Origin of the sequence: Escherichia sp. E2661, from assembly GCF_004745185.1 — a bacterium.
GTDB lineage: Bacteria > Pseudomonadota > Gammaproteobacteria > Enterobacterales > Enterobacteriaceae > Escherichia.
In genome coordinates this window covers 57,672-140,947 of record NZ_PDIG01000031.1, presented here as the reverse complement: position 1 = coordinate 140,947, position 83,276 = coordinate 57,672, and the positions used below count along the sequence as shown (strand labels likewise).

Here is an 83,276-nt window from a genome sequence, read left to right as displayed (position 1 = left end):
TCACCAGATTTGCGGTAGCCTTTTATCCAGTTTTTAACCATGTTGTGGCTGGGAATGTTAAACCGGGCAGCCACCCGGGGTAGAGACTCAGAATGCCCGAGAGCATAAAGAACTACGCGAAGTTTATCTTCAGGAGAATAGCTACGCTTGTGCCTGCAATCCAGTGCCAGAGGACCGTGAAGAAGAAAAAGATTAATCCAGTGTGAGAGGCTGGTGTGAGAAAGCTGAAATAGCTTTGCCGTAGAAATGATGCCTGCATGACCAGCCAGGTAATGATTTACAGCGGCAAGTTTTACTTCAAATGAATGTTTCATAAACTGCACCTTCAGATGTCAGATTGTGTCCAACATTTGGGGTGCAGTTCAGACGCGTCTTATCCGGCCTACATGTCCCCGCCATTTTGTTTAACGGGTGATCCACAACGTGGGCCAGGCGTCTGGCCCATGCCAGTTATCGCAGGTCGGTTCTGCGGCGTAGCGCACCAGTCGAAAACGCTGGCCGTCAAAACGCCAGCGCGCCTGAATGCCACAATCGCTTAATCCGCGACCTTTCGCTAAGGTCACCAGTTCACGCGTTTTTTCATCAAATGTCGCGTTCATCAACTCCAGTTCATTCGTCTCCTGACCGTTGTTGAACGGCAAACGTAACCGTACCGGGCGCGAGGCCAGTGGCTTTTTACGCGATACAATCCATGCCAAATCAATGGTGTTATAAGCACCTGCCTCACAGCTAATCATCATCAGCGCTTTATCATCGGTCAGTGCTGTAACGCTCACCTCACGCCGCAATGGATCAAGCGAGCAGCGCAGACCATTCATCCGCCAGTTACCGTAATCCAGCAAATCGTTACGTTCTTCGAGTGAGAGTGGCGTCGGCGTTGGGTTAACCACCGCGACCTCTTTCAACGCAGGCGCGGGCGGTACGCTGAGCGGCGGCTCGTCCCCTTTCTTTATCCACGCGGTTTCACTGCCAACGCGCTTTTGCTGGGCATCAATAAACAACAACGCCGCTTTTAAGCCATTCAAAGAAATGGTCTGATCGCCATCGCGTAAGGTGATTGCCTTCCCTTCCTGAATCATCTGCAAAAACGCGGTGATGGTTGCCGTATCATCGGTTACTAATAACCATGGTGAAATCCGCCATTTGTCACCACTTAACGCCAACGGCTCACCATCTAACAGCAGCCGTGGCGCTATTTCCCCTTCCGACACATCCGGTGATTTCAACCCGCCGCGCTCAATACGTAAAACGGCGTCGGTATGCGCCCCGGCGCTGCGGCTCAGGGTCATCACAAGTCCATTATGATCGCCAGTATTGCGCGCCACGCAGAAGTTTTGGTTATTACAGGTGACCTGCCAGTCGGAAAACGCCCGTTGCGCTGGTGCCGCCCACGCCAAAGACGTCGGCAACAAAGCGAAAAAAAAGAGAAGGAAAATGCGATAGCGCATGGACGGTACGACCCCAGAAGTTCAAACAAACAGCACAAGTCGTATCTTCGTTGCGCAGGTAGCACGGCTCAATCGGATTTATCGGATTGAGCCAATAATAAACTACGAAATATTATTGTTATTTTTCAGTCCATTAAATGTGACGTTTGCAAATAGTTAAGCAATAACACCGTCTTACCGTCTCGTATCTCACCGGTTTTGATCATCTCCAGCGCCTGGCTGAACGGCAGCTCGAGCACTTCAATATCTTCATCTTCGACACCGCCACCGGCGTTAGCGCGCTGATTGTCACTGTATTCGGCGATAAAAAAAGTGGATTAGCTCAGTCACACCGCCTGGCGACATATACAGTTCAAATAATTTGCGCACTTCGCCCACTTCATAACCCGTCTCTTCAATCGCCTCTTTGCGAATGCACACTTCCGGTTCGTCGTTATCCAGCAGCCCGGCGCAGGTTTCAATCAGCTGCCCGCTTTCATTGCCATTAACCCAGGTAGCGACACGGAACTGACGAATCAGAACCACGGTCTTTTTCTTTCGCGTTGTACAGGAGGATCGTCGCACCATTACCGCGATCGTACACTTCACGTTTATGGCGGATAACTTCGCCATCTTTGCGGGTAAGATCGTAGGTAATGTTGTGCAGGGTGAAATAGTTATCGGAGAGAATTTTGTCTTTAACGAGGGTGATTTGTTGCGTCATACCGACTCCACAGCGCGAAATGAACAATTATCTTACGCTGTGAAGTCGGGTTTGTCTGCGCAGGCTATCAGTGAGATTTGACTGATTTTACGCCTAGCCAGTCAATGATCCCCTGTGCCGCATGACGTCCTTCTGCCATTGCGGTAACCACCAGATCCGCACCACGCACGGCGTCGCCACCGGCGAAGATTTTCGGATTGGTGGTCTGGTAACGGTACTGGCTTTCAACGTCCGCCACGATGCGGCCCCATTTATCCACCGTTACACCGTGCGACTCCAGCCACGGCATCACGTGCGGGTTGAAGCCAAACGCCATAATCACCGCGTCGGCTGGCATCACAAATTCACTGCCCTCAATCGGTACAGGTCGCCGACGCCCTTGTGCATCCGCTTCGCCAAGACGCGTGCGCAGGAAACGAATCCCGCAGACGTGACCTTGTTCATTCAGCTCAATCGCCACTGGCTGAACATTAAACTCGAAGTTCGCCCCCTCTTCGCGGGCGTTCTTCACCTCTTTTTTCGAACCTGGCATGTTGGCTTCATCACGACGGTAGGCACAGGTGACGTTGCTCGCGCCGTGGCGCAGCGCAGTACGCACACAATCCATCGCGGTATCCCCACCGCCCAGTACTACCACATTCATCCCGGCGGTATTAATAAATGGCTCTTCCGGTAGCTCTTCAAGTCCCATCACCTGTTTAGTGTTGGCGATGAGGAACGGCAGCGCATCATAAACGCCCGGCGCATCTTCATTGGGTAAACCCGCTTTCATGGAACGGTAAGTGCCTACGCCAACGAAGACTGCATCGTATTGTTCCAAAAGCGAATCCAAAGAGACATCTTTACCCACTTCACAATTGAGTTCGAAGTGAATCCCCATCGCGCTGAAGATTTCCCGACGGCGTGCCAGCAGGGATTTATCCAGTTTGAAAGAAGGAATGCCGAAAGTGAGCAAGCCACCGATTTCGGGATGGCGATCGTACACCGTCACCGCCACGCCATTGCGGGTCAGAACATCCGCACAGGCCAGTCCTGCCGGACCCGCACCGATAATCGCCACCCGCTTGTCCACTTTGGTGACATGACTTAAGTCAGGACGCCAGCCTTTCGCCAGCGCCTGATCCGAAATGTAGCGTTCAATATTGCCGATAGTCACCGCACCGTGCTCATCGCGAATAGTACAGGCACCTTCGCACAAGCGGTCTTGCGGGCAAACACGCCCGGTAATTTCCGGCAGGGTGTTGGTCTGGTGAGAAAGCTCGACGGCAGCATCGATGTTTCCGGCTTTCACCAGTTCAATCCACTGCGGAATATGGTTATGCAGCGGGCAGGTCCATTCACAAACGCTGTGCTCGCCGCACTTAAGGCAGCGCGAGGCTTCCCGTTGTGCCTGGTCGGCACGAAACGGCAGATAAATTTCATCAAAACCAGTTTTGCGCGCTTCAATCGCCAGTTTATCCGGCTCACCACGCGCGGGCGTTGCCTGCATTTGCTCGACTTTACTCATTACCGGCATTTCTTGTGCCGCGGTACTGGCATGCCACGGTTGATGTTCCTGCCGCGCGGTGCGCAGGCGGCGGGATTTCGCCATGCCGGAGAGTGCAGCGTCAGTGACCAGTTGCAGCGCGTCCGCCGGGCAATTCTCTACACAGGCAGGACCGTTTTCGCGCCCTGAACACAGGTCGCATTTATGCGCGGTGGCTTTAACTTTGCCCGCCGCGACGGGCGTCAGGACGATTTGCATCGTACCAAATGGACAGGCCACCACGCAGGATTTACAGCCAATACATTTTTGCTGATTGACCTGAATGCTGTCATCAACGTGGCTGATCGCGCCATTAGGGCAGCTACGGGCACAGGGCGCATCTTCACAATGGTGACAGGTCACTGCGCTACGTTGCTGCTGATGTTTAATAACCGTAATTCGGGGGTGAAAATGGTGCTGACTCAACACGTGTTGCTCATCATTGTGAGCCATCACACAGGCCACTTCACAAGCATGGCACCCCAGGCATTGCTGACTGTTGGCCATAATAAAACGATTCATAACGACCTTCTTTTTTGGTTGTAAAAACCTTATTCTTTATATGAGTGTTGTTATTACCCGACTTACAGGGGAATCGGCAATGTTCATGTGCCCAGAAAAAGTAACTATTTCGCTATAAACTGTGGCAGATCAAATAATCCCATTGCTTACCAAATTGAGTTTCAGCGAGCTGTAACATTCATTATTTTATGTGGAGAAGACGCGTGTGATTGTTAAACGACCCGTCTCGGCCAGTCTGGCCCGGGCCTTTTTTTTTTTTTTACATTGTGCTGCTGTCGATTCTTTCCACGGGTATCGCTCTGCTAACTCTGGCGAGCAGTTTGCGCGACGCTGAGGCTATCAATATTGCCGGATCGCTGCGTATGCAGAGTTATCGTCTGGGTTACGATCTGCAAAGCGGAAGTCCACAGCTTAACGCACACCGCCAACTGTTCCAGCAGGCACTGCATTCACCGGTATTAACCAATCTCAACGTCTGGTATGTGCCAGAGGCAGTAAAAGCCCGCTATGCGCATCTGAATGCCAACTGGCTGGAGATGAATAATCGGCTCATCAAGGGTGATTTGCCGTGGTATCAGGCCAATATTAATAATTATGTCAATCAGATAGACCTGTTCGTGCTGGCTTTGCAACACTACGCTGAACGCAAAATGCTGCTGGTAGTGGCGATTTCACTGGCTGGCGGCATCGGTATTTTCACGCTGGTCTTTTTTACTTTGCGCCGCATACGCCATCAGGTGGTAGCCCCGCTGAATCAACTGGTTACCGCCAGTCAGCGTATTGAACACGGGCAGTTCGACTCGCCGCCGCTGGATACCAGTCTACCCAATGAACTGGGCCTGCTTGCAAAAACCTTTAACCAGATGTCGAGCGAGCTGCATAAGTTGTACCGCTCGCTGGAAGCGTCAGTAGAAGAAAAAAACTCGCGATCTCCACGAGGCCAAGCGTCGCCTGGAGGTGTTGTATCAGTGTTCGCAGGCACTGAACACCAGCCAGATTGATGTGCATTGTTTCCGCCATATTTTGCAGATTGTTCGCGACAATGAAGCGGCTGAATATCTGGAGCTGAACGTTGGGGATAACTGGCGGATTAGCGAAGGGAAGCCAAACCCTGAGCTGCCAATGCAGATTTTACCGGTCACCATGCAAGAGACGGTTTACGGCGAGCTGCACTGGCAAAATAGCCACGTGTCATCATCAGAACCACTACTTAACAGCGTTTCATCGATGCTGGGACGCGGTTTGTACTTTAATCAGGCGCAGAAGCATTTTCAGCAGTTACTGTTGATGGAAGAACGTGCGACCATCGCCCGCGAACTGCACGACTCGCTGGCCCAAGTGCTTTCTTATTTACGTATCCAGTTGACGTTACTGAAGCGTTCGATACCCGAAGATAACGCCACTGCACAAAGTATCATGGCCGATTTCTCCCAGGCGCTGAATGATGCTTATCGGCAGTTACGCGAGCTGTTAACCACTTTCCGACTGACGCTACAGCAGGCGGATCTCCCCTCTGCACTGCGTGAAATGCTGGATACATTACAAAACCAAACCAGCGCCAAACTGACCCTCGACTGCCGTCTGCCAACCCTGGCGCTGGATGCGCAGATGCAGGTGCATTTGTTGCAAATTATTCGCGAAGCGGTGCTGAACGCCATGAAGCACGCCAACGCCAGCGAAATTGCCGTTAGCTGCGTCACCGCGCCGGATGGCAATCACACAGTTTATATTCGCGACAACGGTATTGGCATCGGTGAACCAGAGGAACCCGAAGGCCATTATGGTCTGAATATCATGCGCGAGCGCGCGGAAAGATTGGGGGGGACGCTGACTTTTTCGCAACCTTCCGGCGGCGGCACGTTAGTGAGTATTAGCTTTCGCTCTGCGGAAGGTGAGGAAAGCCAGCAGATATGATGCTGCCTACTATTCATTAAATACTGGCATTTTAGGTTCAGTATAAAAGGGCATGATAATTTACATTATCTCCTTTTTTTCTCCACGATTGGCTCGTACCTTGCCGCTACAGTGAAGCAAGGCATGCCCATAACGATACGCAGAACTACGAGGTCCTCTTTTAATGGCGAATTTCTTTATTGATCGCCCCATTTTTGCCTGGGTGCTGGCAATTCTGTTGTGTCTGACAGGAACCCTGGCCATTTTCTCATTGCCCGTTGAACAGTACCCGGATCTCGCGCCCCCCAACGTGCGAGTGACCGCTAACTATCCTGGCGCATCGGCCCAGACGCTGGAAAACACCGTGACCCAGGTTATCGAGCAGAATATGACAGGCCTCGATAACCTGATGTATATGTCATCACAAAGCAGCGGTACTGGACAGGCGTCAGTAACGCTCAGTTTTAAAGCTGGTACAGATCCGGACGAAGCAGTGCAACAGGTGCAGAACCAGTTGCAGTCGGCCATGCGTAAACTACCGCAGGCGGTGCAAAATCAGGGCGTGACGGTGCGTAAAACCGGCGATACCAACATTCTGACTATTGCCTTCGTCTCAACCGATGGTTCGATGGATAAACAGGATATTGCCGATTACGTTGCCAGTAATATTCAGGACCCGTTAAGCCGCGTGAACGGCGTTGGTGATATCGACGCTTACGGTTCGCAATATTCGATGCGTATCTGGCTGGATCCGGCAAAACTGAACAGTTTCCAGATGACCGCCAAAGATGTCACTGACGCCATTGAGTCGCAGAACGCACAGATTGCGGTTGGACAGCTTGGCGGTACGCCGTCGGTCGATAACCAGGCACTCAACGCCACCATTAACGCCCAATCACTGTTGCAAACGCCAGAACAGTTCCGTGATATCACTCTGCGAGTGAATCAGGACGGTTCGGAAGTGAAACTGGGTGATGTCGCCACTGTCGAAATGGGAGCGGAGAAATACGATTATCTTAGCCGTTTCAACGGTAAACCAGCCTCGGGGCTGGGGGTAAAACTGGCCTCCGGTGCAAACGAAATGGCAACGGCAGAACTGGTAATCAACCGTCTGGATGAACTGGCGCAGTATTTCCCGCCCGGACTGGAGTACAAGGTGGCGTATGAAACCACCTCGTTTGTTAAGGCCTCCATTGAAGACGTAGTGAAAACTCTGTTAGAAGCTATCGCGCTGGTTTTCCTCGTCATGTATCTGTTCCTGCAAAACTTCCGCGCTACACTGATTCCAACTATCGCTGTGCCGGTAGTGTTGATGGGAACCTTCTCGGTGCTTTATGCCTTCGGCTATAGCGTCAACACCTTAACCATGTTCGCGATGGTGCTGGCTATAGGCCTGTTGGTGGATGACGCCATCGTGGTGGTGGAAAACGTCGAACGTATTATGAGTGAGGAAGGACTCACTCCTCGCGAAGCCACACGTAAATCGATGGGGCAAATCCAGGGCGCACTGGTCGGGATTGCAATGGTGCTTTCTGCCGTATTTGTGCCAATGGCCTTCTTTGGCGGCACCACCGGGGCTATCTATCGCCAGTTCTCTATAACCATTGTTGCGGCAATGGTGCTGTCGGTTCTGGTGGCGATGATCCTGACTCCAGCATTGTGCGCCACGCTACTTAAGCCACTGAAAAAAGGTGAGCATCACGGGCAGAAAGGCTTTTTTGCCTGGTTTAACCAGATGTTCAACCGCAACGCCGAACGCTACGAAAAAGGGGTAGCGAAAATTCTCCACCGCAGCCTGCGCTGGATTTTGATTTACGTCCTGCTGTTAGGCGGTATGGTGTTCCTGTTTCTGCGTCTGCCGACGTCGTTTCTGCCTCTGGAAGACCGTGGCATGTTTACCACCTCGGTACAGTTACCCAGCGGTTCGACTCAGCAACAGACCCTGAAAGTGGTGGAACAGATCGAGAAGTATTACTTCACCCATGAGAAAGACAACATCATGTCGGTGTTTGCCACTGTCGGTTCTGGCCCAGGAGGGAACGGGCAAAACGTGGCACGAATGTTTGTCCGCCTGAAAGACTGGAGCGAACGCGACAGTAAAACAGGCACCTCGTTTGCCATTATCGAACGTGCAACAAAAGAATTTAATAAAATCAAAGAAGCTCGCGTTATCGCCAGTAGCCCGCCTGCTATCAGCGGTCTTGGCAGTTCCGCTGGATTTGATATGGAGTTGCAAGACCACGCCGGGGCTGGTCACGATGCGCTGATGGCCGCGCGTAATCAACTGCTGGCGCTCGCGGCGGAAAACCCAGAACTTACCCGTGTGCGCCATAACGGTCTGGACGACAGCCCGCAATTGCAGATTGATATCGACCAGCGCAAAGCGCAGGCGCTGGGCGTTGCCATTGACGATATTAACGACACGCTGCAAACCGCGTGGGGCTCGAGCTATGTGAATGACTTTATGGATCGCGGTCGCGTGAAGAAAGTCTATGTGCAGGCTGCCGCGCCGTATCGCATGCTGCCAGATGACATTAACCTGTGGTATGTGCGTAACAAAGACGGCGGCATGGTGCCTTTCTCCGCCTTCGCGACCTCTCGCTGGGAAACAGGCTCGCCGCGTCTGGAACGCTATAACGGCTATTCTGCGGTAGAGATTGTCGGGGAAGCCGCCCCGGGCGTCAGTACGGGTACCGCGATGGATATTATGGAATCGTTGGTGAAGCAGTTGCCGAACGGCTTTGGACTGGAGTGGACAGCGATGTCGTACCAGGAACGACTTTCCGGTGCGCAAGCTCCGGCGCTGTATGCCATTTCATTGCTGGTGGTATTCCTGTGTCTGGCTGCACTTTATGAAAGTTGGTCAGTACCGTTCTCGGTAATGCTGGTTGTACCGCTGGGGGTTATCGGCGCACTGCTGGCAACCTGGATGCGTGGGCTGGAAAACGATGTGTACTTTCAGGTTGGCCTGCTAACAGTCATTGGTTTGTCGGCGAAAAATGCCATCCTGATTGTTGAGTTTGCCAACGAAATGAATCAAAAAGGCCACGACCTGTTTGAAGCTACGCTCTACGCCTGCCGTCAGCGTTTACGTCCGATTCTGATGACATCGCTGGCGTTTATCTTCGGCGTATTGCCGATGGCGATCAGCAGTGGTGCCGGTTCCGGTGGTCAACACGCAGTCGGTACTGGCGTAATGGGCGGGATGATTTCTGCCACCATTCTGGCGATTTACTTCGTGCCGCTATTCTTTGTGCTGGTGCGTCGTCGCTTCCCACTGAAGCCTCGACCAGAATAAGCAATAAAAAAGGCGACATACGTATGTGTCGCCTTTTTTCAACTCTCTGATAAAGAACCTGACGTCAGGTTCTTTCATTTCCTGTTCTGGAAATTACTTACGAAGCATAACTTCGATAAAGTCTTTCCAGTTCCCCAGTTCACGTTCAATCATAACAACCTCTCTTATAATTATGGGTATTCTACGGAAACAATATACCGTGGTGAAGCTAATTTATTCGATTGCTGTGATTACTACCTCCGGGGCAAAGCCTACGTTAATACTATGGCCCTGTGACAGGGATTTTTATGTGATGAACAGCAACATTTCGACATATTCATACGGATTCTAATACTGAATTAATTCTGTTTAAAATACAAAAATATACCAAGAGGAACATTCTTAATAATGGCATTAAAATTGTTCACAACCATTTAATAATTGTTAAGTTAAATACCTTAATAATGTTATATTGCCTGATAATCATTTACGGGAAATATGTATCAACCGCCAAATGATTAGTTATTCTTAATAATCGCAAAAGGATTCATTATGGTTACCCTTTACGGTATCAAAAATTGTGACACCATTAAAAAAGCACGCCGTTGGCTGGAAACCAATAACATCGACTTTCGCTTTCACGATTACCGTGTTGATGGCCTGAACAGTGAATTGTTGAACTCTTTTATCAATGAATTAGGCTGGCAAGCGTTACTTAACACCCGTGGCACCACCTGGCGCAAGCTGGACGAAGCCACCCGCAACAATATCACCGATGCGGCCTCCGCTATGGCATTAATGACTGAAATGCCTGCAATCATCAAACGCCCATTGCTCTGTGCGCCAGGGAAGCCTATGCTGCTGGGTTTCAGTGAATCCAGTTATCAGCAATTTTTCCATGAGGTGTAGTCTATGTCGTGTCCGGTTATTGAGCTGTCACAGCAGCTTATTCGCCGCCCATCCTTAAGTCCTGATGATGCAGGATGTCAGGCAATCATGATCGACCGTCTGCAGGCAATCGGTTTTACCATTGAACGCATGGATTTTGCGGATACGCAGAATTTTTGGGCGTGGCGTGGGCAAGGAGAAACCCTGGCCTTTGCCGGACATACTGACGTAGTCCCCCCTGGAGATGCCGACCGTTGGATCAACCCACCATTTGAGCCAACCATTCGCGATGGCATGTTGTTCGGGCGCGGCGCGGCTGATATGAAAGGCTCGCTGGCGGCAATGGTAGTGGCAGCAGAACGTTTTGTCGCGCAACATCCCAACCATAAAGGCCGACTGGCGTTTCTGATCACCTCAGACGAAGAAGCCAGCGCCCACAATGGCACGGTCAAAGTAGTCGAAGCTTTAATGGCGCGTAATGAACGGCTGGATTACTGCCTGGTCGGTGAGCCGTCGAGTATCGAAGTGGTTGGCGATGTAGTGAAAAATGGCCGTCGTGGATCGTTAACCTGCAACCTTACCATTCATGGCGTGCAAGGGCATGTGGCCTACCCGCATCTGGCTGATAATCCAGTACATCGCGCAGCACCTTTCCTTAATGAATTAGTGGCTATTGAGTGGGATCAGGGCAATGAATTCTTCCCGGCGACCAGTATGCAGATTGCCAATATTCAGGCGGGAACCGGCAGTAACAATGTTATTCCGGGTGAACTGTTTGTGCAGTTTAACTTCCGCTTCAGCACCGAACTGACTGATGAGATGATCAAAGCACAGGTGCTTGCCTTGCTGGAGAAATATCAACTGCGTTATACGGTGGATTGGTGGCTTTCCGGGCAGCCATTTTTGACCGCGCGCGGTAAACTGGTGGATGCAGTCGTTAACGCGGTTGAGCACTATAATGAAATTAAACCGCAGCTACTGACCACAGGCGGAACGTCCGACGGGCGCTTTATTGCTCGCATGGGGGCGCAGGTGGTGGAACTCGGGCCGGTCAATGCTACCATTCATAAAATTAATGAATGTGTGAATGCTGCCGACCTGCAGCTACTTGCCCGTATGTATCAACGTATCATGGAACAGCTCGTCGCCTGATGAGTCGTTCTGTAAGAGGAAATAAGCATGGACTGGCTGGCTAAATATTGGTGGATTCTGGTGATTGTCTTTTTGGTGGGCGTCCTGCTGAACGTGATTAAAGATCTCAAGCGCGTCGACCATAAGAAATTTCTCGCCAACAAGCCGGAGCTTCCCCCGCATCGTGATTTCAACGATAAGTGGGACGATGACGACGACTGGCCGAAAAAGGATCAACCGAAGAAGTAAGCTGAGGGGCCGGATAAGGCGTTAACGCCGCATCCGGCAACGGTGAACAATGCCTGATGCGACGCTCACGCGTCTTATCAGGCCTACGCAGCTGTTATTACATCATTTCAATTACATCATCATCGCCCGGCTTACCGCCGCTTAGCGCTTCGTCGAAATAATGTTTTGGAATGGTATAACGCAAGTGATCCAGGGCAAATTGCATACTGCGATTGTCGATCGCATGCCCCAAATCTTCCACGATATCCAGCGTCACATCACCACCGGCACTGATTAACGCTTCCTGCGCCGCAACCGCATGCGCCAAATCGATAACCGGATCTTCACCACCATGAATCAAGTGAATTGTCGTGGCTGTAGACGCGGTTTCCGGCAGACTGGCATAGCGTCCGTTAAAAGCAATGACGCGTGAGGCAAGGCCAGGCTCGGCTTTAATACTCTCCAGCGCCATAATCGCGCCTTGTGAGAAACCGATTAGCGCCGTGGCGTTAGCCCCTACTCCGCTCTGTTTCTGCCAGTAGCGCACCGTCTCAATAAACGTCGGCATGATGGCATCCACACGCGCCTGGCGATTATCTTCCGTAATCCCCTGCACCGAAAACCACTGGCGCCCCGCCGGATTACCGCTCGGCTCCGCGCCACCGACACTCACCACCAGCGCATCCGGGAACAGCGGTGCAAACCAACTGCCGATCTCCCCCATCGCTACCGGGTTATCGCCGACACCGTGAAAAAGCAGCAACAACTGTTGCGCAGGTTTATCCGGGCTTTGAACAACAAAATGGTCATGTTTCATGTCGAACTCCTTAACTAATGTCATTAATTTTACGCCGCTGACTCACAATGACCACGGGAGAAAATTGAAGGAGTCAGTGAAAAAATTGCCATTGCGTTATGCGATCGCGCAGGCGTTCAGTGAGGGCAACATCAAGTGCGAATAGCGCCAGTGCCGCCTCTTCACGCTGACGAGCCAACAACGCCTTACGCCCCGAAAGTTTAAGTGTGGTACATAACTGCGCGTCGCTAACGTTTTTCTCCAGGCGCCCACGCAGCGCTGGTAATGTCAGTTCGCTGATTTGCAGCAGACGCATTAAACAGCCTAATGACGTTAAAAGCGGACGATGAGCGAAAGCAAAACCAGCCAGTTCCAGCCAGTCGCCGTCAGTAACCACGATATCGTTAAGCGGATCGACTGGAATAGTTTCGCCATTCCACTGCGCGATAATTTGCGCATCGCGGCGTAAACGAAAATGCTCACGTTCTGCCAGTTGTTTACCCGCTTCGCTAATCGGTAACAACGCCATCGCCGTATAGCAACCGCTGCTGGCTTCGCGATGATTACCCATTCGCACCAGCACAAAACCGCAGCGTTGCCAGAAACGCCATAATTCCTCGGTGTAGCCAAAGCTTACCGAAAGGTAGTCGAGGCCAGGCGTATATTGCAAAGCGCTGGCAATGAGCTGTTGCCCAACGCCTTCGCGCTGACGCGCCGGATGGACTGCAATCCGGCTGACCCGCCGTCCGCGCAATGTCGCCGCCTGTGGATTGCTGCCGTGCGCCGCCAGCGACTGGGCCACCAGATTACCCCGCGGGCGACGAAAACCCGCCCATACCGCCTGACTGAGTTCTTGAGATAATCCGCCCTCATCCACCAGCCACAGCGCCCCGGCAATCTCGTTGTCGCCAGCCGCCTGTAAAAAATGTTGCCCTGGTGCATCCATCATCCGGCGTAAATCCAGCGGCGAGGTCCGGTAGTGCGCACCAGACAATAGCTGATATACCTTTAACGGCGTTTCTGGTTCGCTTCGCCATAACGTCTGTTCAAAAGCAGAAATGACAATGTCACCTTGTGGTTCGTGAGTGAAGTTTTCGTCGTCAAAAACCAGTGCCTCACTGACTATTTTTTCCAGCGGGCATCCCTGCGCCCAGCGGATCGGCTGTTGCAGTTCAAAACGGTGTAAATGCGGAAAGCGAGCGCAAAATTTCAGCAAAAAACCACGCCCGGTGCCTTCATAGCCCTGTACCGTTGTAGTTAACAAAGTGCGTGAGAAACGCGATACCAGCTGATGCAACAGTGGCGCAGGAATGGCTGCAGCTTCGTCAACCACCAGCCAGTCGGCTTTTTCATCACTGGCTAATAAGGCATCTGGCGCCACAAAGCGATACTTCTCGCCCGCAAACCGCGCCAGCACATCCGTTGCAGCCTTCGCAGGTGCTGTAACAATCGCTCTGCCAGAGATACGGGAAATGAGTTGCCCCGCCAGCGCCGACTTACCGCGCCCGCGCGCAGCAGTTATCGCAGCCACGCCCGGTGGCATGGTCAGCAGTTGCTGTAATATGTGCTGTTGTTCTGGTTGCGGCTCGCCTGTAGCAGGACGCCAGTCTGAATAAGGAGCAAAATGCGCCAACTTGAACGGCTGATTTTGTCGCCAGAGGATAGCGTTGTTATCCGCCGCAAGTACGCGTTTGAGATGTTGGACAAAATGCGGAGTCGCAATAGGACCAGGGCAATCACTCCAGCGCAGCGAATCGACATCAGGATGGTTTTCCCATTCTTCCCACGCGGGGAGCAACAACACCAGCCAGCTTCCGGCTTTCAACGTTCCGCTAAGTGCCGCAAAGGCAGCGGCATCAAAGCCCTGGCGGGCGTCGAATACCGCATGCTGAAACTCGCGCCCAAGTAAAGTTTGTAGCGCTGATGGCGTACAGTGGTTTTCAGAAGCTGGCTGCGGCGAAACCCACAGCCAGTCGCCCGATAATGCGTCACGCAACTTAAGCGCATACTCACCGCACCAGCTTTCTTCGCCGCTCAACACTAACAAGCGGCGAATCCCTTCACGTTTCATTTGCGCTGTTAATGTGTGAAGCGCAGTCAGTTCAGCCATCCCTGCCCCGGAAGTTAAATGCTTTTACCAAAAGTATTGCATTGTGCCGGATCACCGCTGTCGAAACCACGTTTAAACCAGCTGTAGCGTTGCTGAGAAGTGCCATGAGTGAAACTGTCTGGCACCACCTGTCCCTGACTTTGCTGTTGTAAACGGTCATCGCCGATGGCCTGCGCCGCGTTCAGCGCCTCTTCCAGATCGCCGGTTTCCAGAACGCCTTGCTGCTGCATGCTATGCCCCCAGACACCGGCAAAGCAGTCGGCCTGGAGTTCCATACGCACAGATAAGCGGTTGGCTTCCGCTTGCGTCGCGTTTTGTTGCAGTTGACGGACTTTCGGCTCGATACCTAACAGTTTCTGCACGTGATGACCGACTTCATGGGCGATAACGTACCCTTGAGCAAAATCACCATCCGCGCCCAGTTTGTCTTTCATGTCATCATAGAAGGAGAGATCGATATAGACTGTGCCATCCGCCGGGCAATAAAACGGTCCCATAATGGACTGCCCCGCCCCGCAACCGGTGCGAGTCATTCCACGGTACATGACCAGCTTCGGTTGCTGGTAGGTCTTACCCATCTTCTCGAATTGCTGTCCCCAGGTGTCTTCCGTGGTTGCCAGAATCACCGAAGTGAATTTTGCCGCTTCGTCTTCATTTGGGCTAATTGAACGCGTTGATTGCTGTTGGGAAACGGGCTGCCCGGTCATCAATCCAGTTAAATCAACACCATAGTAGCCAGCGACCAACACAACCACCAGTAAAATTAACCCACCTTTACCGGTTGGTAGGCGAAAACCGGGACCGCCCATTGACGGACCACCGGAACTGTTTCGCCTGTCTTCAACATTGTCACTTTCACGACGCCCTTGCCAGCGCATAGATACCTCAACAATATATTCATTATAGGAATGATCGTAGGTGGTTCAGGGGAAGATTACCACAGGAAAACGGGAGGAAATGATGGAGGAATGAGCGTTCAATGCACATCTTACGAGAGCGGTTGTCTTGCCGTGCCAGCAGCACGGCAAGACGATGAACAGAAAAATCAGTCCAGCTGTACACCCAGGCGGCGGGCGACGGCTTCATAGGCTTCGATCAGGCCACCGAGGCTCTGGCGGAAACGGTCTTTGTCCATTTTCTCCAGCGTTTCTTTGTCCCACAGGCGGCTACCGTCCGGGGAGAACTCATCACCCAGTACCACTTCGCCTTTGTACAGACCAAACTCCAGCTTGAAATCGACCAGAATCAGACCGGCATCGTCGAACAGTTTTTTCAGCACGTCGTTCGCTTTGTAGGTCAGCTCTTTCATGCGCGCCAGGTTCTCTTTGCTTACCCAGCCAAAGGTTTCGCAGTAAGATTCGTTGACCATCGGATCGTGCATGGCGTCGTTTTTCAGGAACAAATCGAACAGCGGCGGGTTCAGCTCAATACCTTCTTCGATTCCAAGACGTTTCACCAGAGAGCCAGCAGCACGGTTACGTACGACACACTCAACCGGCACCATATCCAGTTTTTTCACCAGACATTCGGTATCAGAGAGCAGACGCTCCATTTGAGTCGGGATACCCGCTTCAGCCAGTTTGCTCATAATGAAGTAGTTGAACTTGTTGTTCACCATACCTTTGCGATCAAACTGCTCAATGCGCGCGCCATCCCCTGCTGACGTATCATTGCGGAATTCGAGCACCAACAGGTCCGGGTTTTCCGTGCTGTATACGGTTTTCGCTTTACCACGATACAACTCAGCTTGCTTTTGCATCTTTATCACTCCTGGGTGTGAATTAACGTTTTATAATCTTTTGCTGTCTGGTGTGCCTGTCGTTTTGTCGGCTGTACCGTGAATACCTTAACCGACCTACGCCGACAAACAAATTTCGTGCGAATTAACGCTAAAATCGCGTTTTTCTGCTGACGCACACGTTTGCGTATCATATCAGAAAAAAGGGCCGGATGACTCCAGCCCTGTATTTTTACTTGCTAAACGCAGCCTGGAAGACTGATACCAGTGCGTCGTTTTGGCTTTGGGTCAGCGTATGACCTTTTGGATCAATAAACTGTAAGCTGCTGCGGTTATCTAAATCACCGACCTGCAGTTTGTAGTCGCCGGATGCCAGTTGAGGATCACGGGCGCCCAGTTCCTGCCAGTCGCTGTCAGACAGTGGCTTGTAAGTTACGGCCATGCTGCCCTGTGAACGAGTGCTGTCGGTCACTTTCATGCCCACTTTTTCCAGCGCAGCAGGCAGACGTTGCCATACTACGTTGAACGGACCACGCACGACCAGCATCGGTAAACCAGTGTCGTCAGCGCCGCTTTGTACATCCATTGTTGTGGAAGCACGGTTTTGCGCCGCATTAGCCGCGTCAGTGACGGATTTATCCAGACCAGCGGAAATGACGTTCATCATCTCAGCGCTGTAACGCTGCATAGACGCCGCATCTGCAACCGGTTTGCCAGCCTGCTCCAGGTTCAGCAATTTCACCGTTACCGCCTGCTGATAACCCTGCGGTTTAACAGAGATTTGATAACGACCACGATACTGCTCGTCTTCGTCCAGACGGTTCCATTGTACCCAATCGGTGGTCAGCGTCTGACCGGCATCATCGCGTTGGGTAATGGTATAGTTTTTCGCCTGCAGCACGCTAACGACCTGCGGCCACAGAGTATTGCCACGACCATTTTCCACCAGCAACGAAGCGGTATCGCCCGTGAACTGGGTACGCGCGCCTGAAACCAGCGCCAGCGGCTGGGCTGGTGGACGAATATCTAACGCTTTGCCAACTGCGCCACTACCGTTAGTTACCGGAATCGCATAGTCGCCGGAGGTCACCGGCAAAATCATTCCTGCCGGGGCGTGAAGTTCTGCAAGCGGTGCCGCTTCCAGGTAGGCTTCATCGCCGCTCACCTGACGCTTATAACGTGAGTCCGAACTACAGGCTGCGAGTAAAAGAACAAGCGAAACACCCGCAACCTTCGCCAGGCGCGACTTTTGTACAGAGTAAGCCATCAAATCTCCCTAAACTTTACAGCAAACCGGCATGCTTAAGCGCCGCTCTGACCGTCTCACGACCACTGTCGGTGATTGGCGTCATTGGCAGGCGCAGCGTATCGGTCGCCACAAGACCCAGTTCCTTACATGCCCATTTCACAGGGATTGGATTGGGTTCGACAAATAGTTTGTTGTGTAATGGCATCAGACGCTGATTAATAACGCGTGCCTCGGCAAAATGCCCTTCTGCCGCCAGTTTGCACATCTGGGCCATATCTCGCGCTGCGACGTTAGCCGTAACGGAAATTACGCCATGACCGCCTAACTGCATGAAGTCCAGCGCGCTCGCATCATCGCCGCTCAGCAGAACAAAATCGTCTGAAACCAGCTCTTTGATCTGGTTTACCCGCGTTAAGTTCCCTGTTGCTTCTTTGATTCCGACAATATTTTTTACTTTCGCCAGACGGCCCACCGTTTCTGGTAGCAGATCGCAACCAGTACGGGACGGCACATTATACAGAATTTGCGGCAGGTCAGTATGCTCAGCGATGGCTTTGAAATGCTGATACAGACCTTCTTGCGATGGGCGGTTGTAATAAGGGGTTACCGTCAGGCAGCCAACAATACCGCTGTCGTTGAAGCGCTGCGTCAGGTTAATGGCTTCTGTGGTGGCGTTAGCACCGGTCCCGGCAATCACCGGAATGCGCCCATCAGCCAGCTCCAGCGTCATCATCACGACATCGACATGCTCGTCATGGTTCAGAGTGGCGGACTCACCAGTAGTACCAACAGAAACGATCGCCGAAGTACCGCTGGCGACATGATAATCAATCAGTTTTTTTAAGCTAGCCCGACAGACATTACCTTTTTCATCCATCGGAGTAACAATCGCGACAATACTTCCCGTGAACATGGGCCATCCTCTGTGCAAACAAGTGTCTCAATGGTACGTTTGGTATGGCATTAAAAGCAAGCAAACAGAACCGTTCTGATTGTTGTATGCATGTTTTTTTATGCTTTCCTTAGGAACATCTCACCCCCTTAAAGGAATAACCAGTTTGACACTGTCATCGCAACATTATCTGGTGATCACTGCGCTGGGTGCCGATCGCCCAGGAATTGTGAATACCATCACCCGTCATGTCAGTAGTTGCGGCTGTAATATCGAAGACAGTCGCCTGGCGATGTTGGGAGAAGAGTTCACGTTTATCATGCTGCTTTCCGGTTCATGGAACGCCATCACCTTGATTGAATCAACGTTACCGTTGAAAGGCGCCGAGCTGGATCTTTTAATCGTGATGAAACGAACGACCGCTCGCCCACGTCCACCGATGCCCGCATCTGTCTGGGTTCAGGTCGATGTGGCGGACTCCCCGCATTTAATTGAGCGCTTCACAGCACTTTTCGACGCGCACCATATGAACATTGCAGAACTGGTCTCACGCACGCAACCTGCTGAAAATGAAAGGGCTGCGCAGCTACATATTCAGATCACCGCCCACAGCCCGGCGTCTGCAGACTCAGCAAATATTGAGCAAGCGTTCAAAGCACTATGTACAGAACTCAATGCGCAAGGCAGTATTAACGTCGTCAACTATTCCCAACATGATGAACAGGATGGAGTTAATTAATGAATCCACTGAAAGCCGGTGACATCGCACCGAAATTTAGCTTGCCGGACCAAGACGGAGAACAAGTTAATTTGACCGACTTCCAGGGACAGCGTGTTCTGGTTTATTTCTACCCGAAAGCCATGACCCCCGGCTGTACCGTACAGGCCTGCGGCTTACGCGATAACATGGAAGAGTTAAAAAAAGCGGGCGTTGATGTGCTCGGTATCAGCACCGATAAACCTGAAAAACTCTCCCGTTTCGCAGATAAAGAACTGCTTAACTTTACGCTTCTGTCCGATGAAGACCACGAGGTATGCGAACAGTTCGGCGTCTGGGGCGAGAAGTCTTTCATGGGCAAAACCTACGATGGTATTCACCGTATCAGCTTCCTGATCGATGCCAACGGCAAAATCGAACACGTATTTGACGATTTCAAAACCAGCAATCACCACGACGTAGTGCTTAACTGGCTAAAAGAACACGCCTGATTACTTTGCTCCATTCCGTGCTGGCTGCGCTTGCGGCCAGCACATTTCACATCCGGTGAAGTAAATCACGCCCTGCGACACTCGTTTCAAAGCCCTTTTCGCTGAAGATTACTCTTGCGGGATTTGACCATCCGGCCAGGCATGGATTACTGCTTTGATTAGCGTTGCCAGTGGGATAGCGAAGAATACGCCCCAGAATCCCCACAGCCCGCCGAAAATCACCACCGATAAAATAATCACCAACGGATGCAGGTTCACGGCTTCAGAGAACAACACCGGTACGAGTAAGTTACCGTCCAGCGCCTGGATAATCAGATACACCGCGAAGCAGCTCCAGAACTCGGTGCCAGCGCCAAACTGGAATAGCGCCACGCCGACCACCGGAATGGTCACCACGAATGCGCCAATGTACGGAATAAGCACCGAGAAACCGACCAGCACCGCCAGCAGCAGCGAATAGTTCAGCCCGAAGAGTAAGAATCCCAGCCATGTGGCGATCCCCACCACGATCATCTCCAGTACCTTGCCACGGATGTAGTTGGTGATTTGCTGGTTCATCTCCTTCCACACCTGCCCTGCCAGTCCACGGTTGCGCGGCAGCACCCGGCGAACGGCGTTCAGCATCTGCTCTTTGTCTTTCAGCAGGAAGAAGACCATCAATGGCACCAGCACCAGATAGACGGCAATGGTCAGCAAACCGACCAACGAGGCGAGGGAGATTTTCACCACTGAATCGCCCATGGTAAGCATCCGGCTACGCATATTGTCAGCCATCGCATCAATAATGCCCGCGTCCATCAACGCCGGATAGCGGCGCGGCAACGTGGCGGCAAAATCAGAAAGCTTATTGAGCATACCCGGCATATCGCGGATTAAATAAATGCCCTGTTGCCAGGCGATAGGCATGACCACAAATGCCATCAGTAGCAGGATGCCAACAAACAGGACCAACACAATCGACGTCGCCCAACGGCGGGAACAGCCAATAGATTGCAGGCGCACAGTGGGCCATTCCAGCAAATAGGCCAGCACAATAGCCACCAGCAACGGCGCGAGTAATCCACTAAAGAAAAAGATAATGCCAAAACCGGCAACTAAAATAACCAGCAAGGCAATCGCTTCCGGGTCGCTAAAACGGCGGCGATACCATTGCATCAACATTTCGAGCATAAAGACCTTCCCTGAACCTCAAGAGGGGGATTGCGATCCGCAATTGTATCGAAATGTCACAAAAAAGACTTCGCTTTTTATGACGGATTAAGGAAACTGAAAAGCCATTTGAGTGAGCTAATCTTCGTCGTTACACTCAAAGGCGGCGCGGTGGGAACGATATTTCACAGTATCGGTCAAATGACTATCTCCAGAAATACAGGACAGAGGTTATGTTCAGGCAGTTGAAAAAAAACCTGGTTGCTACCCTCATTGCTGCTGTGACCCTCGGTCAGGTAGCCCCGGCGTTTGCCGATAGCGCAGACACCTTGCCGGATATGGGAACCTCCGCAGGAAGCACACTTTCCATTGGTCAGGAAATGCAGATGGGCGACTATTATGTTCGCCAGTTACGCGGCAGCGCGCCGTTAATTAATGATCCGCTATTAACGCAATACATTAACTCGCTGGGGATGCGTCTGGTTTCGCATGCCAATTCAGTTAAGACGCCATTCCATTTCTTTCTGATCAATAACGACGAAATTAACGCCTTTGCTTTCTTTGGCGGCAACGTAGTGCTGCATTCTGCCCTGTTCCGTTATTCCGATAACGAAAGCCAACTGGCTTCGGTTATGGCGCATGAAATCTCCCACGTCACCCAGCGCCACCTGGCGCGAGCGATGGAAGATCAGCAACGTAGCGCACCACTCACCTGGGTCGGGGCGTTAGGTTCTATTTTACTGGCGATGGCCAGCCCGCAGGCGGGAATGGCAGCGCTGACCGGTACGCTGGCGGGAACACGCCAGGGGATGATCAGCTTCACCCAGCAAAACGAACAGGAAGCAGACCGCATTGGGATTCAGGTGCTGCAACGCTCGGGGTTCGATCCGCAGGCGATGCCGACCTTCCTCGAAAAATTGCTCGATCAGGCGCGTTACTCTTCGCGTCCGCCGGAAATTTTGCTGACTCACCCGTTGCCGGAAAGCCGTCTGGCTGATGCTCGTAACCGTGCTAATCAGATGCGCCCGATGGTGGTGCAATCGTCAGAAGATTTCTATATGGCGAAAGCGCGTACTCTAGGGATGTACAATTCCGGACGTAATCAGCTCACCAGCGACTTACTGGATGAATGGGCGAAAGGCAATGTTCGTCAGCAACGGGCGGCACAGTATGGCCGTGCTTTACAGGCGATGGAAGCCAATAAATACGATGAAGCACGGAAAACGCTTCAGCCATTATTGGCGGCAGAACCTGGCAACGCATGGTATCTCGATCTGGCTACCGATATCGATCTTGGGCAACACAAAGCCAATGACGCGATCAATAGGCTGAAAAATGCCCGCGATTTACGCACCAGTCCGGTGTTGCAGCTCAACCTGGCAAACGCGTATCTGCAAGGCGGTCAACCGCAGGAAGCGGCCAATATTCTGAATCGCTATACTTTTAATAATAAAGATGACAGCAATGGCTGGGATTTGCTGGCACAGGCGGAGGCCGCGCTTAATAACCGCGATCAGGAACTGGCTGCGCGAGCAGAAGGTTATGCGCTGGCCGGGCGACTCGATCAGGCCATTTCTCTGTTAAGTAGCGCAAGTTCGCAGGTGAAATTAGGCAGCCTACAACAAGCGCGTTACGATGCGCGCATCGACCAGTTGCGCCAGTTGCAGGAACGCTTTAAGCCTTATACCAAGATGTAATTCGCATTAAAGGAAGAACAATGACCAAACAGGTAAAAATCTACCACAACCCACGCTGCTCAAAGAGCCGTGAAACGCTGAACCTGCTGAAAGAAAACGGCGTGGAGCCAGAAGTGGTGCTCTATCTTGAGACACCCGCCGATGCGGCAATGCTGCGCGATTTGCTGAAAATGCTGGGGATGAATAGCGCCCGTGAATTGATGCGCCAGAAAGAGGATCTTTATAAGGAGCTGAATCTTGCAGACAGTTCGCTTAGCGAAGAAGTGCTGATTCAGGCGATGGTGGATAATCCGAAGCTGATGGAACGCCCGATTGTGGTCGTGAATGGCAAAGCGCGTATTGGTCGCCCACCGGAGCAAGTGCTGGAAATCGTTGGTTAAGATGTACCCTTTCGGTAGCTAAGGTACATTGCCGGATGCGACGCTTGCCGCGTCTTATCCGGCCTACAAATACTACGACGCATCCGACAATAAACGTCCTGTCTACAGCTTCAGGATCTCTTTCACAAACGGAATGGTCAATTTACGTTGTGCCGTAATCGATGCGCGATCCAGCTGATCCAGCGTCATAAACAACGTGCGCATTTCTCTGTCGAGCCGCTTCAGCAAGAAACGCCCCACATCTTCCGGCAGTTCAAAACCACGCAAACGGGCGCGTAACTGTAATGCCTGCAATTTGTCTTCATCAGAAAGTGGCTGCAACTTATAGATCTGCCCCCAGTCGAGACGTGACGCAAGATCCGGTAACCCCAGATTCAACTGACGAGGTGGACGATCACCAGTGATCAGCAACCGTGTTTTACCTGACTCCAGAATCCGATTGTAGAGATCAAAAATCGCCATCTCCCACAACTCATCGCCAGCAATACACTCAATATTGTCGATGCAAACCAGCGACAGTTGTTCCATACCATCGAGCACTTCCGGAACAAACCAGGTGCGTTTATCCAGCGGGACATAACCTACCGCATCGCCACGCTGCGACAATTCCGCGCAAGCCGCGTGCAGCAGATGGCTGCGCCCCGCGCCTTCGCGTGCCCAGAGATAGATGTAACCGCTATGTTCCTGACGCAGCACGTTTTTCATCGCGGCCAGTAAAGAGGAGTTATCCCCCGGCCAGAAACTTGCAAAGGTTTCGTCGTCAGGAAGATAAAGTGGCAAAGAGAGCTGTGCCGGTGTGTTCAGAGATACCTCAACCAGGGATTTCACAAAATCACGAGAAGTTTACCACAGAATTCCATCATGTTTGAACCGGGCAGCATTACTGCCCGGTCGCTACATTATTTTTCTGTTATATCGGCGTCTTCTGCATCCAACACCACTTCTTCCGGACGGAGCACGCTAATCAATTTAAAGATCAGGCTTAAGCCAATGCCGACGATGGTCGCCAACGCCATACCTTTCAGCTCTGCGGCACCGATGTTTACCTTCGCGCCGCTGACGCCGATGATCAGGATCACGGAAGTCAGGATCAAGTTCTGTGCTTTGTTGTAGTCCACTTTCGATTCAATAAGTACGCGAATACCAGAAGCGCCGATGACACCGTAAAGCAGCAGCGAAACGCCGCCCATCACCGGCAGTGGGATCATCTGGATAGCAGCAGCCAGTTTACCAACACAGGAGAGCAGAATGGCGAAGATCGCCGCACCACCGATTACCCAGGTACTGTAGACGCGGGTGATCGCCATAACGCCGATGTTTTCCCCGTAGGTAGTGTTTGGCGTGGAACCAAAGAACCCGGAGATAACGGTCGACAGGCCGTTAGCGAACATGGAACGGTGCAGGCCAGGATCGCGCAGCAGATCTTTTTTCACGATGTTAGCCGTTACCACCAGATGCCCCACGTGTTCGGCAATAACCACCAGCGCCGCAGGCAGAATGGTCAAAATGGCAAACCACTCAAAGCGCGGCGTGTACAAGGTCGGCAGAGCAAACCAGTGAGCATTAATAATCGGCGTGGTATCGACAATACCCATTGCGAAGGAGAGCGCGTACCCCACCAACACGCCAATCAAAATCGGGATAATCGCCAGGAAACCGCGGAACAGAACGGAACCTAAAACCGTAACCGCAAGGGTAGTAATGGAGATAATGATGGTTTTGGAATCAGGCGTTTGCCCTTCAGCCGGGAGTAAGCCAGCCATGCCAGCAGCCACGCCCGCCAGCTCCAGACCGATGACAGCAACGATTGCCCCCATTGCCGCTGGAGGAAACAGCACATCCAGCCAGCCAGTCCCTGCTTTCTTCACAATAAAAGAAACCAGACAGAACAGCACGCCGCACATAATAAAGCCGCCCAGCGCGACTTCATAACCCAACGGCAACAGCAATAACACCGGAGAAATAAAGGCAAAGCTCGAACCAAGATAAGCCGGAATTTTCCCTTTACAGATGAAGAGATACAGCAGCGTTCCGATACCGTTAAATAACAGTACGGTCGCCGGGTTGATATGAAATAAGACGGGCACCAGGACGGTTGCACCAAACATGGCGAACAAATGTTGTAAACTAAGCGGGATTGTCTGTAAAAGTGGCGGTCTTTCACTCACCCCGATAGCACGGCGCGTCATAGTATTATCCTCTGTATATTATGTGTTATAGGCGCTTTACTCAAAAAAAAGCCGACTCTTAAAGTCGGCTTTAATTATTTTTTATTCGTTATTTCGTACCAAAGATTTTATCACCAGCATCGCCGAGGCCCGGGATAATGTATCCGTGCTCATTCAGCCCCTGGTCAATCGATGCGGTATACAGCTCGACGTCCGGATGCGCTTTTTCCAGCGCAGCGATACCTTCTGGCGCAGCCACCAGCACCAGCACTTTAATGCTGCTGCAGCCCGCTTTTTTCAGCAGGTCGATGGTCGCGATAACGGAACCACCGGTTGCCAGCATTGGGTCAACGATCAGCGCCATACGCTCATCGATGTTAGAAACCAGTTTCTGAAAGTACGGTACCGGCTCCAGTGTTTCTTCATCACGGTACATACCGACTACGCTGATGCGCGCGCTCGGAACGTTTTCCAGAACACCGTCCATCATCCCCAGACCCGCACGCAGAATTGGCACCACGGTAATTTTCTTACCTTTGATCTGGTCAATTTCTACCGGGCCGTTCCAACCTTCGATAGTGACTTTTTCCGTTTCGAGGTCGGCGGTCGCTTCGTAAGTCAGCAGGCTACCCACTTCGGAAGCGAGTTCGCGAAAGCGCTTGGTGCTGATATCTTGCTCACGCATCAGTCCCAGCTTGTGTTTGACGAGTGGGTGTTTGACTTCCACGATCTTCATACTCTTTCTCCTTTGAGGGCAGCCACAAAAAAAATCGACGGATTATACCGCCTTTTTTTAGGGCGGCAATATTATTTTCGTTGACTTTAGACAAACCAACAACGATTAGATAATAAATTATTTTATATTCAAATGGTTAATAATTACAAATATCGCTCAGAACAATCATTCATTGTCTTTGTTTATGCATCACTTCACTACAATGTAGGCTGAAAAAGGTTATGTAAAGCAGTCTCGCAAACGTTTGCTTTCCCTGTTAGAATTGCGCCGAATTTTATTTTTCTACCGCAAGTAACGCGTGGGGACCCAAGCAGTGACCGATAAAACCTCTCTTAGCTACAAAGATGCCGGTGTTGATATTGACGCGGGTAATGCTCTGGTTGGAAGAATCAAAGGCGTAGTGAAGAAAACGCGTCGTCCGGAAGTCATGGGCGGTCTGGGCGGCTTCGGTGCGCTGTGTGCATTGCCGCAAAAATATCGTGAACCCGTACTGGTTTCCGGCACTGACGGTGTAGGCACCAAGCTGCGTCTGGCGATGGACTTAAAACGTCACGACACCATTGGTATTGATCTGGTCGCCATGTGCGTTAATGACCTGGTGGTGCAAGGCGCGGAACCGCTGTTTTTCCTCGACTATTACGCAACCGGAAAACTGGATGTTGATACCGCTTCAGCGGTGATTAGCGGCATCGCGGAAGGTTGTCTGCAATCGGGCTGTTCACTGGTGGGTGGCGAAACGGCAGAAATGCCGGGGATGTATCACGGCGAAGATTACGATGTCGCTGGCTTCTGCGTTGGCGTGGTAGAAAAATCAGAAATCATCGACGGTTCTAAAGTTAGCGACGGCGATGTGCTCATTGCGCTCGGCTCCAGCGGCCCGCACTCGAACGGTTACTCGCTGGTACGCAAAATTCTCGAAGTCAGCGGTTGCGACCCGCAAACTACAGAGCTGGACGGAAAACCTTTAGCCGATCATCTGCTGGCGCCAACCCGTATTTATGTGAAGTCAGTGCTGGAATTGATTGAAAAGGTTGATGTTCACGCCATTGCGCACCTGACCGGCGGCGGTTTCTGGGAAAACATTCCTCGCGTATTACCTGAAAACACTCAGGCAGTGATTGATGAATCCTCCTGGCAGTGGCCGGAAGTGTTCAACTGGTTGCAAACAGCAGGTAACGTCAGCCGCCATGAAATGTATCGTACCTTCAACTGCGGCGTCGGGATGGTTATCGCCCTGCCTGCTCCGGAAGTGGACAAAGCTCTCGCCCTGCTCAATGCCAACGGTGAAAACGCGTGGAAAATCGGTATCATCAAAGCTTCTGATTCCGAACAACGCGTGGTTATCGAATAATGAATATTGTGGTGCTTATTTCCGGCAACGGAAGTAATTTGCAGGCAATTATTGATGCCTGTAAAACCAACAAAATTAAAGGCACCCTACGGGCAGTTTTCAGCAATAAGGCCGACGCGTTCGGCCTTGAGCGCGCCCGCAAAGCAGGTATCGCAACGCATACGCTTATTGCCAGCCAATTTGACAGTCGGGAAGACTATGATCGGGAGTTGATGCACGAAATCGACGTGTACGCACCCGATGTAGTCGTTCTGGCCGGTTTTATGCGCATTCTCAGCCCAGCGTTTGTTTCCCACTACGCCGGGCGTTTGCTGAACATTCACCCTTCCCTGCTACCAAAATATCCCGGTTTGCATACCCATCGTCAGGCGCTGGAAAATGGCGATGAAGAACACGGTACATCAGTGCATTTCGTCACCGATGAACTGGACGGCGGCCCGGTGATTTTGCAGGCTAAAGTTCCGGTTTTTGCCGGTGATATGGAAGATGAAATCACCGCTCGCGTGCAAACTCAGGAACATGCTATTTACCCGTTGGTCATTAGCTGGTTTGTTGATGGTCGTCTGAAGATGCATGAAAACGCCGCGTGGCTGGATGATCAGCGTCTTCCACCGCAGGGCTACGCCGCCGACGAGTAATCTTCCGCATATTTTAAGCGCCAGCGCTACTGCTGGCGCTTCTCATTTATCCTGTAAATCGCAGGCTTCAGCAGTTTTTTTCCCCCTTTTCTGGCATAGTTGGACATCTGCCAACATTGCTCGCCATAATATCCAGGCAGTGTCCCGTGAATAAAACGGAGTAAAAGTGGTAATGGGTCAGGAAAAGCTATACATCGAGAAAGAGCTCAGTTGGTTATCGTTCAATGAACGCGTGCTTCAGGAAGCGGCGGACAAATCTAACCCGCTGATTGAAAGGATGCGTTTTCTTGGGATCTATTCCAATAACCTTGATGAGTTCTATAAAGTTCGCTTCGCTGAACTGAAGCGACGTATCATTATTAGCGAAGAACAAGGTTCTAACTCTCATTCCCGCCATTTGCTGGGCAAAATTCAATCCCGCGTGCTGAAAGCCGATCAGGAATTTGACGGCCTTTACAATGAACTGCTACTGGAGATGGCGCGTAACCAGATTTTCCTGATTAATGAACGCCAGCTCTCCGTTAATCAACAAAACTGGCTGCGTCATTATTTTAAGCAGTATCTGCGCCAGCACATTACGCCGATTTTAATCAATCCTGACACTGACTTAGTACAGTTTCTGAAAGATGATTATACCTATCTGGCGGTGGAGATTATTCGTGGCGATACCATCCGTTACGCGCTGCTGGAGATCCCATCGGATAAAGTTCCGCGCTTTGTGAATTTGCCGCCGGAAGCACCGCGTCGACGCAAACCAATGATTTTATTGGATAACATTCTGCGTTACTGCCTTGATGATATCTTCAAAGGCTTCTTTGATTATGACGCGCTGAATGCTTATTCGATGAAGATGACCCGCGACGCCGAATACGATTTAGTACACGAGATGGAAGCCAGCCTGATGGAGCTGATGTCTTCCAGTCTGAAACAGCGTTTAACCGCAGAGCCGGTACGTTTTGTTTATCAGCGTGATATGCCTAACGCGCTGGTTGAAGTGTTGCGTGAGAAACTGACTATTTCTCGTTACGACTCTATCGTCCCTGGCGGCCGTTACCACAATTTCAAAGACTTTATTAATTTCCCTAATGTCGGCAAAGCGAATCTGGTTAACAAACCACTGCCGCGTTTACGCCATATCTGGTTTGATAAAGCCCAGTTCCGCAACGGTTTTGATGCCATTCGCGAACGCGATGTTCTGCTCTATTACCCTTATCACACCTTTGAGCACGTACTGGAACTGTTGCGTCAGGCCTCGTTCGATCCGAGCGTGCTGGCGATTAAAATCAACATTTACCGTGTGGCAAAAGATTCACGCATCATCGACTCGATGATCCACGCAGCGCACAACGGCAAGAAAGTGACCGTGGTGGTTGAGCTACAGGCACGTTTTGACGAAGAAGCTAACATTCACTGGGCGAAGCGCCTGACCGAAGCAGGCGTGCACGTTATCTTCTCTGCGCCGGGGCTGAAAATTCACGCCAAACTGTTCCTGATTTCACGTAAAGAAAACGGTGAAGTGGTGCGTTACGCACACATCGGGACCGGGAACTTTAACGAAAAAACCGCGCGTCTTTATACTGACTATTCGTTGCTGACCGCCGATGCGCGTATCACCAACGAAGTACGGCGGGTATTTAACTTTATTGAAAACCCATACCGCCCGGTGACATTTGATTATTTAATGGTGTCACCGCAAAACTCTCGCCGTCTGTTATATGAAATGGTAGACCGCGAAATCGCCAACGCGCAGCAAGGGCTGCCCAGCGGTATCACCCTGAAGCTAAATAACCTTGTCGATAAAGGACTGGTCGATCGTCTGTATGCGGCATCCAGTTCCGGCGTGCCGGTAAATCTGCTGGTACGCGGGATGTGTTCGCTGATCCCCAATCTGGAAGGCATTAGCGACAATATTCGTGCTATCAGCATTGTTGACCGTTACCTTGAACATGATCGGGTATATATTTTTGAAAATGGTGGGGATAAAAAGGTTTACCTTTCTTCCGCCGACTGGATGACGCGCAACATTGATTATCGTATTGAAGTGGCTACGCCGCTGCTCGACCCGCGCCTGAAGCAGCGGGTACTGGATATCGTAGATATTCTGTTCAGCGATACGGTGAAAGCACGTTATATCGATAAAGAACTCAGTAATCGCTACGTTCCCCGCGGTAATCGCCGGAAAGTTCGGGCGCAGTTGGCGATCTACGACTACATAAAATCACTCGAACAACCAGAATAACCTATGCCAATACACGACAAATCCCCTCGCCCGCAGGAGTTTGCTGCGGTCGATCTTGGTTCAAACAGTTTCCACATGGTTATTGCCCGTGTGGTGGATGGCGCCATGCAGATTATTGGCCGCCTGAAACAACGGGTACACCTGGCAGATGGTCTGGGGCCAGATAATATGTTGAGTGAGGAGGCGATGACGCGCGGTTTAAGCTGTCTGTCGCTGTTTGCCGAACGCTTGCAAGGTTTCTCTCCTTCTAGTGTCTGCATTGTCGGGACACATACACTGCGCCAGGCGCTGAACGCTACTGATTTTCTGAAACGCGCCGAAAAGGTTATCCCCTATCCGATTGAAATTATTTCCGGCAACGAAGAAGCTCGTCTGATTTTTATGGGTGTGGAACATACCCAGCCGGAAAAAGGTCGCAAACTGGTTATTGATATTGGCGGCGGCTCAACGGAGCTGGTAATTGGAGAAAATTTCGAACCGATTCTCGTCGAAAGCCGCCGGATGGGTTGCGTTAGCTTTGCCCAGCTTTATTTTCCGGGCGGGGTCATCAATAAAGAGAATTTTCAGCGCGCACGCATGGCGGCTGCACAAAAACTGGAAACATTAACCTGGCAATTCCGTATTCAGGGTTGGAACGTTGCAATGGGGGCTTCCGGCACCATTAAAGCCGCCCATGAAGTGTTGCTGGAAATGGGCGAGAAAGACGGCATCATTACACCAGAGCGCCTCGATAAACTGGTGAAAGAAGTATTGCGTCATCGTAATTTCTCGGCGTTAAGTTTGCCGGGTCTGTCGGAAGAACGGAAAACGGTTTTTGTTCCTGGTCTGGCTATTTTGTGCGGTGTATTTGATGCATTAGCCATTCGTGAACTGCGGCTTTCTGACGGGGCGCTGCGTGAAGGCGTTTTGTATGAAATGGAAGGACGTTTCCGCCATCAGGATGTGCGTAGCCGCACCGCCAGCAGTCTGGCCAACCAGTATCACATTGACAGTGAACAGGCCCGACGGGTGCTCGACACAACTATGCAAATGTACGAACAATGGCGGGATCAGCAACCGAAGATGGCGCATCCACAACTGGAAGCATTACTACGCTGGGCCGCCATGCTGCATGAAGTCGGATTAAGCATTAATCATAGTGGCCTTCATCGCCATTCGGCGTATATCCTGCAAAACAGCGACTTGCCAGGATTCAATCAGGAACAACAACTGATGATGGCGACACTGGTGCGTTATCATCGTAAAGCGATTAAGCTCGACGATCTGCCGCGCTTTACGCTGTTTAAGAAAAAACAGTTCCTGCCGTTAATTCAGCTGTTGCGCCTTGGCGTATTACTTAATAATCAACGTCAGGCAACCACGACACCGCCGACATTAACTCTGATTACTGATGACAGCCACTGGACGCTACGTTTTCCACATGACTGGTTTAGCCAGAACGCGCTGGTACTGCTTGATCTGGAAAAGGAGCAAGAATACTGGGAAGGCGTGAGTGGCTGGCGGTTAAAAATTGAAGAAGAAAGCACGCCGGAAATCGCGGCTTAATATGAAATGAAAACGGGCCAATCTGTTGCGTTGGCCCAAATGAATTACGCGCTTTCTCGAACAGGTTCTCCTTCAGCCGTAATCGCAATTAACGGCTGCGGTTCACCAATCAAAGAGCCTTGCAGGTAATCAATACCCAAAGAGTGTACGGCTTTGCGAATCTCTTCATTTTCAACATACTCCGCAACCACTTGCATTTTCTTCATTCGTGCCAGATGACAAATCGATGCCACTATCTGGTAATCCAGGCTATTCGAGGCAATATTACGGATGAAGCTGCCATCAATTTTTAATAAATTGGCATTCACATTTTTTAGCCGTGCATAGCTTGCGTATCCGGTACCGAAATCATCAATAGCAATCTGGCATCCTAACTCCTGCAGATGTTGTAACGTGTTCTGTGCCTGCTTAACATTGGTAAGGGCATTACTTTCGGTGACTTCAAAGATAAGCTGCCACGCCTCTATTTGGTATTTCGCCAATAACTTACTCATTTTAACAGGAAAGCGAGCCTGACAAACTGAAGTTGGCGACAAATTAATCGCAAATCGTTGGGCGGGCATTTTCTCTTTATTTTCCCCCATAAACTGCAATGTATGTTCGATGACCCACATGTCGATACTGGACGATAAGCCAAATTCATGCGCAACCGGCAAGAAATTATCAGGATTGATGAGTTCATCATTCTCCCCTCTCATACGCAGCAAAATTTCATGATAGACATCGCCGCGCACTCCAATAATTGGCTGGGCCATAAGGCAAAAATCGTCGTGCTCAAGCGCCTGCTGTAGCCGATTCATCATTGCCACTTTGTCTTTTAATTCTCGTTGCAGATACATTGCTCCGCGACGCTGCATATTTTCCGGGGCATTAGTCACTATAGAGAGTTCAGCAACCGTACTTAGCTCACCTAACAGCAAATAAATATGATTCACTGGCGAACGGACATAGCAATAGCTGACACCAATCTGTGGTTGCAATGGCATATCATCCCAAAAGAAACGAAACTGCTTAAGATGGTTATCCAATGCGATAATGCGCTCCTGGTGAGACTCTGTATTCAGTCGCAGCGCGAGATCATTGCCAGAAAGCTGATAAACGTCTTCTCCGGGTTCCAGTAAAGGTGCCAGCCAATGTGAAAGCTTTTGTTTGTATTGGATACGCAGCATGATGCCATAGTTCTTTACCAGCATTTCCATACCGGGAATGCGTAAAAAACATAGCGCGGACCAGGGCGCATCACGCAGCGCGCGATTCAAAGCGCGAACATTCGGCAGATGAACAACCGGGTCCACATAAGCCAGCCGCTGAATGCGTCTGGTCACCGCTCGTTGACGCGTTGCCAGAACAGCCATGTAATTGACGATAAAAGAAAATACCAGATAGCTGGAGGAGGTTATGGTTAGTTGAGTGGTATACCCATGATAAAGGGGAATATAATTCTGGTAGCTATGGATACTGATCATCAGCACTATTGCCCAGAGCAACGAGATCAGCTTGTAGCCATAACGCATCGCTCCCCACATCATCAGCGGCAGCAATAACGACAAGGTATAGTTGGTGCTGAAAATTGTGCTTTTTTCATTTAAAGGCATACATAGCAGAAATAACAATGCGCCCAGAGCAAGCAACCACAGCGCGAACTCTTTTTTTGTAACTTTACTGTCAATCTGTTGTTTTAATTGAGAATAATAACTTCGCAAATAAAATGGATTTCGTGCAGAACGAATGATGAAGTAGCAAAGCGGAACGCCTATCAGATTACCCACCAGCAAGGCCTGGTAATTGATTAAGGTTCCCAGATTAAAGGGCATGACGCCAACCAGATTTGTTCTGCTCGCCAGTAAACCTACAAACGCAGCAAACTGGAAGAGCACCAGAAACAACGTTGCAGGGAAAACAATCTGCCAAAAAATGCGCTGGGAAATTAAGCGGGTATCACCATGTGAAACGTTGTTACGCCGGGGCGTAAACACCTTATAGCCCCCCCAACAAAGAATAATAATGATAATGAAATTAACCGTTAACGAGATCGTTTCATAAAAACCAAGCTCGGCATACTTACGAACAAAAATCCCTAAAGCAATACCCGGTAATGCTGCCCAGCTAAAAAACATCATCATGCTGATCATCAGCGCAAGCGGCAGATAAAAGAGAAAAACTTCACCAGAAGAAATATGTGCGAAAGTATTTATATGGGCGAAAACAGGCAAGATTATAGACGGCAGGATCAGCGGAAGCCCCCACCATTTATCACGTATATTTATATAAGTTGCATTCAATTTCATAGATGCTCAGCAGAACCCCCTACATCCTGAAAGGGTGTATTCAGACAGGCATCCCACCTGACTTCGATGGATGATTATTCATCGCTATTAAGGAGCATTGATTTTAAGTGTCATATGAAAGTTCCAATTGATATATATCAAACAAAATTACCCTAATTAATGAATTATTACGTTTATAATGTTAGCTCGTCATTATTACATCATTGTTGTAAATAATTAAATTAACTCCCATAACATTAAAACATGTATCAGCTAACGCTTTTTTACATAATGAACAATTGACCATTGCGTCTGGGTATGCCTTAATGTAAGTACCGTCCGTGGTATGGACATACCTTGAGGAACCCTTTGTGAGTCAGCCAACCAGTATGCGAAAACGACACCGATTTAACAGTCGCATGACTCGTATCGTATTGCTTATCAGCTTTCTCTTCTTCTTTGGCCGCTTTATCTACTCGTCCGTTGGCGCCTGGCAGCATCATCAGAGCAAAAAAGAAGCTCAGCAATCCACACTCTCTATCGAATCCCCGGTACAACGTTAGCGATTACCTTCGTCACCTTTACTGAACAAGACGGCTCAATGCTGTCAGACACGGTTGCTCTTTGTTGTTATCAAAGCGGCAGGCATTTATTTATCTAAATTTTACCTCTTTGTCCTGATTTCGAATCATTCTGCAATAAGATGCAATGTATATTAGACATAATATATATGTTTTTATTATGCGTTAACGCATATTTATTTACTCGATGAATTTAAATAAATTTAATCTATTCCTCCATAGTCTATACATTTACTTTCCTCTTTCGATGATCTTAAATGTCTTGTTTTTCGTAAAGTCTATAACAAGGAATAGTGATGAAATTTAAAAAATGTCTTCTGCCTGTGGCAATTTTAGCGTCATCCATGTTGGCAGGATGCCAATCAAATGCTGACGATCATGCCGCCGATGTTTATCAAACTGATCAACTGAATACCAAACAAGAAACCAAAACCGTTAATATCATTTCCATTCTACCTGCGAAAGTAGCGGTAGATAATTCAGAAAATAAAAGAGCAGCACAGACGTTTGGCGCACTGATTGGGGCTGTCGCTGGCGGTGTGATTGGACATAACGTAGGGTCTGGCAGCAATTCAGGTACTACTGCGGGTGCAGTTGGCGGCGGTGCCGTAGGTGCGGCTGCAGGTTCTATGGTGAATGATAAGACGTTAGTGGAAGGGGTTTCGTTAACCTATAAAGAAGGGACCAAGGTGTATACCTCTACTCAAGTGGGTAAAGAGTGCCAGTTCACAACGGGTTTAGCCGTTGTCATTACCACTACGTATAACGAAACACGCATTCAGCCAAACACAAAATGTCCTGAAAAAAGATAGCAATCAGGAGGACTCATGAAGAAAGTTTTTCTTTGCGCCATTTTAGCCGCTGTTAGTAGCTCGGCTTTCGCCTCTTCATTACAGGATCAACTTTCAGCTGTCGCTGAAGCTGAACAGCAAGGTAAAAATGAAGAGCAAAGACAGCATGACGAATGGGTAGCAGAGCGCAACAGGGAAATTCAGCAAGAGAAACAACGGCGCGCAAACGCTCAGGCCGCCGCCAATAAAAGAGCGGCGGCAGCAGCAGCGGATAAGAAAGCTCGCCAGGATAAACTCGACGCCGAAGTCACTGCGGATAAAAAACGCGATCAAAGTTATGAAGATGAGCTGCGCAGCTTAGAGATTCAGAAACAAAAACTGGCGCTGGCGAAAGAAGAAGCCCGCGTTAAGCGCGAGAACGAATTTATCGATCAGGAGCTGAAGCACAAAGCCGCGCAAACTGATGTCGTGCAATCTGAAGCTGACGCTAACAGGAATGTGACAGAAGGTGGTCGCGATTTGATGAAAAGCGTGGGTAAAGCAGAAGAGAATAAATCGGACAGTTGGTTTAACTAATCGATGTCAGTCACTTCAAGCCTATGATTCGTGAGGATTATAGGCTTTTTTATATTGCTGACTTTAGTCATCAATATAAAAAACCCTCTGTAGCAACAGAGGGTTTTGTTCATTCATAGTGCAGGAATTAAATCATTCCCACTCAATAGTCGCTGGCGGCTTGCCGCTGATGTCATACACCACGCGGGAAATACCGTTCACTTCATTGATAATGCGGTTGGAAACACGCCCCAGGAAGTCGTACGGCAGGTGCGCCCAGTGTGCGGTCATAAAGTCGATGGTTTCAACAGCACGCAGAGAAACAACCCAGTCATACTTACGACCATCGCCCATTACGCCAACGGAACGTACTGGCAAGAAGACGGTGAACGCCTGGCTGACTTTGTCGTACAGGTCCGCTTTACGCAATTCTTCGATGAAGATGGCATCAGCACGGCGCAGCAGGTCACAGTACTCTTTCTTCACTTCGCCCAGCACACGAACGCCGAGGCCCGGCCCCGGGAACGGGTGACGGTAGAGCATGTCGTACGGCAGGCCCAGCTCCAGACCAATCTTACGCACTTCGTCTTTGAACAGCTCTTTCAGCGGTTCAACCAAGCCCATCTTCATCTCTTTCGGCAGGCCACCAACGTTGTGGTGAGATTTGATGACGTGTGCTTTACCGGTTGCAGACGCGGCAGATTCGATAACGTCAGGGTAGATGGTGCCCTGCGCCAGCCACTTCACGTCTTCCAGTTTCAGCGCTTCCTCATCGAATACTTCAACGAAAACGCGACCGATGATTTTACGTTTTGCTTCTGGATCGTTTTCGCCAGCCAGCGCTGACAGGAAGCGATCTTCTGCCGGAACGTGAACAATGTTCAGACCAAAGTGATCGCCAAACATATCCAGAACCTGCTCTGCTTCGTTGAGACGCAGCAGGCCGTTGTCGACGAATACGCAAGTCAGGTTTTTACCGATAGCGCGGTGCAGCAGCATTGCGGTTACGGAGGAATCCACGCCACCAGAAAGGCCGAGGATGACTTTATCGTCGCCCACCTGCTCGCGGATGCGGGCTACGGCGTCGTCGATAATTTTTGCTGGCGTCCACAGGGCTTCACACTGACAGATATCCAGTACAAAACGCTCCAGCATACGCATGCCCTGACGGGTGTGAGTCACTTCCGGATGGAACTGCACGCCGTAGAAGCGTTTTTCTTCGTTGGCCATAATGGCAAACGGGCAGTTTTCGGTGCTGGCAACGGTGACGAAGTCGGACGGGATAGCGGTAACTTTATCGCCGTGGCTCATCCAGACGTCCAACAGCGGTTTACCGTCTGCGGTCAGAGCATCTTCGATACCGCGAACCAGTGCGCTGTCGTTTACGACTTCAACCTGCGCGTAGCCAAATTCACGTTCGTTAGAGGCCTCAACGTGACCGCCCAACTGCATTGCCATGGTCTGCATGCCATAGCAAACGCCGAATACCGGTACGCCTGCTTCAAAGACATACTGCGGCGCACGCGGGCTGTTTTCTTCGGTGGTACTTTCCGGGCCGCCGGAAAGAATAATGCCGCTTGGATTGAAGTCACGAATTTGTGCTTCTGTCACATCCCACGCCCACAGTTCGCAGTAAACGCCCAGCTCACGCACGCGGCGCGCAACCAGTTGAGTATACTGGGAACCGAAGTCCAGAATGAGGATGCGATGCTTATGAATGTTTTCCGTCATTGACGCTTATTCCGAGGCAAGTGAAACAGATAATATAAATCGCCCGACATGAAGTCGGGCGAAGAGAATCAGGAGCCCAGACGGTAGTTCGGGGACTCTTTGGTGATGGTCACGTCGTGAACGTGGCTTTCCTGAATACCCGCACCGCTGATACGTACAAACTCCGCTTTAGTACGCAGTTCGTCGATAGTACCACAGCCAGTCAGGCCCATACAGGAGCGCAGGCCGCCCATCTGCTGGTGAATGATCTCTTTCAGACGACCTTTGTAGGCTACGCGACCTTCGATACCTTCCGGCACCAGTTTGTCGGCAGCGTTATCGCTCTGGAAATAACGGTCAGAGGAACCTTTGGACATCGCGCCCAGGGAACCCATACCACGGTAAGATTTGTAAGAACGGCCCTGGTAGAGTTCGATTTCACCCGGAGATTCTTCAGTACCTGCCAGCATGGAGCCGACCATCACCGCGCTTGCGCCAGCAGCGATAGCTTTAGCGATATCGCCGGAGAAGCGAATACCACCGTCAGCAATAACCGGAATACCGGTGCCTTCCAGCGCTTCAACTGCGTCAGCAACAGCAGTGATCTGCGGAACACCGACACCAGTAACAATACGGGTAGTACAAATTGAACCTGGGCCGATACCGACTTTAACCGCGCTGCAACCGGCTTCTGCCAGAGCGCGAGCGCCCGCAGCTGTTGCCACGTTGCCGCCAATGATTTGCAGATCAGGATATTTAGCACGGGTTTCACGGATACGTTGCAGTACACCTTCTGAGTGACCGTGAGAGGAGTCGATCAGCAGAACGTCAACGCCTGCGGCAACCAGCGCGTCAACACGCTCTTCGTTACCCGCACCCGCGCCAACCGCAGCACCAACACGCAGACGACCTTGTTCATCTTTACAGGCGTTCGGTTTACGTTCTGCTTTCTGGAAATCTTTCACGGTGATCATGCCGATCAGGTGGAATTCATCATCAACCACCAGCGCCTTTTCAACGCGTTTTTCGTGCATTTTTGCCAGCACAACTTCACGGGCTTCGCCTTCACGCACAGTTACCAGACGCTCTTTCGGCGTCATGTAAACGCTAACCGGCTGGCTCAGGTCGGTCACAAAACGCACGTCACGACCAGTGATGATACCGACCAGTTCGTTTTCTTCGGTAACAACCGGGTAGCCCGCAAAACCGTTACGTTCAGTCAGTTCTTTCACTTCGCGCAGCGTCGTGGTTGGCAGAACAGTCTGCGGGTCAGTCACCACACCAGATTCGTGTTTTTTCACACGGCGAACTTCTTCAGCCTGGCGTTCAATGGACATGTTTTTGTGGATAAAGCCGATACCACCTTCCTGAGCCAGAGCAATAGCCAGGCGCGCTTCCGTTACGGTATCCATTGCTGCGGAAAGCATAGGGATATTCAGACGAATGGTTTTCGTCAGCTGGGTGCTGAGGTCAGCAGTATTCGGCAGAACGGTAGAATGAGCAGGAACGAGGAGAACGTCGTCAAACGTCAGAGCTTCTTTAGCGATACGTAGCATGGGCAATATCTCGACCAGAGTGGTTAATAAATATTGCCGCGGCATTATACAGAGCGTAACCGATTGCATCTACCCCTTTTTGCAAATAATGCTTGCGCTCCCCGGTCAGCACGTTACTATCGATTGAATAACCTGCTGATTTAGAATTTGATCTCGCTCACATGTTACCATCTCAATCCCCCGCAATTTTTACGGTTAGTCGCCTGAATCAGACCGTCCGTTTGCTGCTTGAGCAGGAGATGGGGCAAGTGTGGATCAGCGGCGAAATTTCTAATTTCACGCAACCGGCTTCCGGTCATTGGTACTTTACGCTTAAAGACGATACCGCCCAGGTACGCTGCGCGATGTTCCGCAACAGCAACCGCCGGGTCACCTTTCGCCCGCAGCACGGGCAACAGGTTTTAGTTCGCGCCAACATTACGCTCTATGAGCCGCGCGGCGACTACCAGATTATCGTAGAAAGTATGCAGCCGGCCGGTGAAGGGTTGCTGCAACAGAATTACGAACAGCTCAAAGCGAAATTGCAGGCTGAAGGTTTGTTCGATCAGCAATACAAAAAATCACTTCCCTCCCCTGCGCATTGCGTTGGTGTGATCACCTCAAAAACCGGTGCTGCGCTACATGATATTTTGCATGTGTTAAAACGTCGCGATCCGTCTCTGCCGGTGATCATCTACCCCACTGCCGTTCAGGGCGATGATGCGCCGGGGCAAATTGTTCGCGCCATTGAACTAGCGAATAAGCGCAACGAGTGCGATGTGTTGATCGTCGGGCGCGGCGGCGGTTCGCTGGAAGATTTATGGAGCTTTAACGACGAACGCGTGGCGCGGGCGATTTTTGCCAGCCGCATTCCGGTCGTCAGCGCCGTCGGGCATGAAACCGATGTGACCATTGCCGACTTTGTTGCTGATCTACGTGCGCCAACGCCGTCGGCTGCCGCCGAAGTGGTGAGCCGTAATCAGCGAGAGTTACTGCGCCAGGTGCAATCGGCCCGTCAACGGCTGGAGATGGCGATGGATTATTATCTCTCCAACCGTACGCGTCGCTTTACGCAGATTCATCACCGATTACAGCAACAGCATCCGCAGCTCCGGCTGGCACGCCAGCAAACCATGCTTGAGCGCCTGCAAAAACGGATGAGCTTTGCGCTGGAAAATCAGCTTAAGCGTGCCGGGCAGCAACAGGTGCGATTAACACAGCGGCTGAATCAGCAAAATCCACAGCCGAAGATTCATCGCGTGCAAACACGCATTCAACAACTGGAACATCGTTTAGCAGAAACCCTGCGCGCACAGCTTAGCGCCACGCGTGAACGTTTCGGTAACGCGGTAACTCATCTGGAAGCCGTCAGCCCACTGTCAACGCTGGCACGTGGTTATAGCGTCACCAGCACCGCCGATGGCTCGGTGCTGAAGCAGGTTAAGCAGGTGAAAGCGGGCGATACGATGACCACGCGTTTAAATGATGGCATTGTGGTAAGCGTAGTGAGCGACGTGACGAAAACCCGCAAGCCACGCAAAAAAAGGCTAATCCGTAAGACCTCGTAGGCCGGATAAGATGCGTAAGCATCGCATCCGGCGCTGGCTCCCGGCACATACCTGATGCGGCGTAAACACCTTATCCGGCCGACTCACTAACGCCATACCCGCATGATCGTCACTGGAAACAGGTAGCAAACCCCGGTGTTTTACTCGCCTCAATACCGCAATCCTGGGTACCATTTTGTTCAAACATGCCACAATACAACACCCCGGCTCGATCGGTTGAAAAATATGGGAAGTCTTTAGGAGATGAGGGCCACCCTAACGAATTAAAACTGTCAGATAACGCGCTTAGCTCGTTATATGTCGGCGCACTGTTCATACTACCGCACTGTTTCTGAATATCCCATTTTACTGAATCCACAACATGAGCCAGCCCCCACGTTTCGTTATTGATATTAGGTGTTCCAGCGGCCTGTGCACCTGTAGGTAACTCAGTCAACAGCAATGGTCGATGTAATGTTTTACCTTTCACCACTACCGTGTCTGCCATGTGTCCCCAGAAGTGCGCAGAAGAAACATTGGGACTGGTTAATACGGTGAAAATAGTGTCCATCGTTGCTGTCAATGTTGGGTACTCATCCAGTGTTACCGTTAGTGGTGTTTTATAACCTGGCGTATTATCCTGGCGAACCGTAAAGCTTGCCGTGCCGTCTGCCCCCGTCACGCCACTGATCTTGTCCCCACTGGCAGCTAACAGGGTAGCCGCTCCTGATGATGACTGAATGGTAATATCATCCATTGCTGCCACATTACCATACAACGTCGCCCCCGTATTACGCGGCGAAGCATCGCCGCGTTTCAGGGTAAAGGCCACGTTCGGCACCGGTTTCCCGGCGCCGTCTTTGACCGTCACGGTCAACGGCATCGCCTCGCCTTTTTTTCACGACCGCCGCCTGATAACCGGCATCAAACGCCGTCGATGTGAGCGTCACGTTCGATACGGAAACGTGCGGATGCACCAGGCACGCCTGGAAGGCGCGAGATTTATTCGTAGGCAATTGCTCCGTATACAGATCAATTGACTCGCAAGCATTCGTACCGGGCTTCGGAGGACAGGTGGCGTTGGTCCACCACGCATAGCCACCCTGTTTCACCGGCCAGCCAATCGCGTCCACGATGCTGCCATTCGGATAGCGATCGTATAACGATTCAAGTTCATCCAGCGACGGATGGCGCGCATCTTCACACGGGTCAACATCGGGGTTACTTCTTTGTCCTATCGAATAGAGCGCAGGCCAGTCTTCATTATTATATTTCACCGCACTGACATTCATACCTCCGCCAGTGGTTGCGCCTAATTCAGCCAACAGTTTTGGCCGCTCAAACTCTGTACCGTCTGCGCCGCTCACCGTTTCCGGCATATGGCCCCACATGTTTGCCTTCGGAGTATCCGGGCTGGTGACGACGCTGAAAATCACGTCAACCGAGGCGGTTGGCCTCGCACTGCTACCCATTGCCGTGGCGCTTATCGGCGTTTTCAACCCGTTCGAGTTGTCCTGGTGGAGATTCAGCGTTGCCTGCCCCTGTGCATCAGTCTGAATAAACAAATAACTCTCATTGCTCTGCCCGTTCATGGTGGCATTCTGCATAGACTGCGCCGGGGCGAAGGTATCAAATACTAAATCATCGGTGTTAGCGCTACTGGTGGCATCCGCCCCCTGGCGGTTTTTACTGACGCCGCGCATAATGCCCACCGACTCATATGGCGCAGGCGATCCATCGGCGAGCGTAACCTTGATTGTCAGAGAAATCGGCATCCCCTTATGCGCCTTTCCGGCAGACTGCGCGCTGTCCCAATTTTCCGGGGCGACGGACAGGGTAATATTACCCACCGATTCAGCTTCGTTCAGACAGGTCTGAGAATACGTCTCAGAAGAGGTGTAACTTATCAGCCCAACGAGCCCTGCCCTGAGATCGATAAAGTTATAGGAAGGACTGGTCGAGCTTGCACTCGAAGAGACCGTACGCGACCAGAAAAACGGTTTCGAAGGCGCGGATTTATCCAGCGGCCAGCCCTGTTCTGACTCTATCGCTCCTGAGGGATATGCTTCATATAATGATTGCAAATCGTTGATAGTAGGAAGCTTATCTTTACATCCGCCCTGTGCGCCACTCAGCGCATTGTTAATAGTGAGCCGCTGCCAGTTCTCGTTATTGATGGTTGCTGAAGCCGAAGATCCGGCTTCCACTTTTAACAACGGACGGTGAAAGACCTTGCCGTTTTGCGCGGTTAAGGTTTCCGGCATATTCCCCCAGAAGTTCGCATCTGGCGTATCCGGGCTGGTCACGGTGGTGAAAATCGCACTCAGGGTGTTCGACGTTATTCCTCGGCCGTCATCGATTTCTGCTGTTAGTGGGATACGCGTCCCCTGGCCTTGATACTGCTGCCAGAAAGTCAGAGTGAGCGTACCCTCGCCGTCGGTCATGCTGTAGTACTTCTCACCGTTGTCGAGATAGATACTGGGATTATTGTAGCTATCGTGTATATAAATCAGTGATCCCTGATTGGTGATTTTGCTTTTATTAGTCGAATTAGAAATACGAGGTTCCGTGATAGCATGATTCAGGGTAATCGGCACATCACCTTTAGGATTCCCCTGGGCATCGCGCGTTGTCACCGTCATGGTGATCAGATCGCCAGTCTTTGTGTAGTTGGTTCTGACTTTTACTGCTTCAAAACCATCATATTTCGCCGTCTGGGCTGAACTCAATTCGATGGCGCTCGCCACTGAATTGGCCGTCGTCTGACAGGTCAGATACCCCATATCGGCTGACGCCAGGCTACTACTGGTGCCGTCATTCAGTTTCACGCTTTTATATTTACGATCGCTGTTGCTCTTCTCATCCGGTGTGCTGGAATCATAATTTTTCAGCACTGGCCAGCCATCAACTTCATGTCCATGCCAACTGCCGGAGAGCGCAACCAGTGCGGAATGAGAAGGAATATAGTCAACGCCGCAGCCATTATTTTTGGTATTTCCTGCCTGAGCTTCGGTAAACATGGCCCAGAATTCATTATCTTCTTCAGGCGATTTGCGTTTTGCCGCAGGGCTACCAGTTAACTCAGCGAACAACAGTGGGCGTTTAAAGGTTAACCCTCCAGCCTCCAGCGTTTCTGGCATATGCCCCCACATTTTGGCTTTTGCGCTATCCGGGCTGGTGACCACGGTGAAGATGGTATCTAGCGTCGCTTTTTTGGTCGGTTCGGAGTAGAGCGCGGCGGTGAGCGTCGTTTTGGTACCGTGAGTATCCGGGCGAGTAATATTGAGAATTTTGCTGCCGTCGCTGCCAGTCATACCGGTATAAACGGTAGTGGTATCGTTTAGCGTCACTTCATCAGGCTGACCGCCATCGACAACCACGGAAGAAACGATGCCATCGCCACTGCCTGCCGTATGGCGCTCGCCGGAACGGGTATAGCCATCGCCGCGCCCGAGGGTAAACGGCATATCCGGCATCGGGTTGCCTGCCGAATCTTTTATCGTCACCCTCACCTGTAGCGTTTCGCCTTTTTTCAGTTTCGCGGCACTCAGAGCGCTGGTCCATTGCGCCTGATCTACTGCCTCCAGAGTAATACTGCTGGCTGAAGGGTTCGCCGTGGTCAGGCAGCTCAGATAAATGGGCAACTCGTTGTTATTCACCACCCTGCCGTCATTCAACCAGTTGGCGTAGAGATGCGGCACTTTATCAGCGGGCGTGCTGCTCCAGTACTCTTCGTCCTGAGTTGGCCATCCGTGAACGGTCTGAATCGCGTTGTTGCTGTTGGCTGCATACAGCGCAGCCAGTTGCGTCCTACGCGGAACTTTATTTATTTCACAGCCTCCGGCAGCGGTGTTTTCGATATCCGTCTGCGCCACGCGCACCCACTCTTCGTTATTTTCAGCCTGCGATCTCTGCCCGCCGCTCACTTCAGAGATTAATTTCGGGCGAGTAAAGGTCATAGAGTCAACTTTTATCGTGTCATCCATATGTCCCCACATTTTCGCCCCCGTTACATCGGGGCTGGTAGGTACAGTAAAAATCACATAGTAGTTTACCGTGTTTGGCAGTGCGGAATTGGTGGGGGTAACGATGAGTTTGGTTTTTAAGCCTACCCCCTGTGGCTGCTCAATAACGACCGTCGCCACGCCCCGTGCGTCTGTAATACCGGAGTAAATCATTGAAGACTGCGCAGTGCCATATTGCATACCGTTCAGCGTAATTGCCCCAGAGGTAGGATCGGTATAGCCGGTTGATAGCTCTTCACGGTTCAGACTAATATCTTTGGTAATCGTAAAAGCGGCATAAGGAACAGGGGCATTATTATTAACCCCATTGACGGTATGTACCGTCATGGTGATTTTCTCCCCCACTTTCGCTTTAGCAAGCTGCGAATCCGGCGAAATATCTCTGTCAGTATTCACTACCACGTGTGCCACCAGTTCGTTCGCCGAACAGGTAAGATAATTTGGTTTAAAACCCGAATAGGTGTCGACGTTCCCCGTCGCCAGATCAACAGATGTGTGTGTATCAGGCAACTGTGCCGCAGAGAGATAATCGTAGTTTACCGTTGGCCATCCGAACTCCGTGCCGATAGTGTTACCCTGGTGGCCTGCATATAAACTCTCCAGCGAGATTTGCGACGGAATATGTCCCACGCCACATTCCGCTTGCATGCTGGTTTTCTGGTCAAATAGCGCCCAGTCTTCGTTATTTTCACGCACCGAACCGATTTCATGGGTCGTTTCATCCGCTAACCGCGGACGTTTGTAGAGATTACCAGCTTCGATAATACCTTTACTCATATGTCCCCACATGCGGGCATACTCACTGTCCGGGCTGGTGACAACAGTGAAGATGACATCTTTGGCATCCGTTGCGCTGTAATTACTGCGCATAGCCGCCGTAAGATGCGTTTTTACGCCAACACCATCGGGCTGGCTTAGCGTCAGTGTGGCCTGGCCATTGGCATCTGTAATGCCTTCATAATTATGCGCATCGACCTGTCGCAAATTTGCACCACCAGCTATTTGTACCGGATGCGCTTCCCAGGCAGGATCAGATTGATTCTTACGGTTAATACCATCATCCAGATGCAGGGAAAAATAGTAATAGGCTAACGGCTGATCGTTATTTTTACTGTCAGTGATGGTCAGACGCATGACTGCGTTCTCGCCAACATGTGCTTTCATCGCCTGCGCCGTATCGTCAAAATTTGCAGGCGTCAGGACAATTTTCGGCTCCACATCAGGCGCTTCTTTATCGACACAACTGACCAGAAACCGGGCACTGTCTGACATTTGCGACTCGCTGCGATTGGAGACATCTGCCGCATGGTGCTGCCCGGTTGTCCCCGCCAGCGACGACCAGTAATAATCCCCCTGCATTGGCCAGCCGGCAACCTCCTGGATTGAAGTCGGAACCACCGTTGCCATCGCGCCAAACTGGCGCATTCCCGGCAGAATCTCGCAATGGTTATCGGCCCCACTCCAGCTGAAGGTTGACCAGGTTTCGTTATGGTCACCAACTGTGCCATCCTCATTACTCACTTCCGCTGCCAGTTTCGGGCGACTGAAGGTGTATTGCTGGGCTTTCAGCGTATCCGCCATATGCCCCCACATATTGGCCTGCGGTACGTCAGGGCTGGTGAATACGGTAAAAATAACTGCCGTTTCGCTGGTTTGAGTAATTCCCGGCAGGCTGACCACCAGCGGCGTTTTCACCCCCGGCCCCGCAGGCTGAGTTACGGTGATGGTCGCAGTACCGTTGACATCCGTCGTACCGCGATACTCCGTCGACGTAGTGGTAAGTTCCGTGCTGTCCAGGATGACCGGATCGTTATTATTTGTCGCCCCCTGTCGGTTTAAGGCGTCTTTCCGTTTAATAACAAAGGGAATCTTTCCTGCCAGGTTACCCTCACAGTTTTTAGTGGTGACTGTTAAGGTTATTGAACTGCCGACGGTGGTTTTTGCTGCCTTTAGCGAATCATCAAAACCGCTGGCGTTCACCGTCACTAAATCGCCCTGGGCTGGGGCAATATTGAGCGTAACCTGCTTTTCATTGAGCAATACCGCGCCCTGATTCGGCACGCCGGTAAAGGTAAAGAGATTCAGCGTCGGGAGCGTTTCTTTAGGGTCAAACTGCGGGATCGCCACCAGCTTATGTCCCGCAAGGTTTTGTGCGCAGAAGGAGCGATCGGGGCGAGGTTGTGGATTAAGTGGCACATCAGGTGTGGCAGCCTCTGCCCAGACCAGCGAGACGGCAGGCAACGTCTGGTTTTGCCAGCGCAGCAATGGCGGGTTATTGAACATGTCGCCTTCGGTGTCGCTCGGGTTAATTAACATCATACTGGTCGCGCTGGCGTCAACGCTGAAGCTACTCGGGGTCGCAGCACTGGCGACATCATGCTCTTTGGCGGGATCAAGCTGGACGCTGCCCTGATAAACGGGCACGCTGGCGCTGTCTGCTATGGGAGGAGTACCGTTAATAGCATCGGTTGAAGCATCTGATTGCTGCCACTGCCCGCCTTTTAAGGCCGCCGCTGCAGGCGCAATCAGAGATAGCATTAAAACCGCCGTTATCGCTTTTATCAGTTTCAAAGTCCCACCCATGATTGAAACCTGCCCGTTTAAAGTTTCGTTTTCACCTCAACCCACTTTGCTTAACGCTGGCTAAGCAAAGTGCGCGGAAAAGCACCATTCCCTTACGGGAATGGTGCTGGTAACGATTATTTTCTCTGGTAGTCGATAGATAAGCCGTAGCCCTGGACACCATCGTTGCCGAGGACAACGCCACTTCCGGCAAAATCGAACGCGGTTTTCGCTTCGGCATTGGTAACAGGGATAACCAGGTCGCTGTTGTTATAAGTCGGATTAACAAGACCACCGGCTGTGCCCAACTGGAGGCTGGTTCCGGTAAAGCGCCAGCGATAGTTGTACTGGCTGGTAACCTCTTCGCCTGCATCATAAGTACTGTTGTTGTTTTTATCTTTCCACAACATGACTTGATAGGTGGTATTCGTTTTGAGTTTCGTCGCTTTACCCAATAGATTCGTATTGATGTCTTTTTCGTGAATTACGACATGAACTGCATCATCGAACACCGGACCTTCAGGAATATCATCGCTGTCAGAACCACCGCCTGCATTGGTGGAGAGGTCAAGCATCACAACCTGGTCCGCAACGTTCGGATCACCGGTTGTCGTGGTTGGCGTGATCTTCAAGCCTATGTATCGATCAGCATCCGTAGCCGCGATGGTATATGTATCGCTCCCTACGGTACCAATCTCTTTAGGATCCGCGCCTGACTGGTCGCTATAACTCATCCACTGGAGGGTTGCTTTAGTCGCTGTGTTATTGTCATCAAGGTCCCCCTGGGTATCACCAATCGCCCAGCTGGCTGTCAGTGTGTCACCCACATGAAACTGCTTATCACCGTCCGTTGTGACCGTGCGGCTGCCACGGTCAATAGCAATAACGACATGTGATTTATCAGCGTCGCTCGTTTCTGATGCGCTACGAGTGATCCACGGCACGGTCCCCTGAATGGTGCCGGTACTTTGTGATTCTGACTGCCACTGACCCGCCCTGAGATTACCCTGCCCTTCAGCCATCGCGGCAGGCACTGCACAGTATCCCGCTAAAGCCAGCGCCAGCGCGACTTTCGTCATCGGCCGCGTTAAATGATTGTTCATTCAATTATCTCCTTGATTAATATCCAGCACGCCGATCTAATGCTTGCTGTAAACCACACGTAATCCATACCCCTGCACGCCATCTTCTTTTTGGGCGCCAAATTTCTGTACGGCCTCTTCGTTAGTAGCAGGGATGACAATATCTTCATTACTGGTATTCGATTGCGCTCCGGTGTAGCCATTGACGCTGTGCCCGGTAAACTCCCACTGGTAGTCGTATTGCGCCATTTCCTCTTCCGTCAGTTTTTCCGACTGCTGGAAAACGCCATCGTTGTTGACATCGCGCCACAAGACAAAGCGATAGGCATTATCAACAGGCAAATGCTCTTTCTCATTGCCGATAAGATTGACAGGGTTAGTTGCAGATACACGGTAGATAAAGGCATTAACATCATTGCCCCCCCGCGCCGAGGAAAGTCACATCAACATAGTTACTGTCGTCATACGGCGTGGCTCTCGCTTTCCAGCGGTAAGTACCGGGTAACGTACTGGAGAGCGTAACGGTGCCTTTTTCTTTATCCTGCTTAGCGATAAAGACGCAGGGATTCTCGGTTGAACAGGGTTTATTGGTGAGCGTAACTTTTTTATCCTGCGCATCGTAAAGCTGCGGCGAAAGGTTATCTTCTGGCAGTGCATTGCCGTTACGGTCAGTGTCATCACCAAAGCTGTCAGTGACGTCGAGATCCATCACCACACCATCGACGCCGTCTGCCTGGGCGCTGGCTTCGTGGCTGTGATTGTTCTCATCCGGCACATCTGCGATGTTGTTGACGATCAGCTCAATTTTACGATCCTGCTGCACGGTGATTTCCACCACACCGGAGTTTTGCCGGTTGCCCTTTTCATCTTCCAGCGCCAGACGCACGCGCCAGGTATTGAGTTTTTCCTGTTCGGCGGGATCTGAGCTGTACTGCCAGGCTGGCAGCACCAGATCCCAGTGGTTGTTGTTACCTTCAGTGATGGTATTCGCTTTAACAACAGGCATGACCAGCGTGCGGGAAGCGTTATTTTTCGCCTGCCACGAGGCGGCGACAATTTTGTAATGGTGGTTGATCAGCGCGTTGATGGTCCATTTACATTTTTCCAGGCCAACCGCTTCCTCTGGCGTGTCTTTAATCACGCATTCCGGGTGCTCATTGGTGGCGTCTGCTTTAAGCCACAAGGTGACATCAAGTGGGTCTTTTTCTTTGTATTCCAGCACGATAAAGTTATTACGTTCGACAAAGTCATGGCGACTGCCCATCAGCGAGTGAGCGACTTTGACATTATCGCTATTCAGTTGATCTTTTAGCGGAACACCGAACTGATAGTTAATCGTGGCGTTAACACTAAAATCACTGTTATCTCCGGTACCTGCTTTATAGTCCGTCCCGACCGTCAGTAACGGAACGGGTTGATAGTTCACGCCGAGCGTCACTGCATAGGGATCTTTTTCTAAATTATCGGTGCCGAAGAGCGCCACTTCATCACCATAATATTGCTCGAAAACAATTTTGCCCCCCAGCTGCGGATAAGAAGGTAACCAGGCTTCCGCCCGGATATCCCAGCCACGTGCGGGTCGTTCTAAATAGAAATCAAAATCTTTTGAATCTTTCCAGTCTGAAAGCGGATGATAATAGTTACCAGAAAATTTTAAATAATCCGTCCAGGCTTCTGTTCCTAAGCCTAAACGGCGATGTCCGCGGGTGAAATCATAATCATAAAATATATTCCCCCCCAGAAGCCATTTATCAAAATTATGTCTTACGCCTAAACCTATATTACCTATCGTGCGCTCTTCTTTTCGTTGCGCAGAAAACTGACTGAAATAGACCGTGCTCTGATTATCATACCAGGGGACAAAATAGTCGATTGAACTGCCGTCCAGATCGCCATCCTGACCGATGGAAAGGTTAGAACGAACTTTACCATAAGGAGAAAGCGCACCTTCGATATAAGACTGTGCGGATGATGTGATTTGCCCTTGCAGATAGCTTCTTGCCTGGGATTCAAGCGCTTCAGGAGTCAGGTTCTCGAAGCCCTGCTGGGCGGACTCGGTAACGTAATTGGCACCACGTTCCTTGACGGATTTGCCTTTGTTACTTTGTTCTTCTTGTTGAACAGCTTCGCTTGCCAGATCAGGTAATGAAGATTCGCTTTGATTAATATTTATCTCCGGTGCTGCATAAGCAGCACCGGAGATAAATATTAGTGTTATATAGCGGATCCATTGCAACATGTTTTTCCCTGTGGGAATTTAATTCTAAAATAATGTCTAATATTGTATTCCAGATAACGCAGCAACTGCACACCAGAAGTGCTAAACATAGTCTTAAAGTTATAACAATGAGACTTTGCTCATTTTTAATTAGTCGTTAATCTAATAGAGAGGATATTATAATATTTATATTAGGAATATATGATGCGAAACCATATATTCCAGTGATATTAAGAAATGACAAATTCAATGCGGGTTTTAGAAATTAAACCGTGACCATGCTGGCAGAAATAATCCACCGCACCACACGCTTTTAACACCTGTAACGGTTGGTGGCAGTCAGGGCAAAGTGCCTGGACGGTGAAATCTTTGTCGCAAGTTACGCAGTGAGCCGTCTCGCCTTGACGTTCGAGAGGGTTTTGGCAGACTGGGCAGCTGAGTTCCATAAATGATCCTCATATTTTCATGGGTTTCCCTTTCCATATGGAAAGGGAAACCAGATAAGTAATTACTTACTTTTCTTGATATGCTTCATCAGGCGCTTACGCTTGCGCATCTGGGTCGGCGTCAGGGTGTTACGCTTGTTCGCATATGGGTTTTCCCCTTCTTTGAACTGAATACGAATCGGCGTCCCCATCACATCCAGAGACTTGCGGAAATAGTTCATCAGATAACGCTTGTAGGAATCCGGCAGGTCTTTCACCTGGTTACCGTGAATCACCACAATCGGCGGGTTATAACCACCAGCGTGGGCATATTTCAGCTTCACGCGACGCCCGCGAACCAGCGGCGGCTGGTGATCTTCAACAGCCATGGTCATGATTCGTGTCAGCATAGACGTACCCACGCGACGGGTAGAGCTGTCATACGCTTCACGCACTGATTCAAAGAGGTTACCAACACCACTGCCGTGCAATGCAGAAATAAAGTGCACGCGAGCAAAATCGATAAAGCCCAGACGGAAGTCCAGCGTCTCTTTCACCTGCTCTTTCACTTCCTGGCTCAGGCCATCCCACTTGTTCACCACAATCACAAGTGAGCGCCCACTATTGAGAATAAAGCCCAGCAGGGAGAGATCCTGATCGGAAATACCTTCGCGTGCATCAATGACCAGCATCACCACGTTGGCGTCTTCAATGGCCTGCAACGTTTTGATTACTGAGAACTTCTCTACAGCATCGGTGATTTTGCCGCGTTTACGTACGCCTGCGGTGTCAATGAGTACATACTCACGTCCGTCACGTTCCATTGGAATGTAGATACTGTCACGCGTTGTGCCTGGCATGTCGTAAACCACAACGCGTTCTTCACCGAGAATACGGTTAGTGAGCGTAGACTTACCGACGTTCGGACGACCCACAATCGCCAGTTTGATCGGCAGACTTTGCGGGTCGAAGTCGTCTTCCTCTTCTTCTTCGCCGTTCTCTTGCGCTTCAAATTGCGCCCAGTATTCTGCGTCTTCGTCCACTTCTTCTTGCGGGGCGAGATCTTCCATCCACGGCAGAAGGACGTGCTCCAGCAGGCTTAATACGCCACGACCATGAGACGCGGCAATTGGGTAGATTTCGCCTAAACCGAGCGAATAGAAATCAACAACTGCCTGGTCTGGATCTAAACCATCAGTTTTGTTTGCCACCAGGAAGGTAGGTTTTTCTCGGGAGCGCAGGTGCTTGGCAATAGCTTCATCTGCCGGCATCAGGCCAGCACGCGCATCAACCATAAACAGTACAACGTCTGCTTCTTCAATCGCCAGCAGCGACTGTTCCGCCATGCGGGTTTCAACACCGTCTTCCGTACCGTCAATACCGCCGGTATCAATACAGATAAACTCGCGGCCTTCAATTTCTGCACGACCGTACTTACGGTCACGAGTCAGACCCGGGAAATCCGCAACCAGCGCATCTCGGGTGCGAGTTAGACGGTTAAATAACGTGGATTTTCCTACGTTAGGGCGCCCGACAAGCGCGACCACAGGTACCATGTTTAAAGCCTCATTTTTATAAATCATCAGACAACGATCGCTTTTTTTGCGTCGTTGTTAAAAACAGGAAAACGGCCCCTGTCCAGGAGCCGTTTTCAAAGTGAACGACAGAGACGATTAACGTGTAATGGAGTACACAGTCCCGTCTTTTGCCTGGATCAGCAGTTTGCCATCAGCGGCAACCGGTTCGGTCTGGAAACCGGAGCTATCAACTTTTTGCTGGGCAACGAAACGACCATCTTCGACATTAATCCAGTGCAGATAGCCTTCACTGTCACCCACCACCAGGTTGCCATTATACAGCACCGGAGAAGTCAGCAGGCGATGCAACAGATCGCTTTGCGTCCACAGCGTAACGCCGCCATCAATGGTCAATGCCATCACCCGGTCATTTTGATCGACCAGATAGATACGGTTACCGTCGACGATGAAATCATTCACCGAACCCAATTCGCGTTTCCACATAATCTGACCGCTGCGCAGATCAAGCGCCGTCAGGTTACCATTATAGGCCAGTGCAAAAACAACGCCGTTAATGATTACTGGAGTTGTGTCAACATCGCTCAGACGGTCGATTTCAGTAGAGCCGGTCGCCTGGGAGATGCGCTGTTGCCAAATCATCTGGCCCTGTTGCATCAGTACTGCACTGACGCGGCCATTATCACCACCAACGACTGCTGCGCCAAACGCTGTGGCTGGCGCAGATTCGCCACGCAAAGAGAGCGAAGGCATATCAAGGTTAACTGTCCATTTAACAGCACCGTCTGCTTCGTTCAGCGCTTGCAACTGACCATTACTGGTGTGGATAAGTACCAGACCATCGCTAACCACCGGGCGAGAAAGTGCTTCACCCGCGACTTTAGTTTGCCATGCTACAGTACCATCACTGGTATTCAGCGCGTAAACCTGCGCCTTTTCGCTGCCAATGTAAACATGACCACCTGCTACGGTCACGCCGCCAGAAAGCAATGCCGGCTCTTTAGACAACCAGCCATCTTTCTCGGCCAGACTGACAGACCAGATTTCTTTGCCGTCATCCGCATTCATCGCTTTTACTAAACCAGCGCGGTCTGCTGCATAGACAACGTTGTCCGCCAGTGCCGGATGAAGATTAGAATAGAAGTTGCCAATGCCGCTACCAACAGAGGTGCTCCACGCCGTGGTCGGCGTAAACTGGTTTTCAACGGTCGGCAATGGGGACATCTTTACCACATCTTCTTCGCTGTTAAACAGCGAACAGCCGCTTAAAAGAGTAACGGAAAGCAGTCCTGGCAGCAGTAATTTACGCAATTGCATCGGGTCCCTCTCAGATGGACAAATTATTAATTTTCATCTGCATCATTTCGCTCAGTGCCGGGGTAGCATCGCTTTTCACGCCTGCTTCCCATGCACTACGCGCACCTTGCTTATCACCTTTGCTCAGCAATGCTTCACCACGCAGGTCGGCAACAATGGCAGCCCACCCTTCACCTTTAATGGTTTCAAGGGTTTTCAGCGCGGCATCAGCCTGCTTGAGCTGCACCTGAACTCGGGCAAGACGCAGATTTATCACGGCTTTGAGATTTTCATCGCTCGTGTCCGCCAACCCCTGTTGCAATTGGGCGGCAGCTTTCTCTAGTTCATTTTTGTCAACAAATTGCTGCGCAAGTTCCAAAGAAGCCAGCGCGCCATAAGTATTTTTATTTTCAGCAGCGAATTTTTCCGCCGCCGGAATGCTGTCTGGTTTGCCTTCGCTAACTGCGGTAACCGCATTGTGATAGGCAAGGGAAGTGGAGCGTGCGGAATCAACCTGATGGCTGTTCCAGTAGCGCCAGCCAATCAGTGCGCCAACGCCCAAAATCACCCCAACAGCCAGTGCTTTGCCATTTTCAGCAAAAAAGCGTTTAACCGCTTCAACCTGGTCGTTTTCGTTCTCGTAAATTTCCACGCTGTCCTTCTCCTTCCTTAACCCAGTAACGTGCGCAAATGCGCGGCTACGCTATCCTGCGCAACTGCCGTTTGCTCACCAGAGCGCAAATCCTTCACTACTGCCGTGCCGTTGGCCACTTCGGACTCACCCAGCACCACAGCAACGCGTGCGCCCCATTTATCAGCACGGGCAAACTGTTTCTTAAAATTGCCGCCGCCGTGGTTGGTCATCAATTTCACACCCGGTAATTCATCACGCAGACGCTCAGCTAATGCCAGCGCCGCAGATTGTGTATCGGTGCCTGAAGCCACCAGGTATATATCGACAACGGGATCGGCTTTAAATTCCGGATTAACTGCCTGAACTAACAACACAAGACGTTCGAGGCCCATCGCAAAACCTACTGCCGGTGTTGCACGGCCACCCAGCTGTTCCACCAGACCGTCATAACGACCGCCTGCGCACACGGTTCCCTGGGAACCGAGGCTGTTAGTCACCCATTCGAAAACGGTACGATTGTAGTAATCCAGACCACGCACCAAACGCTGGTTGACGGTGTAGGCAATACCTGCGCTCTCAAGCAGTTTGCACAGACCAGCAAAATGCTCGCGAGACTCCTCGTCAAGATAATCGCCTAATTCCGGAGCGTCATTGAGTAACGCCTGCACTTCCGGATTTTTGGAATCCAGCACGCGCAGCGGGTTGGTGTACATGCGGCGTTTGCAGTCTTCGTCCAGCTTTTCTTTATGCTGTTCGAGGAATGCCACTAAAGCGTCGCGGTAGTTCGCTCGCGCTTCCAGTGAACCGATTGAGTTCAGTTCGAGGGTAACGTGTTCAGAGATACCCAGCGCACGCCACCAGCGAGCAGTAAGCATGATCAGTTCGGCGTCAATATCCGGACCTTGCAGACCGAAGACTTCACAACCTAGCTGATGGAATTGACGATAACGGCCTTTTTGCGGACGCTCATGGCGGAACATCGGCCCGATATACCACAGACGCTGTTCCTGATTGTACAGAAGACCATGCTCGATGCCGGCGCGTACACAGCCCGCCGTCCCTTCAGGGCGCAAAGTCAGGCTGTCGCCATTGCGATCCTCAAAGGTATACATCTCTTTTTCAACCACGTCGGTGACTTCACCAATCGCACGTTTGAATAGCGGGGTCTGCTCTACAATCGGCAAGCGGATTTCACTGTAACCGTAGCTGCCGAGCACGTTTTTCAGTGTGCCTTCAATGCGCTGCCAAATGGCCGTTTCGCCAGGCAGGTAATCGTTCATGCCGCGAATGGCTTGAATGTTTTTTGCCACGTTTATTCTCTTTCTGAATATAAAAATGAACCCTCAACGCTTCCGTCAATGTTTCGGGAGCTATGCGGGTTCAATCATACACGGGAAGCGAGGCGCTTCCCATCACGTTATTATTTTTCAACCTGCTGAACGTCAATTCGACGCGCTTCGTCCAGCTGACTGGCTTTTGCACGAATGCGCGCCTCCAGCTGATCGATCATGTCATTGTTGTCCAGACGGTCTTTGCGCACGCCATCTTCATAAAGGCCGCTTTTCTTGTTGCCGCCCGTGACGCCGAGTGTAGAAACCAGTGCCTCGCCAGGGCCATTCACCACGCAACCAATGATCGAAACGTCCATCGGGGTAATGATATCTTCCAGACGCTGCTCAAGTGCGTTAACCGTACCAATGACGTCAAACTCCTGACGAGAACAGGTCGGGCAGGCGATGAAGTTGATCCCGCGCGAACGGATTCGCAGCGATTTAAGGATATCGAAACCGACTTTGATCTCTTCAACCGGATCGGCAGCCAGCGAAACGCGCAGCGTGTCACCGATGCCTTCAGACAGCAGCAGACCTAAACCGATGGCAGATTTCACTGCCCCGCTGCGCGCGCCACCCGCTTCGGTGATCCCAAGATGCAGCGGCTGATCGATCTGTTTTGCCAGCAGACGATACGATTCTACTGCCAGGAAAACGTCTGACGCTTTAACACTGACTTTAAACTGATCAAAGTTCAGACGATCGAGATGATCAACATGGCGCATGGCGGACTCAAGCAACGCCTGCGGCGTCGGTTCGCCATACTTTTCTTGCAGATCTTTTTCCAGCGATCCCGCGTTAACGCCAATACGGATCGGAATGTTTTTATCGCGCGCACAGTCAACCACCATGCGAATACGCTCTTCATTACCGATATTGCCTGGGTTAATGCGCAGGCAATCGACACCGTATTCCGCCACTTTCAGCGCAATGCGATAGTCAAAGTGGATGTCGGCCACCAGCGGTACGTTAACCTGCTGTTTGATGAGTTTGAACGCTTCTGCCGCGTCCATCGTCGGTACTGAAACACGGACGATATCGGCACCAACACGTTCCAGTGCCTTGATTTGATTGACCGTCGCTTCGACGTCTGTCGTGCGCGTATTAGTCATGGACTGTACGGCGATGGGAGCTCCATCGCCAATCGGCACATTCCCAACGTAAATACGTGTTGATTTTCTACGTTGAATTGGAGCCTGGTTATGCATGCAAAATCTCCCGCGTTACCCGTCTGTTACTGCGCCGGTGATTGTTCGGCATTTAGGGTCAGACGCGCAACCTGGTTAGTTCTGATAAAACGACTCAGATCGACAGGTTTCCCTTGATACTGGATCTGTACTGCGGCTGGCGCACCAATTTTCAGTTTGTACGGCGCCTGACCGGCTAAATTCAAGTTACCGCCTTTACGCTGCATCCCGCTGAACAGTTTTTTGCCGGTAGAATCGGTGACTTCCAGCCAGCAATCGGCAGTAAAGTTCATGACCAGCGCATTCGGGTCAGCCGCTGGTGTTGTTACACCAGCCTGATCGGTTGGCAATGGTGCAGCAGCATCTGGCGTCGTTGCCGTTGGCGCGGTCGTAGCCGCGGTATCCACATTCGCCTGCGAAGGCGGAACAACTGCGTTCTGCTGTGGTTCAACGGCAGGGGCTGGGGTGGTCACGTCTGACGTTTGCGTGTTTGCAGCGGTAGTATCCGCAGGTGCTGACGTCGTGGTGGAGTCACTCTGACTAGCATTTGAGGAGGTATCTAACGGCACGCTCTGCGCCTGGTCGCTATTACCGTTCAGTTCCGCTGTGGTCTGATCGGCCATAGTCGTGATCTCTTCCTGCTGGGCTTTGTGATCTTGCCACCACCAGGCACCGCTCAGTCCAATCACCACGAATAACACCAGCCAGGTGAAGGTCATCAGCCAGCCATCGCGTTTTTTACGTCGCTTGCCGAGAGAGAAACTCTGCATGGGCGCAACTTTTGCGGCCCGTAACGGAGCCTGTTTTTCCAGCCCCGGCAGCAGTTCTTCTTCCGGAATATGCACCAGTCGTGCATAAGACCGGATATACCCGCGCAGGAATGTTGATGCAAGGTCGGCTGGCGCCTTATCCTCTTCAATATCGCGTACCGTGGAAACCTTCAGACAAAGTCGTTCGGCAACGGCTTGCTGGCTAAGTCCAAGTTGTTCGCGGGCATTACGCAAGCGAGCGCCGGTAGTAAGTGCTTCATTTTGGTCGTGCGTGGCTTCAGTATTCATTCGCTGCAGGTACGTTTAAATGAGAATTGAGATGCCGGTGAGTCATCATACTCACCCACACCGCGAGACATCCATTAAGTTAACCTTTATCATACAGTATAAGACTGTCTGTGTGCTCATGACAAAGCCCACATGAATCAAAGCTAACTCACTGTTGCATCGTTACATACTGCCTTAAAGTCAGCAAAAACGCACCGTTAATATTGATCAGACAATTGCAACTTAATGCTATATTCATAAAAGATTACGCCACGGTACAAAAAGTAACCGTGGCGCAAGAGACATCAAACCGTTTTCACGTCGATGGCTTCTCCCTGCATCCGTTTGCGCAGGGTACGTTTAGTACGGTCGATAACCTCGCCCGCTAATTGCCCGCAGGCTGCGTCGATATCATCCCCACGCGTTTTACGCACGATGGTTGTGAACCCATAGCTCATCAACACTTTTGAGAAGCGATCGATACGACTGTTCGAACTGCGGCCATACGGCGCGCCCGGGAACGGGTTCCACGGAATCAGGTTGATCTTACACGGCGTATCTTTCAGCAGCTCCGCCAGTTGATGCGCGTGCTCAGTACCGTCGTTAACATGGTCAAGCATCACGTATTCAATAGTGACTCGGCCTTGATTGGCGTTGGATTTCTCCAGATAACGGCGCACCGCAGCAAGGAACGTTTCGATATTGTACTTTTTGTTGATCGGTACAATTTCGTCACGAATTTCGTCGTTCGGCGCATGCAGAGAGATTGCCAGCGCAACGTCAATCATATCGCCCAGTTTATCCAGTGCCGGAACAACACCCGATGTAGAGAGCGTCACGCGACGTTTAGACAAGCCAAAGCCAAAATCGTCGAGCATGATTTCCATCGCCGGAACGACATTGTTCAGGTTGAGCAGCGGTTCGCCCATGCCCATCATCACTACGTTAGTGATCGGGCGCTGACCGGTGACTTTTGCTGCGCCGACGATTTTCGCCGCACGCCACACCTGGCCAATAATTTCCGACACCCGCAGGTTACGGTTGAAACCTTGCTGGGCAGTGGAACAGAATTTACACTCCAGCGCACAGCCAACCTGCGAGGAGACGCAAAGTGTGGCGCGGTCGTCTTCCGGAATGTACACCGTTTCAACGCGCTGATCGCCCACGGCAATTGCCCATTTAATGGTGCCGTCAGATGAACGCTGTTCTTCAACCACTTCCGGTGCGCGGATCTCCGCCACCTCTTTCAGTTTGCCGCGCAACACTTTGTTGATGTCGGTCATCTCATCAAAGTTGTCGCAGCAATAGTGATACATCCACTTCATCACCTGATCGGCGCGGAAGGGTTTTTCACCTAAATCTTTAAAAAACTCCCGCATCTGCTGACGGTTGAGATCCAGCAGGTTGATTTTTCCATCTTTCGTGGTGACGTTTTCAGGTGTGACTAATTGTTCAGACATATGCTATTCCGGCCTCGTTATTACACGTTATGGCCCCTGGAGGGTTGAAAAAAGAAACGCCCCGGTGAGCTACTGCTCGTCCGGGGGCGCTGCATTGTACAAATTCTGGCGCATGGATGCCACGTTTGCACGCGGCATTTACGAAAATATTAACGTGTGCGCGGACACACTTCGCCTTCACCGAAGAAGAAGGCGATTTCGCGAGCGGCAGATTCGACGGAATCAGAACCGTGGGTACCGTTTTCGGTCAGGCTGTCAGCGTAATCAGCGCGCAGAGTACCGGCCAGTGCGTTTGCCGGATTGGTCGCGCCCAGCAGATCGCGGTGACGCTGAACGGCGTTTTCACCTTCCAGCACGGAAACCACGATCGGGCCAGAGGTCATGAACTCAACCAGACCATCAAAGAACGGTTTTCCATCGTGTTCAGCATAAAAGCCACGAGCCTGTTCAACGGTCAGGTGCAGCATTTTGGTACCGACAATTTTGAATCCAGCAGCTTCAAAGCGCGCAAAGATATTACCAATAACGTTTTTTTGCTACCGCATTTGGTTTGATGATGGAAAAAGTACGTTCAATAGCCATTTTTACCTCTGTAAATTATTCTGTTGTTGTCTGTACCAGCGTACGAGATGGCGCGGATTATAATGAGCTACAGGGCCGTTGACTATTGATGAAGGTAACATTTTTTTAAAATAAACCGAGTTTAAGCAACAAAATCTGACAAAACAGACTACTGCATGGCAAATCTCACCGTCGCGACCTGTCCCATTTCATCCATCACCAGTAACTGATAATCACCTTTTTCACTCAAACGCAACGTAATGTTACGCCCACGTTCAGTTAACGGCGCACCATTAAGAAACCACCATCGTCCACCTGCGCCACCCGTGGTTTGCACAGGCAAAGAAGCATCAGCAGTGCCAGGTAAACGTTTAATAATCGCGCCATCGCGAACGCCTGTCAGCTGCAGCGGGAGCTGGGCATCGTGACCGTACGGCGGGCAACTTGTTGATGCCGATGGCAGGCGTGCGGCGCGGCGCTCCGATGCGGGCAGCCAGGGTTCCAGCGGTAGCGGCCAGACATTTATCATTTCTTGTCGCGCCTGAGGGCAATCAGCGGCAACACGTTTGCCGTTTTCATCCAGCCAGATGGGGAAACGAATGCCGTTAATGCCTTCCTGCTCCGGCAGTAATAGCGTTGGCGGCTGGCTCCCGTCCAGCAGCCAGGTTGCCAGGCGGCGGCGACAGTTACCGTCACCTTCCGGCAAAGACTGTCCGCCAGGCCAGCAGATAACGCCACGGCTTACGGAGTCAGGACGCGGGTCTTCCGGCAGATTCGCACTGCGCGACAGTAAGATATTATTGACCTGATTCAACAGCGGTACGGCACTGGCAAAGCCAAACTGGCCGACTACCGGCGTGCCGTCCGGCCTGCCGGTCCAGATACCGATCACATAGCGAGCGTTTATCCCTATTGCCCATGCATCGCGATAGCCATAACTGGTTCCTGTTTTCCACGCCAGTGGTACGACGCGTGGCAAGGCACCATCCGGAAGCGGCTGCGCTTCATCTGCCATAATACGGCGGATAATCCACGCGGCCCCCGGCGACATTAACGGTCGCTCAAGTAATGGGTCGCCCGGCTGTAAGCGCAACTTACCTGCCTTACCGTGGCGAGCAAACGCGGTATACGTTGCGGCCATATCTTCCAGTTTTGCACCAGCGCCGCCGAGAATGAGCGAAAGATTGGGCGCAGCACCGTTGGGCAAATACAACGGCAATCCAACATTGCGTAATTTTGCCGCAAACCGTTTCGGGCCATAGGCTTCCAGCACCTGCACAGCAGGTAAGTTCAGCGAGCGCACCAGCGCCTCGCTCATGCTGATCGGGCCATGAAAACCGCTGTCAAAGTTACCGGGTCGATAATCACCGGTGCGTCGGGGGACGTCTTGCAACAGCGATGCCGGGTGGATCAAACCTTCATCCAGCGCCAGACCATAAACAAATGGTTTGAGCACCGATCCTGGCGATCGGATCGCATTAACCATATCAACATGACCAAAGCGTGAATCATCGTTGAGATCGACCGATCCTACCCAGCCGCGAACACGCATATCGGTATGATCAACCACGATCATTGCCAGTGAGCTGCGCGCCGGCAATCGTCCTTTCCAGTTTTGCGCCAGTTCTTCCAGACGTCGTTGAAGACCTGCATCCAGCGTAGTAACGATTTTGTCGCTTTTACTTTTACCGAGCATCATGCGCGAAAACAACGGTGCCAGTTGCGGCATTTGTCGGGGGGCCAGCCAGATGGGCTCTTCACTAGATTCTTTTACCTGCTCACGGGACCACACACCTTGCGCAGCCATCCGTTTGAGCACTTTATTACGTGCGGCCTCGGCACGTTCCGGCCAGCGATCCGGGCGCAGTCGGCTAGGCGCTTGCGGTAACACCGCCAACATTGCTGCCTCGGAATAGCTCAAATTTGCAGGCGATTTCCCGAGATAAGCCCAGCTTGCCGCACCGATCCCCTGTAAAGTACCGCCAAACGGGGCGCGGTTAAGATACAAGGTCAGAATTTCACGTTTAGACAGGTGCCATTCCAGTTGAAATGCGCGCCAGAGTTGGCGAATTTTACCGCCAAAGGTTTTCGAATGTGGATCAAGCAGGCGAGCTACCTGCATAGTGAGCGTACTGCCGCCGGAGATAACCCGACCAGAAGTAAGATCCTGCCAGGCAGCACGAGCCACCGAGAATGGGTTCACGCCTGGATGCTTCCAGAACCAGCGATCTTCGTAATTGATCAGTGCTTCGAGATAACGCGGAGAAACATCTTCGATGGTTACCGGATAACGCCAGATGCCATCAGCATCGGCAAAGCGCCAGAGCGGCGTCCCATCCTGCGCCACGACGACGCGTGCGGGGTTAACTTCATGTAGCGGCAGAGGCCAGAGTTTATCTGCCCCCCACGCCGCCAGAATGATAATAAAGGGCGTGACTGCCAGCGTTATCCAGCAGCCACGTTTGGTTAACAGACGAGCCATTTACGGTCTGATAATCAGCAAATCTTCAGTAGCGCCAGTCGCCCGCCATTGGGGAACATACATTGATTCCACCATCGGTTGCGGAACCTGATACGTTCCCGGCGTTACCGCCCGTGCCAGATACACCAGCGTTACCGGCTGATATTCATCAACAACAACCGCCGCCACAAAGCGATCGTCCCGAAACTCAATATGCTTAATGTTCGCTTGTTGCATTTGATTGAGTAGGTTTTGCACTTCGCTGCCACTTTGCTCCAGGCTGGCGCTGCCGTTAGCCAGGTTCTGGTTTTCCAGTTCCAGGCCCGCTGGCAGTAAATCAACGACCAAAGCATCCGGCACGCTGTCACTGGCTTTTACCTGCAACCAGACCAGCACCAGATCGCCGCTACGCAACGAGTCCAGAGACTTACTCTTACCGTCAGTACCAAGAATATGACGCTCAATTTGCAGCACATTGCTCGCTGGTTGTGGTGCGGATTGCGGATAACCGCTGGCATCCACACGCAGCCATAACGGCTGGTCACCACGGTTGGTCACCTGCAAGGTGGCAAGTTGATCGCTATTCAGATTGCTGTTTTGCGCTTTCTCGCCTGTCAGCGGCTCAGTTGAGAAAGAGGTTTGCGCCTGCCATTTACCCGGTAAATCCTGAATCGTACGGGCAGCCAGGAACAACGCGTTACTTTCCTGCGTCGAGAGCCAGCGTTCACCGAACGCCTGCTGAGAAAGCGTGTTCAGCAAAGTGTTCTGCTCATCGGGTAGCAGTTTATTTTCTTCAAGTAAGGAGAGCATTAACGCGTTGTCGCGCAGTGGGCTACCGTAATCACCCAGCCATTTCCGTTCATCGTTACGCGGCGTTTTCAGCGCCAGCGCAATCGCTTCTTCACCACGCGTCGCATCACCCATGGTTTTCAGCGCAACGCCAAGTTGCAGCAGCGGTAAACCAGAAGCCGCATCTGCACGACGCTCCCAGATTTCGCGTAGTGCACCCAGCGGTGCTTTTTGCTGCCGTGCCAGCACCAGTGCAGCGTAAGACTGAACGGCAAACTTACTGGCTTTAAGATTATCAGCGTACGGAATCGACATCATGCCCGGATCTTGTAAATAGCGCAGCAGACGCTCGTTTCCACGATTAATGGTTTCTGTCGGCACGCTGTAACCCTGTTCACCAGCACGGATCAGGAAATCCATCACGTAGGCGGTCAGCCAGTACTCTTCGTCACCGTTTTTATCCCACAGGGCAAAGCCGCCGTTATCACGTTGCATTTGCAGCAAACGAGAAATGCCAATATCGACTGCCGCACGGCGTTTATCATCGCTGTCGCCTTTTATCCCCAACGCCTGTAGCTGGGCAGCGTTGGTATAAAGTGACGGGAACAGGCCGCTGGTGGTTTGCTCCAGACAGCCGTACGGATACGCTTTTAACTCTTTGATATAACGTGCGATGTTCAGCGGTGGTTTGCCGCTCAACAACAACTGCCCTTCCAGCGTAACAGGAGAGAAGTTTTGCAACCCATCAGCCGGGAGCGCCCATGTCTCACCAGGCTGCAACGCCGTACCGTAATTGACCGTTTGTGCCGGGAATGCCGGACGGACGCCGATTTTCCACTGCTTATGCTGATCGGCAACGGTTTCACCTGGTAACGCTAACCCGCTAATGGTGGCCTGAATTTCACCATCGCCAAACCCCGTCAGAGCACGCACCGGGATAAACAGCGTGGTTCGCACACCTGGCGCTAATTCAACTGGTGCGGGAGAATTACTCACCAGTTCAAGCAAGCCACTGGCGGTCAGAGCAACGTTAAGTTTTTGCGGTTTATCGGTAAGATTAGTGATGTCCAGCGTCAGACGAGAGGTGTCGCCGCTAGCCATAAAGCGCGGCATGTTCAGTTCCGCTATCACGGGTGCCGCAACAACCACTTTGCTTTCGTTGCTGCCGAAATCATCTGCTGTCCATGCTTGCGCCATGACGCGCAATTCACCGTTAAAATCGCCAATCGGCAATGTAACCGTGCCTTCGCCCTGTTCGTTGAGCGTTACCGGCAGCGCCTGTTGCGCGACAATATTGACGTGATTTACTGGCGGTTTGCCACCGCGTTTCAGTTCATCACCATCACCACCAAAGCGCAGTGCAGCCAGACGCCCCTGACCTTCAATAACCTGACCGTAAATATCATAAATGTCTGCGCCATAGCGTTTCTGACCAAAGAACGCCTGCCACGGATCTGGCGTGACGTAGTCAGTAATATTCAGCACACCACTATCAACGGCAGACACCAGCACATTCACCTGTTTAGGCTTCTCGCCATTTTTAGTGCTGGCTTTAATTTTCACGGTTAATGGTTGATTGGGACGCATTTTTGCTGGTGTTTCCAGCGCGAGATCGAGGCGACGGTTTTCATCACCAAGCGGCAAATGCAACACACCAACCGCGCGTTTTGGCGTCGCGGAGCGAGATTTATCACCAGGACGCACCACCAGCGTACTTAAATACAGATCATGGCGATTCCAGGTTTTATCGACCGGAATCGTCAGATCCAGCCCTTGAGCCAGAACATCAATCTCTTGCCACCACAGCGGCCCTTCACTGGACTCGACCATCGCATAACCTTTACCCGCCGTTGGCGCGGCGATATGCAACTTAATGGTGTCGCCCGGGCGATAACTGGCTTTATCCAGTTTCAGCGTGACACGATCCGGACGCACTGCGCCGCTACCGTCGCTATTGTCCTGCCAGCTATATCCGGCCCAAAAACGCACGCTACTGACCGCTTCATTCGGCGCTTTGACTTCCAGACGATAAGCGCCCCACTCTACCGGAAATCTGACCTTGCCGGTTTCGTCCGCTTTCAGATCCAGCGTTTGCTCATTTTCGATCAAATCTTTTTGATCGAACTGTGACTTCCAGCCTTCATCTTCCGACCAGTTCCAGTAGTAATCGCGACGTTCGCGAATCAGTCGCACCTGCAAGCCCGACACTGCTTTTTTCACGCCCTGCGCATCGCTATAAACGATATCAAAAACAGCGTTACTGTCTTCATCAACAATGGGCTGTTTTACCATGCTGTCAGTGCGATAATCGTAAACTGATTTTGAAGAGAACTGCGGACGGATCCCTGGCAGCGCATCGGCAGGCCAGATAGCCTGTTCAGCGCGGCGCGTCACCGGGCGACCACCCGATTCCAGCAAACTCCCCTGGAAAATAACCTGTAATGGGGAATGTACTTCCTTCCACTGGCTTTCAGTGGAAACTTCGCCACGCCCTTTATCATCCAGCGTCAACTGAACTTCATCCAGCGTGCGGGAAAGGTTTTCGGCAGCAATATCGCCAAATTCGAAACCAGGCAATGCAGAAACCGCTTCACGCAGCGGCCGCAAGAAAAGCTGTCCCTGCAAGGTATTGCCATTAGCGGGCGCACCGTACAGGTAGTACCCCACCACGGAGAATTTCACTTCATCTTTTGGTGTTAATGGCGTTTTCTCGCCGGTCAGATTCAACGCCATGCGCTCCGGCATAAAATCTTCGACGTGGAAATCCCACATCCGATACTGGTTATCCCCAGTGTTGGCTCGGATATGCCACATTCCGGTTGCCGCAGTGCTATCCAGCGGCCAGGTAAAGTGGTAGAGGCCATTTTCCGGCTGGCTAACAACACTACGCAGTACCTGCCCGTCAGGTTTAATCACGTCCAGTTTGATGGGTTGATCCGGCAGAGCTTTACCGTCTGCATCACGCAGTAAGCCGTTGAGGATGACCGTTTCGCCAGGGCGATAAAGATCGCGCGGGCCAAACATAAAGAACTGTTTGCTGTAGCCTGGCGCGCCAGCAATGTTAAATTCCGCTAAGTCCAGTGCCGGTAGTTTTAAATCGAGCAGCGTTGTTTGACCGTCTTTACGCGCCAGCAGTAGCGCCGCATTTTTATCATTTTCCAACTGCACATGGCCCTGTGAATCACTGGTCGCCTGAGTCAGAGTCTGCCCTTTCTCATTTAATAGCGAGACTTCAATTCCTTGCTGGGCCGCGCCGTTTTCCAGGCTTTGAGTAAAGATATCCAGACGATTGTGATAACGGTGGGCCGATACGCCGATATCACTTAACGTAAATAGCGTGGCTGGATTACTGTAATCGTAATGTCCGGCCTGATTCATTACAGCCAGATACACGCCCGCCTGCTGAAGCGGCTTGATATCGCCCAGCGGCAGCAATAATTTTTCACGAGTGTTTCGCGCGGGATTGAGATCAAACCGCCCGGTATAGACCAGGTCCGCCATCTCCAACAGTTTGTCCGATTGCCAGTTCGCCAGCGAATTGCGGTATTCCCATTGGCTAATGAAAGCTGGCAGCGATTCCGGCTTAACACGGAAGAAGTTAACATCGACATTGTTAACGTTGAGCGCCATTACCGGCAGTCCTTCCACGACTTTTCCGGGTAGCAGCGAACCACGGCTGGCAAAGCCGACGCTGGGTTGGATATCGCGGGTGGTGATGGTTTTTTCGTAATCTTTACTGAAGGTTGCGTTATTGAGTGCCTTAACTTCCTTGCCAATAGTGACGATCAAATCACGTTTCGGTTCGAGGTGGCGTAAACGCAGTTCTTTGAGATTATCTGACAACTCCCAGGCGCCATCCACTTTGCCGCTCTTTTTATCGACGACATGAATAACACGCGAGAAGTCCTGATCCGGGTCGAGGGGGACAGAGAAAGTCAGTACCAGCGTGGCTGCGCCATCGAGCTGTACCTCAGAGAGATCCAGCAATGTCAGTGCCTTACCCGCACTCTGGTGTGCCAGTTTTTGTCGCGCCGGCGAGGAGAGTTTCGCAGAAGTCGCATTTGTCGAAGATGACTCTTTAGCAACTTCAGAAGACGTATCTTTTTTCACTGCAGTTGGCGCGTTATCGTTGTTGTCGCACCCTGCCAGCGCCAGCATCAACATACAGGCGGCTAAGCGTAACTTTTTCATCTCTCATCCCTGCCACAATGGCCCGTTAGCAACGTCGAATGATTATTATGCGTGAGAAATGACGTTATGTAATTCACTATCACATCTACAAAATCCGAATTTTAGTGAGAAATGTGGCTCAGGCAGCCAAATCAGCCTCTTTTGCTTGTCGCTTTTCGGCAAACATCCGACAATTTAACTTAACCCCGGCAAAAATGGAGATGCCTATGTCCACGACATGGTTTGTAGGAGCCGACTGGCTCGCCGAACATATTGATGACCCGGAAATTCAGATTATTGATGCTCGTATGGCGCCGCCCGGGCAGGAAGAGCGAAACGTTGCCCAGGAGTATCTGAACGGTCATATCCCCGGTGCAGTATTTTTCGATATCGAAGCTCTCTCTGATCATCACATCCCCCCTTCCGCACATGCTGCCTCGCCCGGAAACGTTCGCCGTCGCGATGCGTGAACTGGGCGTTAATCAGGACAAGCATCTGATTGTCTATGATGAAGGAAACCTATTTTCTGCGCCGCGCGCGTGGTGGATGCTGCGCACTTTTGGTGTGGAGAAAGTGTCAATCCTTGGCGGTGGCTTAGCGGGCTGGCAACGTGATGATCTGCTGTTAGAAGAAGGTGCAGTGGAACTGCCGGAAGGAGAGTTTAACGCCGCGTTTAATCCTGAAGCCGTGGTGAAAGTAACCGATGTATTATTGGCAAGCCATGAAAATACGGCGCAAATTATTGATGCCCGCCCGGCTGCGCGTTTTAACGCGGAAGTTGATGAACCTCGCGCAGGTTTACGTCGCGGACATATTCCCGGCGCGCTGAATGTTCCGTGGACAGAACTGGTGCGCGAAGGCGAACTGAAAACGACCGATGAACTGGATGCGATATTTTTTGGTCGCGGCGTCAGCTATGACAAACCAATTATTGTCAGCTGCGGCTCTGGTGTAACGGCAGCCGTGGTTTTGTTGGCACTCGCAACGCTGGATGTGCCAAACGTGAAACTGTACGACGGCGCATGGAGTGAATGGGGCGCGCGGGCAGATTTACCGGTTGAGCCATTGAAATAAGCTTTTTACAGGCAATAAAAAACCGCCGAATTTGGCGGTTTTTTATTGCTGGTCTGGTTCGCGGCCTTTCCAGCAGGTTGACTTGTGTTGCATGAACAACGCAGGTGCTTCACAGCAGAGCAATACTCGCCAGTAACTCTCTTTTTGTCAAGCCAAAGAGAGTAATTTTTGTTCAGCCAGTGTATTATCCACTATGGCCCTTTCCGCCGTCTCGCAAACGGGCGCTGGCTTAAGGAAAGGATGTTCCATGGCCGTAAATGCAGGTGTTTCACAGCGCTTGCTATCGCGGCAATATCGCCAGTGGTGCTGTCGTGATGCGGTCTTCGTATGGACCGCACAATGAAGATACGGTGCTTCTGTATCGTACTTATTGTTTCTGGTGCGCTGTTTTCCGAAGTAAATAATAACCGGAGTCTCTCCGGTAACAATTTACTGGTGGTTAACAACCTTCAGAGCAGCAAGTAAGCCCGAATGCCGCCCTTTGGGCGGCATATTTTATATTATCCGATTCTGTTTAAAGTCACGCAAAAAACCACCCCAGCGACGTTCATAGAATGGCGCAATATGTTCGGTAATAAAGTGGCTAATTCCTTTTTCCTCTTTTTTTACCTGGCAAATATCTATCGGTTCATCGCCAGGTAATGTATCGGTCGCTACACTTCCCGCCGCCTGAATAATTTCTTCGATATCACCATCGGCTTCAATGCCAATAAGTAAATTAGGCTGTGCCTCTTCGTTCTCTTTAATTGAACAAATAAAAGCACGCTTCACTGGCTTAATGGTTTTAAATAAGGTGGTGAGTGAATCAATCATTTGTGCTGGTGGCTCTGCGACTTCCGATAATATCAGCGATTCACCGCCTTCCAGTACTTCCTGACTGCTCAGCGGATTCCCTTCTTCACCAATCAGCAAACTGATTTCACGCGGCATAAATTCTTTACCGGTTGGCAGTTTGGCATTAAGGAAGAGCGTTTCACCAAGAGTCATCTCAAATAATGTGCGAACGGGCATTACGACAAATGCCTGTTCGTCTTCAACCGCCTGTTGAAGCGCTTCTAATGAGGTGAAAAAAGGAATGACGCTGGTGCCGTCTTCTTTTTCCCAGTGCTGTAAATCAAGCGCGCTATCTTCAACCACAGCCTCGCCCTGCGCCGCCGTACCCGGCACCCAGACGGTGGATTCCAGTAGAGTACGGAAAAAGGCCGGGCGGTGCGCCGGTTCGGTTGCTGCTTTTTCCAGCAGGTCTTCAAGTTCGTTTTTTGTTTCGGACATAAGAACCACAATTCATTCAACGTTCGGGGCACAAGTGCCTGATGCGCTACGCTTATCAGGCCTACAAGGGAACCGCAATATATTGAATTTGCAATACTTTGTAGGCCGGATAAGGCGTTTACGCCGCATCCGGCATATTAGTTTACGCCGTTAACAGATTAGCAATCGTGCGCACACCAAGTCCCGTAGCGCCCGCAGACCACTGTTCAACCGGCGCTTTACGGTAAGTCGCCGAGCAGTCGATATGCAGCCAGCCTTGCTGATAGTTCTCAACAAAATGCGACAGGAAGCCCGCCGCCGTACTTGCACCTGCCGGATACGCCGCGCTTCCGGTGTTGTTCAGTTCGGCAAAGTTAGACGGCAGCTGGCTGCGGTGGAACTCCGCCAACGGCAGACGCCAGAACGGTTCGTTCTCCTGCGCGGCACTCGCCAGCAAGCGACCGGCAAGCGCATCGTCAAAACTGAACAGCGCGTGATAATCATTACCCAGCGCGGTTTTCGCCGCCCCGGTGAGGGTCGCCGCATCAATGATCAGTTCCGGTTTCTGCGCACTGGCATCAATCAGGCCATCGGCCAGCACCAGACGCCCTTCGGCATCAGTGTTCATCACTTCAACTTTTTTACCGTTGCGATAGGTGATGATATCGCCCAGCTTGAACGCATTGCCGCTGATCAGGTTATCCGCACAGCAGAGGAACAGCTTCACGCGCTTATTCAATCCGCGAGTAATGGCAAATGCCAGCGCCCCGGTAACCGTTGCCGCGCCGCCCATATCCGACTTCATTGAGTCCATAAACGCGGTCTGTTTGATGCTGTAACCGCCGGAATCAAAGGTGATGCCTTTACCTACCAGGCACGCGTACACCGGCGCTTCTTTATCGCCAGTTGGGTTGTAATCCAGCGCCAGCAATACCGGAGAACGTTCTGAACCGCGTCCGACGGTGTGCAGCCCCATATAACCTTGCTCACGCAGATCTTCGCCTTTGGTGATCCGATAAGTCACACGATCGCCCGCGACGTTGCTGATCAGATCAACAGCACGCTGTGCCAGTTGCGATGGTCCCAATTCTTCTGCCGGTGCGTTGATGGTGTCACGCACCCAGTCGATGATCATCAGGCGGTTATCCAGTTCCTGGCGCTGGGCATCGTCCAGATCCGGCCACTCCACTTTACGCGTGCCTTTCGGGGCTTTGTAACCTTGCCAGAATGCCCAGCAGCGATCCGCATCCCAGCCTTCACCGCTTAGCTGAACATGTTTGATGCCCAGACCGTCAATCTTGCGCGCCGCACGCTGGATCAGCCCCAGATCGTCCGCTCCATTCAAATGCAGGGTAATGCCATCATTATTAATGCTGTAAGTCGCTTTTTCTCCCCAACGTGCGTCGGCAGGCTGGGTAGAGAGGGTAATTTTCATCGCTTCTGTCATTTTAGTTATCCTTATTCGTTTAACAGCAAAACGGGCTACCCCAGGCAGCCCGTTTATTCATTCGGCTTCGTCCAGCCAGACTAACAAAATCGCTTCGAGGATTTTCTCGTTGGATGCCTGCGGATCGTCGTCGAAATCTTCCAGATCGCAAATCCACTGATGCATATCGGTGAATCGAACCGTTTTCGGATCAAGATCGGGATACGCATCGTACAGTGCTTCGCCAATTTCGCGGCTATCGGTCCACTTAAGTCCCATACTAACCTCTGTTAATGCTCACGCGCATGGTTGATAGTGTAACGCGGGATTTCGACCACTAAATCTTCGTCGGTAACGCGCGCCTGGCAGCTTAAACGGCTTTCCGGCTCCAGTCCCCAGGCTTTGTCCAGCATGTCGTCTTCCTGCTCTGAGCTTTCCGGCAGTGAGTCAAAACCTTCACGAACGATGCAGTGGCAGGTGGTGCAAGCACAGGATTTTTCACAGGCGTGTTCAATCTCGATACCGTTACGCAGCGCAACGTCGAGAATGGTTTCACCGCTATTCGCTTCCAGAACAGCGCCATCAGGGCAGAGATCCTGATGAGGCAAAATAACAATCTTTGGCATATTAAACCTCGTCCACGGAATGGCCTTTCAGCGCACGACGAACCGACTGGTCCATGCGGCGAGCGGCGAAATCCTGGGTTTGTTTGTCTACGTTTTTAATCGCTTGTTCGATGGCGTCAACATCATCGCCCTGCGCCACTTCACTCAGGTGAGCGGCAGCATCGTCAATAACCTGACGCTCTGCGGCGCTTAACAGCGCGGCATCAGCAGCCAGCGCGCCGTGCAGACTTTCCAGCACACGCGCCGCTTCTACTTTTGTTCTGCCAGCATACGGGCTTTTACGTCCTGCTCGGCATAGCTCATTGAGTCTTTGATCATCGAGGCGATTTCGCTGTCGGTCAGGCCATAAGAAGGTTTCACCTGAATAGACGCCTCAACGCCGGTGGATTTCTCCATCGCCGTCACGCTCAAAAGACCGTCGGCATCGACCTGGAACGTCACGCGAATATGCGCGCCGCCAGCCGGTAACGCCGGAATACCACGCAGCGCAAAACGCGCCAGCGAGCGGCAGTCCTGCACCAGTTCGCGCTCACCCTGCATTACATGGATAGACATCGCCGTCTGGCCATCTTTAAAGGTGGTGAAATCCTGGGCGCGGGCCACCGGAATCGTGGTATTACGCGGGATCACTTTCTCCACCAGGCCGCCCATCGTTTCGAGGCCCAGCGACAGCGGGATCACATCCAGCAACAGCATTTCGCTGTCCGGTTTGTTACCCACCAAAATATCCGCCTGAATCGCCGCGCCAATAGCGACGACTTTATCCGGGTCGATGGAAGTCAGCGGTGGACGACCGAAAAATTCGCCTACACGTTCACGCACCAGCGGCACGCGAGTAGAACCGCCAACCATCACCACTTCCAGCACTTCATCAGCTTCTACGCCAGCGTCTTTCAGCGCACGACGACAGGCCAGTAAGGTTCGTTTTACCAGTGGCGCGATCAGTTCATTGAATTGTTCACGGCTGATTTCGCCCTGCCAGCCCGCAACATTCACGGTCACAGAGTCCGCATCGCTCAGCGCGATTTTGGCTGCAATGGCGGCATCCAGCAGTTCACGCTGAACGCGGTTATCGCTACGATCAGGAATGCCCGCCTGCTCGCGAATATAATCCGCCAGCAGATGGTCGAAATCATCGCCACCGAGCGCGGAATCACCGCCGGTCGCCAGCACTTCAAACACGCCGCGACTTAAGCGCAGAATGGAAATATCAAACGTCCCGCCACCGAGGTCATAAACGGCGATCACGCCTTCCTGACCGGAATCCAGCCCGTAGGCGATTGCCGCAGCGGTCGGTTCGTTAAGTAAGCGCAGGACGTGAAGGCCCGCCAGACGCGCCGCGTCTTTGGTGCCCTGACGCTGGGCATCGTCAAAGTACGCCGGAACGGTGATAACTACACCATCCAGCTCGCCTGCCAGGGCTTCAGTTGCCCGCGCCGCCAGTGCTTTGAGGATGTCCGCCGAAACGCGCACCGGGTTCAGCAGCCCCGCCGCCGTTTCAATCATCGGCAGGCCGTTTTCGCTGGCCTGGAATTGATAAGGCAGATGCGGATAGCGTTGCTGGATATCAGCCAGCGAGCGCCCCATCAGGCGTTTAACAGAACTAATGGTGTTGGCGGTGTCAAGCGCTGCGTTAGTACGCGCGTCATAACCCACCGAATGCCCTTGCTGTTGATAGTGAACAACAGACGGCAGCAGGTGGCGGCCTTCATGGTCGGCTAACGTTTCGGCCTGACCGCTGCGCACTGTCGCCACCAGCGAGTTGGTTGTGCCCAGGTCAATACCGGCCGCCAGACGACGCTGATGCGGCGCAGCACTCAAACCAGGTTCACTAATTTGTAATAAGGCCATGTTTAGCTTCCAGAAATTAAAAATCGAGCAGTTTTTCTTCGAGTTGTTCGGCACTGCTTCGCAGTTTATCGAGAAAACGCAGCTTACGCACGGTATCCGCCGCCGCGTCCCACGTCTCGTTGTCTAACTGTTCAACCATCAACTGATGGCGGGTATCAAACATCTTTTTCACACGTTTGATAAAGCTTTCCAGCCGCGCTTCATCTTTCGCCTGTTCGATCTCGTCCAGCTCTTCGCGCAGCTCCAACTGTTCCATCAGGAACGCGGTGTCGCGCACAGTATGCTGCTCGCTGGCGAGATCAAAGCCATGCAAAGAAAGCAAATATTCCGCGCGCATTAACGGATGACGCAGCGTTTGCCAGGCCTGGTTAATGGTTGCAGATTGCTGTACGGCGGCGAGTTGTTCCGCCTGGCTTCCGCTGGCGAATTTATCAGGATGATACTGACGTTGTAGATCCTGAAAACGCAGGCTCAGTGCCTGGGTATCGAGTTGATAACGGGCAGGCAAGCCAAAGAGGGTGAAGTAATCCATAACATTCTCAGGGCTGCGATCCGCCGCGATAACGGCGAATCAGGTAAAACAAACCCCACGCGCAGGCGACCACGGTGGGGTTATCGGTATGCGCATCAAACGTGGAAGCTTTCGCCGCAACCACACTCATCTTTGACGTTCGGGTTGGTGAATTTAAACCCTTCGTTCAGGCCTTCTTTTACGAAGTCCAGCTGCGTACCGTCCAGAAATTGCAGGCTTTTGCCATCGACCACGACTTTCACGCCTTTGTCTTCAAACACGATGTCTTCCGGCGTCGGTTCGTCAACAAATTCCAGTACATAAGCCATACCTGAACATCCGGAGGTTCTCACACCCAGACGCAGGCCAAACCCTTTGCCGCGGTTAGCCAGAAAGGTATTTACTCGCGCTGCTGCACTGTCGCTCAGTGTAATCGACATAACCAAACCTCAACTCTTATTTTGCTTCACGTTTGCTTTTATAGTCCGCAATGGCGGCTTTGATCGCGTCTTCTGCCAGAATAGAACAGTGAATTTTCACCGGCGGCAGTTCAAGTTCTTCAGCAATATCGGTGTTTTTGATCGCCTGCGCTTCGTCGAGAGACTTCCCTTTCACCCATTCGGTGACCAGGGAGCTGGAAGCGATAGCAGAACCGCAGCCGTAAGTTTTAAAACGCGCGTCTTCAATGATACCTTCATCGTTGACTTTAATCTGCAACTTCATCACGTCGCCACAGGCCGGTGCACCCACCATGCCGCTGCCGACGTTCTCGTCGTTGTTGTCAAAGGAACCCACGTTACGCGGATTCTCGTAATGGTCGATAACTTTTTCGCTGTAAGCCATTATAAATTCTCCTGATTCCGATACCGATTAATGATGAGCCCATTCGATGCTGTTCAGATCCACGCCCTGCTTGTACATTTCCCACAGCGGAGAAAGGTCACGCAGACGACCGATGGATTTACGAACTAACTCGATGGTGTAGTCGATCTCTTCTTCAGTAGTAAAACGACCTAAAGAGAAACGGATAGAGCTATGTGCCAGCTCGTCGTTCAGCCCCAGCGCGCGCAGCACGTAGGACGGTTCGAGGCTTGCTGACGTACAGGCGGAACCTGAAGAAACTGCGAGGTCTTTCAGCGCCATAATCAGCGACTCACCTTCAACGTAGTTGAAGCTGACGTTGAGAATGTTCGGCGCACCGTGTTCCAGGTCACCGTTCAGGTAAACTTCTTCGATATCTTTGATGCCGTTCCACAGACGGTTACGCAGGCCGCGCAGACGTTCCATCTCGGTCGCCATCTCTTCTTTTGCGATGCGATAGGCTTCGCCCATACCGACGATCTGGTGAACAGGCAGAGTGCCGGAACGCATACCGCGCTCGTGACCGCCGCCGTGCATTTGCGCTTCGATGCGTACGCGCGGTTTACGACGCACATACAGCGCACCGATACCTTTCGGGCCATAAATCTTGTGGCCGGAGAAAGACATCAGGTCAACTTTCAACTGGCTCAGGTCGATAGGCAGTTTGCCCACGCTCTGGGTTGCATCAACGTGATAGATAATGCCACGAGCACGGCACATTTCGCCGATAGCCGCGATATCCTGCACCACGCCGATTTCGTTATTCACGTGCATGATAGAAACGAGGATGGTGTCGTCACGCATCGCTGCTTCGAGTTCTTTCAGGTCGATAATGCCGTTACGCTGCGGTGCCAGGTAGGTGACTTCAAAACCTTCGCGCTCCAGCTGACGGCAGGTATCCAGTACCGCTTTGTGTTCGGTTTTGCTGGTGATGATGTGCTTGCCTTTTTTCTGATAAAAGTTGGCTGCACCTTTGATCGCCAGGTTGTCAGATTCGGTTGCACCAGAGGTAAAGACGATTTCACGCGGGTCAGCGCCGACCAGACCGGCAATCTGATTACGGGCGATATCTACCGCTTCTTCAGCCTGCCAGCCGAAACGGTGAGAACGGGAGGCCGGGTTACCAAAGGTTCCGTCCATCGTCATAAACTGCATCATTTTCTCGGCAACACGCGGGTCCACCGGCGTGGTTGCGGAGTAGTCGAGATAAATCGGTAATTTCATTGCTCTATAAACTCCGTACATCACTCAATGCAAGGAACCAGGCTACCGGCTGGATGTACGACCGTGTTTACGGAGCGCGATACGCCCCGGCCTGATTCTGAATACTTTTTATCTTTTATGCGCGCAACTTAACATCAATTGCATCGTTACGATTGCTGCGTGGCGCGTCGTGAGTATGCTGACGACCAGACACATCCAGCACTTCCTGGTTATTAACCAGTTCGCCTAAAGTAATGTTGTTGAGAAAACCGGTGAGACGGTCGCTCAAATCACGCCACAGCGCGTGGGTCAGGCATTTATCCCCGCCCTGACAGCCGCCTTTACCCTGACAACGGGTGGCATCTACAGATTCGTCAACGGCGCTAATCACTTCGCCAACGGCGATGCTGCTGGCGTCTTTGCCTAACAGATAACCACCGCCTGGTCCACGTACGCTGGAAACCAGACCATTTTTACGCAGACGGGAAAACAGTTGTTCCAGATAAGAAAGGGAAATTCCCTGTCGTTCGGAAATATCAGCCAACGGTACCGGGCCTGCTTCGGAGTTGAGCGCAACGTCAAGCATTGCGGTCACGGCATAGCGCCCTTTAGATGTCAGTCTCATGTCTTACTTCACCTCAAACTCGCCCCTGCCCGGGGTTTTTATTGTAAAAGTGGGGGTATTGCATAGCAGGGTCAAGTCTGACATTCCCGAGTAATTTGGTCAACTATTTACTTGACTGATTTAGTCAGGTATTTAACCTTCAGTGCCATTTTTTATCGTGGCGTTTGTACCTGTTGTCGGATGCGGCGTGAATGCCTTATCCGACCCACGATTACGTGCACTTCCAGGCCTGATAAGACGCGTTAAGCGTCGCATCAGGCAATCACTGTTATTCGGCCTTGTTACCTTTATTCTGCTGCTCTATAGAAGCCAGAATCCCGCGCAGGATATTCAATTCCTGGCTTTCCGGGCGCGCACGGGTAAACAGACGGCGCAATTTATTCATCACCTGCCCCGGATGGTTTTCACGGATAAAACCGGTTGCCAGCAGCGTTTGTTCGAGATGACCATAAAAACGCTCCAGATCATCGACCAGAGGATACGGCGTCTCTTCATGCTCGACCTGCTCGCCATTTTCCTGCGTTGCCAGCCAGGCCATGCGCACTTCATAGGCAATAACCTGAACCGCCATCGCCAGGTTCAGCGAGCTGTATTCCGGGTTAGCGGCAATCGCGACATGATAATGGCACTTCTGCAACTCTTCATTGGTCAAGCCGACGCGCTCGCGACCAAAAACCAGCGCCACCGGCGTATTTGCCGCTTCAGCGACGCTTTTCAGACCGCATTCGCGCGGGTCGAGCATCGGCCACGGCAACGTGCGGGAGCGTGCGCTGGTGCCCACCACCAGGCTACAATCGGCTAACGCTTCGTCGAGCGTATCGACAATGTGAGCATTACCAATCACATCGCTGGCACCTGCCGCCAGGGCAATCGCCTGGGAGTCAGGTTTCACCAGTGGATTAACCAGCCACAGATTGGTTAATCCCATTGTTTTCATGGCACGGGCAACAGAACCCATATTGCCGGTGTGTGACGTCTCCACCAGCACAATTCGAATATTTTGCAGCATTGTCTTTCTTCGTCTAAAGATTATTCGCGCATCTTAACATAAAACGAAGACAGATGCCGATCTCGCTGCTATACTCTGCGCCGTTTTCCCGTTCTTTAACATCCAGTGAGAGAGACCGATGCATCCGATGCTGAACATCGCCGTGCGCGCAGCGCGCAAGGCGGGTAATTTAATTGCCAAAAACTATGAAACCCCGGACGCTGTAGAAGCGAGCCAGAAAGGCAGTAACGATTTCGTGACCAACGTAGATAAAGCTGCCGAAGCGGTGATTATCGACACGATTCGTAAATCTTACCCACAGCACACCATCATCACCGAAGAAAGCGGTGAACTTGAAGGTACTGATCAGGATGTTCAATGGGTTATCGATCCACTGGATGGCACTACCAACTTTATCAAACGTCTGCCGCACTTCGCGGTATCTATCGCTGTTCGTATCAAAGGCCGCACCGAAGTTGCTGTGGTTTACGATCCTATGCGTAATGAACTGTTCACCGCCACTCGCGGTCAGGGCGCACAGCTGAACGGCTACCGTCTGCGCGGCAGCACCGCTCGCGATCTCGACGGTACTATTCTGGCGACCGGCTTCCCGTTCAAAGCAAAACAGTACGCCACCACCTACATCAACATCGTCGGCAAACTGTTCAACGAATGTGCAGACTTCCGTCGTACCGGTTCTGCGGCGCTGGATCTGGCTTACGTTGCTGCGGGCCGTGTTGACGGTTTCTTTGAAATCGGTCTGCGCCCGTGGGATTTTGCGGCAGGCGAGCTGCTGGTTCGTGAAGCGGGCGGCATCGTCAGCGACTTCACCGGTGGTCATAACTATATGCTGACCGGTAACATCGTTGCTGGTAACCCGCGCGTTGTTAAAGCCATGCTGGCGAACATGCGTGACGAGTTAAGCGACGCTCTGAAGCGTTAATGACTCAGGCGGGTGATATCACTCACCCGCCCTCGCCTTTCAGGCGCTATTCCGAAATACTTCCTCACCGCTTTACTTTCTTTCGTCACTCTCCCACCATCTTTCCCCGATTAATGGATGATAAAGAAGTCGCAAGGAAAGGTTATGGCGCTGCCAGTGAACAAACGCGTTCTCAAAATTCTGTTTATTCTCTTTGTTGTTGCCTTCTGCGTTTATCTAGTGCCGCGCGTTGCCATCAACTTCTTCTATTATCCTGACGATAAAATTTACGGTCCCGACCCCTGGTCGGCGGAATCCGTCGAATTTACGGCTAAGGACGGTACTCGTCTGCAAGGCTGGTTTATTCCTTCTTCGACGGGCCCCGCTGACAACGCCATCGCAACCATCATTCATGCTCATGGCAATGCCGGGAATATGTCCGCCCACTGGCCGCTGGTCAGTTGGTTACCAGAACATAATTTCAATGTTTTTATGTTTGATTATCGCGGGTTTGGTAAATCTAAAGGCACGCCATCACAAGCCGGATTACTGGACGATACGCAAAGTGCCATTAATGTGGTACGCCATCGTAGCGATGTAAACCCCAAGCGGCTGGTGCTGTTCGGGCAGAGTATTGGCGGGGCGAATATTCTTGATGTTATTGGTCAGGGTGATCGCGAGGGCATACGTGCGGTGATCCTCGACTCCACATTTGCCTCTTATTCGACCATCGCCAACCAGATGATACCCGGCAGCGGCTACTTACTTGATGAGAGTTACAGCGGCGAAAATTACATCGCCAGCGTCAGTCCTATCCCGCTTTTACTGATTCACGGCAAAGCTGATCATGTTATTCCATGGCAGCATAGCGAGAAATTATTTGCCCTGGCGAAAGAGCCCAAACGCCTGATTTTGATCCCCGATGGCGAACATCTTGATGCCTTTTCCGATCGTCACGGAGACGTTTATCGCGAGCAGATGGTGGACTTTATCCTTAGCGCATTGAATCCACAGAATTAACCTTATGGTCGAAACCAGATAAAACAGCAAGAAATCACCTTATGGGATGGCATTAAACTGCCAAAAAGTGTTTATATCGATAAAAATTCTGTGATGTTTGTCATCATTTCTGATTAATAGCATTCCATTCACCGTATCCCTAAGCAAACTTTAGCTATTCTTATAAATTATGCTTATGGGAGATCTACAGATGATACCTACACTTGCCCCACCATCTGTACTTTCAGCTCCCCAGCGCCGTTGCCAGGTATTGCTGACGCTGTTCCAGCCGGGGTTGAGCGCCACCACGGCAACTTTCAGCGAGATTAATGGTGTGGATGATGAAATGGTGGGTCGCGATATCAGCGAAACAGGACGGGAGATCCAGCGCTATCATCAACTCACCATTACAACTGGATATGACGGGAGCTACCGGATTGAAGGTACAATACTTAACCAACGCTTATGTTTATTTCATTGGCTACGACGCGCTTTTCGCCTTTGTCCGTCATTTATCAGCAGCCATTTTACGCCCGCGTTAAAGGGGGAGCTAAAGCGTCGGGGGATTGCTCGTAATTTTTATGACGACACCAATCTACTGGCGTTAGTTAATCTCTGCTCGCGAAGGCTGCAAAAACGCTTTGACGCGCGTGATGTTCATTTCCTGTGTTTGTATCTGCAATATTGCTTATTGCAACACCATGCCGGAATCTCGCCCCTGTTTAACCCGCTGCAACGTCACTGGTTAGAATCTTGCATTGAATTTCAGGTTGCACAGGAAATTGGCCGCCACTGGCAACGGCGGGCGCGTCAACCTGTCCCCACTGATGAGCCACTATTTATGGCATTGCTTTTTTCCCTGTTGCGGGTTCCCGATCCACTGCGAGACACCCATCAGCATGGCAAACAGTTGCGCCTGTCAATTAACCGTCTGGTACAGCATTTTCGGCAGTTGAGTAACGTCCATTTCTATGATGAACAGGGGTTGTGCTATCAGCTTTATACTCACCTCGCCCAGGCGTTAAACCGCTGTTTGTTTTCTATCGGCATTGATAACACTTTACCGGAAGAGTTCCGTCGACTTTATCCACGGCTCGTGCACACCACCCGCGAAGCGCTGGTCGGGTTTGAAAATGAGTACAACGTCAGTCTTTCCGATGAAGAAAGTTGTCTGGTGGCAGTGATTTTCGGTGCATGGCTGATGCAAGCAAATGAAATTCACGAAAAACAGATTATTTTGCTGACGGGCAATGACAGCGAACGAGAAGCGAATATTGAGCTGCAATTGCGTGAACTAACGATACTGCCGCTCAATATTAAACACATGTCTGTGAAGACATTTTTGCAGATTGGCGCGCCGCGCAACACCGCGCTTATTATTGCGCCTTATACCATGCCACTACCGCTTTTTTCACCACCGCTGATTTATACGGATCTGACCCTGACGGCACATCAACAGGAACAGATCCGCAAAATACTTGAATCAGCATGAGGGAACGACTTTCGGGCGCAAAAACATTGCCGGAAACGCCACCAATGCCATCACCCAGAACACGCCATGCCCCAGATATTGATACAGGAAACCGGCGAAGACGGTCATGATGGCGATACTGCCGCCCATCGCGACGGCAGAATAAACTGCCTGCAAGCGGATAACCTCACTTCCCTGACGAGCGGCAATGTAGCGCATGGCCGCCAGGTGGCACACGGTGAAGGTGCCGCAATGCAAAATTTGCACCATAATCAACCACGGTAGCTCAGTGGTTGCCCCCATAATTCCCCAACGCAATACCCCACATACCGCCGAGATCAGCAACATGTCACGGGCGCTACAACGGCGGAAAAGCTTATTACTCAGCGCAAAGATAATGACTTCCGCCACCACGCCCAGCGACCATAAATAGCCCACCGCCGAGGCCGAGTAGCCAGCTGCCTGCCAGTAAATGGCGCTAAAACCGTAATAGGCCGCATGCGCCCCCTGCAATAAACAAACGCAGGCCAGAAAACGCCAGTTCTGGCGGACCAGCGCCAGCCACGCTGGCCACCCCGTGCTCTCCTGCTGACGGCTTGCCCCTTGTGGCTGAATCGTCGGACGGATAAGAAAGCCGAGCAGCATGGATGCCACGCCCAGCGTCAACAGCGCGAGGATCACCCGATAATCAAACATAGTGACCAGTTTGCCCGTCAGCGCCGAGCCAATGACAAACGCCACCGAGCCCCAAAGTCGCACTTTGCCGTAATCAAGCGGGAACTGCTTTTGCCACGTATTCGCCAGTGCATCGGTCAACGGTACCAGCGGTGAGAAAAAGAGGTTAAAACCAACCATCACCACCATCAACCACGCCACATGCGCACCCGCCCAGAAGGCGATGGCAAAGAGTAGCGTCAGCAACGCCAGCACACGCAGCGCAGAAATCAGGCGAGAAGGATCGCTGACGCGAGGCGCAATTATCAAACTACCGAGAAAACGGGCAACCAGCCCGGCCCCCAACAACAGGCCGATGGTTTCTGGCGTTAAGCCAATTCCCTTAAGCCAGACGCTCCAGAAAGGTAGAAAAATACCGTAGCTAAAAAAGTATGTGAAATAACCGAGCGCCAACCAGCGCGTGGATTGCAAAACCATGAGTCCCTCCCGTCAGGAGGCGTTAGTCTGGAGTTAATCGAATGTTGGTGCAAGTTGAAAAATAAGAAAATTCGAGTCCGCTTCCCGCCGATTGTCATGCATATCAGGAAATGACAAAAAGATGCGACCTGCGACGTATCTTGCAAAAATAATGCGTAATTATGCCGTTACGCTTGCCAAACGTTCCTGCACAATGGCGATGAAATCACGTAACGCCGGTTTCATCCCCCCTTTCTTCCACGCCATCAGTAAAGCAATGGAAGGCACATTTCCGGCAATTGGCCGAAAAACAACCTGCCCGGTATTAAAATTATTCATATAACCGGGTATCAAAGTGACGCCCAACCCCATCCCCACCAGATTCATGGTCACCAGAATATTAGTTGCCACCTGCACAATATTTGGCTGGCTGTTTTCTTGCGCAAACCAGGTTTTAACAATCGGTGCAAGCGAGCCGGAATACGCCGGATCGGTACTGACGAAATTAACGCCATTAAGCTGCGCGGCGGTAATCTCTTTTTCTTGTGCTAAAGGATGATCAACCGGCAAAACCACCACTAATGGTTCGTCAAAAAGTTCCAGATAATCAATCTCCGGGCTATAAACAGGATGGCGCATTAAGCCGACGTCCAGTTCACCACGGCGAATTTTTTCTTCTTGTTCCGTGGTAATTAAACTCACCAGCTCAATCAAGGTTTCTGGCTGCTTCAGTCGGAACATGGGCAATACTTTTGGCAGTAAATTCACTTCCGCCGATGGCACAAAACCGATAGTCAAATGCTTATCTTCCTGAACAATTTTCCGCGCCCGTTGTTTGGCATTTTCCGCTTGTTCGAGAATCGCCTGCGCGTCCTGGAGAAAACATTCTCCCGCCGCCGTCAACGCGACTTTGCGCTTATCCCTCACCAGTAACGGAACACCGACACAGTTTTCGAGATCGCGGATCTGGCTGCTTAACGAAGGTTGTGATGTATGCAGTTTTTCCGCCGCACGAGTGAAGTTCAGCGCCTGAGCTACTGCGACGAAATAGCGTAAATGCCGTAGT

The 83,276-nt window shown here is 51.5% G+C and carries 61 protein-coding genes and 8 pseudogenes (1 of these 69 only partly in view); 22 read left to right on the top strand and 47 right to left on the bottom strand.

The window, feature by feature from the left end; genetic code table 11:
• The 4 genes and pseudogenes from CRI63_RS15750 to aegA all read right to left on the bottom strand — a co-directional run.
• Nucleotides 1-314: helix-turn-helix domain-containing protein (locus CRI63_RS15750; RefSeq protein ID WP_135520048.1), on the bottom strand; the 314-nt coding region annotated here is incomplete at its 3' end.
• A 90-nt stretch (nucleotides 315-404) separates the two neighbouring features.
• On the bottom strand, nucleotides 405-1,448 hold the full coding sequence (locus tag CRI63_RS15745) for a DUF1176 domain-containing protein (protein ID WP_135407519.1): 1,044 nt from the start codon (nucleotides 1,446-1,448) through the stop codon (nucleotides 405-407).
• A gap of 125 nt (nucleotides 1,449-1,573) precedes the next feature.
• Nucleotides 1,574-2,151, bottom strand: a pseudogene (gene nudK, locus CRI63_RS15740) (GDP-mannose pyrophosphatase NudK).
• A gap of 67 nt (nucleotides 2,152-2,218) precedes the next feature.
• Entirely contained in the window at nucleotides 2,219-4,198 is a 1,980-nt protein-coding gene (gene aegA, locus CRI63_RS15735) for a formate-dependent uric acid utilization protein AegA (RefSeq protein ID WP_135520046.1), read from the bottom strand.
• A 205-nt stretch (nucleotides 4,199-4,403) separates the two neighbouring features.
• Between aegA and narQ the strand changes: the two are divergent.
• Nucleotides 4,404-6,112 (top strand): annotated as a pseudogene (gene narQ, locus CRI63_RS15730) (nitrate/nitrite two-component system sensor histidine kinase NarQ).
• Nucleotides 6,113-6,275: 163 nt separating this feature from the next.
• Nucleotides 6,276-9,389, top strand: coding sequence for a multidrug efflux RND transporter permease AcrD (gene acrD, locus CRI63_RS15725; RefSeq protein WP_064526280.1), 3,114 nt, complete (start codon nucleotides 6,276-6,278; stop codon nucleotides 9,387-9,389).
• Between the two features lie 93 nt (nucleotides 9,390-9,482).
• On the opposite strand, the gene ypfM is transcribed toward acrD, so the two are convergent.
• The gene (gene ypfM, locus CRI63_RS15720; protein WP_001386977.1) at nucleotides 9,483-9,542 is read right to left on the bottom strand and encodes a protein YpfM; all 60 of its coding nucleotides are present in this window, start codon (nucleotides 9,540-9,542) and stop codon (nucleotides 9,483-9,485) included.
• A 378-nt stretch (nucleotides 9,543-9,920) separates the two neighbouring features.
• Between ypfM and CRI63_RS15715 the strand changes: the two genes are divergently transcribed.
• From CRI63_RS15715 to CRI63_RS15705, 3 genes are read left to right on the top strand one after another with little or no spacing between them, the layout of a single operon-like run.
• Nucleotides 9,921-10,277 carry an ArsC family reductase gene (locus CRI63_RS15715; RefSeq protein ID WP_130207437.1) on the top strand — a complete coding sequence of 119 codons (357 nt, stop codon included), beginning with the start codon at nucleotides 9,921-9,923 and terminating at the stop codon, nucleotides 10,275-10,277.
• 3 nt (nucleotides 10,278-10,280) lie between these two features.
• Nucleotides 10,281-11,408 carry a succinyl-diaminopimelate desuccinylase gene (dapE, locus tag CRI63_RS15710; protein WP_135520044.1) on the top strand — a complete coding sequence of 376 codons (1,128 nt, stop codon included), beginning with the start codon at nucleotides 10,281-10,283 and terminating at the stop codon, nucleotides 11,406-11,408.
• 27 nt (nucleotides 11,409-11,435) lie between these two features.
• Nucleotides 11,436-11,636 (top strand): YpfN family protein, encoded by a 201-nt coding sequence (locus tag CRI63_RS15705; protein ID WP_000383836.1) that lies wholly within the window; start codon nucleotides 11,436-11,438, stop codon nucleotides 11,634-11,636.
• A 97-nt stretch (nucleotides 11,637-11,733) separates the two neighbouring features.
• On the opposite strand, the gene ypfH is transcribed toward CRI63_RS15705, so the two are convergent.
• From ypfH to dapA, 6 genes are all read right to left on the bottom strand, one after another.
• A complete protein-coding gene (gene ypfH / locus CRI63_RS15700; protein ID WP_000679812.1) occupies nucleotides 11,734-12,432 on the bottom strand; it encodes an esterase in 699 nt (232 codons plus the stop codon).
• A 73-nt stretch (nucleotides 12,433-12,505) separates the two neighbouring features.
• Nucleotides 12,506-14,521 carry a tRNA cytosine(34) acetyltransferase TmcA gene (tmcA, locus tag CRI63_RS15695; protein WP_135520043.1) on the bottom strand — a complete coding sequence of 672 codons (2,016 nt, stop codon included), beginning with the start codon at nucleotides 14,519-14,521 and terminating at the stop codon, nucleotides 12,506-12,508.
• A gap of 14 nt (nucleotides 14,522-14,535) precedes the next feature.
• Nucleotides 14,536-15,399, bottom strand: a complete 864-nt coding sequence (locus tag CRI63_RS15690; RefSeq protein WP_130207445.1) for a neutral zinc metallopeptidase — start codon at nucleotides 15,397-15,399, stop codon at nucleotides 14,536-14,538.
• Nucleotides 15,400-15,566: 167 nt separating this feature from the next.
• Nucleotides 15,567-16,280, bottom strand: a complete 714-nt coding sequence (gene purC / locus CRI63_RS15685; protein ID WP_001295467.1) for a phosphoribosylaminoimidazolesuccinocarboxamide synthase — start codon at nucleotides 16,278-16,280, stop codon at nucleotides 15,567-15,569.
• A 211-nt stretch (nucleotides 16,281-16,491) separates the two neighbouring features.
• Nucleotides 16,492-17,526 (bottom strand): outer membrane protein assembly factor BamC, encoded by a 1,035-nt coding sequence (gene bamC, locus CRI63_RS15680; RefSeq protein ID WP_130257407.1) that lies wholly within the window; start codon nucleotides 17,524-17,526, stop codon nucleotides 16,492-16,494.
• A gap of 16 nt (nucleotides 17,527-17,542) precedes the next feature.
• On the bottom strand, nucleotides 17,543-18,421 hold the full coding sequence (dapA, locus tag CRI63_RS15675) for a 4-hydroxy-tetrahydrodipicolinate synthase (RefSeq protein ID WP_130214581.1): 879 nt from the start codon (nucleotides 18,419-18,421) through the stop codon (nucleotides 17,543-17,545).
• 145 nt (nucleotides 18,422-18,566) lie between these two features.
• Here dapA and CRI63_RS15670 point away from each other — a divergent pair, with 145 nt between their 5' ends.
• Both CRI63_RS15670 and bcp read left to right on the top strand, forming a co-directional pair.
• Entirely contained in the window at nucleotides 18,567-19,139 is a 573-nt protein-coding gene (locus CRI63_RS15670; protein WP_130207451.1) for a glycine cleavage system transcriptional repressor, read from the top strand.
• The gene (bcp, locus tag CRI63_RS15665) at nucleotides 19,139-19,609 is read left to right on the top strand and encodes a thioredoxin-dependent thiol peroxidase (protein WP_135520041.1); all 471 of its coding nucleotides are present in this window, start codon (nucleotides 19,139-19,141) and stop codon (nucleotides 19,607-19,609) included. Before CRI63_RS15670 ends, bcp begins: the two co-directional genes overlap by 1 nt.
• Nucleotides 19,610-19,717: 108 nt before the next feature.
• Here bcp and CRI63_RS15660 read toward each other — a convergent pair whose 3' ends face one another.
• Nucleotides 19,718-20,779, bottom strand: a complete 1,062-nt coding sequence (locus CRI63_RS15660; protein WP_130214583.1) for an AI-2E family transporter — start codon at nucleotides 20,777-20,779, stop codon at nucleotides 19,718-19,720.
• Nucleotides 20,780-20,991: 212 nt separating this feature from the next.
• Between CRI63_RS15660 and bepA the strand changes: the two genes are divergently transcribed.
• Both bepA and arsC read left to right on the top strand, forming a co-directional pair.
• A complete protein-coding gene (bepA, locus tag CRI63_RS15655; RefSeq protein WP_135520039.1) occupies nucleotides 20,992-22,455 on the top strand; it encodes a beta-barrel assembly-enhancing protease in 1,464 nt (487 codons plus the stop codon).
• A gap of 20 nt (nucleotides 22,456-22,475) precedes the next feature.
• Complete coding sequence (gene arsC, locus CRI63_RS15650) at nucleotides 22,476-22,835, top strand: arsenate reductase (glutaredoxin) (RefSeq protein ID WP_135520037.1); 360 nt, start codon at nucleotides 22,476-22,478, stop codon at nucleotides 22,833-22,835.
• 102 nt (nucleotides 22,836-22,937) lie between these two features.
• Here arsC and CRI63_RS15645 read toward each other — a convergent pair whose 3' ends face one another.
• The 3 genes from CRI63_RS15645 to upp all read right to left on the bottom strand — a co-directional run bounded on the left by CRI63_RS15645 (nucleotide 22,938) and on the right by upp (nucleotide 25,739).
• On the bottom strand, nucleotides 22,938-23,639 hold the full coding sequence (locus CRI63_RS15645; RefSeq protein WP_074399451.1) for a DnaA inactivator Hda: 702 nt from the start codon (nucleotides 23,637-23,639) through the stop codon (nucleotides 22,938-22,940).
• 95 nt (nucleotides 23,640-23,734) lie between these two features.
• Complete coding sequence (gene uraA, locus CRI63_RS15640; protein ID WP_054494643.1) at nucleotides 23,735-25,024, bottom strand: uracil permease; 1,290 nt, start codon at nucleotides 25,022-25,024, stop codon at nucleotides 23,735-23,737.
• Nucleotides 25,025-25,112: 88 nt separating this feature from the next.
• Nucleotides 25,113-25,739 (bottom strand): uracil phosphoribosyltransferase, encoded by a 627-nt coding sequence (gene upp / locus CRI63_RS15635; protein ID WP_130207463.1) that lies wholly within the window; start codon nucleotides 25,737-25,739, stop codon nucleotides 25,113-25,115.
• Between the two features lie 313 nt (nucleotides 25,740-26,052).
• Here upp and purM point away from each other — a divergent pair, with 313 nt between their 5' ends.
• From purM to ppx, 4 genes are all read left to right on the top strand, one after another.
• Nucleotides 26,053-27,090 carry a phosphoribosylformylglycinamidine cyclo-ligase gene (purM, locus tag CRI63_RS15630; RefSeq protein WP_064526256.1) on the top strand — a complete coding sequence of 346 codons (1,038 nt, stop codon included), beginning with the start codon at nucleotides 26,053-26,055 and terminating at the stop codon, nucleotides 27,088-27,090.
• Nucleotides 27,090-27,728 carry a phosphoribosylglycinamide formyltransferase gene (gene purN, locus CRI63_RS15625; RefSeq protein ID WP_135520035.1) on the top strand — a complete coding sequence of 213 codons (639 nt, stop codon included), beginning with the start codon at nucleotides 27,090-27,092 and terminating at the stop codon, nucleotides 27,726-27,728. The genes purM and purN overlap by 1 nt, the downstream gene beginning before the upstream one ends.
• 172 nt (nucleotides 27,729-27,900) lie before the next feature.
• Complete coding sequence (ppk1, locus tag CRI63_RS15620) at nucleotides 27,901-29,967, top strand: polyphosphate kinase 1 (protein ID WP_130207473.1); 2,067 nt, start codon at nucleotides 27,901-27,903, stop codon at nucleotides 29,965-29,967.
• 3 nt (nucleotides 29,968-29,970) lie between these two features.
• Nucleotides 29,971-31,512, top strand: coding sequence for an exopolyphosphatase (gene ppx, locus CRI63_RS15615; RefSeq protein ID WP_135520033.1), 1,542 nt, complete (start codon nucleotides 29,971-29,973; stop codon nucleotides 31,510-31,512).
• Nucleotides 31,513-31,556: 44 nt separating this feature from the next.
• Here ppx and CRI63_RS15610 read toward each other — a convergent pair whose 3' ends face one another.
• Together CRI63_RS15610 and CRI63_RS23940 are read right to left on the bottom strand one after the other, a co-directional pair.
• Nucleotides 31,557-33,800, bottom strand: coding sequence for a sensor domain-containing phosphodiesterase (locus CRI63_RS15610; protein ID WP_135520032.1), 2,244 nt, complete (start codon nucleotides 33,798-33,800; stop codon nucleotides 31,557-31,559).
• A gap of 181 nt (nucleotides 33,801-33,981) precedes the next feature.
• Nucleotides 33,982-34,086 carry a hypothetical protein gene (locus tag CRI63_RS23940; RefSeq protein ID WP_167852316.1) on the bottom strand — a complete coding sequence of 35 codons (105 nt, stop codon included), beginning with the start codon at nucleotides 34,084-34,086 and terminating at the stop codon, nucleotides 33,982-33,984.
• A 64-nt stretch (nucleotides 34,087-34,150) separates the two neighbouring features.
• Between CRI63_RS23940 and CRI63_RS15605 the strand changes: the two genes are divergently transcribed.
• The 3 genes from CRI63_RS15605 (at nucleotide 34,151) to CRI63_RS15595 (ending at nucleotide 35,727) form a co-directional block, all read left to right on the top strand.
• Nucleotides 34,151-34,342, top strand: a complete 192-nt coding sequence (locus CRI63_RS15605; RefSeq protein WP_165382789.1) for a YfgG family protein — start codon at nucleotides 34,151-34,153, stop codon at nucleotides 34,340-34,342.
• 311 nt (nucleotides 34,343-34,653) lie between these two features.
• Nucleotides 34,654-35,172, top strand: coding sequence for a glycine zipper 2TM domain-containing protein (locus CRI63_RS15600; protein WP_165383134.1), 519 nt, complete (start codon nucleotides 34,654-34,656; stop codon nucleotides 35,170-35,172).
• Nucleotides 35,173-35,187: 15 nt separating this feature from the next.
• Nucleotides 35,188-35,727: a DUF5384 family protein gene (locus CRI63_RS15595; protein WP_130214597.1), complete on the top strand. Its 540-nt coding sequence runs from the start codon at nucleotides 35,188-35,190 to the stop codon at nucleotides 35,725-35,727.
• Between the two features lie 132 nt (nucleotides 35,728-35,859).
• On the opposite strand, the gene guaA is transcribed toward CRI63_RS15595, so the two are convergent.
• Both guaA and guaB read right to left on the bottom strand, forming a co-directional pair.
• Nucleotides 35,860-37,437 (bottom strand): glutamine-hydrolyzing GMP synthase, encoded by a 1,578-nt coding sequence (gene guaA / locus CRI63_RS15590; protein ID WP_135520031.1) that lies wholly within the window; start codon nucleotides 37,435-37,437, stop codon nucleotides 35,860-35,862.
• Nucleotides 37,438-37,505: 68 nt separating this feature from the next.
• The gene (guaB, locus tag CRI63_RS15585) at nucleotides 37,506-38,972 is read right to left on the bottom strand and encodes an IMP dehydrogenase (RefSeq protein WP_001296289.1); all 1,467 of its coding nucleotides are present in this window, start codon (nucleotides 38,970-38,972) and stop codon (nucleotides 37,506-37,508) included.
• A gap of 161 nt (nucleotides 38,973-39,133) precedes the next feature.
• Here guaB and xseA point away from each other — a divergent pair, with 161 nt between their 5' ends.
• Nucleotides 39,134-40,519, top strand: coding sequence for an exodeoxyribonuclease VII large subunit (gene xseA / locus CRI63_RS15580; RefSeq protein ID WP_135520030.1), 1,386 nt, complete (start codon nucleotides 39,134-39,136; stop codon nucleotides 40,517-40,519).
• A gap of 109 nt (nucleotides 40,520-40,628) precedes the next feature.
• On the opposite strand, the pseudogene CRI63_RS15575 reads toward xseA, so the two are convergent.
• The 14 genes and pseudogenes from CRI63_RS15575 to yfhM all read right to left on the bottom strand — a co-directional run bounded on the left by CRI63_RS15575 (nucleotide 40,629) and on the right by yfhM (nucleotide 67,292).
• Nucleotides 40,629-47,106, bottom strand: a pseudogene (locus CRI63_RS15575) (DUF823 domain-containing adhesin).
• A 116-nt stretch (nucleotides 47,107-47,222) separates the two neighbouring features.
• Nucleotides 47,223-48,188, bottom strand: coding sequence for a SinI family autotransporter-associated protein (locus CRI63_RS15570; protein WP_135520029.1), 966 nt, complete (start codon nucleotides 48,186-48,188; stop codon nucleotides 47,223-47,225).
• 36 nt (nucleotides 48,189-48,224) lie between these two features.
• Nucleotides 48,225-50,406, bottom strand: a pseudogene (gene sinH / locus CRI63_RS15565) (intimin-like inverse autotransporter SinH).
• Between the two features lie 209 nt (nucleotides 50,407-50,615).
• A complete protein-coding gene (locus tag CRI63_RS15560) occupies nucleotides 50,616-50,831 on the bottom strand; it encodes a zinc ribbon domain-containing protein (protein ID WP_130214607.1) in 216 nt (71 codons plus the stop codon).
• A 62-nt stretch (nucleotides 50,832-50,893) separates the two neighbouring features.
• Nucleotides 50,894-52,366, bottom strand: a complete 1,473-nt coding sequence (der, locus tag CRI63_RS15555; protein ID WP_032281443.1) for a ribosome biogenesis GTPase Der — start codon at nucleotides 52,364-52,366, stop codon at nucleotides 50,894-50,896.
• Nucleotides 52,367-52,483: 117 nt separating this feature from the next.
• Entirely contained in the window at nucleotides 52,484-53,662 is a 1,179-nt protein-coding gene (bamB, locus tag CRI63_RS15550; RefSeq protein ID WP_130207489.1) for an outer membrane protein assembly factor BamB, read from the bottom strand.
• Between the two features lie 10 nt (nucleotides 53,663-53,672).
• A complete protein-coding gene (gene yfgM / locus CRI63_RS15545) occupies nucleotides 53,673-54,293 on the bottom strand; it encodes an ancillary SecYEG translocon subunit YfgM (RefSeq protein WP_130214611.1) in 621 nt (206 codons plus the stop codon).
• Nucleotides 54,294-54,310: 17 nt separating this feature from the next.
• On the bottom strand, nucleotides 54,311-55,585 hold the full coding sequence (gene hisS, locus CRI63_RS15540) for a histidine--tRNA ligase (RefSeq protein WP_135520028.1): 1,275 nt from the start codon (nucleotides 55,583-55,585) through the stop codon (nucleotides 54,311-54,313).
• 110 nt (nucleotides 55,586-55,695) lie between these two features.
• Entirely contained in the window at nucleotides 55,696-56,814 is a 1,119-nt protein-coding gene (gene ispG, locus CRI63_RS15535) for a flavodoxin-dependent (E)-4-hydroxy-3-methylbut-2-enyl-diphosphate synthase (RefSeq protein WP_000551807.1), read from the bottom strand.
• A gap of 26 nt (nucleotides 56,815-56,840) precedes the next feature.
• A complete protein-coding gene (gene rodZ / locus CRI63_RS15530; protein ID WP_130214615.1) occupies nucleotides 56,841-57,851 on the bottom strand; it encodes a cytoskeleton protein RodZ in 1,011 nt (336 codons plus the stop codon).
• A 284-nt stretch (nucleotides 57,852-58,135) separates the two neighbouring features.
• Nucleotides 58,136-59,290: a bifunctional tRNA (adenosine(37)-C2)-methyltransferase TrmG/ribosomal RNA large subunit methyltransferase RlmN gene (locus tag CRI63_RS15525; RefSeq protein ID WP_130207500.1), complete on the bottom strand. Its 1,155-nt coding sequence runs from the start codon at nucleotides 59,288-59,290 to the stop codon at nucleotides 58,136-58,138.
• A 149-nt stretch (nucleotides 59,291-59,439) separates the two neighbouring features.
• A pseudogene (gene ndk / locus CRI63_RS15520) lies at nucleotides 59,440-59,872 on the bottom strand (nucleoside-diphosphate kinase).
• A gap of 148 nt (nucleotides 59,873-60,020) precedes the next feature.
• Nucleotides 60,021-62,333 carry a peptidoglycan glycosyltransferase PbpC gene (gene pbpC, locus CRI63_RS15515; protein ID WP_135520027.1) on the bottom strand — a complete coding sequence of 771 codons (2,313 nt, stop codon included), beginning with the start codon at nucleotides 62,331-62,333 and terminating at the stop codon, nucleotides 60,021-60,023.
• A complete protein-coding gene (yfhM, locus tag CRI63_RS15510; protein ID WP_135520026.1) occupies nucleotides 62,334-67,292 on the bottom strand; it encodes an alpha2-macroglobulin in 4,959 nt (1,652 codons plus the stop codon).
• 206 nt (nucleotides 67,293-67,498) lie between these two features.
• Between yfhM and sseA the strand changes: the two are divergent.
• Nucleotides 67,499-68,345, top strand: a pseudogene (gene sseA, locus CRI63_RS15505) (3-mercaptopyruvate sulfurtransferase).
• Nucleotides 68,346-68,684: 339 nt separating this feature from the next.
• Nucleotides 68,685-68,810, top strand: coding sequence for a small toxic inner membrane protein TimP (gene timP, locus CRI63_RS24750; RefSeq protein WP_276319951.1), 126 nt, complete (start codon nucleotides 68,685-68,687; stop codon nucleotides 68,808-68,810).
• A 30-nt stretch (nucleotides 68,811-68,840) separates the two neighbouring features.
• On the opposite strand, the gene sseB is transcribed toward timP, so the two are convergent.
• The 12 genes and pseudogenes from sseB to trmJ all read right to left on the bottom strand — a co-directional run bounded on the left by sseB (nucleotide 68,841) and on the right by trmJ (nucleotide 77,708).
• Nucleotides 68,841-69,617, bottom strand: coding sequence for an enhanced serine sensitivity protein SseB (sseB, locus tag CRI63_RS15500; protein ID WP_135520025.1), 777 nt, complete (start codon nucleotides 69,615-69,617; stop codon nucleotides 68,841-68,843).
• 29 nt (nucleotides 69,618-69,646) lie between these two features.
• Nucleotides 69,647-69,751, bottom strand: a pseudogene (locus tag CRI63_RS24745) (hypothetical protein); the annotation flags it as partial.
• Nucleotides 69,752-69,759: 8 nt separating this feature from the next.
• On the bottom strand, nucleotides 69,760-71,043 hold the full coding sequence (gene pepB, locus CRI63_RS15495) for an aminopeptidase PepB (RefSeq protein ID WP_054411160.1): 1,284 nt from the start codon (nucleotides 71,041-71,043) through the stop codon (nucleotides 69,760-69,762).
• Nucleotides 71,044-71,100: 57 nt separating this feature from the next.
• Nucleotides 71,101-71,301, bottom strand: coding sequence for a Fe-S cluster assembly protein IscX (iscX, locus tag CRI63_RS15490; RefSeq protein WP_000523616.1), 201 nt, complete (start codon nucleotides 71,299-71,301; stop codon nucleotides 71,101-71,103).
• Between the two features lie 11 nt (nucleotides 71,302-71,312).
• Complete coding sequence (fdx, locus tag CRI63_RS15485) at nucleotides 71,313-71,648, bottom strand: ISC system 2Fe-2S type ferredoxin (RefSeq protein ID WP_001124471.1); 336 nt, start codon at nucleotides 71,646-71,648, stop codon at nucleotides 71,313-71,315.
• Nucleotide 71,649: 1 nt separating this feature from the next.
• Nucleotides 71,650-73,499, bottom strand: a pseudogene (gene hscA / locus CRI63_RS15480) (Fe-S protein assembly chaperone HscA).
• A 16-nt stretch (nucleotides 73,500-73,515) separates the two neighbouring features.
• On the bottom strand, nucleotides 73,516-74,031 hold the full coding sequence (gene hscB / locus CRI63_RS15475) for a co-chaperone HscB (protein ID WP_000384413.1): 516 nt from the start codon (nucleotides 74,029-74,031) through the stop codon (nucleotides 73,516-73,518).
• Between the two features lie 95 nt (nucleotides 74,032-74,126).
• Nucleotides 74,127-74,450 (bottom strand): iron-sulfur cluster assembly protein IscA, encoded by a 324-nt coding sequence (gene iscA / locus CRI63_RS15470; RefSeq protein WP_000028953.1) that lies wholly within the window; start codon nucleotides 74,448-74,450, stop codon nucleotides 74,127-74,129.
• A gap of 16 nt (nucleotides 74,451-74,466) precedes the next feature.
• Nucleotides 74,467-74,853 (bottom strand): Fe-S cluster assembly scaffold IscU, encoded by a 387-nt coding sequence (iscU, locus tag CRI63_RS15465; RefSeq protein ID WP_000331707.1) that lies wholly within the window; start codon nucleotides 74,851-74,853, stop codon nucleotides 74,467-74,469.
• 27 nt (nucleotides 74,854-74,880) lie between these two features.
• Nucleotides 74,881-76,095, bottom strand: coding sequence for a cysteine desulfurase (iscS, locus tag CRI63_RS15460; RefSeq protein WP_135520024.1), 1,215 nt, complete (start codon nucleotides 76,093-76,095; stop codon nucleotides 74,881-74,883).
• A gap of 115 nt (nucleotides 76,096-76,210) precedes the next feature.
• Nucleotides 76,211-76,699, bottom strand: coding sequence for a Fe-S cluster assembly transcriptional regulator IscR (iscR, locus tag CRI63_RS15455; protein ID WP_001241354.1), 489 nt, complete (start codon nucleotides 76,697-76,699; stop codon nucleotides 76,211-76,213).
• A 268-nt stretch (nucleotides 76,700-76,967) separates the two neighbouring features.
• Nucleotides 76,968-77,708, bottom strand: a complete 741-nt coding sequence (gene trmJ, locus CRI63_RS15450; RefSeq protein ID WP_112019608.1) for a tRNA (cytosine(32)/uridine(32)-2'-O)-methyltransferase TrmJ — start codon at nucleotides 77,706-77,708, stop codon at nucleotides 76,968-76,970.
• Nucleotides 77,709-77,826: 118 nt separating this feature from the next.
• Between trmJ and suhB the strand changes: the two genes are divergently transcribed.
• The 3 genes from suhB to csiE all read left to right on the top strand — a co-directional run bounded on the left by suhB (nucleotide 77,827) and on the right by csiE (nucleotide 81,100).
• A complete protein-coding gene (gene suhB, locus CRI63_RS15445; RefSeq protein ID WP_000553451.1) occupies nucleotides 77,827-78,630 on the top strand; it encodes an inositol-1-monophosphatase in 804 nt (267 codons plus the stop codon).
• Nucleotides 78,631-78,774: 144 nt separating this feature from the next.
• Nucleotides 78,775-79,629, top strand: a complete 855-nt coding sequence (locus CRI63_RS15440; RefSeq protein ID WP_135404522.1) for an alpha/beta hydrolase — start codon at nucleotides 78,775-78,777, stop codon at nucleotides 79,627-79,629.
• Between the two features lie 190 nt (nucleotides 79,630-79,819).
• Entirely contained in the window at nucleotides 79,820-81,100 is a 1,281-nt protein-coding gene (csiE, locus tag CRI63_RS15435) for a stationary phase inducible protein CsiE (protein WP_130214629.1), read from the top strand.
• Here the strand turns inward: csiE and CRI63_RS15430 are convergent.
• A complete protein-coding gene (locus CRI63_RS15430; RefSeq protein ID WP_135488942.1) occupies nucleotides 81,092-82,231 on the bottom strand; it encodes a 3-phenylpropionate MFS transporter in 1,140 nt (379 codons plus the stop codon). The genes csiE and CRI63_RS15430 overlap by 9 nt on opposite strands.
• A gap of 159 nt (nucleotides 82,232-82,390) precedes the next feature.
• Nucleotides 82,391-83,276, bottom strand: partial view of a DNA-binding transcriptional regulator HcaR gene (gene hcaR, locus CRI63_RS15425; RefSeq protein WP_130214633.1) — the 3' portion only. It continues 5 nt past the right edge of the window; the window shows 886 of its 891 coding nt (coding positions 6-891); its start codon lies off the right edge, out of view; it ends in the stop codon at nucleotides 82,391-82,393.

Coding starts and splice junctions, on each gene's coding strand:
- iscA (WP_000028953.1), bottom strand. CDS start 74,450: ATGTCGATTACACTGAGCGACAGTGCAGCAGCGCGAGTAAATACCTTT.
- acrD (WP_064526280.1), top strand. CDS start 6,276: ATGGCGAATTTCTTTATTGATCGCCCCATTTTTGCCTGGGTGCTGGCA.
- guaA (WP_135520031.1), bottom strand. CDS start 37,437: ATGACGGAAAACATTCATAAGCATCGCATCCTCATTCTGGACTTCGGT.
- trmJ (WP_112019608.1), bottom strand. CDS start 77,708: ATGCTGCAAAATATTCGAATTGTGCTGGTGGAGACGTCACACACCGGC.
- uraA (WP_054494643.1), bottom strand. CDS start 25,024: ATGACGCGCCGTGCTATCGGGGTGAGTGAAAGACCGCCACTTTTACAG.
- suhB (WP_000553451.1), top strand. CDS start 77,827: ATGCATCCGATGCTGAACATCGCCGTGCGCGCAGCGCGCAAGGCGGGT.
- hscB (WP_000384413.1), bottom strand. CDS start 74,031: ATGGATTACTTCACCCTCTTTGGCTTGCCTGCCCGTTATCAACTCGAT.
- bamB (WP_130207489.1), bottom strand. CDS start 53,662: ATGCAATTGCGTAAATTACTGCTGCCAGGACTGCTTTCCGTTACTCTT.
- upp (WP_130207463.1), bottom strand. CDS start 25,739: ATGAAGATCGTGGAAGTCAAACACCCACTCGTCAAACACAAGCTGGGA.
- purC (WP_001295467.1), bottom strand. CDS start 16,280: ATGCAAAAGCAAGCTGAGTTGTATCGTGGTAAAGCGAAAACCGTATAC.
- rodZ (WP_130214615.1), bottom strand. CDS start 57,851: ATGAATACTGAAGCCACGCACGACCAAAATGAAGCACTTACTACCGGC.
- dapA (WP_130214581.1), bottom strand. CDS start 18,421: ATGTTCACGGGAAGTATTGTCGCGATTGTTACTCCGATGGATGAAAAA.
- CRI63_RS15570 (WP_135520029.1), bottom strand. CDS start 48,188: ATGAACAATCATTTAACGCGGCCGATGACGAAAGTCGCGCTGGCGCTG.
- CRI63_RS15430 (WP_135488942.1), bottom strand. CDS start 82,231: ATGGTTTTGCAATCCACGCGCTGGTTGGCGCTCGGTTATTTCACATAC.
- CRI63_RS15715 (WP_130207437.1), top strand. CDS start 9,921: ATGGTTACCCTTTACGGTATCAAAAATTGTGACACCATTAAAAAAGCA.
- tmcA (WP_135520043.1), bottom strand. CDS start 14,521: ATGGCTGAACTGACTGCGCTTCACACATTAACAGCGCAAATGAAACGT.
- bcp (WP_135520041.1), top strand. CDS start 19,139: ATGAATCCACTGAAAGCCGGTGACATCGCACCGAAATTTAGCTTGCCG.
- bamC (WP_130257407.1), bottom strand. CDS start 17,526: ATGGCTTACTCTGTACAAAAGTCGCGCCTGGCGAAGGTTGCGGGTGTT.
- CRI63_RS15705 (WP_000383836.1), top strand. CDS start 11,436: ATGGACTGGCTGGCTAAATATTGGTGGATTCTGGTGATTGTCTTTTTG.
- iscX (WP_000523616.1), bottom strand. CDS start 71,301: ATGGGACTTAAGTGGACCGATAGCCGCGAAATTGGCGAAGCACTGTAC.
- iscU (WP_000331707.1), bottom strand. CDS start 74,853: ATGGCTTACAGCGAAAAAGTTATCGACCATTACGAGAATCCGCGTAAC.
- dapE (WP_135520044.1), top strand. CDS start 10,281: ATGTCGTGTCCGGTTATTGAGCTGTCACAGCAGCTTATTCGCCGCCCA.
- CRI63_RS15440 (WP_135404522.1), top strand. CDS start 78,775: ATGGCGCTGCCAGTGAACAAACGCGTTCTCAAAATTCTGTTTATTCTC.
- xseA (WP_135520030.1), top strand. CDS start 39,134: ATGTTACCATCTCAATCCCCCGCAATTTTTACGGTTAGTCGCCTGAAT.
- purN (WP_135520035.1), top strand. CDS start 27,090: ATGAATATTGTGGTGCTTATTTCCGGCAACGGAAGTAATTTGCAGGCA.
- CRI63_RS15525 (WP_130207500.1), bottom strand. CDS start 59,290: ATGTCTGAACAATTAGTCACACCTGAAAACGTCACCACGAAAGATGGA.
- CRI63_RS15610 (WP_135520032.1), bottom strand. CDS start 33,800: ATGAAATTGAATGCAACTTATATAAATATACGTGATAAATGGTGGGGG.
- CRI63_RS15560 (WP_130214607.1), bottom strand. CDS start 50,831: ATGGAACTCAGCTGCCCAGTCTGCCAAAACCCTCTCGAACGTCAAGGC.
- CRI63_RS15595 (WP_130214597.1), top strand. CDS start 35,188: ATGAAGAAAGTTTTTCTTTGCGCCATTTTAGCCGCTGTTAGTAGCTCG.
- ispG (WP_000551807.1), bottom strand. CDS start 56,814: ATGCATAACCAGGCTCCAATTCAACGTAGAAAATCAACACGTATTTAC.
- yfhM (WP_135520026.1), bottom strand. CDS start 67,292: ATGAAAAAGTTACGCTTAGCCGCCTGTATGTTGATGCTGGCGCTGGCA.
- CRI63_RS23940 (WP_167852316.1), bottom strand. CDS start 34,086: ATGGTCAATTGTTCATTATGTAAAAAAGCGTTAGCTGATACATGTTTT.
- CRI63_RS15660 (WP_130214583.1), bottom strand. CDS start 20,779: ATGCTCGAAATGTTGATGCAATGGTATCGCCGCCGTTTTAGCGACCCG.
- iscR (WP_001241354.1), bottom strand. CDS start 76,699: ATGAGACTGACATCTAAAGGGCGCTATGCCGTGACCGCAATGCTTGAC.
- ppx (WP_135520033.1), top strand. CDS start 29,971: ATGCCAATACACGACAAATCCCCTCGCCCGCAGGAGTTTGCTGCGGTC.
- CRI63_RS15690 (WP_130207445.1), bottom strand. CDS start 15,399: ATGCGCTGGCAAGGGCGTCGTGAAAGTGACAATGTTGAAGACAGGCGA.
- guaB (WP_001296289.1), bottom strand. CDS start 38,972: ATGCTACGTATCGCTAAAGAAGCTCTGACGTTTGACGACGTTCTCCTC.
- arsC (WP_135520037.1), top strand. CDS start 22,476: ATGACCAAACAGGTAAAAATCTACCACAACCCACGCTGCTCAAAGAGC.
- sseB (WP_135520025.1), bottom strand. CDS start 69,617: ATGTCCGAAACAAAAAACGAACTTGAAGACCTGCTGGAAAAAGCAGCA.
- CRI63_RS15745 (WP_135407519.1), bottom strand. CDS start 1,448: ATGCGCTATCGCATTTTCCTTCTCTTTTTTTTCGCTTTGTTGCCGACG.
- ypfH (WP_000679812.1), bottom strand. CDS start 12,432: ATGAAACATGACCATTTTGTTGTTCAAAGCCCGGATAAACCTGCGCAA.
- fdx (WP_001124471.1), bottom strand. CDS start 71,648: ATGCCAAAGATTGTTATTTTGCCTCATCAGGATCTCTGCCCTGATGGC.
- iscS (WP_135520024.1), bottom strand. CDS start 76,095: ATGAAATTACCGATTTATCTCGACTACTCCGCAACCACGCCGGTGGAC.
- bepA (WP_135520039.1), top strand. CDS start 20,992: ATGTTCAGGCAGTTGAAAAAAAACCTGGTTGCTACCCTCATTGCTGCT.
- pepB (WP_054411160.1), bottom strand. CDS start 71,043: ATGACAGAAGCGATGAAAATTACCCTCTCTACCCAGCCTGCCGACGCA.
- timP (WP_276319951.1), top strand. CDS start 68,685: ATGAAGATACGGTGCTTCTGTATCGTACTTATTGTTTCTGGTGCGCTG.
- ppk1 (WP_130207473.1), top strand. CDS start 27,901: ATGGGTCAGGAAAAGCTATACATCGAGAAAGAGCTCAGTTGGTTATCG.
- der (WP_032281443.1), bottom strand. CDS start 52,366: ATGGTACCTGTGGTCGCGCTTGTCGGGCGCCCTAACGTAGGAAAATCC.
- aegA (WP_135520046.1), bottom strand. CDS start 4,198: ATGAATCGTTTTATTATGGCCAACAGTCAGCAATGCCTGGGGTGCCAT.
- csiE (WP_130214629.1), top strand. CDS start 79,820: ATGATACCTACACTTGCCCCACCATCTGTACTTTCAGCTCCCCAGCGC.
- pbpC (WP_135520027.1), bottom strand. CDS start 62,333: ATGGCTCGTCTGTTAACCAAACGTGGCTGCTGGATAACGCTGGCAGTC.